Annotated in this window: 111 protein-coding genes, 1 pseudogene and 3 riboswitches (1 of these 115 running past the window's edge); of the genes and pseudogenes, 84 read left to right on the forward strand and 28 right to left on the reverse strand. The window is 55.3% G+C overall.

Annotation, left to right across the window (positions count from 1 at the left end; genetic code table 11):
• Together RGB73_RS02435 and RGB73_RS02440 are read left to right on the forward strand one after the other, a co-directional pair.
• Positions 1-138, forward strand: partial view of a response regulator gene (locus RGB73_RS02435; protein ID WP_310768817.1) — the final stretch only. Its footprint begins 519 nt before the window's first position; only the last 138 of its 657 coding nucleotides appear in the window; the start codon falls outside the window, past its left edge; the stop codon is at positions 136-138.
• Between the two features lie 162 nt (positions 139-300).
• Positions 301-837 carry a hypothetical protein gene (locus RGB73_RS02440; RefSeq protein ID WP_310768819.1) on the forward strand — a complete coding sequence of 179 codons (537 nt, stop codon included), beginning with the start codon at positions 301-303 and terminating at the stop codon, positions 835-837.
• 47 nt (positions 838-884) lie between these two features.
• On the opposite strand, the gene RGB73_RS02445 is transcribed toward RGB73_RS02440, so the two are convergent.
• Together RGB73_RS02445 and RGB73_RS02450 are read right to left on the reverse strand one after the other, a co-directional pair.
• Positions 885-1625: a LytR/AlgR family response regulator transcription factor gene (locus RGB73_RS02445; RefSeq protein WP_310768821.1), complete on the reverse strand. Its 741-nt coding sequence runs from the start codon at positions 1623-1625 to the stop codon at positions 885-887.
• A 6-nt stretch (positions 1626-1631) separates the two neighbouring features.
• Entirely contained in the window at positions 1632-3311 is a 1680-nt protein-coding gene (locus RGB73_RS02450) for a LytS/YhcK type 5TM receptor domain-containing protein (RefSeq protein WP_310768823.1), read from the reverse strand.
• A 287-nt stretch (positions 3312-3598) separates the two neighbouring features.
• Here RGB73_RS02450 and RGB73_RS02455 point away from each other — a divergent pair, with 287 nt between their 5' ends.
• The 4 genes from RGB73_RS02455 to RGB73_RS02470 all read left to right on the forward strand — a co-directional run bounded on the left by RGB73_RS02455 (position 3599) and on the right by RGB73_RS02470 (position 7580).
• Entirely contained in the window at positions 3599-4924 is a 1326-nt protein-coding gene (locus RGB73_RS02455; RefSeq protein ID WP_310768825.1) for an MFS transporter, read from the forward strand.
• A gap of 306 nt (positions 4925-5230) precedes the next feature.
• Positions 5231-5398 carry a cytochrome c oxidase subunit 2A gene (locus tag RGB73_RS02460; protein WP_310768827.1) on the forward strand — a complete coding sequence of 56 codons (168 nt, stop codon included), beginning with the start codon at positions 5231-5233 and terminating at the stop codon, positions 5396-5398.
• A 24-nt stretch (positions 5399-5422) separates the two neighbouring features.
• Complete coding sequence (locus RGB73_RS02465; protein ID WP_310768829.1) at positions 5423-5890, forward strand: cytochrome c oxidase subunit II; 468 nt, start codon at positions 5423-5425, stop codon at positions 5888-5890.
• A 16-nt stretch (positions 5891-5906) separates the two neighbouring features.
• Positions 5907-7580: a b(o/a)3-type cytochrome-c oxidase subunit 1 gene (locus tag RGB73_RS02470; RefSeq protein ID WP_310768830.1), complete on the forward strand. Its 1674-nt coding sequence runs from the start codon at positions 5907-5909 to the stop codon at positions 7578-7580.
• A gap of 235 nt (positions 7581-7815) precedes the next feature.
• Here the strand turns inward: RGB73_RS02470 and RGB73_RS02475 are convergent, their stop codons facing one another.
• Positions 7816-8574, reverse strand: coding sequence for an SDR family NAD(P)-dependent oxidoreductase (locus RGB73_RS02475; protein ID WP_310768832.1), 759 nt, complete (start codon positions 8572-8574; stop codon positions 7816-7818).
• A gap of 169 nt (positions 8575-8743) precedes the next feature.
• Here RGB73_RS02475 and RGB73_RS02480 point away from each other — a divergent pair, with 169 nt between their 5' ends.
• The 4 genes from RGB73_RS02480 to RGB73_RS02495 all read left to right on the forward strand — a co-directional run bounded on the left by RGB73_RS02480 (position 8744) and on the right by RGB73_RS02495 (position 12906).
• The gene (locus RGB73_RS02480; RefSeq protein ID WP_310768834.1) at positions 8744-9376 is read left to right on the forward strand and encodes a nitroreductase family protein; all 633 of its coding nucleotides are present in this window, start codon (positions 8744-8746) and stop codon (positions 9374-9376) included.
• Positions 9377-9686: 310 nt separating this feature from the next.
• On the forward strand, positions 9687-10724 hold the full coding sequence (locus tag RGB73_RS02485; protein ID WP_310768836.1) for a hypothetical protein: 1038 nt from the start codon (positions 9687-9689) through the stop codon (positions 10722-10724).
• Positions 10725-11017: 293 nt separating this feature from the next.
• Positions 11018-11599 (forward strand): TetR/AcrR family transcriptional regulator, encoded by a 582-nt coding sequence (locus tag RGB73_RS02490; protein WP_310768838.1) that lies wholly within the window; start codon positions 11018-11020, stop codon positions 11597-11599.
• Positions 11600-11751: 152 nt separating this feature from the next.
• Entirely contained in the window at positions 11752-12906 is a 1155-nt protein-coding gene (locus RGB73_RS02495) for an MFS transporter (protein WP_310768840.1), read from the forward strand.
• Positions 12907-12912: 6 nt separating this feature from the next.
• Here the strand turns inward: RGB73_RS02495 and RGB73_RS02500 are convergent, their stop codons facing one another.
• Genes RGB73_RS02500 through RGB73_RS02510 form a run of 3 tightly spaced genes read right to left on the reverse strand, consistent with a single transcriptional unit; the run spans position 12913 to position 16423 of the window.
• The gene (locus RGB73_RS02500; RefSeq protein ID WP_310768842.1) at positions 12913-14325 is read right to left on the reverse strand and encodes an ATP-binding protein; all 1413 of its coding nucleotides are present in this window, start codon (positions 14323-14325) and stop codon (positions 12913-12915) included.
• Positions 14312-15022 carry a response regulator transcription factor gene (locus RGB73_RS02505; protein ID WP_310774065.1) on the reverse strand — a complete coding sequence of 237 codons (711 nt, stop codon included), beginning with the start codon at positions 15020-15022 and terminating at the stop codon, positions 14312-14314. Before RGB73_RS02505 ends, RGB73_RS02500 begins: the two co-directional genes overlap by 14 nt.
• A gap of 36 nt (positions 15023-15058) precedes the next feature.
• Complete coding sequence (locus RGB73_RS02510) at positions 15059-16423, reverse strand: VCBS repeat-containing protein (RefSeq protein ID WP_310768844.1); 1365 nt, start codon at positions 16421-16423, stop codon at positions 15059-15061.
• A gap of 212 nt (positions 16424-16635) precedes the next feature.
• On the opposite strand from RGB73_RS02510, the gene RGB73_RS02515 reads away from it, so the two are divergent.
• The 4 genes and pseudogenes from RGB73_RS02515 (at position 16636) to rpmG (ending at position 19866) form a co-directional block, all read left to right on the forward strand.
• Entirely contained in the window at positions 16636-17586 is a 951-nt protein-coding gene (locus RGB73_RS02515) for a hypothetical protein (RefSeq protein ID WP_310768846.1), read from the forward strand.
• A gap of 202 nt (positions 17587-17788) precedes the next feature.
• A pseudogene (locus RGB73_RS30550) lies at positions 17789-18239 on the forward strand (hypothetical protein); the annotation flags it as partial.
• A 249-nt stretch (positions 18240-18488) separates the two neighbouring features.
• The gene (locus RGB73_RS02525; RefSeq protein WP_310768850.1) at positions 18489-19700 is read left to right on the forward strand and encodes a GTP-binding protein; all 1212 of its coding nucleotides are present in this window, start codon (positions 18489-18491) and stop codon (positions 19698-19700) included.
• Positions 19701-19716: 16 nt separating this feature from the next.
• Positions 19717-19866, forward strand: coding sequence for a 50S ribosomal protein L33 (gene rpmG, locus RGB73_RS02530; RefSeq protein WP_063229390.1), 150 nt, complete (start codon positions 19717-19719; stop codon positions 19864-19866).
• Between the two features lie 64 nt (positions 19867-19930).
• Here rpmG and RGB73_RS02535 read toward each other — a convergent pair whose 3' ends face one another.
• From RGB73_RS02535 to RGB73_RS02570, 8 genes are all read right to left on the reverse strand, one after another.
• Positions 19931-21358, reverse strand: coding sequence for a GntP family permease (locus tag RGB73_RS02535; protein ID WP_310774068.1), 1428 nt, complete (start codon positions 21356-21358; stop codon positions 19931-19933).
• Between the two features lie 42 nt (positions 21359-21400).
• Complete coding sequence (locus RGB73_RS02540; RefSeq protein ID WP_310768852.1) at positions 21401-22537, reverse strand: glycerate kinase; 1137 nt, start codon at positions 22535-22537, stop codon at positions 21401-21403.
• Positions 22534-22776, reverse strand: a complete 243-nt coding sequence (locus RGB73_RS02545; protein ID WP_310768854.1) for a hypothetical protein — start codon at positions 22774-22776, stop codon at positions 22534-22536. The genes RGB73_RS02540 and RGB73_RS02545 overlap by 4 nt, the downstream gene beginning before the upstream one ends.
• Positions 22777-22885: 109 nt before the next feature.
• Positions 22886-24046, reverse strand: a complete 1161-nt coding sequence (locus tag RGB73_RS02550; RefSeq protein ID WP_310768855.1) for a CdaR family transcriptional regulator — start codon at positions 24044-24046, stop codon at positions 22886-22888.
• A 130-nt stretch (positions 24047-24176) separates the two neighbouring features.
• The gene (locus RGB73_RS02555; RefSeq protein WP_310768857.1) at positions 24177-25343 is read right to left on the reverse strand and encodes a cation:proton antiporter; all 1167 of its coding nucleotides are present in this window, start codon (positions 25341-25343) and stop codon (positions 24177-24179) included.
• Between the two features lie 365 nt (positions 25344-25708).
• Positions 25709-25843: a hypothetical protein gene (locus RGB73_RS02560; RefSeq protein WP_310768859.1), complete on the reverse strand. Its 135-nt coding sequence runs from the start codon at positions 25841-25843 to the stop codon at positions 25709-25711.
• Positions 25844-25880: 37 nt separating this feature from the next.
• Complete coding sequence (locus tag RGB73_RS02565; protein ID WP_310768861.1) at positions 25881-26162, reverse strand: hypothetical protein; 282 nt, start codon at positions 26160-26162, stop codon at positions 25881-25883.
• A 126-nt stretch (positions 26163-26288) separates the two neighbouring features.
• Positions 26289-26702: an Lrp/AsnC family transcriptional regulator gene (locus tag RGB73_RS02570; RefSeq protein WP_310768862.1), complete on the reverse strand. Its 414-nt coding sequence runs from the start codon at positions 26700-26702 to the stop codon at positions 26289-26291.
• 154 nt (positions 26703-26856) lie between these two features.
• Here RGB73_RS02570 and RGB73_RS02575 point away from each other — a divergent pair, with 154 nt between their 5' ends.
• From RGB73_RS02575 to RGB73_RS02600, 6 genes are all read left to right on the forward strand, one after another.
• On the forward strand, positions 26857-27618 hold the full coding sequence (locus RGB73_RS02575; protein ID WP_310768863.1) for an MBL fold metallo-hydrolase: 762 nt from the start codon (positions 26857-26859) through the stop codon (positions 27616-27618).
• A 235-nt stretch (positions 27619-27853) separates the two neighbouring features.
• Positions 27854-28447, forward strand: a complete 594-nt coding sequence (locus tag RGB73_RS02580) for a winged helix-turn-helix domain-containing protein (protein WP_310768865.1) — start codon at positions 27854-27856, stop codon at positions 28445-28447.
• The gene (locus RGB73_RS02585) at positions 28444-28683 is read left to right on the forward strand and encodes a hypothetical protein (RefSeq protein ID WP_310768866.1); all 240 of its coding nucleotides are present in this window, start codon (positions 28444-28446) and stop codon (positions 28681-28683) included. The genes RGB73_RS02580 and RGB73_RS02585 overlap by 4 nt, the downstream gene beginning before the upstream one ends.
• Positions 28684-28731: 48 nt before the next feature.
• Complete coding sequence (gene clpP / locus RGB73_RS02590; RefSeq protein ID WP_310768867.1) at positions 28732-29313, forward strand: ATP-dependent Clp endopeptidase proteolytic subunit ClpP; 582 nt, start codon at positions 28732-28734, stop codon at positions 29311-29313.
• Between the two features lie 18 nt (positions 29314-29331).
• Positions 29332-30342, forward strand: a complete 1011-nt coding sequence (locus RGB73_RS02595; protein ID WP_310768869.1) for an NAD-dependent epimerase/dehydratase family protein — start codon at positions 29332-29334, stop codon at positions 30340-30342.
• 359 nt (positions 30343-30701) lie between these two features.
• A complete protein-coding gene (locus RGB73_RS02600; RefSeq protein WP_310768871.1) occupies positions 30702-32390 on the forward strand; it encodes a methyl-accepting chemotaxis protein in 1689 nt (562 codons plus the stop codon).
• Positions 32391-32471: 81 nt separating this feature from the next.
• On the opposite strand, the gene RGB73_RS02605 is transcribed toward RGB73_RS02600, so the two are convergent.
• Positions 32472-33716 (reverse strand): MFS transporter, encoded by a 1245-nt coding sequence (locus tag RGB73_RS02605; RefSeq protein ID WP_310768872.1) that lies wholly within the window; start codon positions 33714-33716, stop codon positions 32472-32474.
• A 129-nt stretch (positions 33717-33845) separates the two neighbouring features.
• On the opposite strand from RGB73_RS02605, the gene RGB73_RS02610 reads away from it, so the two are divergent.
• The 4 genes from RGB73_RS02610 (at position 33846) to RGB73_RS02625 (ending at position 37608) form a co-directional block, all read left to right on the forward strand.
• Positions 33846-35660, forward strand: a complete 1815-nt coding sequence (locus tag RGB73_RS02610; protein WP_310768874.1) for an SgrR family transcriptional regulator — start codon at positions 33846-33848, stop codon at positions 35658-35660.
• Between the two features lie 135 nt (positions 35661-35795).
• Positions 35796-36152: a cupin gene (locus tag RGB73_RS02615; RefSeq protein ID WP_310768876.1), complete on the forward strand. Its 357-nt coding sequence runs from the start codon at positions 35796-35798 to the stop codon at positions 36150-36152.
• Between the two features lie 85 nt (positions 36153-36237).
• Positions 36238-36702, forward strand: coding sequence for a metal-dependent hydrolase (locus tag RGB73_RS02620; protein WP_310768878.1), 465 nt, complete (start codon positions 36238-36240; stop codon positions 36700-36702).
• Between the two features lie 21 nt (positions 36703-36723).
• A complete protein-coding gene (locus tag RGB73_RS02625; protein WP_310774071.1) occupies positions 36724-37608 on the forward strand; it encodes a proline iminopeptidase-family hydrolase in 885 nt (294 codons plus the stop codon).
• Between the two features lie 55 nt (positions 37609-37663).
• Here the strand turns inward: RGB73_RS02625 and RGB73_RS02630 are convergent, their stop codons facing one another.
• Positions 37664-39310, reverse strand: coding sequence for a DUF6583 family protein (locus tag RGB73_RS02630; RefSeq protein ID WP_310768880.1), 1647 nt, complete (start codon positions 39308-39310; stop codon positions 37664-37666).
• Positions 39311-39520: 210 nt separating this feature from the next.
• On the opposite strand from RGB73_RS02630, the gene RGB73_RS02635 reads away from it, so the two are divergent.
• The gene (locus RGB73_RS02635; protein ID WP_310768882.1) at positions 39521-40435 is read left to right on the forward strand and encodes a LysR family transcriptional regulator; all 915 of its coding nucleotides are present in this window, start codon (positions 39521-39523) and stop codon (positions 40433-40435) included.
• 120 nt (positions 40436-40555) lie between these two features.
• Entirely contained in the window at positions 40556-41659 is a 1104-nt protein-coding gene (locus tag RGB73_RS02640) for a citrate/2-methylcitrate synthase (protein ID WP_310768884.1), read from the forward strand.
• A gap of 86 nt (positions 41660-41745) precedes the next feature.
• Here the strand turns inward: RGB73_RS02640 and RGB73_RS02645 are convergent, their stop codons facing one another.
• A complete protein-coding gene (locus RGB73_RS02645) occupies positions 41746-42399 on the reverse strand; it encodes an MBL fold metallo-hydrolase (RefSeq protein WP_310768886.1) in 654 nt (217 codons plus the stop codon).
• Between the two features lie 227 nt (positions 42400-42626).
• Between RGB73_RS02645 and RGB73_RS02650 the strand changes: the two genes are divergently transcribed.
• Positions 42627-43655: an NADH:flavin oxidoreductase/NADH oxidase gene (locus tag RGB73_RS02650; protein ID WP_310768888.1), complete on the forward strand. Its 1029-nt coding sequence runs from the start codon at positions 42627-42629 to the stop codon at positions 43653-43655.
• A gap of 149 nt (positions 43656-43804) precedes the next feature.
• On the opposite strand, the gene RGB73_RS02655 is transcribed toward RGB73_RS02650, so the two are convergent.
• Genes RGB73_RS02655 through RGB73_RS02665 form a run of 3 tightly spaced genes read right to left on the reverse strand, consistent with a single transcriptional unit; the run spans position 43805 to position 47254 of the window.
• A complete protein-coding gene (locus tag RGB73_RS02655; RefSeq protein ID WP_310768891.1) occupies positions 43805-45121 on the reverse strand; it encodes a DUF4129 domain-containing protein in 1317 nt (438 codons plus the stop codon).
• Complete coding sequence (locus tag RGB73_RS02660) at positions 45118-46311, reverse strand: DUF58 domain-containing protein (RefSeq protein WP_310768895.1); 1194 nt, start codon at positions 46309-46311, stop codon at positions 45118-45120. Before RGB73_RS02660 ends, RGB73_RS02655 begins: the two co-directional genes overlap by 4 nt.
• Positions 46312-46315: 4 nt before the next feature.
• The gene (locus RGB73_RS02665; protein WP_310768898.1) at positions 46316-47254 is read right to left on the reverse strand and encodes an AAA family ATPase; all 939 of its coding nucleotides are present in this window, start codon (positions 47252-47254) and stop codon (positions 46316-46318) included.
• Between the two features lie 283 nt (positions 47255-47537).
• Here RGB73_RS02665 and RGB73_RS02670 point away from each other — a divergent pair, with 283 nt between their 5' ends.
• The 11 genes from RGB73_RS02670 (at position 47538) to RGB73_RS02720 (ending at position 57556) form a co-directional block, all read left to right on the forward strand.
• Positions 47538-49094: a sensor histidine kinase gene (locus tag RGB73_RS02670; RefSeq protein WP_310768901.1), complete on the forward strand. Its 1557-nt coding sequence runs from the start codon at positions 47538-47540 to the stop codon at positions 49092-49094.
• Positions 49087-49710: a response regulator transcription factor gene (locus RGB73_RS02675; protein ID WP_310768904.1), complete on the forward strand. Its 624-nt coding sequence runs from the start codon at positions 49087-49089 to the stop codon at positions 49708-49710. Before RGB73_RS02670 ends, RGB73_RS02675 begins: the two co-directional genes overlap by 8 nt.
• Before the next feature lie 41 nt (positions 49711-49751).
• Complete coding sequence (locus tag RGB73_RS02680; RefSeq protein ID WP_310768907.1) at positions 49752-50915, forward strand: HD-GYP domain-containing protein; 1164 nt, start codon at positions 49752-49754, stop codon at positions 50913-50915.
• An 83-nt stretch (positions 50916-50998) separates the two neighbouring features.
• The gene (locus RGB73_RS02685) at positions 50999-51208 is read left to right on the forward strand and encodes a hypothetical protein (RefSeq protein WP_310768910.1); all 210 of its coding nucleotides are present in this window, start codon (positions 50999-51001) and stop codon (positions 51206-51208) included.
• A gap of 184 nt (positions 51209-51392) precedes the next feature.
• Positions 51393-51944: a signal peptidase I gene (locus tag RGB73_RS02690; protein WP_310774074.1), complete on the forward strand. Its 552-nt coding sequence runs from the start codon at positions 51393-51395 to the stop codon at positions 51942-51944.
• Positions 51941-53278: a TasA family protein gene (locus tag RGB73_RS02695; RefSeq protein WP_310768913.1), complete on the forward strand. Its 1338-nt coding sequence runs from the start codon at positions 51941-51943 to the stop codon at positions 53276-53278. Before RGB73_RS02690 ends, RGB73_RS02695 begins: the two co-directional genes overlap by 4 nt.
• Before the next feature lie 37 nt (positions 53279-53315).
• Positions 53316-53957 (forward strand): hypothetical protein, encoded by a 642-nt coding sequence (locus RGB73_RS02700; protein ID WP_310768916.1) that lies wholly within the window; start codon positions 53316-53318, stop codon positions 53955-53957.
• A 12-nt stretch (positions 53958-53969) separates the two neighbouring features.
• Complete coding sequence (locus RGB73_RS02705) at positions 53970-54905, forward strand: hypothetical protein (RefSeq protein ID WP_310768919.1); 936 nt, start codon at positions 53970-53972, stop codon at positions 54903-54905.
• Positions 54906-55209: 304 nt separating this feature from the next.
• Positions 55210-55749: a signal peptidase I gene (locus tag RGB73_RS02710; protein ID WP_310768922.1), complete on the forward strand. Its 540-nt coding sequence runs from the start codon at positions 55210-55212 to the stop codon at positions 55747-55749.
• 102 nt (positions 55750-55851) lie between these two features.
• Complete coding sequence (locus tag RGB73_RS02715) at positions 55852-56460, forward strand: TasA family protein (RefSeq protein ID WP_310768924.1); 609 nt, start codon at positions 55852-55854, stop codon at positions 56458-56460.
• A 358-nt stretch (positions 56461-56818) separates the two neighbouring features.
• Positions 56819-56975: riboswitch (cyclic di-AMP (ydaO/yuaA leader) on the forward strand.
• Positions 56976-56977: 2 nt separating this feature from the next.
• The gene (locus tag RGB73_RS02720) at positions 56978-57556 is read left to right on the forward strand and encodes a 3D domain-containing protein (protein ID WP_310768927.1); all 579 of its coding nucleotides are present in this window, start codon (positions 56978-56980) and stop codon (positions 57554-57556) included.
• Between the two features lie 85 nt (positions 57557-57641).
• On the opposite strand, the gene RGB73_RS02725 is transcribed toward RGB73_RS02720, so the two are convergent.
• The gene (locus tag RGB73_RS02725) at positions 57642-58943 is read right to left on the reverse strand and encodes a homocysteine synthase (protein WP_310768930.1); all 1302 of its coding nucleotides are present in this window, start codon (positions 58941-58943) and stop codon (positions 57642-57644) included.
• A gap of 103 nt (positions 58944-59046) precedes the next feature.
• Positions 59047-59154: riboswitch (SAM riboswitch) on the reverse strand.
• A gap of 278 nt (positions 59155-59432) precedes the next feature.
• Between RGB73_RS02725 and RGB73_RS02730 the strand changes: the two genes are divergently transcribed.
• On the forward strand, positions 59433-59744 hold the full coding sequence (locus tag RGB73_RS02730; protein WP_310768933.1) for a rhodanese-like domain-containing protein: 312 nt from the start codon (positions 59433-59435) through the stop codon (positions 59742-59744).
• Between the two features lie 78 nt (positions 59745-59822).
• Positions 59823-60449 carry an SCO family protein gene (locus RGB73_RS02735; RefSeq protein ID WP_310768936.1) on the forward strand — a complete coding sequence of 209 codons (627 nt, stop codon included), beginning with the start codon at positions 59823-59825 and terminating at the stop codon, positions 60447-60449.
• A 1-nt stretch (position 60450) separates the two neighbouring features.
• Here RGB73_RS02735 and RGB73_RS02740 read toward each other — a convergent pair whose 3' ends face one another.
• Complete coding sequence (locus RGB73_RS02740; RefSeq protein ID WP_310768938.1) at positions 60451-60774, reverse strand: YqzG/YhdC family protein; 324 nt, start codon at positions 60772-60774, stop codon at positions 60451-60453.
• Positions 60775-61038: 264 nt separating this feature from the next.
• On the opposite strand from RGB73_RS02740, the gene rnjA reads away from it, so the two are divergent.
• The 3 genes from rnjA (at position 61039) to RGB73_RS02755 (ending at position 64227) form a co-directional block, all read left to right on the forward strand.
• Positions 61039-62709 (forward strand): ribonuclease J1, encoded by a 1671-nt coding sequence (gene rnjA, locus RGB73_RS02745; RefSeq protein ID WP_310774077.1) that lies wholly within the window; start codon positions 61039-61041, stop codon positions 62707-62709.
• A gap of 89 nt (positions 62710-62798) precedes the next feature.
• On the forward strand, positions 62799-63227 hold the full coding sequence (locus RGB73_RS02750; RefSeq protein WP_310768942.1) for a BrxA/BrxB family bacilliredoxin: 429 nt from the start codon (positions 62799-62801) through the stop codon (positions 63225-63227).
• Between the two features lie 118 nt (positions 63228-63345).
• Positions 63346-64227: an aldo/keto reductase gene (locus RGB73_RS02755; RefSeq protein WP_310768944.1), complete on the forward strand. Its 882-nt coding sequence runs from the start codon at positions 63346-63348 to the stop codon at positions 64225-64227.
• 245 nt (positions 64228-64472) lie between these two features.
• Here the strand turns inward: RGB73_RS02755 and RGB73_RS02760 are convergent, their stop codons facing one another.
• Complete coding sequence (locus RGB73_RS02760) at positions 64473-65705, reverse strand: MFS transporter (RefSeq protein WP_310768947.1); 1233 nt, start codon at positions 65703-65705, stop codon at positions 64473-64475.
• Positions 65706-65903: 198 nt separating this feature from the next.
• Between RGB73_RS02760 and RGB73_RS02765 the strand changes: the two genes are divergently transcribed.
• The 14 genes from RGB73_RS02765 to RGB73_RS02830 all read left to right on the forward strand — a co-directional run bounded on the left by RGB73_RS02765 (position 65904) and on the right by RGB73_RS02830 (position 83435).
• Positions 65904-66902, forward strand: a complete 999-nt coding sequence (locus RGB73_RS02765; protein ID WP_310768949.1) for an LCP family protein — start codon at positions 65904-65906, stop codon at positions 66900-66902.
• 189 nt (positions 66903-67091) lie between these two features.
• Positions 67092-67208: riboswitch (SAM riboswitch) on the forward strand.
• Positions 67209-67312: 104 nt separating this feature from the next.
• Positions 67313-68326: a methionine ABC transporter ATP-binding protein gene (locus RGB73_RS02770; protein WP_310768952.1), complete on the forward strand. Its 1014-nt coding sequence runs from the start codon at positions 67313-67315 to the stop codon at positions 68324-68326.
• A 1-nt stretch (position 68327) separates the two neighbouring features.
• On the forward strand, positions 68328-68987 hold the full coding sequence (locus RGB73_RS02775; protein WP_310768954.1) for a methionine ABC transporter permease: 660 nt from the start codon (positions 68328-68330) through the stop codon (positions 68985-68987).
• Positions 68988-69043: 56 nt separating this feature from the next.
• Positions 69044-69886: a MetQ/NlpA family ABC transporter substrate-binding protein gene (locus RGB73_RS02780; RefSeq protein ID WP_310768958.1), complete on the forward strand. Its 843-nt coding sequence runs from the start codon at positions 69044-69046 to the stop codon at positions 69884-69886.
• Between the two features lie 186 nt (positions 69887-70072).
• The gene (locus RGB73_RS02785) at positions 70073-71722 is read left to right on the forward strand and encodes a peptide ABC transporter substrate-binding protein (RefSeq protein WP_310768960.1); all 1650 of its coding nucleotides are present in this window, start codon (positions 70073-70075) and stop codon (positions 71720-71722) included.
• A 126-nt stretch (positions 71723-71848) separates the two neighbouring features.
• Positions 71849-72673: a DUF6597 domain-containing transcriptional factor gene (locus RGB73_RS02790; protein WP_310768962.1), complete on the forward strand. Its 825-nt coding sequence runs from the start codon at positions 71849-71851 to the stop codon at positions 72671-72673.
• Between the two features lie 480 nt (positions 72674-73153).
• Positions 73154-74782, forward strand: a complete 1629-nt coding sequence (locus RGB73_RS02795) for a peptide ABC transporter substrate-binding protein (RefSeq protein WP_310768964.1) — start codon at positions 73154-73156, stop codon at positions 74780-74782.
• A 121-nt stretch (positions 74783-74903) separates the two neighbouring features.
• Complete coding sequence (locus tag RGB73_RS02800; protein ID WP_310768967.1) at positions 74904-76514, forward strand: peptide ABC transporter substrate-binding protein; 1611 nt, start codon at positions 74904-74906, stop codon at positions 76512-76514.
• Between the two features lie 387 nt (positions 76515-76901).
• The gene (locus tag RGB73_RS02805; protein WP_310768970.1) at positions 76902-78548 is read left to right on the forward strand and encodes a peptide ABC transporter substrate-binding protein; all 1647 of its coding nucleotides are present in this window, start codon (positions 76902-76904) and stop codon (positions 78546-78548) included.
• Positions 78549-78686: 138 nt separating this feature from the next.
• Positions 78687-78944 carry a hypothetical protein gene (locus RGB73_RS02810; protein ID WP_310768973.1) on the forward strand — a complete coding sequence of 86 codons (258 nt, stop codon included), beginning with the start codon at positions 78687-78689 and terminating at the stop codon, positions 78942-78944.
• 12 nt (positions 78945-78956) lie between these two features.
• Positions 78957-79463 carry a hypothetical protein gene (locus RGB73_RS02815; RefSeq protein ID WP_310768975.1) on the forward strand — a complete coding sequence of 169 codons (507 nt, stop codon included), beginning with the start codon at positions 78957-78959 and terminating at the stop codon, positions 79461-79463.
• Between the two features lie 160 nt (positions 79464-79623).
• A complete protein-coding gene (locus tag RGB73_RS02820) occupies positions 79624-80994 on the forward strand; it encodes a M28 family peptidase (RefSeq protein ID WP_310768978.1) in 1371 nt (456 codons plus the stop codon).
• A 197-nt stretch (positions 80995-81191) separates the two neighbouring features.
• Complete coding sequence (locus tag RGB73_RS02825) at positions 81192-82880, forward strand: N-acetylmuramoyl-L-alanine amidase (RefSeq protein ID WP_310768980.1); 1689 nt, start codon at positions 81192-81194, stop codon at positions 82878-82880.
• 12 nt (positions 82881-82892) lie between these two features.
• Positions 82893-83435 (forward strand): GerMN domain-containing protein, encoded by a 543-nt coding sequence (locus RGB73_RS02830; RefSeq protein WP_310768982.1) that lies wholly within the window; start codon positions 82893-82895, stop codon positions 83433-83435.
• 75 nt (positions 83436-83510) lie between these two features.
• Here the strand turns inward: RGB73_RS02830 and RGB73_RS02835 are convergent, their stop codons facing one another.
• Positions 83511-83711 carry a DUF378 domain-containing protein gene (locus RGB73_RS02835; RefSeq protein ID WP_310768985.1) on the reverse strand — a complete coding sequence of 67 codons (201 nt, stop codon included), beginning with the start codon at positions 83709-83711 and terminating at the stop codon, positions 83511-83513.
• A 186-nt stretch (positions 83712-83897) separates the two neighbouring features.
• Between RGB73_RS02835 and RGB73_RS02840 the strand changes: the two genes are divergently transcribed.
• The 6 genes from RGB73_RS02840 to RGB73_RS02865 all read left to right on the forward strand — a co-directional run bounded on the left by RGB73_RS02840 (position 83898) and on the right by RGB73_RS02865 (position 91705).
• On the forward strand, positions 83898-84848 hold the full coding sequence (locus RGB73_RS02840; RefSeq protein WP_310768989.1) for a phosphate ABC transporter substrate-binding protein PstS family protein: 951 nt from the start codon (positions 83898-83900) through the stop codon (positions 84846-84848).
• A 209-nt stretch (positions 84849-85057) separates the two neighbouring features.
• Positions 85058-85948, forward strand: a complete 891-nt coding sequence (pstC, locus tag RGB73_RS02845; protein WP_310774080.1) for a phosphate ABC transporter permease subunit PstC — start codon at positions 85058-85060, stop codon at positions 85946-85948.
• Position 85949: 1 nt separating this feature from the next.
• On the forward strand, positions 85950-86840 hold the full coding sequence (gene pstA, locus RGB73_RS02850) for a phosphate ABC transporter permease PstA (protein ID WP_310768990.1): 891 nt from the start codon (positions 85950-85952) through the stop codon (positions 86838-86840).
• A gap of 15 nt (positions 86841-86855) precedes the next feature.
• Positions 86856-87629, forward strand: a complete 774-nt coding sequence (pstB, locus tag RGB73_RS02855) for a phosphate ABC transporter ATP-binding protein PstB (protein WP_310768993.1) — start codon at positions 86856-86858, stop codon at positions 87627-87629.
• 342 nt (positions 87630-87971) lie between these two features.
• Entirely contained in the window at positions 87972-89093 is a 1122-nt protein-coding gene (locus RGB73_RS02860) for a response regulator (RefSeq protein ID WP_310768996.1), read from the forward strand.
• 185 nt (positions 89094-89278) lie between these two features.
• Positions 89279-91705: an EAL domain-containing protein gene (locus RGB73_RS02865; RefSeq protein ID WP_396136165.1), complete on the forward strand. Its 2427-nt coding sequence runs from the start codon at positions 89279-89281 to the stop codon at positions 91703-91705.
• Positions 91706-91775: 70 nt separating this feature from the next.
• Here the strand turns inward: RGB73_RS02865 and RGB73_RS02870 are convergent, their stop codons facing one another.
• A complete protein-coding gene (locus RGB73_RS02870) occupies positions 91776-93788 on the reverse strand; it encodes a methyl-accepting chemotaxis protein (protein ID WP_310769004.1) in 2013 nt (670 codons plus the stop codon).
• Positions 93789-93994: 206 nt separating this feature from the next.
• On the opposite strand from RGB73_RS02870, the gene pstB (RGB73_RS02875) reads away from it, so the two are divergent.
• Positions 93995-94747 carry a phosphate ABC transporter ATP-binding protein PstB gene (gene pstB, locus RGB73_RS02875; protein ID WP_310769008.1) on the forward strand — a complete coding sequence of 251 codons (753 nt, stop codon included), beginning with the start codon at positions 93995-93997 and terminating at the stop codon, positions 94745-94747.
• 115 nt (positions 94748-94862) lie between these two features.
• Positions 94863-96146 (forward strand): arsenic transporter, encoded by a 1284-nt coding sequence (locus RGB73_RS02880; RefSeq protein WP_310769010.1) that lies wholly within the window; start codon positions 94863-94865, stop codon positions 96144-96146.
• Between the two features lie 122 nt (positions 96147-96268).
• Here RGB73_RS02880 and RGB73_RS02885 read toward each other — a convergent pair whose 3' ends face one another.
• Positions 96269-97501, reverse strand: a complete 1233-nt coding sequence (locus RGB73_RS02885; protein WP_310769012.1) for a WD40/YVTN/BNR-like repeat-containing protein — start codon at positions 97499-97501, stop codon at positions 96269-96271.
• A 159-nt stretch (positions 97502-97660) separates the two neighbouring features.
• Between RGB73_RS02885 and RGB73_RS02890 the strand changes: the two genes are divergently transcribed.
• From RGB73_RS02890 to RGB73_RS02905, 4 genes are all read left to right on the forward strand, one after another.
• Positions 97661-98053 carry a hypothetical protein gene (locus tag RGB73_RS02890; protein ID WP_310769013.1) on the forward strand — a complete coding sequence of 131 codons (393 nt, stop codon included), beginning with the start codon at positions 97661-97663 and terminating at the stop codon, positions 98051-98053.
• A gap of 6 nt (positions 98054-98059) precedes the next feature.
• Entirely contained in the window at positions 98060-98662 is a 603-nt protein-coding gene (locus tag RGB73_RS02895; RefSeq protein ID WP_310769015.1) for a gluconate 2-dehydrogenase subunit 3 family protein, read from the forward strand.
• Positions 98649-100286 (forward strand): GMC family oxidoreductase, encoded by a 1638-nt coding sequence (locus RGB73_RS02900; RefSeq protein ID WP_310769017.1) that lies wholly within the window; start codon positions 98649-98651, stop codon positions 100284-100286. Before RGB73_RS02895 ends, RGB73_RS02900 begins: the two co-directional genes overlap by 14 nt.
• Positions 100287-100381: 95 nt before the next feature.
• Positions 100382-100717: an ArsR/SmtB family transcription factor gene (locus RGB73_RS02905; protein WP_310769020.1), complete on the forward strand. Its 336-nt coding sequence runs from the start codon at positions 100382-100384 to the stop codon at positions 100715-100717.
• A gap of 165 nt (positions 100718-100882) precedes the next feature.
• Here the strand turns inward: RGB73_RS02905 and RGB73_RS02910 are convergent, their stop codons facing one another.
• The gene (locus RGB73_RS02910) at positions 100883-101143 is read right to left on the reverse strand and encodes a glutaredoxin family protein (RefSeq protein ID WP_310769022.1); all 261 of its coding nucleotides are present in this window, start codon (positions 101141-101143) and stop codon (positions 100883-100885) included.
• Positions 101144-101342: 199 nt separating this feature from the next.
• Here RGB73_RS02910 and RGB73_RS02915 point away from each other — a divergent pair, with 199 nt between their 5' ends.
• From RGB73_RS02915 to RGB73_RS02985, 15 genes are all read left to right on the forward strand, one after another.
• Positions 101343-101573, forward strand: a complete 231-nt coding sequence (locus RGB73_RS02915) for a gamma-type small acid-soluble spore protein (RefSeq protein WP_310769025.1) — start codon at positions 101343-101345, stop codon at positions 101571-101573.
• Positions 101574-101694: 121 nt separating this feature from the next.
• Complete coding sequence (acpS, locus tag RGB73_RS02920; RefSeq protein ID WP_310769028.1) at positions 101695-102081, forward strand: holo-ACP synthase; 387 nt, start codon at positions 101695-101697, stop codon at positions 102079-102081.
• 246 nt (positions 102082-102327) lie between these two features.
• Positions 102328-103365 (forward strand): outer membrane lipoprotein-sorting protein, encoded by a 1038-nt coding sequence (locus RGB73_RS02925; protein ID WP_310769031.1) that lies wholly within the window; start codon positions 102328-102330, stop codon positions 103363-103365.
• A gap of 267 nt (positions 103366-103632) precedes the next feature.
• Positions 103633-105030: a hypothetical protein gene (locus RGB73_RS02930; protein ID WP_310769035.1), complete on the forward strand. Its 1398-nt coding sequence runs from the start codon at positions 103633-103635 to the stop codon at positions 105028-105030.
• Between the two features lie 207 nt (positions 105031-105237).
• Positions 105238-107016, forward strand: coding sequence for an adenine deaminase (ade, locus tag RGB73_RS02935; protein ID WP_310769037.1), 1779 nt, complete (start codon positions 105238-105240; stop codon positions 107014-107016).
• A gap of 64 nt (positions 107017-107080) precedes the next feature.
• Entirely contained in the window at positions 107081-107521 is a 441-nt protein-coding gene (locus RGB73_RS02940) for a hypothetical protein (RefSeq protein ID WP_310769040.1), read from the forward strand.
• A 2-nt stretch (positions 107522-107523) separates the two neighbouring features.
• The gene (gene alr, locus RGB73_RS02945; RefSeq protein WP_310769043.1) at positions 107524-108726 is read left to right on the forward strand and encodes an alanine racemase; all 1203 of its coding nucleotides are present in this window, start codon (positions 107524-107526) and stop codon (positions 108724-108726) included.
• A 253-nt stretch (positions 108727-108979) separates the two neighbouring features.
• On the forward strand, positions 108980-109279 hold the full coding sequence (locus RGB73_RS02950) for a CopG family ribbon-helix-helix protein (RefSeq protein WP_025845698.1): 300 nt from the start codon (positions 108980-108982) through the stop codon (positions 109277-109279).
• A 3-nt stretch (positions 109280-109282) separates the two neighbouring features.
• A complete protein-coding gene (locus tag RGB73_RS02955; RefSeq protein WP_023556675.1) occupies positions 109283-109633 on the forward strand; it encodes a type II toxin-antitoxin system PemK/MazF family toxin in 351 nt (116 codons plus the stop codon).
• A gap of 279 nt (positions 109634-109912) precedes the next feature.
• Positions 109913-110248: an anti-sigma regulatory factor gene (locus RGB73_RS02960; protein WP_396136193.1), complete on the forward strand. Its 336-nt coding sequence runs from the start codon at positions 109913-109915 to the stop codon at positions 110246-110248.
• 15 nt (positions 110249-110263) lie between these two features.
• Positions 110264-111262, forward strand: a complete 999-nt coding sequence (locus tag RGB73_RS02965) for a PP2C family protein-serine/threonine phosphatase (protein WP_310769053.1) — start codon at positions 110264-110266, stop codon at positions 111260-111262.
• A 23-nt stretch (positions 111263-111285) separates the two neighbouring features.
• Positions 111286-111612: an anti-sigma factor antagonist gene (locus tag RGB73_RS02970; protein WP_310769056.1), complete on the forward strand. Its 327-nt coding sequence runs from the start codon at positions 111286-111288 to the stop codon at positions 111610-111612.
• On the forward strand, positions 111612-112100 hold the full coding sequence (rsbW, locus tag RGB73_RS02975) for an anti-sigma B factor RsbW (protein WP_310769059.1): 489 nt from the start codon (positions 111612-111614) through the stop codon (positions 112098-112100). Before RGB73_RS02970 ends, rsbW begins: the two co-directional genes overlap by 1 nt.
• Positions 112069-112863 (forward strand): RNA polymerase sigma factor SigB, encoded by a 795-nt coding sequence (sigB, locus tag RGB73_RS02980; RefSeq protein WP_310769062.1) that lies wholly within the window; start codon positions 112069-112071, stop codon positions 112861-112863. The genes rsbW and sigB overlap by 32 nt, the downstream gene beginning before the upstream one ends.
• 100 nt (positions 112864-112963) lie before the next feature.
• The gene (locus RGB73_RS02985) at positions 112964-115126 is read left to right on the forward strand and encodes a Tex family protein (RefSeq protein WP_310769064.1); all 2163 of its coding nucleotides are present in this window, start codon (positions 112964-112966) and stop codon (positions 115124-115126) included.
• Between the two features lie 24 nt (positions 115127-115150).
• Here the strand turns inward: RGB73_RS02985 and cmpA are convergent, their stop codons facing one another.
• Positions 115151-115273, reverse strand: a complete 123-nt coding sequence (gene cmpA / locus RGB73_RS02990) for a cortex morphogenetic protein CmpA (RefSeq protein ID WP_152985748.1) — start codon at positions 115271-115273, stop codon at positions 115151-115153.
• Positions 115274-115343 lie beyond the last annotated feature (70 nt).

Below are 115343 nucleotides of genomic sequence, written 5' to 3' on the forward strand. Positions count from 1 at the left end.
GAAATCGCCGAGCAGCTGACCGTCTCCGTAAAAACGGTCGAATCGCACAAGGCGCATATCATGGAGAAGCTGCATTTGCGCACGCGGCCCGATCTCGTACGCTACGCGATCAAAAAAGGCTGGCTGGATTTTGAGTAGGGGAAAGCGAGTGGCGGCTCTTGGCCCGGGAAAAATTCCCGGGCCTTTTTGCATGCGATTTTCAGGAGTTTTTCAGCAAGCATTGTTATGATGGGGGTACCAAAGGAATGCGGTAATTGCTGCGTGCCGCGAAACCTGTCAACAAAGAGGTGAATGACGATCATGACCAACAGAGAAAACCGGCATTGGATCCCGGTCAGATCAGAGCGAGTCTGGGCATGGACAGCATTGGCGCTGGCTGCTGCCATCGTGCTGTGGGGGTGCTGGTCGCTTTATCAATATCCGGCTTCCTATCATACGAGAGATTTCAAGTTTACCTTCAAAAACGAGGGCTCGCTTGCGAGGATCGCGATTTTCGCCGTGCTTGCGCATTACGCCATCCTCTTTCTCTTTCAGAATGGACTGGTCGACCGGTGGAATACCGTGAAAAAGTGGATGATTGCGGCTTCCCGTCTGGTGCGCAGATGGCATACGCCTGCCGCCATCATAGCGCTTGCACTTATCGTGCTTCATGCAATCGGAGCCGTTTTGTACGGACTGGAGCTGAACTTTGAGAATGTGAGCGGGCTGCTCGCTCTACTGGTTCTCCTTCCAGTCCCCATCTCCGGTCTCTTTCGCTACCGGAGGCTGGACAAAAAGTGGCACTTTCGCACCGGGCTTGCATTCGCCATTCTCTTTCTGCTGCATGCTTTCTTTTAGTACGGACGACAAAGACCGGGAGCGATTCCCGGTCTTTCGTTTTGCCGTCACAGGTTCATCATGCTGCGGAACGCTTTGATTTTCCCTCTGCTCACGGGAATTTCCGTCTGGTTGTCGTCGTTCATCTTGATCACATAGGTGCTGTTGAACCAAGGGATGATTTCCTTGATGTGCTTCACGTTCAGGATGTAGTTCCGATGGCTGCGGAAGAAGTGGCCGGTCCGATTCAAGATCGTCTCCAGCTCGTTCAAGGACAGGTCGCATATTTCGATCCCGTCTTTGGTGGCGATGTACAAATCTCTCTCCCTCACGAAGGCAAAGCAAATGTGGCTGACCGCAATCGGAATGATCTTGTTGTTTTTCCGCACGCAGACATGCTCGTCCAGCGGCGGCGGAGCCGGGTGGTGATTCACGCTCGGCTTGTTTTGCAGCATCCTCACCTTTTTGATCGCGTCGTCCAGCTGCGATTCCAGGATCGGTTTGGTCAAGTAACAGACTGCCGGCGTGGAGAAAGCCTCCAGAGCGTGTTCGTGAAACGCCGTCGAAAAGACGATCAGCGGAGGCTTGGACATCTGATTCAGTTTTTTGGCGAATTCCAGGCCGCTCATCCCGGGCATGTGAATATCGAGGAAAAGCAGATCCGGCTCGGACTCGATGATGTGGGGGAGTGCGTCAATCGGATTGTAATGGGTCGAAATCACCTGGATATCGATATATTTTTTCAACAAGTACTCCAATTCGGAACAAATAGCCGGCTCGTCATCGATGATGATCGTTTTCAGGAACACGCGGGTTCACATCCCTTCATGAGTCGATAACGGGGCTGCAAACGTGACGGTCGTACCTGTGCCTGGCTTGCTTTGGATGTGCAGGCCATGCTCTTTTCCGTAGATGGATTGCAGCCGCTGATGAACATTCGCAAGTCCGATCCCCTGCGTTTGGGTATTCCAGATCTCAGCCAGTCGCTCCTCGCTGATCCCTACCCCATTGTCTTCAATGCTGATTTTCACTTGATCCCCATACGGCAGCACCCGAATGACGAGGTAACAATCGCTGATTTTTGGAAACAGGCCGTGATGGATGGCATTTTCCACGAGCGGCTGCAAGGTCAGGATGGGCAATTTTCGCTCCAGCAGCGTTTGGTCGATGTCCATGCTTACCTGCAGGCGGTTGCCGAACCTGACTTTCTCAATTTCCAAATAGGACGTAATCCCGTCCAGCTCTTCCTGCAAAGTGTGAAAATTCCCTTTGCTCTTCAAATTGCGCCTGAAGATGTCGCTTAAATTGCCGAGCAGATTTCTCGCCTGCTCGGGGTCTGTCCGGCAATAGGACATGATGGTGCCCAGTGTGTTGAACAGGAAATGCGGGTTGATTTGCGCTTGCAGGGCATTCACTTCGGCCTGCTGCCGCATTTTGGATTGGTGCTCGATCTCCGCCAGCTCGATCTGGACCGACAGCAGCTTGGCCAGGCCGTCGACCAGCTTCAGATTGGTCTGAGACGTCTTCAAGGAGGAGCTTTTATAGTAAAATTGCAGCGTTCCGATCGCCTGGTTTTGATGGTACAAAGGCGCTCCGACGACCGATTTCAGGCGAAGCGACGGGGGAAAAGCGAGGTCCTTGTCCCGGTATGCCACTGTATCCTGGTTCAAGACGGCTTTTGCCACCTGTGCGCAAATCGTCTCTTTTTGCAAATGCTGCGCAAGGCCGGAGCCTTTCGCGACGAGCAGATTCTCCCGATCGGTAATGGCGACGGCATCGACCATCGCAATTTCCCGTATGATTTCGGCCGTTTTTTCCGCAGAACGGGCATTCAGCCCTGTCCGCAGATGCGGCAGCGTCTGGCTGGCGATCGTCAGGGCGAGGTTGGCCCCCAAGGCTCCGGACTGGTCCTGCATCATTCTGAGATTCAGAAATACACGTGTGAAAATCAACAATCCGATAATCGTCACGATCGTGGTCGGGACCACGATGTTCAGTTCCAGCTCGAGCGCCGCCTCAAACGGTTTGGCGATGAGCAGCACCATCGCTTTTTGAATCAGCTCGGCAGCCACGCCTACGAGCACGATATGCTGCCATCTCAAGCGCAGCAAATTCATTTTGGTGCTGACGATTCCGCCCAACAGGCCGGTCAGCACAGTCGCGGAGGCACAAGCTGCTGCCGTAAAGCCGCCGATCGTATAGCGATGCACACCTCCGATGATCCCGGTCAAAACGCCGACGACAGGGCCGCCGATCAACCCGCCCACAACCGCACCGACAATTCGCGTATTGGCAAGTGCGTCATTGATGCGGATGCCGTGCTCGGTGCCGATCACAGACATGAATCCGAACAGGGCAGAGAGGATCACGATCCGCTTCCAGTCGTTTTTCCCGTACACAATGTTCCGAAAATAATCAAGCTGGCCGATGATGAGCGCGATCACCGCGATTTCGGAGATGTTTCCAAGCAATTTCAATAGCATGCTGAAAGTCATGGTAGCCCCCTTACGATAAGGGTATCCCGAGATGATTGAGAAATCAATGCAGCTCAATTTGGAATTTCGGCAAGTCAGTACGCGTTTTTGCACGCTCGGGACGACCTGATGGATGTGTGTCCAGCCATCGGTTTAAAATAAAAACACTTCAGATTATTCGAATTCATGCCGGAGAAAAATGGAATCCCTTTCAAAACAAATGCTACCGTCCTGCTCGAGGAAATGGGATTGTTTCATTTGCAAGCGGTTTCAGGATTTCTCCACCGTTATTCAAGGAGGATGCAGCGATGACGCAACACAGCGAGCGCGCAAAGATGCGGCGCATCACAAGCAACATCTTTAAAGGTTCGGTCGGCAATCTGATCGAATGGTACGACTGGTATGTATACGCAGCATTTGCGGTCTACTTCTCGTCCCAGTTTTTCCCGAAAGGAGACCCGACGAGCCAGCTGTTGAATACGGCGGCGGTCTTCGCCATCGGATTCCTGATGCGGCCGATCGGGAGCCTGCTGCTGGGCAGGTATGCAGACCGTCACGGACGTCGTGCCGCACTGACGCTTTCCGTCTCCATCATGGCTGGCGGTTCCCTGGTGATCGCCTGTACGCCGGGCTATGAGACTATCGGGGTGATGGCTCCCGTCATTCTCGTTCTGGCCCGTCTGCTTCAGGGTCTGTCGCTTGGCGGGGAATACGGGACATCGGCTACGTACTTGTCCGAGATGGCCGACAGCGGTCGCCGCGGCTTTTACTCGAGCTTCCAGTACGTCACGCTGATCAGCGGCCAGCTGGTGGCGCTGGGCGTGCAAATTATTCTTCAGCAATTGCTTACGGACGCAGATATGAAGACTTGGGGCTGGCGCATTCCGTTCGTGATCGGAGCGCTTGGCGCACTGGCCGTCTTGTGGCTGCGCCGTTCCATGGACGAGTCCGAGCAGTTCTCCAAAATGGGTACGAAAAACCGGGCCAATGCCGGGACGCTTCGCGAGCTGATGAAGCATCCGAAGGCTGTGATGGCAGTCGTCGGTCTTACGCTCGGCGGTACCATTGCCTTCAACACGTATACGACCTATTTGCAAAAATTCATGGTAAACACAGTAGGACTGCCGAACGGCGTCGTCAGCTGGATCAACTTTATCGCCCTGCTCGTCTTCGTCGTCCTGCAGCCTCTTGCCGGGATGCTGTCCGACCGAATCGGACGCCGCCCGCTGCTGATCGCCTTCGGTATTCTGGGCACGCTGCTGACCGTACCGCTGTTCCTGCTCATGGAGCAGACGAAAAGTCCGGTCGTCGCTTTCCTTCTCATGATGGTCGGCCTCATCGTGGTGACCGGCTACACGTCGATCAACGCCATCGTGAAGGCCGAGCTGTTCCCGACCGAAATCCGCGCGCTCGGCGTAGGGTTTCCGTACGGAGTGACGGTGGCGCTCTTCGGCGGTACGGCTGAGTTCATCGCTCTCTGGTGCAAGAGCATCGGAGTCGAGTCTCTCTTCTACTACTACGTTGCCGGTTGTGTCGCCGTGAGCCTCATCGTTTACTGGCGCATGGGCGAGTCGTCGAAGGACTCCAAGATCGAGGCGGAATTGAACGGCGGTGGAGGCAAGCGGTCCGCATAGCATACACCGATGCCCATTGCCGACATGACAAAAATGAATCAAGGGGAAACGCACGCAAACGAAGGATCCGTCAGTTTGGCGCACATGCAGATGTGCCGGGCTGGCGGATTTTTCGTACGAGACGAGACCAGCTGGCCGGGCTGGTCTTTTTGCTGTGTCCAACCTGTGACAAAAACTGGATAATATCAGGGTGTTTTCCCGCTATTTTAGGGGATTTCCCCGAATTACTTGGAACCGCTGCCAGGGATAGAATGAGGGCGAGAACGACATCACGCCGTCATGGGCGCAAGGAAAGGAGGAGAGGCGATGGAGACGCAGACTAACCGCACGGGAAAACAGCGCAAAGAAAAGCAGCCCAATCCGCACACCGAGCAGGAGCATCTGCAGGGCACATTTGCCGCAGTGCTGATCGTCGGGGGTATCATTCTCCTCAGTTGGTTTGGCGTATTTGGTCTTTTCCTGGAACGTGCATAGAGGGGATGAAAAGGAGGATACGTTATGCACTTGCATCGGTTTGAAAAAATATGGTTGATGCTGGGAGCAGGCGGACTGGCTTTGTTTATCGTCCTGCTGTGCGTTAACGCGTTTGCGATGGGGATGGCTCCGCCCAGCAATATGGAAATGATCGATCCGGCCAAGGTGACGGAAACGCCGCCCTTTGACAAGCCGGGGCTGAAGCAGGTGGGGGAGAAAGAATACGACGCCTACATGACTGCCTTCGCCTTTGGCTTCTCGCCGACCAAGATGGAGGTCCCCGCAGGATCGACGGTCAACTTCCACGTCACCAGTCCGGATGTCATCCACGGCTTCCAGATTCCCGGGACGAACGTCAATTTCATGGTGATGCCTGGCCACATCAACTCGGCCACATACACCTTCGACAAGCCGGGAGAATACTTGATCATTTGCAATGAGTATTGCGGCGCCGGCCATCAGGTGATGGCGACCACGATTATCGTGAAATAAGCGAGGTGAACTGGGAATGGTAATCGCAAGAAAGGTAGAGACAGATCGTTTGCCTGCCGCTGTCGAGCGCTCGTCCGCCCGTCTCGGATTGGCTTACATTTGGGTGGCCTACATCGCTTTCGGACTCGCGGCACTGGCGGGAATGATGCAAGGCATGGTGCGCGGCGGAATCATGGAGCTGCCCAGTTGGACGAACTACTATCAGATCCTGACTGCCCACGGTGTGCTGATGGCACTTATTTTTACCACGTTTTTCATCGTAGGCTTTCTCATCACGGGTGTAGCGCGGACGACGGGAGGACGGCTGCACGGGACGGCGCTCGGCTGGGGGTGGGCCGGATGGATCCTGATGGTCGTGGGGACTATGATGGCCGTCGTTACAATATTGCGCAACGAGGCTTCGGTGCTGTATACGTTTTACGCTCCGCTCAAGGCTTCCCCGTATTTTTACATCGGAGCGGCGCTTCTCGTCGTCGGCAGCTGGTTCGCAGGATTCGGAGTCTTCGCCAGCTACCGGAAATGGAAGCGGGAGCACAAAGGGGAGCTGTCGCCGCTGTTCGTCTTCATGTCGGTCACGACGTTTGTGATGTGGATCATCGCGACCCTCCCGGTTGCAGTTGAGGTGATTTTTCAGCTCATTCCGTGGTCGCTGGGCATATCTCCGACGATCAATATCATGCTGAGCCGCACCTTGTTCTGGTTCTTCGGGCATCCGCTCGTCTACTTCTGGCTGATGCCGGCGTACATCGCCTGGTATGTGTGCGTGCCGCGGATCATCGGCGGGCATGTATTCAGCGATTCGCTCAGCCGGCTTGCGTTTATTCTTCTGCTGCTGTTTTCGATTCCGGTCGGGTTTCACCATCAATTGATGGAGCCGGGCATTTCGGCCGGCTGGAAAATGATCCACGTGACATTGACGCTCATCGTGGTCATACCGTCGCTGATGACCGCTTTCTCCATGTTTGCGGTCTTTGAAACGACGGGCCGAAAAAAAGGCGGCATCGGCCTCTTCGGCTGGCTGAAAAAGCTGCCGTGGACGGACGTGCGCTTCTTCGCTCCGTTCGTCGGGATGCTGTTCTTCATCCCTGGCGGGGCGGGCGGAATCATCAATGCCAGCAACCAGATCAACGCCGTCGTGCACAACACGATTTGGGTCACGGGCCACTTCCACATTACGGTGGGGGCGGCGGTCGCGCTTACGTTCTTCGGTGTCAGCTTCTGGCTCATCCCTGTATTGACCGGGCGCACCTTGACCCGGACGGCCAATCGGATGGGGATGGTACAGACCGTATTTTGGGCAGTCGGGATGTTCCTGATGTCGTTTGCGATGCACACGATGGGGCTGCAAGGAGCTCCGCGCCGTACAGACTACACGACCTACATGGATCATCCGACTGCGCTCGGCTGGATGGACTATCAGCGGATGATGGCGTTTGGCGGGGGACTGCTGTTCGTAGCTGCTATCCTCTTGATTCTGATCCTCTTGTACCTGACCTTCTACGCGCCAAAGGGGTATACCGAATACCCGATCGGGGAGACGGAGAAAAAGCAGCAGGTTCCGCGCTTCCTGGAGCGCTGGCCCGTATGGATCGGGCTCGTCGCTTTCCTGATCGTGATGGCGTATGGCTACCCGATCATGGAGCAGCTCCAGCACCAGGCTCCGGGTTCGCCGCCATTCAAGACGTGGTAAGAGGGAAAAGTCGCAAAAAAATCCACTCGCATTCGACGAGTGGATTTTTTGTTGAGCTGCCAATATGCGTTTTGTCACTATAAGGCAGTCCATTCTATATAGGCAAGAATCAGAAAGCCGATGGCAATGAGCCATAATGCGAGCACTCTGAGCTCTTCCTCTTCAAATGGCATGGAACTCCTCCTTTGTCTCTTGGTTCTACCAAGGTATTCAACAGGAGGGGCATTGGTTTAGCTTACGGAACGTAAATCATCTTTCGCGTCATCCCGCCGTCTACGACGAGCTCGGTACCGGTCACAAAATCGTTTTCCTTTTGGGTCAAAAACAGGCAGGCGCGTGCGATGTCGTCCGGTTTGCCGACGCGTCCGGCCGGATGCTGGGCGTGGTCTTCGGGACGAAGCGCCGTGTAGTCGCCCGTCTCGATCCAGCCCGGGGAGATCGCATTGACCCGGATGCCGTCGGGTCCGAGCGACACGGCCAGCGCGTGCGTCAATGCGAGAATGCCGCCCTTGGACGCCGCGTACGCTTCCGAATGCGGCTCCGACATGTGCGCCCGGGTCGAGGACAAATTCACGATGGCCCCTCCGCCGTGCTTGCGCATGATTTTGGCCGCTTCGCGCGAGCCGAGAAAGACACTTCGCAGATTGGTATGGAGGATGCGGTCCCAGGCCTCTACGTCCAGTTCATAGGGCGACTCCCAGACGGAAAGGCCGGCGTTGTTGATCAGGACGTCCAGCCGCCCCCAGCGATCTTCGACCATCTGCATCAGCCGTTCGATGTCATTCGGCTCGCTGACGTCGGTCTGATGGAAAACAGCGCTGCCAGCCGCGGCACGGCCCGAGTTATTGATGGCTTCTGCGACTGCTTCTCCGGCTTCCCGATTTCGCTCGGCAATCACGACGTGCGCGCCAGCTTCTGCATACATCGTGGCGACCGCACGTCCAATGCCGCTTCCGGCGCCCGTCACGATGACAATGTTATCCGCGTATTTCATATAGATCTCCTCCGAACAATAGAAAATAGGCGAGAGAAGGCCACAGACAGATGTGCCTTGTAAAAGAAAACACGTTATTTTTACAAAAAGATAGTTGCAAAATGTATCTAACTATAATAAAGTAAGCAATATCTTTTGGTAAGCAATCCGATTTCAGGGAGGTCATCTCATGCAAACCGATATGAAATTAACAGCCGAACAGGCGATGGAAGCAAGACATAGTGTACGCAAATACGATCCGAATGCCGTCATCCCACAAGGGGAGCTGAACGAAATTCTTCGTCTGGCTGCCAGCGCGCCTTCGTCATGGAATCTCCAGCACTGGCGCTTCCTGGTAGTGACCGATCCGGCCATCAAGCAAAAGCTCCTGCCGATCGCTTACAACCAGCAGCAAGTGGTTGACGCGTACGCTACCATCATCATACTGGGAGATCTGGAAGCAGACAAGTCGGCGGCTGTCGTCTACGATCACGCTCTCGCCCAAGGGCTTGTCAACCAGCAAGTGCGTGACACCATGGTCTCACAGGTCGAGGCTGCATACAAAAACAACCCGCAAATGGCCCGCGACGAGGCCATCCGCAATTCCTCCTACGCTGCGATGCAATTGATGCTGGCTGCAAAAGCGAAGGGATACGATACGTGCCCGATGGGAGGCTACGACAAGGATAAACTGGTCGAAGCCCTGAACATCCCGTCCCGCTACCTGCCAACCCTGATGCTCACCGTAGGCAAAGCGAGCGTGCAAGCTCATCCGACGGCTCGCCTGGGGCTGGATCAGCTGGTCATCGAGAACAGCTTCTAAGCGATAAAAAACGAAAACAAGGAAAGGGAACGCTACGGGTAGCGTTCCCTTTCTGCATATGCTCATGAGTGGAATTGCAGCTTCCTATGCACAGGCTCAAGCGGCGTGGCAAAGATGGTGCCCATATGGTCCCGCTCATCGATTCATACAATAAAAAGAACATGAAAAACAGGCGGACTCGCGAGCCGATTGTGCTTCGTGTAATAGCCTGTTTTTTTGTAATGCCACAAAAAAAATTTTGTGGGTGTCACAAAATCCGCCCAGCAGGATCAAATTACTGATCTGGAAAACAGAAAGGGAGAGATACCGCATGAAAAAACAAACGCTGCTAGCTGTTAGCATGATGGCATTGCTGTTATCCGCAGCATCCCCATTCACAAGCATGCCGGCACCGGCTTACGCTGCCCAGCAGGCGAGCCCGGCCGAAGAACAAATGAAAACACTCGCACAGCTGGACCAAAAAGTCGTAGAGGAGGCCCGGCAAGCGATGCAAAAGCTGGCGGGCAATGTGAAAATCGAGTTGCAGGAAATCACCGGGGCGAATAACGAATGCTGGGTAATTTCAGCCAAAGACCACAGGGGTGAAGTACTGGTTACCAAGAAGGAAGGAAAAGTCGTATCCGCGAACGTGACGTTTCAGCCGGGCGAAGTGCCTGCCCAATTGATGCAGACAGCCACGAGCACATTGCAAAGTATGGATAGCAAGCGCGCAGTTGCGTTTGATATTGTACAACGAAACAGCTGGGAAAAAGAGAATAGTTGGATATTTGTAGGGCGTGACGGCAAATCGGTTACCATTGACGCGGCGACAGAGAAGGTCAAGCATGCGAAGCTGGAGTATGAGACGATAAATGTTGATCCCAACGTGCCAGAGGTTGATTCCAAAATAGCCGATGCAGCCAAAAAGGCACTGAAGACATTGTCCAATGGCAGTGCATCAGAATTGTCTCCAAGAGCCACTCTTTATAAATCTCCGGAAATGCACCGCGATCAAGTCTGGGGATTCATGGACAAAGAAGCGAACTACAGAATCGAGATTGGGGCAAAAACGGGGAAAGTGGTGGCAGTGAGCAATACGAAGGAAATAGGCGGGGGCAACTTTGTCTTACCCGAAGATGTTCCGACAGTGTTTGCCAAGCCGTTTTATACGAAGGAAAAGGCGATTGCTGCCGCTAACCCGATGCTGAAAAAAATGTTCCATCTTGATTTAACAGGGTACACCGTAACAACCAAATACAATGAATATACGTTTGCGAAAAAGGGGAAACCGACTGTCACTGCATTGATCAACAAAAAAGGGGTTTTTTACGATTATACGGTAGCGCCTGAAAACGGGCTGATTAACTAATTCGATTATGGGTTATTGCGAATAGCTATGAGCGGGCTGTGGGTTTGGACGACCACAGCCCGCTTCCATTTGATTATGTTTCACCCAATTTGGGTTCCCCGTTCAAAATCCATTTTTTGCGATCTCCGCCAGCTCGGGCAAGCAGCTGCTCAGACCCGAGAAATCAAGGAAGCAGGACGTTACAGTTTAATATTTGACTGACCGTTACAAAATAAATATAATGAATGTCACTGCCAGCAATTGGATCTATGGGGAATCCAATCGCGAATGAAGGATGAAAGGAGCGGAATGCGATGAGCGCCAGACCTCGCGAATTCAAGGATACATCGGTGATCGACGCTGCCATGGAGGTGTTCTGGGAACATGGCTACGAAGGAAGCTCTACGGAGGAATTGTGCAGCCGAACGGGGCTTGGCCGGGGAAGCCTGTACAATGCGTTCGGGAGCAAGCACGCCCTCTACGAAAAAGCGTTGGGCCGTTATCAGGAGCTGGGCATACAGGGGCAGGTCGAAATTCTGGAGCAGCCCGGTCCTGTCAAAGACCGCCTCCGCGCCCTGATGGACTGGGCGATCGATCAAGACTTTAACGGGGATCAGCGGCGCGGCTGCCTGGCGATCAATGCTGCCATCGAACTCGGAGGAAAAGATGCGGCGGTTGCGCGCTTGGTCGGAGGACACGTCGGGCGGCTCGAGCGGGCTTTGTGTCACGTCATTGAGGCCGGCCAGCGCACGGGGGAAATCAAGGCACAGCGGCCAGCGCTTGAGCTGGCGCGCTCATTTCTGAGCAGCTACTACGGACTGCGTGTGTTGAGCAAGGTCGTGGATGATCGTGGCGTGCTCGACGATGTCGTGCAAGGGACGCTGGCAGCGCTGTGAGTCATTTTCTCGCAGGGCTTAAGAGCAGTTCCGTTGAAAGTTGAAAGATGAATGGCGAAAGTCCAAGAAAAGCGCTTCTGGGGCTTTTGCGCTCAGTTTTGTACTGGTCATTACAAAATAGAGTGAATTTAACAGGACAGGAGAGAGGAACCATGCCATTTGCGGTTTATGTTCTGGGCTTGATGATTTTTTCCATGACCACCTCGGAATTCATGGTGGCGGGGATGATGTCTTCGCTTTCGCAGGAGTTCGGGGTGTCGATCGCAGCCATCGGCTACCTCATTTCCGCATACGCGGCGGGGATGATCGTAGGCGGTCCGCTGTTGACGGTCGGACTTTTGAGGGTGCCGCGAAAGAAGGCTTTTCTTGCGCTTGCTCTCGTGTTCCTAGCGGGGCAAACCCTCGGCGCGCTCGCCACCAGCTACGAAATGATGATGGTCGCCCGGATCGTCACGGGAGTCTCTTCGGCGGCGTCCTTCGGCGTTTCCCTGGCCATCAGCTTTACCCTGGTCCGTCCCGAAGTACTCGGCAGGGCAGCGTCCATCGTGCTGGGCGGGTTGATGGTCGCTACTGCGATCGGATTGCCGGCAGCCATGGTCTTTGACCAGCACTTCGGATGGCGGGCCAGCTTTTGGGCGGTGGTTGTGCTGGTTCTATTTGCGGGCGTGTTGGGCCAGATCGCGATTCCTACCTCGCCCAGGCCGGAATCTGCGAGCTTTCGGGAAGAGCTGGCCGCTTTCCGCAACGGCAAACTATGGGCAGCATATGCGACGAGCATGCTGGTCATCGGAGCCACATTCGCAGGCTTCAGTTACTTTTCGCCGATCCTCTCCGAGCTTTCCGGATTCGGGGCATCGATGATTCCTCTGCTCCTGGGGATATACGGAGTCGCTACGGTGATTGGGAATATCGTCACCGGCAGATTCGCCGACCGGTACGTGATGTCGATCCTCACGATCGGGCTGGTGACGCTGACCGTCGCACTGGCTGCCTTCGGGCTGTTTGTCCATAGCCGGGCCGTCGCCATGGTCGCCGTGATTGCAGTCGGCCTGGCCGGAGTCACGATGAATCCCGCGATGACGACGCGCATCACGAGAGTCGCGGGTACCGGCCCCCTGGTGACGACGGTGCACGGCTCCGTCATCAGTCTGGGCGTGGTCGCCGGGTCCTCGCTGGGCGGGCTTGCGATCGATACCGGGCTCGGGCTGGCTTCCCCGCTGTGGGTAGGGGCATTGCTAGCCGTGCTTGGACTCTTGTCGCTGCTGCCGGTTTTGCCAGGAAAAAGCAAAAGGGCGGGGAGAGGTTGACTCTTCCTACCCTTTAGGTGCCGTTTCCATTGCTTTGGCGACAGGCAATTCGACCGTGATCGTCGTCCCCTGTCCGAGGAGGCTGTTTACAAACAGGCGGCCGCCGTGCAGCTCGACGATTTCCTTGCAAATCGCCAGCCCCAGCCCGCTGCCGGACAGCTTGGACCGCCCCTTGTAAAACTTGCCGGTGATGTGCGGCAGGTCATCGGCATCAATGCCTTCTCCCGTATCGGCGACGGAGACGATCAGCCTGCCTCCCGACTCGGCGGCCGTCACATGGACTGTGCCCCCGCGCGGCGTGAATTTGAAGGCGTTGTCCAGCAGATTGACGAATACCTGCTTGAGCCGGTTGAAGTCGCCCATAATCGCCAAGGGAGAGGAGGGGATCTCCAGGTGGAGGGCAACTTCCTTGTCCTGGGAACGAATGGCGAACTGAAGGTGCAAGTCGTCCAGCACCTCCCGCAAATCCATCCGTTCAAGCGACAGCTTCATTTCCCCGGATTGAAACTTGGAAAAGTCGAGCAGCTCCTCGACCAGGCCGATCAGCCGGTCCGTTTCCTTGGCGATCACCTCCAGTCCGAGCATCGTTTCTTCTGGCTCGTCCAGTCCGCCTGAGATGAGCGTTTCGCCCCAGCCCTTGATCGAGGTCAAGGGCGTGCGCAGCTCGTGGGAAACGGAGGAGATGAAGTCGTTTTTCAGCTTCTCGTTTTTCCCGATTTCCGCGGCCATGTAGTTGAACGTCTCGGCGAGTGTTCCCACCTCATCGTCGTACCGCTTGACGGCCCGCGTGGAATAGTTCCCCATCGCCATTTGGGTCGCGGCTTTGGTCAGGTCCTCGATGGGATCGACGATGCGCTTCGCCATGATGAGGCTGAGGACGAAAGCAAGGAACACGACGGCTGCCCCTACGCCGGCCCCGTACAGAGCGATCCGGTTGACTGCGTGGTAGAACGGCTCGGCGGAAATGGTGTAGCGCAGCACCCCCGCGTATTCGCCATCGAAGGTAAGCGGGTTGGACACTGCAATGACGCGCTCGCGGGTTTGCGGACTCTTGCCGACGTGGATGCCCGTCATTCCCTTCAGAGCGTCCGCCACATCAGGAGTATCGATCACTTCATTGGTCTGGAAGCCGTAGGAGTTCAGAATGACCCTGCCGTCCACATCCAGGACCTCGATTTTCGCGTACTCGTCATTCGAGACGTTCTCCAGAATGTAGCGCGCCTTGTCTTTCAGGCGGTAGCCCGTCGCGTATTTGTTGATGAAGTTGGTAAATGTCGTAGTGCGGGTCACCAGCGCTTCGGTCGCCGTACCGAAGTAGTAGGTGTGCACCGCCCAGTAAAACAACCCTTCCAGCACAAGTACGATCAAGAGCAGGATCAGGCCGAAGTGGACAATCAGCCTGGTCCTAATTCCTTTCATCAGAAACGTCCTTTCGCCATAGGTAGCCGTACCCCCATACTGTCTCCAGGAAGGCGGGATGGGCAGGGTCCTGCTCGATTTTTTGCCGGATGCGGCGAATATTGACATCCACGATCTTGAGGTCGCCGACGAAGAACTGCCCCCAGACCGCCGTCAGAATCTCGTCCCGGCTGATCGCCTTGTTCGCGTTTTCCGCCAGCAGCTTGATGATGGCGAATTCTTTGGGGGTGAGGACAATCTCCTGATCCTGTTTTATCAGCTTCCGTTCGTCCAGCAAGAGCGTGAACGGATGGATGTCGATTTCATTTCGCTCGGCTTCGGTCGTCGCGGGCAAAAACATCCTGCGGTGCAAAGCTTTGACGCGAGCCAGCAGCTCGGCCGGGCTGAACGGTTTGCCGACGTAGTCGTCCGCTCCGAACTCCAGGCCCATCACCTTGTCCAGCTCCTGACTTTTGGCTGTCAGCATGATGATCCCGAGTCGCGGGTACTTTTGCCGCAGCCGGTTGCATACCTCGAATCCGTCGATGCCTGGCAGCATGACATCCAGAATGGCGATCTCGATGTCCGGCTGTCGATCGGCCAGCTCCAGCGCTTCCTCCCCCGTCGAAGCTTCCACCACTTCCCAGCCATCCCGTTTCAGGTTGATGCGGACAAAATCCCGGATCGACTTTTCATCTTCCAGCAGCAGTACTTTCATCATGACTTCTCCTTTCCTGTACGCGGTGTAGAGGGATCAAAGCGGCGTTCGCAGCGGGTGATAGAGCTGGCGGATCTCGTCTTGCGTCAGGAGCATCGCCTTGTATTCCTGCCGGGCGGATGAGTCCAGATCGGGCGAGCCCTGCGGCTGAATCGCCACGTGCACCTGTTTTCCCGCTTCCTTCAGCAATACATAGGGGATGCGCTTTTGCTTGAGATTCTCCTCCAGCTGGCTCCAGGACTTTTGCGGGACGGTCTGCAAGGTGAGCAGTTCCGCTTTTTGCCGGGTAGCCTCGTCGAAATAAAGCAGGTGGATTTTCGGAGAATCCGGTTCCGGGCCGATTTCCACGGTATACTTCCCCTCCCACTTTTTCGGGATGCGAAAGTCGATGCCGTTGCCGTGGTTCTGATAATGATCCTCTACATGCGTCAGGCCGCTTTTCCCGTCCCAGCGAAAGTAGGAGGAAATCCAGGGGATGGCGACCATAGGCAAATCCTCTGTGCCCGGAGGCTGGGTGCTGACGCCGATCTCGATGATGCCGTCTCCGTTGATGTCTTCGCTGTAAAGCGGATAGGGCTTGAACGTCACGTCCATGTCACCGTTCACCTTTGCCAGCGGATTTCGCAATTGCCCGTTGTCCCACAGGAGCAGGTCGGTGGCAGCGGAATGGGCGCCCAGCCCGGCTTCGATGAACAGGCCGTTTTGGCTTGCGGACGCTTTGCCGATAATCGCTTGCTCATAGCCGTTGACGGAACCGTCCAGATCCGACTGGGTCAGCAGGGCGAGCTTGTCGCCGGACTTGCCGTAAACCTGTGCCTTGGATGTCAGGTTGGCGTGATCGTGCACGACCAGGGCCAGATCGGGAAGATTGTCTCCCGTCAGATCACCGACGGCCAAGACCGAGTAGGTCTCCTTGAACAGCTCATGCAAGTTTCCCTGGGAGACGGAAAAGATGGAAAGCTCTTTGTTCAGATCGTCGCCGCCGCCGAAGCCGATCAGGATCTCCGGCAGATGGTCGCCGGTCATGTCGACGAACTGAACGTAGTCGAGCTCGCTGCCGATGCCGGTAAAAGAGGCGAGCTTGTTCCAGCTGCCTTGCTTTTTGGAAAGAATGAGGACCCCGATCTCGTAATCGGTTTTTTCGGACTTGTAAAAAGCAGTGACCTCCGGGGAGCCGTCCCCGTCCAAATCCTGCAGCGATACCGCGCTTGATTCCAGAGGATGCAAGGGGACGGTGAGCTGCGAGCCCGGCGGCAAAAACTGCATGACCGCCTGGTTGATGGACTGTTGGTCGCTATCTGCGGAAGGAGCGCGCATGAGTTCGTTCGGCGTGTCGGTGAGGCCGCAGCCGCTGACCAGCCACGCGCAAAGTACGGCTGAATAAGCCCAAGCCTTTTTCATGGAGAGAATTCCTTTCTTCTGTGTCGATTGACTCTATTGTAGCCTGACAAACCGGTAAAGTTGTTGCAAACCGGTAAAAAAAGTCGCGGGGAAAGGGAAATATTGCTTGCAACATTTGTCCCGGTTTTCCCGTTTAGTAAATGAAAGGGAAGAGGATACACGCCTGACATTCAATGGAAAAAGCCGAGAGTGGCGTAAAGGAGGCCGATATCATGAAAGCATGGCATAAAACCTTGGCTGCTGTCGCATGCAGCGGCGCGATTCTTCTGGGCTCCGGCCTGGGGACCGTTCCGGTTCAAGCGAAAGCAATCAATCCGCAAGCACCAGCTTCCGTTGTCCTGCTGCAACCGACGCAAAACATTCCGTTTACGATTCAATTTGTTGAGGGTTTCAAAGTAAAGGTGACCAACGGCCTGTCAAAAGCCGTCCAAACGTTTGACGTATCCGCCAATAAAGCGACCTATGTAAGGCAAGGGGTCTATCAGCCAAACGGCAAGCTTTTGAAAAACATGAACGGTTTTTCGCAAAAGCTGGCGGAGCTGGTGCCGTATTACGATGCAAACGGCAATCTGCGCTGGAAGGGACAGCAGAAGCTGTGGGGCGTAAACGGCGACGACCATATTGCCGTCGCGACCAGCGTATGGAACATCGTGGGTCAAAAACCGCAGCTCCTCGGCGTGACGGTGGAAAAAGGCGACTGGGATAATCTGCCGTCTCCCGAGGTGGAGATCAACAGCGGATTTTCCATGGGGAAAGACATCACCTACGTACTGGATACGAAGTACGCGGATGTGACCGGGGACGGCGTACTGGACCACATTCTGCTGGTCGGGGATAAAATGGGCGGCTACATGAACCTGCAAGCCCAAAATCTGTGCATCGTCGTACGCGAAGGCAAGGCGAACCAGCAGACCTATATTCCCGTCGGGCAAAAGGACAGCGGGTACATGCCCAAGCTGGCGATCACGAACGGGAATCCGGACGGGGTGAAAGACATCCTCGTGACGATGCCGAACCCATCCGGCAATACGTACAGCCTGGTCACCTGGAAGGACAATCGTCCCGCTCCGATCGTGGACCAGGCGAAATTGAACGACCGCAGCATCTATCAGCCGATCATCGGCCCATACGGTGAGGCTGTCGCGTTGAAAAAACGGAAGTAGAGGCACTGGCCGAAGAAGGAAAGCTCCCTGCCCCGACGTGGAATGGGGAGCTTTTTCTCGGGATCCAACAGTTGAAATGTCTCATCGCCTCCCTGGCACCCAATTTTGAGGTGCTGCTTGTCGCCCGGGTGATCCAGGCGGTCGGAACAGGTCTGCTCCTGCCCTTGATGTTCAATACGATCCTTCTGATCTTCCCGGCCGAATGTATTTGCAAGGAGGGCTTCTTCTCTCCACATTCACGGCAGGGCTGGTCATGCTTCCGGGAGGCGTGGTGAACGGGATCATGTCGCCAATCTCGGGCCGCCTGTTTGACAAATACGGACCGAAGCGGATGGTATTGCCGGGACTGTTGCGCCCTGGTTCTACTCGAACGTGACGACAGCCTCTTCGCTCGCCCTGATATCGCACTCCACTGTGTGCTGATGATCGGAATCTCCATGGTCATGATGTCCGCTCAGACGAACGGACTGAACCAGCTTCCCCGCGAGCATGCTGGCAAGAGGACAGGCGCGCAGCAAGGCTTTACGTTCGTCCTGCTCGCGGCTGTGGTCGGGATTGTTGCGGCGTTTTTCTTCAAACGGGTGAAAATACAAAGGCAACCGGACCGATCTGCAAGGGACGAAGGCGATTCTCGGGTCTTTGCGGAATCGTAAGGGAATGCATAATGGCATGGTCTGTCACGGGCCGCGCCTTTCGTGGAAAAGAAAAAAGAACGAGACAGCAAGCTGACGTCAGGAAGCTCACCATACTGACGCCAGCTTTTTTGTATTGGATCAGCGAAGCAGTTTTGGTTCGTTAAATCGTAATTATTACGTTTTATCTTGACAAGAGCACCCAGTGCGTGTACGATGAATTTCAAATCGTAATCATTACGATTAAAAGGATTAAAGGAGCGAGTGCGCATGGAAGATAACCGGATCCCTGTAACGGTACTGAGCGGATATCTGGGAGCGGGCAAGACGACCTTGCTCAATCACGTGCTGAACAATCGGGTTGGGCTGCGCGTAGCAGTCATCGTGAACGATCTGAGCGAGGTGAACGTCGACGGTGAGCTCGTCGCTTCGGGCGGCGGCCTGTCGAGAGTGGATGAGAAGGTCGTGGAGATGTCCAATGGCTGCATCTGCTGCACCTTGCGCGAGGATTTGCTGACGGAGGTAGAGCGGCTGGCTCTGGAAGGGCGCTACGATTACATATTGATCGAATCGACGGGCATCGGCGAGCCGGTGCCGGTCGCGCAGACATTCACGTACGTGGACGAAGAAAACGGGATCAACCTCTCGTCTCTTTGCCGTCTGGATACGATGGTGACAGTCGTGGATGCGTACCGGTTTTGGCACGACTTTTCCTCGGGAGAGAGCCTGCTGGATCGGGAGCAGGCAGTCGGGACCGACGATACCCGTGAAGTGGTTGATCTGCTCATCAGCCAGATCGAGTTTTGCGACGTGCTGATCTTGAACAAATGCGACATGGTCGAGCCTGACGACTTGCTGCAATTGGAAGGAGTCTTGCGGAAGCTGCAGCCGCATGCCCGGATCATCCGGTCGGAGAGGGGGCGGGTGGAGCCAACCGAAATCCTGAATACGGGATTGTTTGACTTCGAAAGGGCCAGCCAATCTGCAGGCTGGATTGCCGAGCTGCAAAAAGAGGAGCATGTTCCCGAGACGGACGAATACGGCATCTCGTCTTTCGTTTACCGGGCCAGACGCCCATTTCACCCGGCGCGGCTCGACGAGTGGCTCAGACAGTGGCCGGAGGAAGTCGTTCGGGCGAAAGGCTTCTTTTGGCTGGCGACCCGCAATCAAGTCGCGATGACGCTCAGTCAGGCGGGGCCCTCTATCGAAGTGGGGACGGCGGGCTTCTGGCTGGCAGCCCTGCCACCGGCGGAGCGTGCAGAGATGCTGGCCGCGGAGCCGGATCTGGAGAACGGGTGGGACCCGGTATACGGCGATCGGCTCACCGAGCTGGTGTTTATCGGCATCGACATGCAGCGGGAGCGGATCGAGGAGGAATTGGACTCCTGCCTGCTGACGGACGAAGAGTATGCCTCCGACTGGTCGCTGCTGCCTGACCCGCTTCCGACGGCAAACACCGTGGTCGAAACCATTTTATCGTGACAGGAGGAAGAGGGAAATGAGAGTCAACATCACCCTGCAGTGCACCGAGACGGGCGACCGCAACTACATCACCACGAAAAACAAGCGAACCCATCCGGAACGCCTGGAGCTGAAAAAGTATTCGCCGCGGCTGAAGCGCCACACGCTTCATCGCGAGACGAAGTAAGCGAGCAAAAGGCAAAGCTCTCGCCCGCGTCGGTAGGTGACGAAGGGGAGAGCTTTGCCGTTTTTTAGAGCAGGATCAAGCCGAGGATCGCCACGACGACGATGCCGACGATTCCTTGCACCAGCGTAGCCAGTGTTTGCGCGCGGTAGGCAGTAGTCAGGCTCATCCTGGAGAACTGCGTCACGACCCAGAAGTACGAGTCGTTCACGTGGCTCACGACCATTGCGCCGCAGCCGATCGCCATGACGGTCAGCATTTGGCCGATCGGCACGGTTCCCAGCATCGCGTCCAGGCCCAGCGAAGGCAGCAGCGGCATCGCGATGGTGGAAGTGATGACGAGGGAAGCGGTCGAGCTGCCCTGTGCCGTCTTGATGATAGCGGCGATGAGGAAAATGACGATCAGCCCGCCTACACCGACGAAAGAGACATTGCCGTCGAGCAGCGTCTTGATGTAGTCTGCGATCGGCGTCGCCTTGATTACGGCTCCGAGGGCTCCGCCTGCGCCGGTGATCATGATAATGACGGCTGAGTCCAACAGCCCGTCGCCCATCCATTTGGTCAGCGTTTCTTCATTGCGTTTGGGCAAAAGACCGAAGATTGCGAACAAGAGACCGACAAACAGGGAGTTGACGGGAGTCCCCAGGAATGTGAGAAGCGTATTCGCAAAACCGCTTGTCATCAGCAGTTTGTTGCCTTGTGCGTCCGCGCCGACAGGGAAATTCGCAAACGAGCCGATGGCCATCAGGACGATGGGAATGACGATGGGAGCAAAGGCGGCGAAGCCGGATGGCAAGGTGCCAAAGCGCTTTTTATACTCCTCGAACGTCTCGGTCGCTTCATCCAGATCGGCCGGGAGCTTGTCTGCCACTTTGCGTGCCCAGACGTGTCCGGCGAGGGCGACAGGTATGGAGACGACGAGGCCGATGACGATCACCCAAAACAGGCCATCCGGTCCGATTCCGACGTTAGTCGCAGCGGCGATCGGGCCTGGCGTAGGGGGGACCAGCGTATGAGTCGCATACAGTCCGGTCGAGAGCGCGACTGCCAGAGTGACAACGCTTACCCCCGTCTTTTTGGCCAGAGACTTTTTCAAGGACGACAGGATCACGTAGCCGGAATCGCAAAATACAGGAATGGAGACGATCCAGCCGATGACGGTCATGGCGATCGCCGGATGCCGGTCGCCGAGCAGGCGCAGGACGACCTCCGCCATTTTGACCGCCGCACCCGAGTTTTCCAGGATTTTGCCGATGAGAGTACCGAAGATGATGACGAGTCCAATGCTTGTGATGATACTGCCAAAGCCGCCGGCGATCTCTTTTCCGATGTCGGCGATCAGCGGTTTGTCCGCCCCGCTCAGGGTGCCGACAAGATTGGTTAGCAAAGCGAAGATATACGTACTGCTGATAATGGATAAGAACGGGTGGAGCTTCCACTTCGCTGTCGCGTACACGATGAAAACAATGCTGAGAAGAAGCAGCACCAAAATGATCGGGCCAAGCTGTACAACTTCAGGGCTCATGTCAAACCTCCTTTATTTTTTGGCGCATGCGAAAATGCGAGTGGCCTGCTCGGCTGCCTGCTCCAGCAGCTCGGCTGCCTGCTGCATGGACTGATCAAGTGGCATGGGCTTGTTCGCAATGCTCAGGACAGCTGTTACGCCCTCCGCATAAAGCGCCTCGATGCCTTTGCCGATTGAGCCGGCCAGCACAATGACGGGGATGCCGTACTCTTTGGCCAACTGCGCGACCCCGCACGGAGTTTTCCCCTCGGCCGTCTGAAAATCGACCTGACCTTCGCCCGTAAAGACGAGCTCGGCGCCAGCCATGGCTTCCGCAAGCCCGGTCGTCTCCTTGACGATCTGGATGCCGGATTGCAATTGGCCTTGCAAAAAAGCGAGAAGAGTCCCAGCCACGCCGCCGGCAGCACCAGTTCCGGGCAAATCGTGGATCGCGATGCCTTCCGTGTCCTCGATCAGATCGGCGAAATGGCGGAGATTGCTGTCCAATTGCTGCACCATTTCGGGCGTGGCCCCTTTTTGCGGCCCGAAGACGTGGGAAGCGCCGTTGGGACCGATGAATGGATTTTTGACATCGCAGGCTATGATGAACTCACACTCAGCCAACCGAGGATCCGCCTGTGTGCGGTCGATCCGTCTTAGCTTCGATAATTCACCTCCTCCAAAAGCGAGTGGCTGCCCGTCGTGGTCCAGCAGTTGAAAGCCGAGCGCCTGAAGCATCCCGGCGCCGCCATCGTTGGTCGCGCTGCCTCCGATGCCGAGGATAAAGCGCCGGCAGCCCAGTTCGAGGCCGGCCCGGATCAGCTGTCCAAACCCGTAAGTCGTAGTGAAAAGGGGATTGCGCTCCTGTTCCGAGATCAGATACAGGCCGGAAGCCGCAGCCATTTCGATGACGCAGGTGACGTCGTCGCCGAGGATGCCGAACTGCGCGGGAATGTCGCGGCCGAGCGGGTCTTTTACTGTCGCTTGCAGCAGCTTGCCGTCGGTGGCGTCCACCAGGCATTGCAGGGTCCCTTCGCCGCCGTCCGCCATCGGCTTGATGACGATCTCGCTCTCCGGCAGCGCTTTGCGTACGCCTGCGGCTATGGCCTGCCCGACTTGCCCCGCGGTGAGGCTTCCTTTGAAAGAGTCAGGGGCGATCAAAATTTTCATGTTGCGGGACCTCCTTCAGCTGCCAGTTTCTCCATCATTTTCTCGATGCCGTCGACGTGCTTCACCAGGGACAGCAAGGCGAAGGACTGCTCCTGGTCCTTGCTGTCATTGCCTTTGGGCCGTTCAGAGATTTGCTTGAACATAGCATTGAATTCCCGGAGGATTTGCTGGATCGGGTCCATGGTGTTTAGGGAGTGGACGGCCAGCTTGCGCACTCGCATCGAAATAGAGGAGTTCATGTCTATTCATCACCTTTGGATAGTTTCACTATATCTGAAAGCGCTTCATCCTTGCATTTTGCAAAACCAACAAAAAATGCTGTCGAATCCTGGCTCCTTTTTGTGCGAGTTATCCAATGGCTTGCAGACGGTGCATCTCGAGAGCCAGTCGAATGTGAAAGGCGTCAGCAAAACGGCGGGGGTTTTTCCCGATCAGGGCTTCGATGCGCTCGATCCGGTACAGCAAGGTGTTGCGGTGGATGTTGAGCCGTTGCGCCGCAATCGTGAGATTCAGGTCGGCGGCGAACAAGGCATGCAAGGTATCGATCAGCTCGGGATGATGGACCAGCGTGCCGAGAATTTGCTCGACCGCCCGCTTGCGGGAGGCGGCCGGGGTCGCCAGCAGCATCAGCTCGACGGTCGCGTCCTCGAAGTGGCAGATAGGGGCCTTTTCCGGAAAGCACTCCGCCACGGCCAAGGCTTGCTGGGCTTCCTTGAACGAGTGTTCGAGCTCCCGGACTTGCTCATACCGGTTGCCCATCGTGATGATCAGGCTGTCGTAATGGGCGGGAACCAGAGCGTTCATCAGCCGCCGCGCGGATTCGAAGAGATAGGCTTTGGTTTGCTCGCGGGTCCGGCAATGCCGCAGATCCGTCACGATGACCCAGCGATTGTGGCTGATGGCGGAGATGCACACCTGTCGGGAATGCTGAAAGCAGGCCGCCATCTTGGCCTGCCATTGTCTGCGCGAGAGGGTCTCGGTCCACGGCGATGTACCGGCTGACTGCACGATCATGATCGAGCGCGGACCGGACAGATCGAGCCCGAGCAGCTCTCCGCGGGATTGGACTACAGCGGGGGAGGGATCCAGCGTGCCGGAGATGATGTCCTGGACGAGAAAGCTCAGGGAGCGCTCCTCCATCGCCATCTGTTCCGTCAGATACGCTTGCTGGAGCATCATTTCTGTCATCATGCGGACCGCTTTGCCGAAAGGGATCACCTCCCGGGGAGAGCCGGATATGCCGATGACCCCGACGATCACGCTCTCGAAGTAGATGGGCATGTTGATCCCGGGGCGAGTGCCCGACCACTTCTTGCATTCCCGGGCGGACAGGACGATTTCCACCCCGGAGGCGATGACCTGCCGTGCTGCTTCATGAAGCGTGCCGATCCGGCTGGGGTCGCTTGAGCTGATGATCACGCCGTCTTTATCCATGACGTTGATGTTCAGTTGGGTCACGTCCATGGTCCGCGAGACAATTTTGTCGGCAAGGTATTTTTTTAGTTGCATGCCCCATATCTCCTTTAGATGTCTCCTCGAAATGTATCTTCTGAGAATTATACCGGAAGTTCCATCCGCTTCCTGCAAAAAAAACCTCCCGCCGAACCGCGCATGGCGATCCGGCAGGAGGGCTGCTCCATTATGCGTTTTTTCGCAAGGCCACGGAATCTTCCTCCGTTCCTTTTCCTGTAAAGAACAGCTTCATCATTGGCGGGGTCACAATCGTGGTGATCAGGACGACCACGATCAAGACGGCAAACATGTCTTGGGTCAAAAGTCCGCTCTCCAGGCCGATCGCGGCGATGATCAGGGCGACCTCCCCGCGGGAGACCATGGCGGAACCGATGGCCATGGAGTTTTTCCAGTTGAAGCCGGACAGCTTGGCGCCGAGCGCACCGCCGATGAGCTTGGAGATGATCGCCAGGACGCTGAGGAAGACGATCAGCCAAAGGTTTTCCCAAATTCCGGCGAACTGCGCGGTTACCCCGATCGACGTGAAGAAGACGGGGACGAAAATGGAGTAGCTGATGGCTTCGGTCTTGTGGGCGATTTCTTCCCTGAACTTTGTCAGGCTGATCGCGACGCCGGCGATGTACGCGCCGATGATGGCAGCGACACCGGTGTACTCGGCAAAATACGCGAACAGAAAGCAGATGATCAAACCAGCGGAAACGGTGGATTCCGTCACTTGCAGCGGAGCGAATTTTTTCAGCACCCAAGGGACGGCCTTCCAGGAGAGCAGAATGATGATGGCAAAGAACGCCACCTTTTTCAGGATGACCATTCCCAGATTCACGTCGCCGCCTGCAAAGCTCATCAGGAAAGCCAAGGCCAGGATGACCAGCACATCGTCAATGACGGCCGCTCCCATGATGGTGGCGCCTTCTCTGGATTTGAGCTTGCCCAGCTCCTTGAGCGTTTGGACAGAGATGCTCACACTCGTGGCAGACAGGAGCAGTCCGAGGAAGACGGATTCGATGGGGGATTGGCCCATCGCAAGGCCTGCGCCGAAGCCCAATGCCAACGGGGCAATGATGCCCGCCACACCGACAGAGGTGGAGGCTTTTCCGGTCCGTTTGAATTCATCCATGTCTGTCTCCAGACCGGCGATGAACATCAACAGAATGACCCCGATCTGGCTGATTTCATGGATGACCTCCGTATTGGTCACGACTCCGAGAACACTAGGTCCCAGCACGATCCCGATCAGCAGCTTCCCGAGTACGGACGGTTGCCCCAGCCGAACACTGATGTCCCCTGCGATCTTGGAAGCGAGCAGGATTACGGCCAATTGGAAAATAAGCACGAAAACTCCTCCTTTGATGGGAAATAAAAAAGGAGCCTGCGATCATAGTCCTCTCTTTGTCTGCTGAAAAAAGACAAAAAGAACCCTATGATGACAGGCTCCTCCATTTACACAATAGCTATTCAATTTTCATGTATTTACATTGTATCATGAAAGGTATGAAAAGTAAAGGGAGCCAGACTATTGCGCGGACATGCAAAGCCGTCGGCAGCATCAGATGAGGAACGAGGGGGAGTCAGACGTGGATTTTCTGGTCATTTCCCAGCCGACGACACGGGGCGATCGCTTCAACGAAGAGTAGGGGTGCCTTGGCCGCACGCAAAAAAGCCTGACCGGCACAAGCTCGGTCAGGCTTTGCTATTTCCTTATTTCCAGTTGACAAAATCGGACATTTGCACGAAAGCGTCTGCCAGAGCGTGCAGGCTCCCCGCCGTTTGGAAGGCAATAATGGGCAGGCTAACGACAAACAACAATGCTTCTCCGATGTATTTGGCGATCATAAGATCTACCTCCTTTTTGGTTTTCCGTCGTCCGGGTCTATCCAAAAAGCAGGGAATCGTATGTATCTGTCTCGCCATTTGCGTGCTGCATGCGCCGAAATAATCGGGTGCGCAGCGGTTGCCTTGCCGCCATCGGATAAGTCTCAACCATACCAGGATTGATACTGGGATGATAAGCATCATTCGGGTGCCATTGAATAGCCAGTTTTCGCGGGGAAACACATTGTCTCAGATAGAAAATCGAGGTGAAACACCCCACGAACAGGGCGAGCAAGGCGAAGAAATCCTCCAAGGAAAGCAAGAGCAAGAAGTCTTCCATGGCGATTCTCCTCCTTTCTTTGGCAACGCAAGAATCAGCGTTCTTGGTATCCCCCATTCTACTGCTGTTCACATAATCAGGCAACCCTAAAAAATCCGGATGGCGAATTGAGTGGCAACCTTCCGATTACTTGATTTTTCCGATCGAGAGGTTCACCTTGTAGTTCCCGAATGGGAGTAGTTCGTCCAGGAAAGCATTCAGGGCGGCTTGATCCGGGACGCTCACGAACAGGGCGTAGCACCCTTCGCCGCTGATCCGGTGGGCTTCGGCGACTTCCGGGCGGGCAGAGACAAAGCGCGTAAACTTCTGGTGATCCGTCGTCTTCATGAACATCGTGACGATCGCGGTCAGCGCAGGACCGATCCTGGCGTTGTCAATGACGGCGGTATAGCCTTGAATGATGCCTTGCTCCTCCATCCGCCTGATGCGGTTTCCTACCGCCTGGCCGCTCAGGTGTACCTTCTCGCCGATATCCTTCCATTGCAGACGGCTGTTTTCCCGGAGCAGGGCAAGGATGGACAGGTCCGTTTGATCGAGCATGACAATCTCCTTTCGCGGTGAAAGTGAATGAATGCCACTGCTTTCGCGGCATCTGCCACGTCCAGTGTACAATGATTCCAACGCTTATGACTCACGTACAAGAATGAGATGCCTTCGTTACCGATTTTACACTACCTGTCAAAGGAGAGAGAACATGCATATTCAACTCATCCGACACGCAACCCTCAAGGTTGGCTACAAGGGACGTACCTTCCTGGTGGATCCGATGTTCAGCCGCGAAGGGGAGCTGCCTGCCGTAGTCAACACGCCCAACCAACGGCCGAATCCGGGTGTGGAGCTGCCGTTGCCTGTGAGCGACGTGCTGGCGGGTATCGATGCGATCCTGGTCACCCATACGCACGCCGATCATCTGGACCCGGCGGCCACCCGGCTGCTTCCCAAGCATCTGCCGCTGTTTTGCCAGCCGCCGGATCGGGAAAAGCTGCTGGAGCTTGGCTTCGAGCAAGTCTTTCCAGTCGAGGGTGAACGGGAGTGGGAGGGCATCCGCCTGACTCGGACCGGGGGACGCCACGGTACAGGGGAGATTGGCGAGAAAATGGGGCCGGTTTCCGGATTTGTGCTCAAGGCGAACCAGGAGCCGACGCTGTACATCGCGGGCGACACGATCTGGTGCGAAGAGGTGGAGCGGGCCATCTCGGTCCATCAGCCGGAAGTCGTGGTTCCGTTTGCCGGGGCAGCCCGATTTTTGACAGGCGATCCCATCACGATGACCAAGGAGGACATTGCCCGACTGGCGGAATGTGCAGGTGAGAGCCAGCTTTTCGTCGCGCATATGGAAGTCTGGAATCATTGCCTGCTCAGTCGCAGGGAGCTTCGGGACTACATGAGCGAAAGGGGGCTGTCCGCGCGGGTGCGGGTTCCGGAGGATGGTGAGACCGTTGAGTATCAGCGGTGAACAGGCTGACATCGCGAGGAGATAAAAGCTCTGCTGGCTTTAGCGGAGCTTTTTTTGTGTACAGATAGGAATTTATCCATTCCTATTCCAGTATAAGGGCAACCGCGGCTCCGCCAGAATGCATGGCGTAGCCAGGTTTTCTAATGCAAAATCAAGGCTCATCCATCATTTGACAAACGGGAAGCTACGTAATAAACTATTTTTACGTAAATGATTAATGTCATGAGGTGTTTTTGTGGTACATGAACAGTTGGAGACCTACGTCGTCGAATCTCCGGAGCAGGCGATGGCATTGCTCAATCCTCTGCGGGCCGAGATCTTGAGCCGATTGGCGGAGCCGGCGTCGGCAGCCGAGGTGGCCCGGGGGATCGGCGAAATTCCGCAGCGCGTGAACTACCACTTGAAGGCACTGGAAAAAGTCGGCTTGGTCCGCAGAGTGGGGAGTCGGCAAGTACGCAATCTCGTGGAAGTACTCTATTTGGCTATCGCCCGGACCTACATTTTGTCCGAGGCGCTGAACTGGGGGAACGATACGGTCCAGAAAATCAAGGATCAAGGGGCCCTGTCGCATTTGGTCAACACAGCCGAACGGATCAAACGGGATGCGCTTCTGCTGATGGAACGCTCCGACCAGGCGGAGGAGATTCCGAGCGCGACGCTGGATACGAGCATCCGCCTGGCCAGCGCGGAAGAGCGCAGCGCTTTCGTCGAAGAGTATGTCAAGCTGGTGGGCGAGCTGGTGAAAAAGTATCAGTCCCCGGCGGAGGGCCAGGAAACGTATCAGGTGGTTCTCGCCGTGTACCCCAAAGAAGGAGGAGAAGAGTCATGAATTCCAGACCGGTAGTCGTATGGGAGAGCCGTCCCGAACGGCAAAGAGGGAATGTCATCACGCTGCCTTCCCGAACAGGCAATGAATCTGCGGGAGTGCAGGAGCCATCTGTCCAGACGTGGACGGTGGGAACAGCCGAGAATCCTGCTGTCGTCACGCAGGTTTCATCCGGATTCCACCGTAAAGGCGCATCGACGTCCGCCTCGCAGGCGACCCGCATGAGCATGGCGGCGTAACATTCGCAGGCGCACATTTTCACATCCGAAAACCAAGGGGGTTTTTTCATGAATCTCATCCCGGTAGTCGTGGAGCAAACGGGTTACGGCGAGCGTTCGTATGATATTTATTCCCGCTTGCTGAAGGATCGCATCATTTTTTTGGGCAGCGCCATTGACGATCAGGTCGCCAATGCAGTCGTGGCCCAGCTGCTTTTCCTCGCTGCGGAAGACCCGAAAAAGGATATTCATCTGTACATCAATTCTCCGGGCGGTTCGGTGACCGCCGGCATGGCAATCATCGACACGATGAACTTCGTCGGGCCGGATGTATCCACGATCTGCACCGGCATGGCGGCTTCCATGGGAGCGATGCTGCTGGTCGCGGGGGCACCGGGCAAGCGGTATGCGCTGCCAAACGCCGAAGTGATGCTGCACCAGCCGTGGGGCGGCAGCCAGGGGCAGGCGAGCGACATCAAGATCGCGGCGGACCGGATCTTGCGCCATCGCCGCATGCTGTACTCGATCATCGCCGAGCGGACCGGCAAGACCGTGGAGAAAATCGAGAAGGACGCGGACCGTGACTACTTCCTCACCGCGAATGAAGCCTTGGAGTACGGTCTGATCGACAAGGTCATCGAAAAGCTGTAGAGATCGGAGGTGCAGTTAATGAAAGTATTGTTCATTGGAGGCACGCGCTTTATTGGTCCGCACGCAGTCAAACGCATGGTCGATCTCGGCCATGAGGTTGCCGTGTTCAACCGCGGGCAATCGTCTCCAGCGGGCTCCCTCCCTGACGGTATTGCCTCTATCCGTGGAGAGCGGGCCAGGCTGGGCGAGTATCGCGAGGCGTTTCGGAGGTTTGCTCCGGACGTGGTCGTAGACTTGTTTCCTTATTCGGAAACGGATGCCCGCGTACTCATGGAGACGTTCGCGGGTATCACCGGACGTGTGGTGGCGATCAGCAGCTGCGACGTGTATCGGGCGTTCGGGCGGGTCAACCGGATCGAATCCGGCCCGCCGGAGGAAGGGCTGCTGACGGAGGAGTCTCCTTTGTGCGAGACGCGCTACCCTCTCCAGGGGGCCGGGGGCGATCGGAGCGACTACGACAAAGTGCTGGTGGAGCGGGCCGTGATGGGACACGGGAGCCTCCCCGCTACTGTCCTGCGTCTTCCGATGGTGTACGGACCAGGGGATTACCAGCACCGCCTTTACCCCTATTTGCAGCAAATGCGCGACGGACGCCCCGTGATTCTCATGGAGGAAGGATTCGCTTCGTGGCGCTGGTCCCGCGCTTACGTAGAGGACATCGCCGAGGCGATCAGCTTGGCTGCTTTGAATGAGCGGGCTGCCGGACAAATTTATCATGTGGCGGAGGAAACGGGCCTGCCCATAATTGAGTGGGTCGAGCGGATCGCGGCCGCTGCGGGGTGGAAGGGAAGGATCGTCACGGCTCCGGCCGCGGAGCTGCCAGCCCATCTGCTTCTGGACATCGAGACGCGGCAGCACGTCCATTTGGATACGAGCAAAATCAGACGAGAGCTTGGGTATGCGGAGCGTTTTTCCACGCAGGAAGCCATGAGACGGACGATCGAGTGGGAGAGTGCGAATCCGCCTGAGAATGCAGGGAGAATGACAGACTACCAAGCGGAAGATGAATGGCTGGCCAGATTCGCATAAGGAAGATGGAGGAAAGGGACAAAACTCTCGCAAACATGCGGGGGTTTTTTGTTTTACAGATAGGAATGTATAAAAATTCCTGTCCAGTATAAGGGCAACATAGCGAGACTTCGAACACAGTGAGATAGAGAGACTTGTGCCCTCTGGGTACCGCGGCTCCGCCAAAAGGCATGGCGTAGCCAGATTTTTAATGCTGCCGAAGCGTCGAAACAGGCGAAGAAGGGTGGACTGACAACTGTATAGCCAAAGCGAGAAGTTTTCGAGCGAGCGAAGTTTGAAGGCGAAACGGACGGGGAACAGAAGAGAGTGGGTTCGACTGGTTTCGACATAATTCCCTTACGATCAAAGGAGGCACCCCCATGAAAATCAGAACGAAATTCATCTTGGCTTTTAGCGTAATTCTGGCTCTCATGCTTGGCTCGGGCACGTACATGTACGTGCAGACGCAAGCATCGACCGCCGCCTATTCGGAGATGATTGACGAAGGGGAGCTCCTCACGACCTTGCGGGAAGTGCAGTTTGTCATGACAGGCCGCAACAATGACGAGCGCGGGTACCTGTTGACAGGTGAAGATACATACCCGAAGCAGATGCAGGAAAAAGTGGAGCGGATAAACGGATTGCTTGAAAAAGTCAAACAGTCCGAACAGGCTGCGCATGACTATTCGGAAGCGTTGGGACAACTGCAGGAGTATTACAGCAGCTTTCTGAAAGAGAGCAAAAAAACGGTGGAGGCCGTGCAAAAGGGAAAACGCGAGGAAGCGATTCAAATCCATTTCGGCGATGAGCGGCAGGAGCGAAAGCAGCTGGACGCACTCATCGACCAGCTTGCGGAAAAGGTGGAAGCGAAGCATGAGGCGAATCAGGCGGAGCTGGAAAAGAGAGAGGCATTCGCCAAGGTCATCGAGGCAACGCTCAGCGCCGCCGGCATCCTGGCGGCAGTGCTCATCGGAGCCGTGCTTGTGCGCTCCATCGTCAATCCGCTCCAGCGGGTCAATGAACAATTGAGAGCGATTGCCGAGGGCGAAGGGGATTTGACCCAAAAGCTGTCCGTCACATCCAGGGATGAGATCGGGTCATTGGCGGAATCATTCAACCGGATGCTGGCCAATTTGCGGGACATGATCTTGCAGATTCGGAGCCATGCCGAACAGGTAGCGGCATCGGCTGAGCAGCTGACCGCGAGCTCGGAACAAACAGGCAAGGCTACGGAGCAAATCGCAATGACGGTGCAGGAAATGGCAGCGGGAAGCGATCGTCAGGCAAAAAGCGTGGAGGCGAGCCACGTTGAGGTCGAAGGCATGGCGACGGGAATTGGACAGATTGCTGCCCGCGCCGAGACAGTCTCTGCTGCAGCGATTCACACCGCGGAGCTGGCAACGAACGGGAATGAGACCATCCAGCATGTGGTCGTCCAGATGAACGGCATGGGAGAGGCGATGGAGAGCTTGTCCGGAACTGTAAGCGGCTTGGGGAGTCGCTCGGAGCAGATCGGACAGATCGTGGGAGTCATTACGGGCATCTCCGCCCAGACGAACTTGCTGGCACTGAATGCCGCCATCGAGGCAGCGCGCGCAGGCGAACATGGCCGCGGATTTGCGGTGGTGGCAGACGAGGTGCGAAAGCTCGCCGAACAGGCTGCGGCGTCGGCAGGACAGATCACGCAGCTGATCGAATCGATCCAGCAAGAGACGCGGGAGGCGATCTCCTCTGTGCAGAAAAGCGCGCAGCAGACAGAGGCGTGCATGGATGGCGTAGCTCGGGCAGGAGAGACCTTTGCCCATATTCGCGACGAAGTCGTCCGGGTCGCTGCCGAAGTGAAGGGCGTCTCTGCCGCTTCCCGCACACTGACTGGCAGCACGGAGAAAGTGGCGGAGTCGATGCGGATCATCTCCGGCGTGACCCAGGAGGGAGCAGCGCGCACGTTGGATGTGTCTGCTGCAGCGGAAGAGCAGCTCGCTTCTATGGAAGAAATCCATTCCTCCGCCGCCTCCCTCGCACGGCTGGCTGAAGAATTGGAGAAGCTGATCGGCAAATTCAAGGCGTAGGGGAGCTGCAAAGCTTCCTCATCGGATAAAGAAGCCACGGGCGTAGGCACAACCTGCCCGTGGCTTTTTGCGTCAAAGTCCTCATGCGAGACGCCAGAGGGAGAGACGGCGGTACACGAGAAAGATCAGCAGGTTGCCGATTCCGGCCGCCAGGAAAGCGGCCCATGGCCCTTGCCAGACAGTCAGCCAGCCGGAGCCGTAGATCGAGAAAACCATCCCCAGCTTGAAAATGGAGCCGGTGATTCCGCTAATCCGGCCGATCATATGCGCTGGTGTCGTCTCCTGGCGAAACGTCCAAATGCAGATCGTTTCGATCGTTCCGAGCATCCCTGACAGAAACAGCGAAAGACAGAGCATCCACGTGTTTTGCGCTGCGGCCATGAGCAAATAGGAACCTCCGAGCAAGAGCAGCGTCGCGCCCAAGAGACGCCCGGTCGGAAAACGCCGCCGCAGCCGCGAGACCAGTGTGCTTCCAAGCAATCCCCCGACTCCGGCAACCGACAGCACGAGTCCTAGCTCTGAATTGCTCAGCCGAAGCGTATCTTTGGCGAAATAGACGATCATCGCATCGTACACGCCGGACGTGGCATTGAGAAAAATGACGAGGATGGTGATGAGCCAGAGCGGCCGATTGGACAAAAGCTCCCTCCAGCCTGCCCGAAAGTCTTCCCAGAACGAGCTTTTTTGATCGGCGACCCGCGTTCCTTCTTCCCGTTCCAAAAGCGAAACCGCGATCAGTGCAATGAAGTAGGCGATCCCCGTAATCAGCAGCCCGTCATGCAGACTGGACAGCAGGATAATGAACCCGGAGATGGCGGGTCCCATGATTTCGATGAGGGTAAACAGAAAGGAAAAGCGGGCGTTGGCAGAGGTGAGCAGCGGCCCAGGAACCACCTGCTTGATGATGCTCACACGGGCGTTGCCATATCCGTAGCTGAACGCCATCAACAGGAAGCCTGCCAGGTAAAAGTGAATGACTTCGGCCCGGCCGTACTCCACCAGCGCATACAGGAGAAGCAGGAGTGTCATTTGCCCGAATACCATCCACTGGGACCAGCGTTTTTTGGAAAAGCGGTCTACCCAGACGCCGATAAACATGGCCAGGAGCAGATTCGGCAAAAACTCGATGCTCTTCATCGTCGTCATGGCAAGCGGCGAGCGGGTCATGTCGTACAGGATGAGCGGCAGCGCCAGCTCGTACACTTTGGCTCCGCACGTGACGAATGCGGACGTCAAAAACAGGATAAGAAACGGTCGGTTGCGCCAGATCGAGAGGGAAGAGGCGTTTTCCGTCGTGGCAGCAGCCCGCATTTCAGATGGTGGCATGGGATTCCCCTCCTTTTTCTTTTTTCATTGTAGCTTGGAAAAGGGGAAGAAAAAGGGTAGAGTAATGAAATAACAACTTCCCCTTTTCTTTTGGGGGAAGCAGCCTCTCGCTAAAGAAGGTGTCAAGCCATGCAGATCGCCTATCATTACTTGCGGCTTCGGCAGCATTTTGCCTACGTGGCCGAGGGAGCCCCGCAGGAGGTTACACTGTCCGAGCTCGCAGATATCTTTTGCTGCAGTGTGCGCAATGCGAAAATGGTCATCGCGCAGCTCGTGGAGCAAAAGTGGCTGGACTGGATTCCGGGCAGAGGCAGGGGCCGCGTTTCCCGGATGGTTTTCCTTCGTACGAAGGAGCAGGTCGTGCTCCCCATTGCGCAGGCATGCGTGCAGCGGGGCGATCTGGAAAAAGCGATGGCTCTTCTGAACGATTGGAAGATCGCCGGAAAGGCCCGGGAGCGGTTTTTCGACTGGCTTTCCGGGCAGTTCGGATTTCGAACCGAAGAAGGAGAGTACCGCGTGCGGGATACCTTGCGGATGTCGTTCTACCGGCCGATTCCTGCTCTGGATCCTGCGTTTGTCGGACGGGTGACGGAATCCCACATGGTGAAGCAAATTTTCGACACCTTGATCCGCTATGACGAGAAGAACGGCACGTTTTTGCCGCACCTCGCCCACCACTGGGAGAGCGACGAGTCCGCAACCGAGTGGATCTTTTACTTGCGCAAGGGAGTGCAGTTCCATCACGGGCGAGAGCTGACTTCGGACGATGTGGTTTGGACCTTCCGGCGAATCGCGGACCCGCGGACGGGCTCTCCCTATCGCTGGATGCTGGAGGATGTGGACGAGCTGCTCGCTGTACGGGACACGATCGTACGAATCAGGCTGAAGCGTCCCAACCGCTTGCTATTGTCCATGCTGGCCTCTGATCGTCTTTCCATTGTCCCTGGTGAAGTCGTGGAGCAGAAAGGAAGTCTGTTTCCGCGCGAGCCGGTGGGAAGCGGTCCGTTTTGCCTGGTGGAAAACAGCGACCAGATGTTTGTGTTGGACGCCTTTCCTTCCTATTTTCAGGGAAGAGCCCACCTCGATCGGGTCGAAATATGGATCGTGCCGGAAAGCAAGCGGGAAGAGGAAGCGATTCCTTCCATCGCGGGGGAGGTGCACGTCCTCCAGCCGACCTTGGACAGGCGGGAGCAAGGAGACAATTGGCAAGAGCTTCAGCAGCTGGAGAGGGGCTGCAAGTTCTTGGCGTTCAATCTCAATCGGAGTGGTCCCCAGCGCTGCATCGCGTTTCGCAAGGCCGTCGACCGTCTGCTGGATCGGGAAACAATGATTCGGGAAGTGGCGGGAAGAAGGTATGCGCCTGCTAACGGCTTTATTCGGGAGTGGCAAACAGAAGGGGCCGACATCACGCCCGTCGGCAGGAAAGATGCGGCCGGGCTGCTTGAATCGTGCGGTTACCGGGGGGAGACCCTGCAGCTTTACACCTATAAAGGAGCGGGGAACGAACAGGATGCTGCTTGGCTCCAGCGCTATTTTCGAGAGCGGGGGCTTTCCGTGGACCTCATCATCGTCCCCATTGAGGAGTTGGGCAAGCCGGAGATTTTGCTGCAGGCGGATATGATCGTCGCCGGCGAAATCTTCGACAACCAGCTGCTGATGGGGGTGATGGAGATGTACAAATCAGACAGGAGCTTTATCCGCTTGCTGTGGGATGAAGAGCTGCGCGGGGCGATCGACCGGGAGATGGACCGGCTCATGCAGGAGAGCGACCCTGAGCGGCAAAAAAGGTGCCTGATCAGGGCGGAAGAGCTGTTGAAGGAACGATCAGCCATGCTGTTTCTCTTCCATGCCTTGCAGCAATCGTCCTATCACTTCTCGCTAGCAGGGGTTTCTCTCAACGCTCTGGGATTTGTGGACTACAAAGACATTTGGTTCAAGACGTGAAGACAAAAAAAGAAGGGCGTACTGGCTCGCCCTCCTACTCTCATTTTACCACAAAATTCGTACGGATAGCAGGCTGTTCCCTTCGCCTCGGCTGGGCTACGATAAGAGTCAGCAAATGCTGAAGGAGGCTGGAGAATGAAGCGGTTCCGTTTTGATCAAGAGGCAGGAAGAAAAATCGACCGGTTTGACTCTGCGCATGCGACGATCTCCCGCATCATGCAAACGCCGGGTCCCGTACACATCGGCTGCATTCATCTCGGTGCGGGAGGAGTCGTCGGCTACCATCCGGCTGTCGTGCCCCAACTTTTTTTAGTCGTCTCCGGGGAAGGCTGGGTCTGCGGGGAAGAGGGCGAGCGGGTTTTGATCAGCGCGGGTCAGGCCGCTTTCTGGACGGCCGGAGAGGGGCATGAGTCCGGTACGGAAACAGGGATGGCGGCCTTGATCATCGAAGGCGAAGGTCTGGAGCCCGAGCGGTATATGCCGCAGCTCTAAAGGTTTTTGCAAGCAAAGCGGCTTGTCTGAACACGCGCTGTGCACAAGATTCCTTACTAACATAGAAAGTCGGTGTGAAAGACAAATGACGTGGAAGACGCATCTGGTGCTGGGAGCCATCGCTGGCTACTGCGCGTATCCTTCGTGGAAAGGAATCGCAATGGGAGGAGCGATGGCGCTGCTGCCCGACATCGACCAGACAAGGAGCAAGGTCGGCCACATGGCGAGACCGGTCTCTACAGCGGTCCAAAAAGGAATAGGGCACCGTACCATTACGCATTCCTGGGTGATGCTGCTGCTCCCGGCCTTTTTGTTCGGGGATACGAATCTGGCGCAAGCTGCCCTGTACGGGCTCTTGTCCCACCTCATCAGCGACGCGCTGGTGGGACGCATTCAGTTTTTTTGGCCGATCCGCCAAGGCTGGGTAGGCATTAAAGTGGGCAAATCGATGTATCGGACGGTGGATCGACTGGTATTTTACGCGGCGGTCGTCTATCTTCTGTATTGGGGATACAACGGCGGAGCCGAACAGCTCGTACATACGTTATAAAGGAAAGAAGGAGTGAGGATGGTGGAAAAGAGGGAAGGCTACGTGAGCGTGACAGGCGGGAAGATCTGGTACAACCTGCTGGGAAGCGAAAACAAGGGGAAAACGCCGCTCATCGTGCTGCACGGCGGTCCCGGGAATACGCACGATTCGCTTCAATCCTCGCTGCATGTCCTCGCAGACGAAAGGCCTGTTCTCTTCTACGATCAGCTCGGATCGGGCAACTCGGACCGTCCGGCAGACGAGTCGCTGTGGAGGACGGAGCGGTTTGTGGAGGAGCTGGCCCAGATCAGAGAAGCGCTCCAGCTGAACGAAGTGCATATCCTCGGACATTCCTGGGGGACGATGCTCGCAGCAGCGTACCTGATCGACCGCAAGCCTGCCGGAGTGAGAAGCGTCATTTTTTCCAGCCCCTGCCTGAGCGCACTCCTCTGGAAAAAGGATGCCGATCGCTTCCTGGCGCAATTACCGGCAGAAGTGCAGCAGACAATCGCGCGGCACGAGGAGCAGGGAACCACGGATTCAGAAGAGTACCAGAAGGCCATGAAGGAGTACTACCGCAGGCATGTGTGCAGACTTGACCCGCTGCCGGCAGTCATGGTGGAAAGCCGGCCGAAGGGGAACAAGGATGTGTACATGACGATGTGGGGACCGTCGGAGTTTTGCCCGACAGGCAATCTGAAGACGTTTGACTGCACGGACAGGCTGCATGAAATCGACATCCCGGCTCTGTTCATTTGCGGCCGGTACGACGAGGCGGCTCCGGAATCGACCCGGTACTACCAATCTCTCGTCCCACGCTCGGAGCTTCGGATCATCGAAGACAGCTCGCATCTCAGCTATTTGGAGCAGCCCGAAGAATACAGAAAGACGGTCCGCGGTTTTTTAAGCAGGGCAGACCTTCGATAGCGTCAACAAAAAAACGCGGGAACGTGCTCCCGCGTTTCTCGTTTTTTATTCGTGATTACATGCTGAACAGCTGCACCAAATCTTGGTGTTCAGTTGCGAATTTTTGCAGGGATTCCATGACTTCCTGCTGGACTTCCATCATTTGCTCATCGGTTACGGTCGCTACGTTGATCGAGTTATCCGCACTCATAGCCGGGATCTCCAGCGGCTTGCCGAATTCCTGCTTCGCTTTCACTTTGAAGCTCATGCCCTTCGGCATATCCGGGGACGGGTCGTTGAAGTTGATTTTGACATCGCCTTCGGAGTCGATGCCGTTGTCGGTCTTGGTCTCGGACATCGTCACATTTCCGGAGAAGGTGACCGGTTTTGGCTCGTATTCGTCTGCGAACAACACGGTGAAGTCGTACTTACCGCTTTCTTTCTTGTCTTCCTTGGATGTTTCGAAGGTCGTTTTCAAATCGAACATCGGCGTGTCGGACTCTTTCGCGGTAACCGTGACCGTGCCGTTCGTCTTGCCGCTTTTTTCGGAAGCCTTGTAAGTCACGGTCAATTCATTGCGCTTGGAATCTTCCGGATCGTGGAAGGAATAGCGATAGTACGAATCGGCGCCTTTTTCATAGGAGACACTGTTCCAGAAGACTTGCTCCTCGTTGTTTTGATCGCCTGTGAAATAGAGCTTGCGAGACAGGATTTGATGGTCGCCGTCGATCAGCATGACCATCTTCAGCTGCTCCTTCGAATTGCTGCCCTCTTTCTTGAGGTCTGCCAGCATGTCGTCAAGGCCTTTGTCGTATTCCTTCTTGAACTCTTCCTTGGAAAGTTCGTTGACCTCATAGCCGCTGTCCGCAAGCAGGGAAGCTACATTGTGGTAGCGGGTGTAGATCAAGTCGAACAGCTGTTGGTCGGATTTGGCTTTCTCCGCGATTTGCTTCGCCAGGCTGCGAGCTTCCTCTTCGCTAAAGCTCACGGTCACTTCGCGGGCGCTGGACTGGAAGCCTTCTTCCGAGAAGGACACATCCTTTTTCATCGTCACTTGGCTGTCTTTCAGGCTGTTGGCGTAGATCAATGCATAAGGCGTGAGCACGCTCTTCACTTCATCCTGCTTGAAGGCCACTGCATTGTACATGTCGCGGTAGGTCGTGAATTTTTTCGGCAGATCCTGGCCAATCTTTTGCTGCAGGGCTTCGCGATCCTTCAGATCGAAATAGCCGTATTTGCTGTAAAACTCGGGCAGACGGAAGCCGAAAACGGTGTCGTTGATGAAGTAGTCGAGAGTGGCCAGCTTTTTGCCCTCAAGCTGAACTTCCACATTTCCGGACTGCTGCTTCTTTTGCTCATCGATATTGCTTTGCATGACCAGCTTGGCGTTCTTGAGAAGATCCAGCACTTTTTGCGCTTGCGGATCGGAAACTGCCGCATCGATGGTAATATCGCTAAGCTCGGTAGTCGAGTGGACGGGCTTCTCCAAGTAAGGCTTCATGTAGTCTTCGTATTCTCCATATACCTTGGATACGTTGTCAGAGAACTTGAGCATGCTTTCCGCCTCTGACTGAAGATAGATGGTTTTCGCGCTTTTGAACAAGTCCAGCTTGGCGTAGGCAGTTCCCAGCCCGCCAAGAACGACTACGGCAGCTGCCCCGATGATCAGCAGCGGCTTTTTGAAGCTCTTGCGTGGCGCGTTCACGTTTACTTGCGTTTCCATGAGTTTCCTCCCTTTATTTCTCTCTCTCTGTTTCGAGTGCTTCCTGAAAAACGTTTTTCGCACTCGATTTTGTATTGTACCATAAGGGGGAGGAGCGAAAATGATTTCCAGTAAATTTTTTCTAAAAACAGGAAGTAAGACCCATATCGAAATGTCTGCATGAGAAGGGTCATCTTATTCGATCGGTCAGCCAAGAGGGAGGGAAAGCCAGTGGATTTTCGCGTGCTGCAAACGTTTATGGTCGCGGCCACGACGGAGAATTTCCATCAGACGGCCGAGGCGTTGTACATCGCGCAGCCGACCGTCAGTCAGCATATACGGCAATTGGAAAAGGAACTTGGAATTGAGCTGTTTGAGCGGGTAGGCAAGCGGGTGCGCCTGACAGCTGCGGGCAAGAGGTTTTTGCCGCATGCGAAAGCACTTCTGGAGCAGTGGCATCACGGAGTAGAGGATTTGCAGGCGTGGCGGCAAGGGTATCGGGAAAAGCTGCAGATAGCCGTCTCGCCGATCATCGCCCGCGCCCGCCTGTCCCACTTGCTGCATCGCTACACCAAGCTGTACCCGGATGTCGATCTGGCCATCAAAATCGCCGATTCGGTGGAGATCGGCCCGCTGGTGCAGAGCGGACAAGCTGATCTCGGTCTGACGCGGATGGTTCCGGGGGAGTATCAGCTCGCGACGTATTTGCTGTACGAAGACCCGGTCGTGTTCGTCGTGCCGACCAACGGCGGAGATATGGAGGCCCCGCTGCCGGATTGGGAGGCGGAGCTTGCGACCAAACGGCTCTTGACGCACAATCACCCCGGATATTGGGACGAGCTTTTGCTGCTGCTGCGCCAGCGCGGCTTGTCCTTGCGCACCATGGCCGTCTCCCAGGTAGACATCACCAAGCGCTTTATCGAGGACGGATTGGGCGTCTCGTTTTTGCCCCGCACGGCCGTGACGAGGGATTTGTTTGAGAACCGGTTTATCGAGCTGACCACGCCTGGACTCGTCTTGCCGAAGGTCGCTTCCTACCTCGTGGCACCGAAGGGGGGCATCAGCCACACGGCGCAGCATTTCGTGGATATTTTGTATTCCTTGTACGCACCCATGCCACCCGTGGTCATCTCGGGCAGAACCTGAATGAGGCCGTTAAAAATTGATTGTGAAACGCGATCAATGACCCCTTTTTCTTTTATTTCCCTTTGTAAATCGCAATCGATATACTAATGGAAAAGAGACGGAAACAAGGAGTGGGAATCCATGACGAAACAACATACGTTGGCAATTGGACTGGATGGCATCGCTGTGGCAGAAACAGACCTGAGTCTGGTAGACGGAATCAACGGCTTGCTTGTTTACCGCGGACATTGGGCGCGTGATTTGGCCATTCATCATACGTTTGAAGAAGTGGCCCACTTGCTCTGGTTCGGACATTTGCCCAGTGCAGAGGAACTGGCGGACCTGAGCGGCAAGCTGAAAGCGAATCGGGAGCTGCCTGAACATGTGAAAGGCATCCTGAAGCTCATACCGGCGGACGTGGACATGATGAGCGTGCTGCGCACAGGCGTGTCCGCGCTGGGGAGCCCGGCAAACGGCTGGCCTCCAACGATTGACGAAGTGATCTCGCTGGCGGCGAAAATGCCTACGATCGTCGCCTATCGATACAACTGTCTGCAAGGCCGCGAGCCTCTCGGGCCAAACCCCGAGCTGGACCATACGGCCAACTACCTGTACATGCTCAAGGGCGAAAAGCCGAATCCCGCACATGTTCGCGCCCTGGATGCGTACCTGATTCTGACGCAGGAGCACGGGATGAATGCCTCGACCTTCGCCGGGCGGGTCGTCAGTTCGACCGAGTCCGATCTGGTCTCCGCCATCACGGCGGCCATCGGCACGCTGAAGGGACCGCTGCACGGCGGTGCGCCTTCCGAGGTGACGGAAATGATCGAAGCGATCGGGACGAAGGAAAACGCCGAGCCGTGGCTGCGCAGCAAGCTGGAGAACGGCGGACGCCTGATGGGCTTCGGCCACCGCGTATACAAAACGGTCGATCCGCGCGCGACCGCCCTGCGTGTCGTCGCGTCTGAGCTGTCCGCGAACGATCCGTGGTTTGACCTGGCGACCCATGTGGAAAAAGTAGGCTTGAAGCTGCTGGAGGAATACAAGCCGGGGCGCAAGCTGAACACCAACGTCGAGTTTTTCGCCGCTGCCGTCATGCGGGCGGTCGGTTTGGAGGACGATCTGTTCACCCCGACGTTTGCCGTGAGCCGCGTCGTGGGCTGGAGCGCGCACGTGCTGGAACAGGCGGGCAAAAACCGGATCATTCGTCCGCAGTCGAACTATGTCGGCTCGATGCCGGAGTAAACCGCACCTCGTCGTGATAAAACCCCCTTCAGAGCAATGACACTGCTCAGAAGGGGGTTTTGGCTTGGAAAAAGGGGGCGGCTCCATTACAAAGCGCGAATCTGCTCCTGGATGTTTTCGGTGCTGATCCCTCCGTGGTAACAGATGACGGAGGAGATGTCGAAAGCGTTGTACTTTTTCAGCGAACGCCGGGCTGTATCTACGTCCAGCGCGGTGGGGGCATGGACGCCCATCAGCGTCCCGTTAACGCTGTACAGCGAATCTCCGGCCAGCAGCGTTTTGCTTTGCATCAGGTAGAGGCTGATGTGTCCTTCCGTATGGCCCGGAGTGTGGATGACGCGAATTCCGCCGCAGTAAGGAAGCACCTCGCCGTCAGCCAGAGTGCGCGTGACCTTGCCTTTGGGAAGGGGGGCGAGCTGAGGGTCTCTGATCGGCGGCAGATCTCCTTCGATATAAGGGCGTTCCAGCTCATGCGCGTACACATTCAGTTGGCGTGTACCCTGGCTTATGAGCTCCGGCAAGTTCCCGATATGGTCGATATCCTGGTGAGTCAAAATCACCGCCGCGAGCTGATGAAGCGCAACGCCTGCCTGCTCCATGGCTGCTCGCAGCTCTTCCATCTGTCCAGGGAATCCGGTGTCGACCAGGACAGCGGTGTCGCCATCGAAGAGCATAGTGGGGTGGATCGCCATCTCGCGAAACGGAAGATGGAGCATGTGGACATTCTTGGCAATTTCCATCGGGTGTCCCCCTTTTGAAAAGGATTGGGAAAACTACATGAGAAAGAAGCGAATCGATGGACAAACAGGAAAGATAATTTTTACGTAAGATTATATTATCCTGACAATGAGAGCCAGTCAAAGCGGTTTTTTCTTGAGGTTCAAAAAGTGCAGCCGAGTGCATAGAGGCATTGCGCATCCTGCTTTCATTTGGCATGATGGTGAAAAAAACTAGAGGAGTGGAACCTATGGCGTTGTTGTCTTCCCCGTTTCAAGTAAAAGGCCTCACGCTGAAAAACCGTATCGTTATGCCGCCGATGTGCCAATACTCGGTGGACGCACACGACGGTACGCCGACGGACTGGCATTTCGTTCATTACGTATCCCGTGCCATCGGAGGAACCGGCCTGATCATCGTAGAGATGACAGACGTAGAGCCGGACGGGCGCATTTCCAACGGTGATCTGGGCTTGTGGTCGGACGAGCAGATTCCGGCGTTTGCCCGCATCGTTTCGGAAGTCCATAAATACGGGGCGAAGATCGGGATTCAGATCGGCCACGCAGGACGCAAGGCCGAAGACGCAGCGGTGCCGGTATCGGCGTCTGCAATCCCCTTCCCGGGCTCCCGCTACAAGACGCCACGTGCCTTGACCACGGAAGAAGTGCAGGCGATGGTCGTCAAATTCGCCGAGTCGGCCAGACGTGCCGTCGAGGCGGGCATGGATACGATCGAAATCCACGGGGCACACGGCTACCTGATCCACCAGTTCCATTCTCCGCTCACGAACAAGCGGGATGACCAGTACGGCAAGGATCCCGCATTGTTTGGCGTCGAAGTGATTCAGGCAGTCAAAAAGGTGATTCCGGATGACATGCCGCTGATCATGCGCGTCTCTGCCGTAGAGTACGTGGACGGCGGCTATGGATTGGAGTACAGCACGGAGCTGTGCCGCCGATACAAGGAAGCAGGCGTCGACGTCTTCCACTTGTCCAGCGGCGGGGAAGGTCCGATCGGCTCCGCAGGGCGTCCGGGCGTGCACCCGGGCTATCAAGTGCCGCTGGCGCGCGCGATCAAGCAGGCGCTGGACGTACCTGTGATCGCTGTCGGCAACCTGGACGATCCCAAGCTGGCGGAAGCGTCGCTCGGAAACGGCGACACCGATCTGGTGGCCGTCGGCCGTGGCATGCTGCGCGACCCGTATTGGGCGCTGCATGCGATTCGCGCGCTCTCGCCGGAGGAGCTCCAGCCGCCGAAGCAGTACGGACGGGCGTTTTAAGCAAAAAGCTGCGTAGCTGCAAAGCAGGCAGCCTCTCGCCAAGGAATTGTGACGGCGGGAGGCTGCCTGTTTTTTTCTTCTGGCTCGTTACAGCCACCATTTCTCCTGGGGAAGCAGCACGACTTGCAGGGATGGAAAATAGAGGGATGTTATGCCTCACGCTTTTCCCGCAAGGCTTTGACGGCCTGCTGCATGGCGGCCAGCTCGTCCGGGGTAAGTGACTGCTCATGGTATCGATACCGCTCGTAGCAGTCGGTAATCTGCGCGGCGAGGCGAAGGCGGTCGGGGTCCTGCCATTGCTGCATCAGGCGTCGCAGGTATTCCTGACTCGTCTCGTAGCGATAGATCGGCTTTCCCAGCGCGGCAGCATGCTGCAAGAATTGATAGTAGACGTAGCGCACGGGGTCATCGGAGGGACCCGGCACTTTTTGAAACCACTTGCGGACATCCCACAGAGGCTGGTCGCTCTCTCCCTCGGCGAGCGGAGACCAGGCAGTGGGGGTGACGGCCGGAGCGGTTTCCTCGAGCGATCCGTTCTTCCGGAAACGCCGCTTCCAAATCGCGCGGCCCAACAGGGCAACGACGATCAGTGCAGCAGCTGCCAGCAAATACGGCCCCAGCAGCGAGATGAGCGGTTCTCCCTGAGCGTCCGGAAGATAGGGGGCATCTGAGCCCTGTCCCTGATTGTCCAGCAGGTCGTTGACCTTCCCGTCCTTTTCAAACGCGCCCGTCAGGCTTTCGCTCCATGCCGCCAGCTGCTTCAAGACTGGCTCGATCAGCCAGTACAGGCTGCTTCCGAGCGGGCCTTTTACCCATGACCAAAGCATACCCAGCGCCCCCAGCACCACCGAGGCGACAAGCACAAACCCGAGGGTGATCAGCGAATGGGATGCCACCACCTGACCGCCGAGCTTGGCACGGAGCCCTGCCGGCAAGCGGAACGGGATGAACGGCTCGCGCGTGACAAACTCGATCGAACCAAGCAACAGGTAGCTGCCCAGCGTCAGCCCCAGCATTCCGTAGTAGACGGAAGGATCGAACGTCCCGGGGGAGGCAGCTGTCTCGAACAAAGCGGCAAGCGACAACTGCATGAGGCCGGCCATCAGGGCGAGCACGAAACGCCGCTGCAGATTCGCGTGGCTGACGCCGGACGAGGCGACGGAATGGATTCTCCAGAAACAAAGGGCGGCGAGAATCAAAGCGAGCGGCCAGGAATCGAACGCCAGGTAGCCGGACACGCCTGCTGCGGCGACGATGGGATACAGGAGCATGTGGAACAAAGGGTGGCGGCTGCCTTCGTGGAACGCCAGGCTGCCAAGGGTGAGCAGCAGCGAGGCGATCACCCCAAAAGTCAGGAAGTGAATCACGCTGGCCGACATCCAGCCGAACAGCATCAAGGCGCTGGCAATGAGCAAAGCTTCCAGCCAAAAGGCCAACGTCCAGCGCCCGATTGTAATCCCGGTCATCGGGCGATTTCCCTCCTTTCGCGGGCTATGCGCGAGGATTCATACCGCCGCAGCACGGCCTGCTCCTCCGAAACATCCAAAACGGCGACCTGGTGCCCGCGCCGCAGCAGTCGCCCGATCGCCTCCTCGATACCCTCGTCCAGGCGAGGTGTCACGAGCAGAATCGCCTCCCTGGAGGGGCTCTCCTCCAGCCTCCGCAGGATGGGAGCGAGCGGCGTCGTGACGAAGTGATTGATCTGGGCGAGCTGGGTCATCACGTGCAGGTGATGGTTTTTGCCGCTGCCTGCCGGCTGATGAAAGTGATCCCGTCCGCGCTGTTTCACACTCATGTACAGGTCGTAGCCGAGCGAACGCTTGCGACAAAGGACCGACAGCGCCGCCAGGCAGGAAATGGTCCGCTCGTTGACGGTGACATTGTGCCGCTGCTGCAACGGCTCGTACGAAGGCAAAAGATGCCCGACAATCCGCCAGTCGGGGCGGGCGGTATGCTCGAATACACGGGTAGCCAGCGCGCCGGTCTTGGCAGTCGCCTTCCAGTTGATGTGCTTGAGCCGGTCGCCGGGGATGTACGGGCGTACCCCGCGCTGGAAGGTGGCATCTTCCTGCCTGCGCTGGCGGGAGAGCCTGCTGCCGTCCGGCTCGGAATCATGGAGGGAAATAGCCGGAAGCGGCAACGGCAACGGATAGACGAGCAAGGAAAAGGAGAGGGGAAACGGGATGGCGCTCGTCTCGTCCGCGAACAGGGGAAGGGATTCGGTTTGAATCTCGCTGATCCAGACCATCCCGCGCTTGTGCGGCGTGAGAATGAGCGTACGCTCCGCGCTCTGCCGCCAGGGCAGGTCCATGCGCAGGCGCACCACCGTCCGCTGATGGCTCTGCCGCACTTCATCCGCTCCCTCGACTGTGACGTGGTCGGGCAGGGTCAAGCGCAGCCAAGTGGCCGGGAGCGGCAGCCAGGAGCGATTGTGCATGCGCACGGTTACGTGCACAGGGGTTTCGGGCATGACCCGGTTTTGATCGCAGGTCCACTCGAGCTTGACCCAGCGGCGCATGTTTCCCGTCCACCAGCTCTGTGCGGCCGGCATGAAAAAGAACAGGCCGCCGAGCAGCCAGAGAAACCAGCTCCCGGAAAACAAGGCAAACAAAAGAAGGAGAAAGCCGATGACGTGAAAGTTTTGCTTCGTATTCATTTCCTCACACGCTTTCTTCGACAGGTGTCGGCACGCTTTGCAAAATTTGCTGCACGACTTCCGCCTCGGTCACGTGCAGCTCGGCTTCCATCGACAGGCGAATCCGGTGCGTGGCGAGGCTCGGGAAGACCCATTTGACATCGTCCGGCAAAACGTAGGCGCGACCGGCGAGAAACGCGGCGGCCTGCGAGCAGCGGAGCAGGGCGAGCATGGCACGCGGACTGATTCCCACTTCCACCGAGCGATGCGAGCGCGTGGCTTCCGTCAGATCGATGACGTAGTCCTCTACCGCCTGGCTTACATGCACCTGTGTCACTTCCCGCTGCAGGGCAGCGATCTCCTCTACACGGATGACAGGCGTGATCTCGGCTAAAGGGGATTCGCTGCGAAACCGTCTGAGCATCTCCCGGGAATCCTCGCGCGTGCCGTAGCCGAGCGACAGCTTGAACAGAAAACGGTCCATTTGCGCCTCGGGCAGCGGATAGGTGCCTTCCGACTCGATCGGGTTCTGGGTCGCGATGACGAACATGGCGTCGGGCAAGGGCAGTGTAATTCCTTCGATGGTGACCTGGCGTTCCTCCATGCCTTCGAGCAGGCCGGACTGCGTGCGCGGCGTGGCCCGATTGATCTCGTCGGCGAGCAGGACGTCCGCGAATACCGGACCTTTGCGCAGCTCAAATTCCTGGGTGCGCTGATTGTACACGTGCAGCCCGATGACGTCCGAGGGCAAAAGGTCGGCGGTAAATTGCACCCGGTGATAGGTTCCTCCGATGGCTTGTGCCAGCGTCTTGGCCAGCACCGTTTTTCCCATGCCGGGCAGATCCTCCAGCAGGACGTGGCCGCGGGCAAGCAGCGCGACGGTGAGCAGCCGGATTTGTTCCTCTTTTCCGACAATGACACGGTTGATGCAGCCGAGCAGGCTGTCCAGAGAAGCGTTTGCCATGGAAATTCTCCTTTATCGTACGTAGGTTGCGGGACGAGACCCGAGTATTCATTATAACAGGGAGGGGCTTACCTTTGCCAAATTTTTGGAAAAAGCATGCCGAGCGATGAGCTGCCGGCGATGAGCGTTCTGCTTTCCATCGAACCATGTCGAGAAACAGGGAATTCTATGAAAGCGGCGTTCGACATTTTTCAGATATTGTCAATGTTTGACAACATCAAGTACGATAGACATGTCGTAATTTTCCGTCGTTTTGTTTAAAAGAGAAACGGAGAATGGCCTGATGGATCGATTGATAAAAGAATTTCGGCTGGTGACGTATTTTTTTCAATGGGTGCTCCTGCTCGCTTTCTGTTTTTTTTATATGGACGCCCCGGATTCGGATTCTCGGTCGTTCGCTTTGTTTTTGCTCGTCGTTCTGGCTTATGTGGCTGTTCTTTTCTACGCGCTTCCGCGGAAACGCTGGTTCTTGCTCGGACTGGTCGACATGGGGATGGCTTTGTTTTTCATCATCCAGACCGGAAAGTGGAACAGTCCGTTTATGCTCTACGCGTACTCCACGATGCTCTGGCTCATGGTGGTGCTGCGACTGGAGCAAGTCCTTCTCATCGTCGTCCTGTTCATGCTGTCCGCTTCCCTTCTTCAGGATTGGCCGCTCTTCACCGTGATCCCGCCCACCATGAATTTCGACAAGCTCCGCCTTCTTCTCGACATCACCTTGTGGGTCAGTATGGCCTTTTGCTTTTTCGCTTTGCTGCGAGCATTTAAAACGGCGTATGCGAAATGCTACCAAGTCTACCTGTATGTCCGAAAGGTCGCATCCAACCCGGCGCTTGACCTTTGTACGGCTACGGAGAGGATGGTGCGACGTGTCTTCCGTGCGGAGCAGGCGTATTTGTGTCTCTATCAGGAGCGGGATGCAGGGGGAGACTGGAAGCGGGAATACTTCTTGAATGCCTTGCTGGACGCGGGCGCAGAGGAATGGGAGCGTGCGTCCATCCGGCTGTTGGACGACTACTCCGGACGCAAGGATACATACGTATGCAAGCCGCTGAGACTGGACGAAGCCGCATGGGGCTGCCTGCTGTTTTCCGTGCCGCCCAAGCGGATTTTGAACCGGGGTGACCATTTGCTTTTGCGTCTGATTTCCTTGATCGTTTGCCAGCAAGGGAAACAGAACCGCGCCCGTTATGAGCTGGCCCAATCGCTGCACGAGGAAATGCGGCGAAACCTCGCGCAGGACATGCACGATGGGCTGGCCCAGCAGCTGTTTTTTTTGTCCGCCCAGATGTACCAGCTGAAGCGTTCGCTCCCGCCGGAGGTGAGAAGCAGCCTGGAGGAAAGGCTGGAGCAGATCGAAGAGCGGATCAAATGGTGCCATGGAGAAGTCCGGCATACGATCACGCACCTGCGGGCGTTTCGGGAGTCGGAGCAGCTGTCTGAAGCGATCGAACAGCTGCTGAGGCGGATGACCGTGGGGACGGATCTGCAAGTGAGCTTTTCCTCCAAAGGACGGGTGCTGGAAGAGGAGCTGCCAGTTCTCAACGCAATATACCGCATGGTGGAGGAAGCGGCGGCCAATGCGGTCAAGCACGCTCGGGCCAAGGTACTTTCTGTCAGCGTGGAAGCATCCTCTGTGCAGGTCAAGGTGAGGGTGCGCGACGATGGCATCGGCTTTTCGGCGGAAGAGGATACGAGAGAAGACAACAGGTATGGGGTCGTAGGGATGAGGGAACGAATCGCTCAGGTGGGCGGAACGCTGCATATCCGCTCCAAACCCAGTGAAGGAACGGAAGTAATGGCGATCATACCGCGAAAGGGAGTAGAGATGTATGGATAGCGTGAACCTCTTGCTGGCGGACGATCATCGCATTGTGCGCGAGGGATTGAAGATGATCCTGGAGAGTTCCCCGCGATATACCGTGGTAGGGGAAGCCAGTGACGGAGATGAGCTGGTGTCCAAGGCGCTGGCGGTCAAGCCCGACCTGATTGTCTCCGACTTGAAAATGCCGGGCCCTTCGATCATCGACAGCTGCAAACAGCTCAAGGACCAGCTGCCGGAAGTCAAGGTGCTGATTCTCACGGCGTTTGACGAGAGCGAGGACGTATTTCGGGCACTGGAGTCCAATGTGGACGGATACATTATGAAGGACACGGTGCCCGAGCAGATTCTGCATACGATGGATATGGTGATGATGGGCTATTCCTGCTTTCAATCCAAGCTGCAGCGCAAACGGAAAGAGGAGTCCGACGTCTCTTTCACCGATCGGGAACAAGAGGTGTTTGAACTGATCGTCGATAACTTGAGCAATCAGGAAATCGCGCAGCGGCTGTATATTTCGGAAGCCACGGTGAAGACGCACGTCAGCAGCATCCTGCGGAAGACGGGGCAGCCCAATCGCTCTCAGGCTGTTTTGTACGCACTGAAAAAGGGACTGGTCAAGATTGGTCCGTAACGATCGTTCATCGTCGCAAAAACAGTAAAAGAGGGTCTTCTATGAAACAGCGGAAACGAAACAGAAACCACGCCAGTTTCCTCGCGGATGCCATGTTTTACTGGATTTCAGTGCTGGCCAGCGCGGATGCGGGGATGGGCGTCCTCCTTCAGGCGCTTGGCCTCGTCCAGAACGAATGGACAGCGATCGTCGGCCTGGCCGTTTGCGCAGCCACGAGCTGGACAGTCTACGTTCTGCACAAGCGTTACGTGCTTCCGGAGGCGTCGATTCATATCTCCGCATTCCTCGGGGCTTGCTTGCTGCTGTTTTTTTGCTTGTACAACCCCCAGCAGTTTTCCGGCTTGTGGTACGTTTTTATCCTCTACCCGATTTTTCTCAGTTTTTTCAACGACCGGGCGCTTCTTCTCGTTTGGGGGACGGTCAGCTATCTGCTTTATGCGCTAAGCCTGGGCGGAGGTCAAAGTGAAGCCGTCAGCATGGACACCTTTTTCCATCTGACATTGGGAGCGGCGAGCGGGATCTGTTCCTGGCTCGGCTTCATCACGCTGCAGAAAAGGCTGAAGGAAGCAAGGACGGCCACAGAAGAGCACCGCCGGGAGTACGCGATCACTCTGTTGAATACGCTCGTTCCCATCGTGGAGCGGAAGACGCAGACGAGCAGCAGGGAAATCGAGCAGATGAGCAGGCTGATCAAGAGGATGCTGCGCGAGTTTCCCGACGAGCAGGTGAATGACTGGGAGATCAAGCTTCTCTCCCTGCTGCATTACGTGAGCCGAATCAAGTTTCCGGACTACGTGTTTGAGACAGACGAAAAGCTGACGACGTTTGAATTCCAGATCGTTCAAGAGCATTGCCAGTTTGGCTACGAGATGTTCCGGGACAATCCGTCCTTTGCGCGAGTTGTCTACGCGTTGCAGGATCATCACGAGCGGTTCGACGGATCGGGATACCCGAAAAAGCTGAAGGGGGACGACATCGCCTTGCTTGCGCAAATTCTGGGCATCGTCGAGTGCTTTTTGGCGATGACCACGACGCGCGTGTATCGGCAAACCGCTACGATCGAAGAGGCGTTTGAGGAGATCTGCGCGATGGCAGGCACTGCTTTTGACGAACGGGTGGTCAAGGCGTTTGTCAAATCGGTGCAGATTCATTCCCCCACGAAAGTGTCGCATGTGCCCCCGTTGGCCGCCAAGGCTTCATCCTGACGGCAAGGGCAAATCCTACTGGTCGCCGATACGATTTTCCTCGCGGGCCTGTTAGAGTGAAAGGAGCAGGGAGGCGGAGGACCATGATGCAAAAATGGTGCAAGCGTTGCAAAAATCACTCATTCAGCAGCGGGGATTGGTATAAGTGGATTTGTCCCTATTGCGGCCGCGATCTCACCGCGCAAAAGGCCGATCCTGTCGGCATCCGGCTCATCATGAAACGCCCTCTCGCTCCTCAACGCTTCCAACCGTCTGGACTGAAACGGAATCGACCCGACGAAAACACTGCCTGATCGAAAAGGCAGTGTTTTTATTTTGCCTTCCTTCCTCCGCTCGCCTCCTCCTTCAGGATGAGACGGGCTCCGACCGGTGTATAAATATCTTCCTCCTTCCAAGCGGCCATAGTCCCTCCCACGGTGGAAGATGCAAAGCGCCAAACTCTTTACAATGGGGAAATGAGGTGAGCGTAACGTGGGAATGGTCTGGGGGAAGCGCATTGGCTTGATCTTGGTTGCCCTTTTTATCCTCTTCAATCTCTTTTTGTATGCCAGCAGCCGCTGGAATCCGGATGGTATTCCCGGCCTCGGACAGTGGAAAGTGCTCTCCGTACTCACGGGCAGCATGGCTCCTGTCATCCATGCAGGCGACATGGTGCTCGTGACCCGCTACACAGACGAGGTGCCTCGGACGGGAGATATCGTCACTTACTGGAAAGACGATCAGACGCGGTCGCTGATTACCCACCGGGTGATCCGTCGGCTGGAAAATGGCTACTTGCAAACGAAAGGCGACGCCAATCACGAGGCGGACGGTGGCTGGACAAACCCGGACCGACTGGTAGGCAAAGTCGTATGGACGATTCCGTATGCGGCGGCCTTGCAGCAGTGGATGAAAGAGCCGCCGACGCTGCTTTGCATGCTAGCAGGATTCTCGCTGTTTCTGGTGTACGTACAGCGCCGGTCAGGCGGCCAAGAGGGCAGCCAAACGGCTTCAATGCGACCCGAATCGATTGAGGGGGAACGATCATGAAGTGGGAACAGGTGAAAAACTGGCCGTGGAAGCGGATCATCATCGGATCGGCAGTTATTTCTTCTATTGCTGCAAGCACCAGCTTTGGAACGTACGCTTATTTTACGAGCCAAGCGGAAGAGTCGGCCACTTTTGCGGCAGGAAAGCTGGAAATCAGCCTGGGGGAAACGAAGGCGAAGTTTCAGGCAGATGCGGATCAGCCTTTCATGCCGGGTGTCCGCGTGCAAAAAACGCTAAGCGTAGAAAACAGCAGCGACGTGCCTGTTAAGTACGCACTGCTGGCGGAGAAGGCCGATGGAGATGACGTCGTCTACGATCAATTGGTGGCGGAAATTCGCCGGACGAGCGATGACGAGCTGCTCTACCACGGGCGAATCAGCGCTTTGACGCAAGCCAACGTAGTCATACCCGAGCTGGGCAAGGGCGAACGCGATCAGCTGGAGTACACCGTCTACCTGCCGGAGAGCACGGGCAACGAGGTCCAGCAGAAGTCGGCGGAAGTCACGTTTGGCTTCCTCGCTACCCAACAGGAGAACGGCGATTACTTTGCCCAAGGCGGGCCGGTCATGACATTTACACCGCAAGACTTGAGCGGCCAGCAGCTGCTCAGCACGATGAAGCTGGCAAACCGGGTAGGGGAAGAAGAGAGCGCCAAGCAAAAAGACGGCGAGGCGGTCAAGGGGATGACCTTTGTGCTGGCTGCGGGCTCCTACGATCTCAGTGGAATGGAGCTGCCCAAGAACATTACGTGGAAAGCGGCCCCCGGCCAAGAGGGCAAGGTCGTCATCCAGGCGGACGAACTGGAGGTGCGCGACGCCTCCTTTGATGGCATTCGCTTCGAGGGCAGCGGGACAGGCTTAGTGGTCGGCTCTCATGTCAGCTTCCGCAATTGCACGTTTGCCGGATTTGATGTCGCGATTCGCACGGGAGAGGCGGACCAAGATGGCGCGGACAAGTCCGAAACCGCAGATTCGTCGGAAGAGACAGGCGGCAAGTACCTCGAAGGCTTGACGGTGAAAGACAGCTCCTTCGAGAACGTAGCACAGGCAATCGTACTCGATGGGAGCATCAAGGCGGCACTGATTGCAGGGAACACCTTCAGCGGTGGAGACCACGCTGTCGTAATTGCCAATGACCGGGAGACGCAAGTCCAGATTGTCGAGAACGACTTCACGAAAGTCAACCAATACGCGGTAGAAAGCGGTGGAGTCCGGGTGGGTGATGGCATTGACGGATTTACGGAGATCGAAGGAGAAGCCGCCGGGACGAAGAAGCTGGCTCTCCATTTGTACAAGGCGGACATATACCTGGAAAACAACGAGTATGCGCGCTGAGCAGTCCGGGCGGTCGCGGAGGCGTTCTAGGAGCAGCGTGAGGACGAGGAAGGCTACGCTCCGGGATCAGGTCGTGGGCAGCGTCTTTCTCGTAGGGGTAGCACTGTCGCTATGGGGGCAGCCCGCTACAACGTACAGCTGGATGTGGCATGAGGTGAGGGATGCGGGGAGCGAATTTGCGGTCGGGCTGCTCGATATTTCGGAGAGCCGTTTTGGAGGCGAATGGGAGGTTATTCGCGGAGGGAACCAATCCGTCGATCTGTCGCGCATGATCCCGGGCGATGCCCGCCAGCTGAAAGCGACGCTCTCCAAGGGAGCGAGTGATCTGGACTTTTCCTATAAAATCGTGGCGCGGGTAAAAGGTACGAGCACTGCGGGAGAGGCTGGTACAACGACTGCGGCGCAAAAGCTGGAGGAAGTGTTGCGCATTCGAATTACCGAAGGCACGCGGGAAGTGTATGACGGACTCGTGAGGGAGTTGCACCAGCAGCAGCCAGGACTGCCTGTACCAAGCGGGACCGAGGGCGAATTTACGGCCCACGAGGGAGATAAAACGTTTTTCATCACGGTGTACTTGCCGGCAGAAGGCGTCGATCACACCTACCAGTCCCTCAGCGGGGAGCTGGAGCTGCGCTTTTTGGCGAAGCAGGCGACGCCGGATGCGATTTTTGCGGAGTGAGGGGGAGACGACTTGAAGAGACTGGCGCTGGGGCTGATGGCGGCCACACTCATGCTGAACATCGTTCCCCTGGATGGCACACTTTCCTTTTTGACCAGTGAAAAGAAGCAGGTGTCCCCCGTTTCGACGGGCACCAATGAAGATGTATTCGTGACGGATACGACACAAATCCTCCTGAAGACAAAGGTGGAGAAGCGCACAAAGGTGCGCCGTGTCAAAAATGCGGACGGAAGCTCCTCCGAAAGAAAGGAAAACAAGCTCTCTGTGATGGCAGGATCGCAGCTGATTACGTTTGCACCGCAGCGGCCCGATCTGGACCTGGATGTGGAAAACATCGCGGTGACGGGCGACGCCGCAAGCGAAATCACGGTAGAGCGCATAGACGACGAGGGCGGGAAAAACATCGTCTTTCGGATTTCCCATCGCTATCAGAGCGCGTGGGACAAGCGAAGCAGCGGAACTGACAGGGGAGAGGTGCGCGTGACCGCTTTGGGGGGATTTTACTCCTTGACCATTCCGCTGACAATTAGCACGTCGTATAAGGAATCGACGGATGTGACGGAGGAAGCGGCGCCAAACCAGCCCGGTCAGCCGAGCACGCCAAGTACACCAAGGACACCAAGCATTCCCGACACGACAGGAAATCCAGGCACGCCGGATACACCCGGTACTCCCGATACGCCAGGGACTCCGGATACACCGAGCACACCGGATACGTCAAACAATCCTGGTACGCCGCCGGACACTTCCGATCCGTCCGTAAACAATCCGGTGCCGGGAGGGGACGAAGCGGGTTCTGCACAGCCGCCGTCCACCGGCTCGGAGACAGTATCATCGCCATCTACAGATCCGAGCGGCCCGGCACCTCCATCTCCGGAGGATGCAGGGAGCAATCCCACCGTGCCAAATACGCCATCCGACTCCCCAAGTACCCAGAGCGGCCTTTGAGCGAACGGTTCGGCAGCGTCCGATCGGGATGTAGATGCCGTGTGGCCGCACAAAATACCCCAATCTTGCCCAGCGAGGAAACTCCTTGCTGGGTCTTTTTTGTTTGCGCGTGCGGGCCCGCTTGGAAAGCGGATAGCCAGATCATCCCAAAGGATGAGGCGGGAGACATCCAAGGAGGAGGCCGATTTCATCCATTCGTGCAAACGGAATCACCCTGACGCAGGAAGTTGAGAATTTGGAAAATACGTACAATCAAACATGTAAACAACCGAGCCACACCAAAGAAAGCGGGGGAATGAAGCAAGTGGCCTTAGTAAGGAAGACGATATCGATTCTGACCAGTTTGTTGCTCATCGTAGTCATTGCCATCACGGGACTTCTCTTTATCGGAAAAATGAACGGCGGGAAAACCATGCTGTTCGGCAATCAGATCATGGTGGTATTGAGCGGCTCCATGTCCCCGACTTTCGATACGGGAAGCGTAGTCGCCGTCGGCCCGGCGGACTTCAAGGAAATCAAGCAGGGTGACATCATCACATTCAAGGATCCCGAAGGCATGACGATCACCCACCGTGTGGTCGAGGTGGCCGAAGGGGAGCTGCGCACCAAAGGGGATGCCAATGACGGCGTCGATACCGCACCGGTAACCCCGGAACGCTTGATTGGGAAAGTCCACTACTCCGTCCCGCTGATCGGTTACTTCATCGAATTCGCGAAGTCAGGAGCAGGCATGCTGGTGCTTCTCGGATTGCCGGGCGTGTATCTCATCGTCAGCCAAGTATGGAAGCTGATGCAATCGATCAAGCAAGAAGAAGGGAAAGCCGCAACAAAACCGCAAGCGTAACGCACCTGCCAAGGTGATACCTTGGGGGCTGGTACAAGACTCCAAGCTGGTATCAGGCTTCAAGTCATCATAAACATTCATTCTATGAGGAGGAATTGAAACATGAGCTTGAAAAAACAATTCGCAATGACTCTGGCTTCGGTAGGACTGGGCGCCGCTTTGATCGGCGGAGGCACCTTCGCTTACTTCAATGCAACCACTCAGGTCAAAGACAACACCTTTGCGGCTGGTACCTTGAAGATCGGCGCAACTCCCGCCAAAGAAGTATTTAGCATCAGCAACCTGAAACCGGGCGACTGGATGGAAAGAACGTTCAACCTCAAGAACGAAGGTACACTGGATATCGACAAACTGCTCCTGAGCCTGGATTACACCATCACCGATGAAAACAACGACGCGAATGGAGACGAATTCGCCGACAACCTGAAAGTGTACTTCCTCAGCAGCGACAACTCCCAAGTTCCGCTGGATGAGCGCATCATCCTCAGCCCGCTGAACGGAAAAACGCTGAAAGAGCTGAAAGCAAGCGGACAATTGGACATCAGCAGCTGGGGCACAATCTGGAAGAACCTGAAGCCGGATGCGAGCGAGAAAATCTTCATGGCCGTGAAATTCATCGATGACAACAAAGACCAGAACCGCTTCCAAGGCGACGGCGTCAACCTCACATTCAACCTGGAAGGCAAGCAGGCAGCAGGCGAGCGACGCTAAGAAACGGCAATGCGGACCAAACGAATACAAAAAGAGGGAGAGCCAAAGCGCTCTCTTTTTTTGCGTAACAGGGATTCTGCTCGAAGGTTTGCTCGCTCGCGATTCTGAATCACCTTCGTCTGCCGGGGCGAAAAAACATAAAAACAACCAGAATTTCCTTGTTTTAGTGGAAAAGATGTGTGTATTACAAAAGAATCAAAATAGAGAGGAGAGATGCCGGCTGCTGTCTGAACCATGCCGAAAGGTCCAGCTATGCAATGCAGAGGGCCCGACTTTTTTCACCTTTTCTGCGGGCAGTGAGGCTGGGCTTGGGATTTACCATAAATTTACCGTTTTTTCTGTGAATACGGGTGTGGTAATTTTCAGGGAGCCAAAACTTCTCACCAGGGAAGTGCGGGGGACGATTTTTTTCGCAAGGTCGCACGATCTGCGATTGGGGTGAACCGCATATGCGCAGGGTTGACTCCTCAACCCGAATCCGACAACTAACCTCGCAGGCAGTTGAAAGGAGAGAATCATGAATAAACGATCCGTAGCGAAATCTCTTGCAACGATGGCGCTGGGCTTGTGCCTGGCAGCGATCGCCACCCCGGCGTTCGCGGCTTCCTGCCAGGTGAAAGAGGGGGACACCTTTTACCTGATCTCCAAACGGTACAACGTGCCGTTGGAATCGGTCTTGAAGGCAAATCCCGGGGTAGATCCGCAGAACCTGCAGCTCGGACAGACCATTCAGCTGCCGGTCCAAAATCAGGCAAAAACAGTTGCCGGGCCGTCTCGCCCTTATAGCAAGGTAGTCAAAGCCGTGGCAACTGCCTATACCGGTTCTGCCGAAGAAAACGGCGGATGGGCTGGAGTGGACTACTTCGGAAATCCCCTCAAAGTGGGAACGATCGCTGTCGATCCCAAGGTAATTCCGCTGGGCTCCACCGTCTACATCACCGGGTACAAGCATGGCTCGCTGCCTGCAAACGGCATGATCGCCAAAGCCACCGACATTGGCGGAGACATCAAAAACGCGCGGGTGGACATTTTCGTTCCGGGTAACGACGCAAGTGACTTCGGCATGCAAAATGTTCAAATTTACGTATTGAAGTAAGCGATGGCACAAAGAAAGAGACTGCGAATTTCCGCAGTCTCTTTCTTTATAAATGGATGAGTAGTTCAGCGAGAACAGCTGTCCGCTAGATCGCGGTCGCTACAACAGCCTGCTTCAGGGCTTGCTCCAAATCCCCAATGATATCCTCGATTGCCTCGGTCCCGATGGAAAGGCGGATCAGCCCCGGTGTCACTCCGGCTGCGGCCTGTTGTTCCTCTGTCATCTGCTGGTGGGTGGTGCTGGCAGGATGAATGACGAGCGACTTGGAATCACCCACGTTCGCCAGATGAGAGAAGAGCTTCACGGACTCGATCAGTTTTTTGCCCTCGTTCACGCCGCCGCGAATGCCGAAGGTGAGGATGGCGCCGGCGCCCTTCGGCAAGTATTTTTGCGCCAGTGCATAGTTAGCGTCGCCTTCCAGACCCGGATAGCTGACCCATTCAACCGCAGGATGGGAGGCGAGGTATTGCCCGACAGCAAGGGCGTTTTGGCTGTGGCGCTCCACGCGCAAATGCAGCGTCTCCAGCCCTTGCAGGAAGAGGAACGAGTTGAACGGAGCGACGGCCGCTCCGATGTCGCGCTGCAGTTGGACGCGCGCTTTGATGATGTAGGCGAGCGGTCCTACTGCTTCGGTGTAGACGACACCGTGATAGCTCGGATCCGGGGTAGTGAGGCCCGGGAACTTGCCATTGTTCCAGTTGAACTTGCCGGAGTCGACGATGATTCCGCCGATGGCTGTGCCGTGGCCGCCGATGAACTTCGTGGTGGAGTGGACGACGATGTCGGCGCCGTGCTCGAACGGGCGGCAAAGGATCGGGGTGGCGAAAGTGTTGTCCACGATCAGGGGAATGCCGTTTTCATGGGCGATGTCGGCGATCGCTTGCAGATCAGCCACGTCAATGCGCGGATTTCCGATCGTTTCGCAGAACAGCGCTTTCGTTTTCTCGCTTATCGCTGCACGGAAGTTTTCCGGGTTGGACTGATCGACGAAGTGTACCTTGATCCCCAGGCGTGGGAGCGTGTGGGCGAAGAGGTTGTAAGTGCCGCCGTACAGGCTGCTGGATGCGACCACTTCATCGCCGGCGCCTGCGATATTCAGGATGGAAAATGTGATGGCCGCCTGGCCGGAGGAAGTCGCCAGAGCCCCGACACCGCCTTCGAGCAGGGCGACCCGCTTCTCGAACACATCCTGCGTCGGATTCATGATGCGCGTATAAATGTTGCCCATTTCTTTGAGGGCGAACAAATCTGCGGCATGATCGGTATCGCGGAATACATAGGACGTCGTTTGATAGATGGGAACTGCGCGCGATCCCGTGACAGGATCAGGCTCCTGCCCGCCGTGGACAGCGAGCGTTTCCGGTTTCCATTGTTGATTTTCAGACATGATCATCTCTCCTTTTTCTGTGATAGGATAATGAAGACAGAATCGATAAAAAAACGGAGCGTTCTCCTGAGTAGAAGAAGGCTCCGGTCTTGCACGGAAAAGGCGTTCATCTCTCAGAATCTATGGATTCTGCAGGAATTGGCACCTCACATGTCGACATGCAGGTTGCCGGGCTTCGTCGGGCCTGTCCCTCCACCACTCTCGATGAATTGCACGAAACTGTTGTTGTCACAATTGTATGAAAAAACCAACTTTCTGTCAACGTTTAATCTCAAGTTAACAAGTAGGAATTGGCGGCTATAAACGGCGCATCGATGGCAGAGACTTTCACGTAGCGGTGAGAAAAACGGGATGGCCGTTCGCAACGGTGGGGCATCGTGGCTGCGCATGGGAAGGGCTCGCTCATTAGAAAAGATAAGCGCTGTATGATATGATGGGAGATGGTAAAAACGGATCAATTTTCATGTACATAACAGGAGGATCATGACGATGAGCAATGGCGTAAAAGAAATCACCCCGGAAGAACTGCAGGCCAAGCTGGAAGCCGGCGAAAAGCTGCAGGTGATTGACGTGCGCGAGGTGGAGGAGTGGAACGCAGGCCACATCAAGCAAGCGAAACTGATTCCACTCGGCTTTTTGCCGACTCGCGTAGACGAGCTGGACAAGGACGTTCCGATCGTGATGGTATGCCGCAGCGGCGCCCGCAGCCACATGGCTACGGAGTACTTGAGCGCCCAAGGCTACGACGTGGCCAACATGGTCGGCGGCATGCTGGCTTGGCCGGGTGACACGGAGCGGTAATAGCCGTAAGAAAAAGGTCCGCTGCTTGAACGAAATAGAAAACAAGCCTCGCGGATGAGCAAGGGGAGGAAGCAACTCGTGAGTGAAGGCGTGCAAAAACAGCAGGAATCCGCACTGCAGCGGCACTGGTTTACGGCGCTGGCGGGCGTGATCGTCCTGGCGATTGTCGTGGTCCTGGGCTATAAATATATGGCCAAAGAGCCCATCCCGGTCATGAAGACGTTGAATGACTTCTCGCTGGACAACATCAACGGATCGACCTATACATTCTCCGAGAGCAAGGGAAAGGTACGTCTGGTGGAATTCATGTTCACCAAATGTCCGGATATTTGCCCGGCCACTACCTACAACATGGCCAAGATGCAGGAGCAGCTGAAGGAGAAGGGTCTGTTCGGGGACAAGGTGGAGTTCGTGAGCATTACGTTTGACCCCGAATACGACACGCCGGAGGTCCTTCAATCTTACGCTTCCAAATTCAAGGCGGACCCGAGCGGCTGGCAGTTTTTGCGCGGGGATGCCGAGGCAGTGGCGAAGGTGACGAAAGACTTCGGGATTGCGGTCATGAAGCAGCCGGACGGTTCCTTCGCCCATACCGCCATTATGTTCCTGGTCGACAAAGACGGAAACATGCGCCGCGCGTACGGAATGGCCGGCGAGATGGACATGGACAAAATGATGGACGACATGCAGCAGCTGGCAAAGTAACTCAGCCGGTCTCCTCATAGCGGATGGCCAGCACCTTTTCGGTTTTGGTCTCGAACTCAATATGAACGAACAGCGCCCACTCGCGATTGCCCTCACGGAGCAAGAGCTTGAACGTCTCTTCCGACGTGGTGGGCGTTTTTTGTTTACGCCCGACATGCAGGTAATCCACGATTTGCGCGTGAGGGTATTTTTTCATCGTCTGCTGCACGGCGATTTGTCCCCATTTCGCATACGGCGGCTGAGCCGCTGCCGGGGATGTCCAGACAAGTGTCAGGCTTAAGAGCAGAGTCGCGAGGAGGCCAAACGCTTTCGGTTTCGTCTGCATCGTCTCACCTCAATCTAATCAAGTCGGATCGTTTCCCGATTGAACGTAGTTTGCCCAGTTGCCCCCTTTTGAAAGCCTCCGTTTCCTTGCTTTATGCCCTCCGGATTATGTACAATTTCCCAATAGGCACAGAATGGTTCCCGCTGCGAAAACAAAAAGGTCGCAATGGGAGAACGTTTGCAAGACTGGATGAAACGAACGCCTCGCGTTGTGTTACAATAAGAATGGCATGCTTGGTTCGGGTTCCCAAAATCATGCACGATGATGTTAGGAGGAAAGAGTTTGAGCGACGTTAAGATTTTCGCAATGGGCGGCCTCGGCGAGATCGGAAAAAACATGTACTGCGTCGAGTATGAGGACGAAATCATCATAATCGACTGCGGGGTGAAATTCCCCGAAAACGAGATGTTCGGTATCGACCTGGTCATTCCCGATGTATCCTATTTGATCGACAACCAGCACAAAATCAAAGCCTTGCTTTTGACGCACGGACACGAAGACCACATCGGGGCGATTCCTTACGTTTTGCGCAATTTCAAGGTGCCGGTGTACGGTGGCCGTCTGACCCTGGGCTTGGTCAAGGCGAAGCTGGAAGAGCACCGCATGCACAACGATGTCAAACTGATTCCGATTTCGGAAGACACGGAAATTCCTTTCGACCGCCTGAAGGCGACGTTTTTCCGGACAAACCATAGCATTCCGGACTCGTTCGGAGTCGTGGTGCACACCCCGGAGGGCATGGTCATTCACACGGGGGACTTCAAATTTGACATGACGCCTGTCGGGCAGACGACGGAGTACGGCAAAATCGCCCGTATCGGTGCGAGCGGCGATGTGCTGGCCCTGCTGTCGGACAGCACGAACAGCGAACGGTACGGCTTTACCATGTCGGAGCGCACGGTGGGCGAAGGGATTCTGGACGTCGTGCGCAAAGCGCGCGGCCGCATCATTCTTGCGACGTTTGCGTCCAACGTGCACCGCCTGCAGCAAGTGGTAGACGCCGCGCAAGAGTGCAACCGCAAAGTGGCCGTCATTGGCCGCAGCATGGAAAAAGTGTTTTTGATCGGACAAGAGCTCGGCTATATCCAGATGCCCGAAGGAATGCTGATCGACATCAAGCATATCGATAACTATTCGGACAACCAGGTGCTGATCATCTGCACGGGCAGCCAGGGGGAACCGATGGCGGCACTCACCCGCATCGCCTCCGGTTCGCATCGCACGGTGTCCATCTATCCGGAAGACACTGTCATCATCTCGGCTTCGCCGATTCCGGGCAACACCATCAACGTGAGCCGGACGATAGACAAGCTGTACCGGGCAGGCGCCAATGTGGTGCTGAATCAGGATTTCGACATCCACGCCTCCGGTCACGGCAGCAGCGAAGAGCTCAAGCTCATGCTGAACTTCATCCGTCCCAAGTACTTCATCCCGATTCACGGGGAGTACCGGATGCTCAAAACCCACTCCAAGCTGGCACAGCAAGTGGGAATCGAGGACAGCAACATCTTTATTATGGACAATGGCGACGTGCTCAATTGCAGCCGCGAAAAGGCATGGCTCAGCAAGGTTCCTGCCGGCATTGTGCTGATTGACGGCAGCGGCGTGGGCGACGTCGGCAATATCGTCCTGCGCGACCGCAAGCATCTGGCCGAGGACGGTCTGATGGTCGTCGTCGTCAGCCTGGACATGAAAAACTTCAAGATCCTGACCGGTCCGGACATCGTGAGCCGCGGCTTCGTCTACGTACGAGGCTCCGAGTCGCTCATCCAGGAAGCGACCATGCTCGTTCGCCAGCGCCTCCAGGAAGCCCTGGAGAAGAAGATCAAGGAGTGGTCGGAGCTCAAGGCGCAAATCAACGAAGTGATCAAGCCGTTTATTTACGAAAAAACGGGCCGCAATCCGATGATCCTTACCATTTTGATGGAAGTGTAGGAGCAGGCCAGTTCCTGATTCTCTGGCGGTTATGAACCGGGTATAATGGTAGTAAGGAAAAAACGTGATAGTCAAAGGAGAGTTGCCCTATGATGTCTTATGAAGCATATATGAGCCAAGTGATCCAACCGATGCGCGATGAGCTTACTCGCAACGGTTTTCAAGAGCTCCGCACGGCGGAAGAAGTCGAACAGACGCTGCCAAACGCGAAAGGCTTGACGCTGGTCGTCGTGAACTCCGTTTGCGGTTGCGCGGCAGGCCTGGCTCGCCCGGCGGTGGTTCACTCGCTGAAGCACGAAAACAGACCTGACAACATTTACACTGTATTTGCCGGACAAGACAAGGAAGCGACCGCGAAAGCCCGCGAGTACTTCGAAGGCTATCCGCCGTCCTCCCCGTCCTTTGCCATCATGAAAGACGGCAAAATCATGACCATGATCGAGCGTCATCAAATCGAGAACAACGACCTGCAAACCATTGCAAACCTGCTGACAAACGCGTACGACACGTACAAATAAGCAAGCCGATTACGAAAGGGACGCTCGGTTACGGGCGTCTCGTTTCATAGGTACGGGTCTCTCTCGTGGCTGCGGATGGCATGCAATCGGTTGATGAAAAGAAAGGGGAATGGGCTTCATGCAGACCCGTTCGTTTGGAAGAGACCCGCATCAGGTCTCTTTGCTGGGGTTCGGCGCCCAGCGCATCGTGGATGAGCACGACTGCACGGAGGAAGAAGCGGTCGCGATCATTCGCCGCGCGGTGGAGGCTGGCGTCAACTACTTCGATACGGCTCCCAGCTACAGCGCCGGACAGTCGGAGACGCGTGTCGGGCTCGGGCTGAAAGGCCTTCGCGACAAAGTGTGGATTGCGACCAAGACAGGAGGACGTACCCGCGACCTCGCCCTGCGGGATCTGGAGGGCAGCCTGAAGCGGCTTCAGACCGATTACGTCGATGAATGGCGGATGCACAACATTATGCAGCCTCACGACCTGGAAGCGATTTTCGCCAAAGGCGGCGCTCTCGAGGCCTTGATCGAGGCAAAAGAGCAGGGGCTCATCCGCAAAATCAGCATCAGCGGCCATACGGATCCGCGCCTGCTGGCCGAAGCCATCCGCCGCTTTCCATTTGACAGTGCCCTGGTCGCCTTGTCCGCGCTGGACCATTTCATTTACAGCTTCGCTCACGATTTTGTCCCCCAAGCGGTGGAAAAAGGCGTGGCGGTCATCGGGATGAAGGTCATGGGGCTTGGCAAGCTGGCTCCGTGGACCGAACAGGCACTGCGCTATACGTGGAGCCTGCCGGTTACTACCTCGATTTTGGGCGTCAGCAAAATGGAGGAGCTGGAAGCCGATCTTGCGGCCGCGAACCGCTTCGTCCCCATGACGGACATCGAACGGTTGGCGCTGTTCCAGGAAATCATGCCGCTGGTTCGCCCGGATGTCTTGCGCTGGAAGGCGCGCGAATGGATGTCGGGAGAATGGTACGAGCTGCCTGAGCTGCCGTTTTCTAAACAGTAGAAAAGGAGAACCTCTCTTTTTGTCCCGATCGTTCTCATGGATGAAGACTTGAAGGAAGGTTCGTTTACCTTCTCGCGGGAAAACGGAGAGGTGCTGTCGTTTGCCCTTACCTATCAGGAAAATACCGGCCGCTGGAGTTACAAAAAAGTGAAATAACCAAAGAGAAGCCGTTCGTTACCTGTATACCCGTAACGAACGGCTTTTCATTTTCGTCTAATTAATGAAGAGCATGGGGACAAGAATCTTCACCGAGTGCGGGCCAAGCCACTGCCTTTGCTGCGGTGGAAGGATGCGTGGACCAGGCACAGGAGCACGGCTGTGAATGAGACTGTCGTCGCGAGGAGCAGGGTAGGCTCCACACCGCCGCGGTCGAACATGTATCCCATCGCCAGCGGACCGAGCAGACGCCCCAGAGCCGTGATGCTGCCAACCACTCCGAGGTAAAAGGGGGCAGCGTCGCCCGTTTTTTCCGTAATAAACGTAGGAATGGTAGGGGAAATCAGCATTTCCCCAAACGTCGTGATGATCATGCCGAGCACAAATGCGGTATAGCTGCCGTGAAAGAGCAGGATAAACCCGAAGCCTGCGCCGTACAAGGCAGCGCTCGCGACCAGCTGGGCGGAAAGGCTTTGCCGCAGCAGCCGTTTGAACCAGCTCGTAATAGGCTGCCCGGCAAAAATGACGATCCCGTTGATCGTCCACAGCCAGCTGTACGCGGCAAGCGGCATGCCGAGGCCAGTCAAATAGGGAGCGACACCGGTATTCCAGACGGTGGTGGAAAAGAAAATAAATCCAGCGCCGAGCGCCATGAACAAGTATAATTGATACCGAACCAAGAGCTGTATGGTTTCCCGGCCACTGCGTTTTTGGGCTTGCCCGGCAGATTCCCCGACCAGTTCATGGTGCGAGATATGCTTCATGAACAGGAAAAAGAATAGGGAAAACAGCAAGGTGCTCGCACTGTTCAATACAAAGGTCAGCTGAAAGGAAATGGCGGCGACCACGCCTGCGAGCGAGGTGCCGATCGCCATGCCCAGGTTGTTGCTCACATAGACGATGTTGAACAGTTCGCGGCGTTGTTCCTTCCAGCGAAAGCCGATGAACGCCTGGATCGCGGGGGAGGACAGGTTGAAGGTAAAGCCGAGGCCGATCATCAATGCCAGGTACAGGTACCAGTTTTGCGTAAAAGGGATCGCCAGCTGGATACAGCCTTGTACGAGCAAAGAGCCGACGATGAGGCGCTTGGCTCCCAATCGATGAAACAGCGATCCACCAACAAATTGCCCGATGATTCCGGCAAGGGACTGCAGCATTAGGGCAAACCCCGCTTCGGTCATGGAGCGCCCAAGTACGGTATGTACGTACAAGGTATTGAGCGGCCACATGAAAGCACTCCCGGAAGCGTTGATAAAACTGGCAACCAGGAACATCCAGGCTTCCCGCGGATAGCGCCGGAAATAAGAGGCTGGTGAGATCATAAAGACCCATCCTTTGCGCTAAGATATGGAAACAGTATAATTGTTTTTTATATACTTTGTAAACAGAAATGTTTAGTAAGTGGGTTTGCCACCCTACCCAAATAAAGGCTGCTCCACATTGTGCGGTTTCGAGTATACTAAACAAAGCGGAGAGTTGAATTCCTATTGACACAGAGACTAAAGGTGGAGTCATTCTATATGCGAATTTGGAAACGAATGTTGTTTCTCGTGGTTGTTGCGCTGGTTGCAACCGTAGGCTACTACGGATATTCCTTTTACCAGTTTGCACAAGATATTCAGGAGCCCAATGTCATCACGCCGCCGCCACCGGACGGCGGTGCTGCGACGAAGGCTGCGGAAATTCCCCATTGGGATGGAAAAGATCGCGTGAATATCCTGCTGATGGGCGTCGATCGCAGAGGGATGAAAAACAGCGGATTGCCTCGCTCCGATTCGATGATGCTGGTCAGCATCGATCCGGTCTCGAAGCGGTACGACCTTTTCTCTATTTTGCGCGACACGTACGTAGACATACCCGGCAACGGCAGCTCGCGCATCAACGCGGCCATCGTAGATGGAGGCCCGGATCTTGCGATGCAGACCGTCAGCCAGTTTACCGGCTTGCCTGTCGATCGCTATGTCATCACCGACTTCGAAGGCTTCAAGGCGCTGATTGACGCAGTGGGCGGCGTGGATCTGGACGTGGAGAAAAACATGTATTACCACGACCCGACAGACAAAGGCGTCTACGACATCAATCTGAAAAAGGGTCCCCAGCATTTGGACGGGAACAAGGCGCTGCAATACGTGCGTTTCCGGCACGATGCTACCTCCGATTATACGCGCACCGAACGTCAGCGTAAATTGCTGGCGGCTGTAGCCGACCAGATGAAAAAGGGAACGACGCTGATTCAGTTGCCGAGCATTTTAAAAGAAGTGACCCCTTACGTCCAAACGAACATCAGCATGATGGATATGTTGAAGCTGTCCTCGCTGGGGTTGGATCTGAATACGGCCAATCCGGGGAATTACCAGCTGCCTCCTATGGGGATGTTCCAGGAATCGCATCGGGCAGGATCCGTCCTTATCCCTGACGTCGATCAGGTGCAGGCGTTTATCCAGCAAGCAATCGATCCGGCTTCCCGGAAAACAGACGGGACCGAAGCGAAAGATGCAAACAACAGCACGCCAGAGTGAGCGTGCTGTTTTTTTTTGTCCGGTCAATTACGATGGCGGCAATCAGGGAGGATCTGGACGGAAATGGCTTATAAAAAAACTTTTTTCCTCTCATTTCTATTGACGTATGAATTTTATAAGGGATATAATCCGAGTTGTGCTAAGGAATCATTGAATTGCGAAATATGAACATAATATACGTGGAAATCTTTCTTATCAAGAGAGGCGGAGGGACAGGCCCTATGAAGCCCGGCAACCGGCCCATGTCTGACATGGGTGTCGTGGTGCCAATTCCTACAAGATTGATTGGATCTTGATAGATGAGAAGGGTGGATGCGAACGTGATAGACGTTGCAGCCCCTTTTTCGCTTGATGAAAAAGGGGTTTGTTATTTTGGCATCATGGAAGTCTTTTGACAGGAGGTGGACTCGTTGATTGAATTGCGTAATCTGCAAAAAAGTTATCAAGTGCAAGGCAAGACGATTCCCGCATTGCTCGGGATCGATTTGAAGATAGAAAAGGGCGAGATTTACGGGATTATCGGGCATTCCGGTGCAGGGAAAAGCACGCTGATCCGCTGCATCAACCTGTTGGAGCGTCCTACCTCCGGACAAGTCATCGTCGACGGAGTGGAGCTGACCAAGCTGGACGAACAGAAACTGCAGGAGCAGCGCCGTCAGGTCGGGATGATCTTTCAGCATTTCAATCTGCTGTCCTCGGCGACGGTAGGCGACAATGTGGCATTCCCCTTGAAGCTGGCGAAGCGTCCCAAGGCGGAAATCCGCAAAAAGGTGGACGAGCTCCTGAAGCTGGTGGGGCTGGAGGCGCATCGGGACAAGTATCCTTCGCAGCTCTCCGGCGGGCAGAAGCAGCGCGTCGGGATCGCTCGTGCGCTCGCCAACGATCCGAAGGTGCTGCTGTGCGACGAGGCTACTTCGGCATTGGACCCGCAGACGACCAACTCCATTTTGTCCCTGCTGCTGGACATCAATCGCAAACTGGGCTTGACCATCGTGTTGATTACGCACGAGATGCACGTCATCCGCTCCATTTGCGATCGCGTCGGAGTCATTGACGGGGGACGCATCGTCGAGTCCGGGAAGGTACTCGAGGTATTCCTCAAGCCGCAGCATCCGACCACACAGGAGTTCGTGGAGCAGGTGGCCGATTCCACCGAGCTGAAGGAAGCCGTGGCCCACGAAAAGGCGAACGGCAACCGGACTATCGCACGGGTCACCTTTTTGGGAGAGAAGACGTACCAGCCGATCCTGTTCCAGACCATGCAGGAGACGGGCACTGTCTTCAGCATTTTGCAAGGAACGATCTCGCGCATGAAAGATACGCCGTACGGTCAGCTGGTCGTCGAGCTGGAGGGCGACGCCATGCAGAACCAGCGGGCCATCGAGACGCTGCGGCAGCGCGGCCTGGAAGTGGAGGTGATTTAAGATGGCATTGGAGAATGTAGACTGGTCGGAAATCGCTGACGGAACGGTCGCGACCCTTACGATGCTTGGCTTCTCTACGCTGTTCGCGGTATTGATCGGCTTGCCCATCGGCATCATCCTGTTTCTCACTTCGAGGGGCCAGCTTTTGGAAAACCGCGTCTTTTACGGGATCGCTTCGGTAGTGGTGAACATCCTGCGCTCCGTACCGTTCATCATCCTGATGATCCTGCTGATTCCGGTGACGAAGCTGATTGTGGGAACGTCACTCGGCGTTCTGGGGGCGATTCCGCCGCTGGTCATCGGGGCTGCCCCTTTCTTCGCACGGCTGGTGGAAACCTCGCTGCGGGAGATAGACCGGGGCGTGATCGAAGCGGCACAGTCGATGGGAGCTTCCAACTGGCAGATCGTGTGGAACGTCCTGCTGCCTGAGGCGCGTGCCGGGCTGATCGCAGCCATTACCATCACAACCGTGACACTCGTATCCTATACCGCGATGTCCGGGGTCATCGGGGGCGGAGGACTGGGCGACCTGGCGATTCGCTACGGATACCAGCGCTTCCAGACAGACGTCATGATCGTGACGGTCGTCATTTTGCTCGTGTTGGTGCAGATCTTGCAATCCTTCGGGGACCGGCTGGTTCTGAAATTCAGCCGGAAGTAAGGTCTTTTCCATAAATGCTTTCAAGCTTGAACAGATAAAAAGGGGGATATGAAACCATGAAAAAGTTAGTGGTATCCGTATTGACTACTGTATTGGCTTTCTCTCTGGCCGCTTGCGGCAGCAAACAGGAAGCGGCTCCAACTCCTGCTGATGGCGGCGCACAAGGCTCCGCTGGACAAGAAGTGACGCTGAAGGTCGGAGCGACTGCCGTTCCGCATGCAGAAATTCTGCGATACATCCAGCCGAAGCTGAAAGAGCAAGGCGTTAACCTCGAAGTAAAGGAATTCACTGACTACGTCCAACCGAACATGCAAGTTAACGAAAAACAATTGGATGCGAACTTCTTCCAGCACAAGCCTTACCTGGATCAGTTCAACAAAGACCAAAACATGGATCTTGCGCCAGTCGTAGCGGTACACATCGAGCCATTCGGCGGCTACTCCAAAAAGGTCAAGAAAATCGACGAACTGGCTGACGGCGCAACCATCGCTTTGCCAAACGACCCGACCAACAACGGCCGCGCTTTGGCTCTGCTCGAGAAAAACGGCTTGATCAAGCTGAAAGACGGCGTAGGCATCAGCGGTACCGTGAAAGACATCGTCGAAAACAAGAAAAACCTGCAATTCAAAGAAGTCGAAGCGGCTATGCTGCCACGCGTTCTGGATGAAGTAGATCTGGCGCTGATCAACACCAACTACGCGCTGGAAGCAAAGCTGGTTCCAACCAAAGACGCGCTGATTCTCGAAGACAAAGATTCTCCCTATGCAAACTACCTGGTAGCTCGTCCGGACAACAAAGATTCCGAAGCGATGCAAAAACTGGCGAAAGAGCTGAACTCTCCTGAAGTGAAGCAGTTCATCGAAGAAAAATACAAAGGCGCGATCGTTCCTGCGTTCTAATGACGCCCAGGAAACGGCGGACAAAAGCCCAACTGGCCCTATGGCTGGTTGGGTTTATCTTTTTTTACCAATGTATAAATATTCATAAAATTTAATTAAATCTATCCAAACCCCATTCTCAGAACCCGTATCGGTCGATTATATTGTGGTTGAAATGGGAAAATTTAGATAAGGGGGAATACTCAGATGAACGGGAAGGGAATGCGAATCGCCGGATTGCTCCTGCTGATAGGAGCCTTGGTGGCCGGCTGCTCAAGCGCAGGACAGCAGGCGACGCCGACACCGGAAAAGCAAGAGACGGCCGCACCGGCAACACCGGCGGCAGAAAAGAAGCAGCAGGTGTTTCGGGCAAATTTGACCAGCGAACCGACGACGGCCGACCCGGGGCTGGCCAAGGACGCCACATCGGGGACGATTGTGCGCGCGACGTTTGACGGGCTGACACGTCTCGACAAGGATTCCAAGCCGATGAAGTCGATGGCGTCCGACATCAAGGTGTCCGATGACCATCTCGTCTACACGTTTACCATCCGCGACGCGAAGTGGAGCAACGGTGATCCGGTAACTGCCCACGATTTTGAATACGCCTGGAAGCGCGCGCTCGATCCCAAGCTGGCCTCGGAATACGCCTACCAGCTGTACTACATCAAAAACGCGGAAAAAGTCAACAAGGGTACGGCGAAGCCCGAAGAACTGGGGGTCAAGGTGCTGGACGACCGGACGCTGGAGGTCACCCTGGAAAACCCGACGCCCTTCTTTCTGGAGCTGACGGCGTTTTACACCTACTATCCTGTCGACAAGAAAGTGGTCGAAGCCAATCCGAACTGGGCCAATGAAGCTGCGACGCATGTGGGCAACGGGCCGTTCAAGATGACGGGCTGGGAGCACAAGAGCAAGATCGTCCTGGAAAAGAACGAAAACTACTGGGATAAAGATGCCGTCAAGCTGGACCGAATCGAATTTGCCATGATCGAGGACGACAGCACGGCGCTGTCCATGTTTGAAAACGGGGAGCTCGATTGGGCGGGACAGCCGCTCGGCGGATTGCCTACCGATGCGATCCCGTCGCTGAAGGAGTCAGGAAAGCTGGTTGTGCATCCGAAGGCAACCATGTACTGGTTTAAGATCAATACGACGAAACCGCCGCTGAACAACGCGAAAATTCGCAAAGCCCTGTCCTATGCGGTGAATCGCCAGGCCATCGTCGACAACATCACACAGGTAGGTCAAGTGCCGACGATGGGGATGCTGCCGCAGTCCATGATCATTAAACCGGATGGCTACTTCAAGGACAACGACGTCGAGACGGCGAAGAAGCTCCTGGCTGAAGGTCTGAAAGAGCTGGGGCTGTCCTCGCTGCCGCCGATCACGCTCTCTTACAATACAACCGACCGCCACAAGAAAATTGCCGAAGCCTTGCAGGACCAGTGGAGAAAGGGACTCGGCATCGATGTGAAGCTGCAGAACAAAGAGTTCAAAGTCCATCAGCAGGATTTGCACGAGCTGCATTACGAGATCGGGCGAATTGGCTGGAACGCCGACTTCAACGACCCGATCAACTACATGGAAATGTTCCGGGACAAAGACACGGGCAACAACGATACGGGCTGGGAAAACCCTCGTTACAAAGAGCTGATACAGAAATCGTACCTGGAAGCGGACCCGGCAGCACGCACCCGGTTGTTTGCGGAAGCCGAGCAGATCTTTATGGATGAAATGCCGCTGATTCCGCTGTTCACGGACGTCGATGTATGGGTGCAGAGCGAAAAGGTGAAGGGTGTGCAGGTGGATGGACTCGGGTTCATCGACTTGAAGTGGGCCGAGATGGTGCAATAGCAGCAGGCGGCGTCTCTCTGGAAGGGTACTTGCCCCAAATTACCGTTGTCAGCACCGTCCGCGACAATTATTCTGGTAAGTAGAAACGTACCGGTAAACGGGGGAAGCGAGACAGGAGGGACGCCCATGAATCCATCGGTGGAAAAATCGGTGAACGCGATGCTGGACGGAGTGCCAAAAGGGGTCCTTCACCCGGCAAGCGGGGAGCAGAAATTCTCGCTTCAGAGGTATGCGCCGTCATCGGAGGCGGGCAGCTTCGTGCAGCATTACTGGATCGTCAGATGGGACTTGAGAGGCCAGGAGCCGTATCGGCAGACGGTCATTGCCCATCCCAATGTCAATCTCGTGTTCGAGAAAAATGGCACCCGCATCTATGGAGTGGGAAGGTCGACTACGGTCCGGCTTGTGCAGGACCACGGATGGGTCATCGGCATCAAGTTCAAGCCGGGCGGTTTTTATCCGCTCTTCGGGGCGCCGGTATCCCGCCTGACTGGCCGTTCGATTCCTCTGGAGGATGTGTTTGGAGTCGACAGCGCTCCTCTGGAAGAGAAAATCCTGCAGGCTCCCGATGATCAGGAGATGGTCAGCCGGGTCGAAACCTTTTTGACGCCGCACTTGCCTTCGCCGGATCCGAATGCAGCGCTCGCCCATGAGCTCGTCACGGCCATTCGTGACGACAGAAACGTGATCAAGGTAGAGGATGCCGTGAGTCTATCCGGCATGAACAAACGAACCTTGCAGCGGCTGTTCGACCGTTACGTCGGAATCAGCCCGAAGTCCGTCATCCAGCGTTATCGGCTGCAGGAAGCGGCTGTGCGAATCGACCGGGGAGACGTGACGGATTGGCTGGAGCTGTCAAGCGAACTGGGGTATTACGACCATTCACACTTTATTCGCGACTTCCGCTCGGTCGTGGGGATGTCGCCGGAAGAGTATCGACAGAAAAAATAAAGGACCAGGGCTTTCCTCTCAGGCTGTCAGCCGTGAGGAGAGCCCTGTTTTTGTCCTTGTTAAATTTTATAAACAGCCGCACGCGACCATAGCGCGACTCCTTTCGCCTCTTGCTGCCCGTACGCCTTGGGAAGCCTTGCCGTGACGCGAGTTCTTGATTAGAAAGAAGGCTTCGCGAAAAGTTTTTAATGAAAAAACAAAATTTATTTCATTTAATACAATTTGATGTTTGCATAAAACATAATTAATTTTAGTTAAATTCTCTTTAATATGACTAAAAATATTGTATATTGTCTGTGGAGCTTTCTCGTACAGGTAGGGATTCTTGTATCCGAATCCAGTATCAGTGTCATAGAGCGAGACTTCGAACGAAGTGAGAAAGCGAGACTTATGCCCATTGGGTACGAAGGCTTTTGCCAAAGATGGCTGAGCCAAGGCTTCGAATAGTTTTACCGACAAAGATAGGGGGTCAACAAAACTATGAAAAAGAGTGTATTCGCTGCAATGAGCTCGATTCTCGTCCTGAGCGCTGCGCTTGCTGGTTGTGGCGGCGGAGATACCAAAGCTGGGGAACAAAACGGTCAAGCAGCCAATGAAGAAAACAAAGGACCAAAAGTACTGCGCATGAACATGCACAGCGAGCCGCCTACCGCGGACCCGGCCCTTGCCGAGGACTCGACTTCCGGCGCCCTGCTTCGTGCGACTTTTGACGGCTTGACTCGCATCGGCGAAGACGGCAAACCGCATGAATCCGTAGCTGAAAAAATCGATGTATCCGAAGACGGCTTGACTTACACCTTCCACCTGCGCGACTCCAAATGGAGCAATGGCGACCCGGTGACAGCAAAAGACTTCGAGTTTGCTTGGAAGCGCGCTCTTGATCCGAAGCTTGGTTCTACGTACGCATACCAACTGTACTATTTGAAAAATGCAGAAGAATACAACACGGGCAAAGCCAAAGCGGAAGACGTCGGCGTAAAAGCGCTGGACGACAAAACGCTGGAAGTGAAGCTGAAAAACCCGACTCCGTTCTTCCTGGAGCTGACCGCGTTCTACACCTACTTCCCTGTTAACCAGAAAGTAGTGGAAGCGAATCCGAAATGGGCGAGCGAAGCGAAAACCCACGTAGGAAACGGACCGTTCAAACTGGAAACGTGGGAGCACAAGAGCAAAGTGGTTCTCGCGAAAAACGAAAACTATTGGGATAAAGATACGGTCAAGCTGGACAAGATCGACTTCTCCATGGTGGAGGATGAAAATACCGAGCTGTCCATGTTTGACAACGGCGACCTCGACTGGGCCGGTGCTCCTATGAGCGCACTGCCGACGGATGCTGTGCCGGCTCTGAAAGACTCCGGCAAAATGCAGACCCACCCAATCGCGGGTACCTATATGTATAAATTCAACACGGAAAAAGCGCCGTTCAACAACGCTAAAATCCGTAAAGCGTTCGCGTATGCGATCGACCGTCAATTGATCATCGACAACGTGACGCAAACCAACCAGCAGCCTGCAATGGGTCTCGTGCCGCCAACCATGTCCGTAGCGGCTGGTCCTTACTTCAAGGACAATGACATCGAGACTGCGAAAAAATTGCTGGCGGAAGGCATGAAAGAAGAAGGCCTGACCAAGCTGCCACCGCTGACCCTGACTTTCAACACGTCCGAAGGTCACAAGAAAATTGCGGAAGCGATCCAAGACCAGTGGAAAAAAGCGTTCGGCGTAGACGTGAAGCTGGAAAACAAAGAGTGGAAAGTATTCCTCGACGACATGCACCAAGGAAACTTCCAAATCGCACGTTCCAGCTGGACAGGCGACTTCAACGATCCGATCAACTTCCTGGAGCTGTTCAAGTATAAAAAAGGCGGAAACAACGACACCAACTGGGAAAACAAAAAGTACCAGGAGCTGCTGGACAAGTCCGCCCTCGAGAAAGATCCGGAGAAACGCAAGCAAATCCTGGCCGAAGCAGAGGCATTGTTCATGGACGAAATGCCGGCAGCGCCAATTTACTACTACACGCATTCCTATGTGAAGAGCGACAAGGTAAAAGGTGTGGTCCTCGACGGTCTGGGCTTCGTCGACTGGAAATGGGCAGACATTCAATAATCACCCAGGCGCATGCCGCCACCGAAAGAGAAGGGCTGATAGGCTCTTCTCTTTTTATTTTGCTTTTGGTTGGGAAAATTAGTAAAATGGAAAAGATTAGCAAAAGGAGGGGGTTTTTTTCATGAAACGGTTTAGGAGCGCGACGATGAGCTGCTTGATGAGCGCAAGCGTTTTGGCCATCTCGGCAAGCGGGGCGGCTGCAGCGGATGCGGGGCAAAAAAACCACAGCGGAAGCGAGCTGCATCTTAATTTGTATTCCGAACCGATGTCTCTGGATCCGGCGATCGGGGAGGACAGCATCTCGTTCGCGCTGCTTCGTGCCACGTTTGACGGGCTGACACGCACCGGTGAGGATGGCAAGCTGCATCCCTCGGCAGCGGAAAAAATCGATGTCTCGGATGATGGGAAAACCTATACGTTCCACCTGCGTAGTGCGAAATGGAGCAACGGCGATCCGGTCACGGCGCACGATTTCGAGTACGCCTGGAAACGGGTGATTGATCCAAAGATCGGTGCCGGGTATGCCTACCAGTTTTATGTAATCCTGAACGCAGAAAAAGCGAACCGGCAAGAAGCGAAGCTGGACGATGTAGGCATCAAGGCGATCGACGACCGAACGCTGCGGGTGACCCTTGAAAAGCCGGCCCCGTATTTTTTGGAGCTGACCGCGCTTCCGGTCTACTATCCCGTCAATAAAAAGGTCGCAGAGGCAAGCCAAGGCTGGTCGTGGGAAGCGAATACCCACGTCGGCAATGGACCGTTCAAAGTGGAGAGCTGGGATCACAAGAAGTCGATCGTCCTCGCCAAGAACCAGGCGTATTGGGACAAGGCTGCAGTCAAGCTGGACAAGCTTTCGTTCTCCATGGTGGAGGATGAGGCCACAGAGCTCAGCATGTATAAAAACGGAGAGCTGGATTGGGCAGGCGGACCGCTCGGCAGTTTTCCAGCTGACGAAATCCCCGCTTTGAAAAAATCCGGGGAATTGCGCACGCAAGTGTTTGCAGGGACGTACTGGTACAAGTTCAACACGGAGCAGGCTCCCTTCCAGAATGCCAAAATCCGCAAAGCTTTCGCCTACGCCGTCAACCGGCAAGCCTTGATCGACGATGTGCTGCAAACGGCACAGCTTCCTGCCACTGCCATCGTGCCGCCGGTTCAGTCGCCTGTGAAGGAAGGTTATTTCAAAGACAACGATGTCACCCAGGCGAAAGCGCTGCTGGCCGAGGGGATGAAAGAGCTCGGCATCACCCAGCTTCCGCCGATCACTCTTACCTACAACACCTCCTATGCCCATCAAGCCATTGCCCAGTTCATCCAAAGCGAGTGGAAGGACAATCTCGGAGTGGACGTGAAGCTCGAGAACAAAGAGTGGAAGCAGTTCCTCGATGACCTGCACGAAGGCCGCTATCAAATCGGCCGTTTTGGGTGGGTAGGCGATTACAGCGATCCGGTCAATTTCCTGGAGCTTTTCAAGGACAAGAATGGCTCGCTGAACGATACCCATTGGGAGAGCCCAAAGTACAAGGCGCTGTTGGAGCAATCGGCAACGGAATCGGATCCGGAAAAGCGTAGGGCGATCTTGAAACAGGCTGAGCAGATCCTGATGGACGAGATGCCGGTCATGCCGATCTACTATTATACGAATTCCTGGATACAGAATGAGAAGCTGTCAGGGGTCGTCATCGATCCGCTGGGAACGATCGATTACAAATGGGCTCACTTTACGAACTGAAGGGCGTTTTTCGCCCTTCTTTTTGTTTGTCTTTCAGGTGATGCCAGCATCTTATTAGCAAGTGGTTATATGTGATTTATAAAAAATCATAATATTTAAAATAGAATGCCAATCATCTATTTTGGCGGCTGGAAGGCAGACCCGAAGCGAAGGGGCTATCATCGAAATTTTTTCAGAGAATAAAAATCCGCATGAGATCAACGTTTCTGGCAAGAATAACGAGAGAGGAAGCCTCTTCCGTATTATTTTATCGGTAAATTAATTTTTATATTTGATTAATGATCTTTATAAATAAATAAAAATTTATTAAATCAATCTAAAACATATTTAAAAATAATATAAAAGCATGTATATTGATAAAAGATTTAGAAAAGGGGGATAAATGGCATGAAAAAGAATGTTTTCGTAGCAATGAGTTCCATCCTCGTACTTGGTGCAGCCCTCGCTGGTTGCGGCGGCAATGCAGCGAAGCCAGCAGACACTGGCGCTAGCCAAGGAAGCGCTCCAGCAGCAGAAAAGCCTGCATCTGGACCGAAAGTACTGCGTGTGAATCTGCACTCCGAGCCGCCGACAGCGGACCCGGGCATTGCAGAAGACTCCACTTCCGGTACGATCGTTCGTGCAACGTTCGAAGGTCTGACCCGTACGGGAGAAGACGGCAAAGTACACGAAGCCGCTGCGGAAAGCTACACGGTTTCCGAAGACGGCAAAACATATACATTCAAACTGCGTGACGCAAAATGGAGCAACGGCGATCCGGTAACAGCGAAAGACTTCGAGTACGCTTGGAAGCGCGCTCTGGATCCGAAAACAGCCTCCAACTACGCGTACCAGCTGTACTACATCAAGAACGGTGAAGCTTTCAACAAAGGCAAAGCCAAAGTAGAAGATGTCGGCGTAAAAGCACTGGACGACAAAACGCTGGAAGTTACCCTGGAAAATCCGACTCCATTCTTCACGGAGCTGACCGCTTTCTATACGTACTACCCAGTGAACCAAAAAGTAGTGGAAGGCAACGACAAATGGGCAGCTGACGGCAAAACCCACGTAGGTAACGGTCCGTTCAAGCTGGAATCCTGGGAGCACAAAAACAAGCTCGTTCTGGTGAAAAACGACAACTACTGGGATAAAGACAAAGTCAAATTGGACAAAATCGAATTCTCCATGGTAGAAGACGAGAACACCGAGCTGTCCATGTTTGACAACGGCGAACTCGACTGGGCTGGCTCGCCGACAAGCTCCCTGCCGACAGACGCGATCCCGGCTCTGAAAGACTCCGGCAAAATGAAAACTCAACCGATCGCGGGTACGTACTGGTACAAGTTCAATACGGAAAAAGCTCCGTTCAACAACGTGAAGATCCGTAAAGCGTTCACATATGCGATCGACCGTCAATCCTTGATCGACAACGTGCTGCAAACCGGACAGATCCCAGCTACCGGCGCAGTTCCGCCATCCATGGCACTGAACAAAGACGGCTACTTCAAAGACAACGACATCGAAACCGCGAAGAAGCTGCTGGAAGAGGGTATGAAAGAGGAAGGCCTGACCAAGCTGCCAACCATCACCCTTTCCTACAACACTTCCGAAGCGCACAAAAAGATTGCGGAAGCGATTCAAGACCAATGGAAGAAAAACCTCGGCGTAGACGTGAAGCTCGAAAACAAAGAGTGGAAGGTGTACATCGAAGATCTGCACCAAGGCAAATTCCAAATCGGCCGTATGGGCTGGCTGGGCGACTTCAACGATCCGATCAACTTCCTGGAGCTGTACAAGGATAAAAAAGGCGGCAACAACGACACGAACTGGGAAAATCCGAAGTACAAAGAGCTGCTGAACCAATCCGCTCTGGAGAAAGATCCAGAGAAGCGCAAAGCAATCCTGGCACAGGCCGAGCAAATCCTGATGGACGACATGCCAATCATGCCGATCTACTTCTACACCGATTCCTGGGTCCAAAACGACAAGGTATCCGGCGTGGTTATCGACGGTCTGGGCGCAGTCGACTACAAAAACGCGGACATCGCACAATAATCGAACAAGGTTGATGAGGAGAGAGGCGCCTAGCGTGCCTCTCTTCTTTTTTTGGAATCTCATGGACAAATGACCAATCCATCCGGCCAATCCCGACATAGAGTGAAAAGAACAAACTGTCACACGGAGGGATTCGCTATGGATATTGGCAAACTGCTCAGTCTTGTAAAGTCGATACCAAAAGATAAGCTCAAGTCGGATGCCGGACTCAAGGAGGTCATCCGCGATCTGGGCAAAAAAATGGGCAAAAACTTTACCGAGCAGGAATTGAACAGCTACGTAGCCCAGTTTCGCACGATGGCGAGGACCGAAAATGTCGGCAGTCTCATGAACAAGCTGTCCAAAAAAGGCGTGGACATGAAGGACCTGAACAACTTGAAAAAACGCTTTAAGTAACGGCTCGAAAACATGGAGGGAGGTGGGACTATCGCAGTCAAGACGAAAAAGAGACAAAAGCAGGCCGTCTCCCGCGACCAACTGCTTGAGACAATGAACAAGCTTGCGCGTGACCACAATTCCGCCAATGAACAAGTGCTTCGCGAAATGGTTCACGTGCGCCAGGAACTGCAGGACGTGAAGAATACGCTGGGACGGATGAGCAACAAGTCGAGCTCTGGGCCGAGGCGCAGCCTGTTTTTTGGGCCGCGTCGCCGTTCGCCTGCACAAAATGAGTTGATGGCAAAGCCGAAGCCGGCGTTCAGTCTGGAAGACCTGCTGCCGCTCTTGCCTCACCTAAGTGACGCGTTTCCGCAGCTGAAGAACCCCAAAGTGGCGGAGTCCATCAAGGTGTTGTCCAATCCGGCAGTGATGGCGATGATTCAGCAGTTTATGGCCAATGGCGGCTTGAGCATGTTGACTGGTAAACAAGTAGAAGAGGTAAATCGTCGGGAGAGACGAGGGTTGTTGTTCCGGTAAGGGACACGAAGAGGCGTTGGCCGACAAACGCCTCTTTCTATTGCAACGAAACCTGTCAATTGGTGATTGAAAATGTCAGACAATTACGTCTATACAAACTATTTGCATTCAGACATAATGATATGCGAATGGAAAAATTCTTTTTACCAGGAGGACAAGCATGCTGAAAAAATCGGTAATTCCTTTCTGTCTCATCGCCAGCCTGACGTTCGGAATGACTGCTTACGCCCAGCCTCATCCATCGGACAGTGCGTTTGACAACAAGATCGTAAAAAGAATTAAGGTCGACAACATTTATAAAACGATCAAGGATTTGTCCGAAGAGCCGAGAGTGGCAGGGACGGCCTCCGAGCGCAATGCGATCAAATACATCGAAAAGAAGTTCCAATCGTACGGGTATGAGACGGAAAAGCAAGCGTTTGATTTTTACAGTTATACGGGACCTACCGATGTAGCTTTCTCTGTCAGCGGGTTTGAAGATACGGATTGGGAGCTTGGCACTTTTACATATGGAGTAAACGGAGACGTAAGCGGAGAGCTGGTGTACGCCGGATTGGGCAGGGAAGAGGACGTGGCCGATCTGGATCTGTCCGGAAAAGTGGCGCTGATCAAGCGCGGCGAAATTCCTTTCTCGGAAAAGGTCAAGAACGCAGCGGAAGCGGGTGCCGAAGCCGTCATCATCTTTAACAATGCCTCCGGGGTGATCAACGGGACGCTCGGAGGGCCGGACGATGGCTATGTTCCTGCCTTGGCGCTGACACGGGAGCAAGGAGAAATGCTCCTGGAGAAGCTGGAGGAAGGCGAAGAGCTGACGGCGTCCGTCACCGTCGAGGGAGCGGAAACGAAGGAAAGCACCTCCTACAACGTGATTGCCACCAAAAAGCCGGATAAGAATAAAGACAACGGGCAAATCGTGATCGTCGGCGCCCATCACGATTCTGTGGAAGGTGCCCCGGGAGCAAACGACGATGCTTCCGGTACGGCTACTACGCTGGAGCTCGCCCGTGTGATGGCAAACATGCCGACGGATACGGAAATTCGCTTCATCACGTTCGGAGCGGAGGAGAACGGACTCTTGGGCTCCTATGCGTACGTAGAAGCGTTGTCTGAGGAAGAAATCGAAAGTACGGTCGGCATGTTCCAGATGGATATGGTGGGCAGCCGCGATGCAGGCAAGCTGATCATGTACACGGTAGACGGCGAGAAAAATGTCGTCACAGACCTTGGAGCGGCAGCGGGTTCGAGATTGTCCGAGACTGTCAATTACGGACAGGAAGGGCGAAGCGACCACGTCCCGTTTGCGGAAGCAGGCATTCCGGCCGCGCTGTTTATCCACGCGCCCGTGGAGCCATGGTACCATTCGCCTGAGGACACGATCGACAAGATCAGCAAGGACAAGCTGCAGGAGGTGGCAGAGATCGTCGGTGCCGCCGTTTACCAAATCGCCCGTCCGGACACACCTGCCCTGGAAAACGCTCACGTCGCACCGAGACCGGTCGACTATGATTTTGAAGAGAGAGAACTGGAATAGAATACGACTTCATGCCTCGGAAAAAGTGCCGGAATTCGGCACTTTTTTTTGTTGGCCGCAAAATAGCAAAAAGGGATGTCGATTTTGGTTCCAAAAGACTACAAACTTTACAGATCAACAAGCGTCTAATAGAATGGTGAACGTTGCACGATAGCTGAAGCCAAGACAACAAAACAGACATCACGGAGGAGGTCAGGATGAAAAGACGATTGTACCTTCTGCTGCTATCTCTGCTGGTCCTGCTGTTCATCCCCGGCTGGGCAGCGGCGGCAAGCAGTGCCAGGGAGGAAAGCGTCAACCTCATGATCGGTGGACAAGCTGTATCCCCTGAGGTGCCGCCAGTGATCAAAAGCGGCCGCACCCTCGTTCCTGTCCGGGTCATAGCGGAAGGGCTCGGTGCGAATGTAGACTGGAACGAAGCAGCACGAACCGCAACGATTTCGAGGGGAAACCAGCAGCTAACCCTCACGCTTGATTCGAAAAAGGCCGTATTGAACGGCAAGCAGGTAACGCTGGACACCCCGCCCGTCATTTCGAAGCAGCGCATGCTCTTGCCGCTGCGCTTTGTCGGGGAGTCTCTGGGTGTGACCGTGGGGTGGGACAACAGCACCCGGACCGTCATTGCCAACGAAACACCCCAGATCGAGTTGAACGGCAAAAAGCCGGCGCAGACGATCAATGCTTACCGGGTAGCTGACACCATGTACATATCCGCGCAGGCGGTAGCCGATCAGCTTGGGCTGAAGGGGATGCAATGGAAGCGTCCGGAGGCAGGCAAGACGATCGACGACCAGCTCGTGCTCCCGGTGGATCGACTGGAATCGGAGCTTGGGGGCTCCTTTACCTGGAATGAGAAAAAGAATACGCTGGAAATCGAGCGTGTCAACCGCCTGACCGAAGTATCCCAGGAAGGGGATACCGTGCGGATTGATACGTCGCTTCCTGTCCGGGCCGATTCTTTTGTGCTGGATGGTCCGGCGCGAGTCGTACTCGATTTGCCGGGAACGGTTCTGGACGATGACCTGAAAGAGCTCAGCCGCGAGAGTGACGACGGTGTCGTCACCGTCAAGAATGCGGAAGAGGACGCAGTAGATGCAGCGCTGGATGAAGAGGCGGATGAAGATCAAGTGGATGGAGAAGAACCGTCTGACTCTTCGGACGAGCAGGCGGCAGAAGCAGCCCAGCCTGCAGAGAAACCGCTGATCGCCTCTCTGCGTTACAGCCAGTACAGCAGTTCTCCCGATACTGTACGTGTCGTCATTGAGCTGAATAAGAAGAGCCAGTATAATGTGTCCTATACGGATCGCGGCCTGGAAGTCACTTTGAAAGCGAAGCCCCAAAAAACCGGCTTCCTGATCGTAGTGGATGCCGGTCACGGCGGTAAAGACCCGGGTTCATTGGGAGCTGCGGGCAACCACGAAAAAGATTATAATTTGGCGGTAGCGAACAAGGTTGTTGCGCTGCTGAAGCAATACAAGGAATTTCAAGTCGTTCCGGTACGCACAACAGATGTTTTTTACGAACTGTCGGAGCGCGTAGCGATCGCGAATGAAAACAATGCCGATCTGTTCCTGTCGATTCACGCCAATTCCTTTCCGAAGCCGACGGCGGGCGGTACGGAGACGTTCTACTACAATGCCAACAGTAAAACGTTCGCTCAAATCGTCCACAAGCATTTGCAGGGCGCAACCGGCTTTACCGATCGGGGCGTCAAGGCGACAGGCTACTACGTCATCAAGAACACGAAGATGCCGGCCGTTCTCACAGAGACGGGCTTCCTGTCCAATCCGACCGAGAATGCGAAGCTGACGGATCCGGCATTCCAGGACAAGATCGCCAAGGCGCTCGTAGACGCCATTCGCGAATACTATCTGTCGTACCAGTAAGGGAGGCATTCGATGAAACGACGTCACATGATTTGGATGGCAGCACTGGCCGTTCTGCTCGTCGCAGGATGTGGCCAGAAGGCTGCACCGGCACCGCAGCCACCGGCGCAGCAGACTCCGGGATCGAATCCTGCACCTGAGACAACCGAGCCAAAGCTGACCAAGCAAACCATTTCCCTCTATTATTCCGACAACAATCTGATGGAGCTGCAGAAGGAAGAGCAAGAGATTTCCTTTGCGGAGAACATCGAGAAGTACAAAAAAGCGATCGAATTGCTAGGGAAACCGAAAAATCCGGACGAGCATGTCGGGCTCTGGACCGATTTCCACTATCACTCGGTCACCTTTGACAACGGGACCGTGACAATCGACGCCGACAGCAAAAACCAGTACAACATGGGATCGAGCGGCGAAGGAATGGCGCTGGACGCCATCAAGCAAACGCTCTTTCAATTCCCGGAAGTTAAGCAGATCACCTTCCTGGAAGACGGGAAAAAAGTAGAATCGCTGATGGGCCACGTAGATGTGTCGGAACCATTGACGAGAGACAAGTGAGTGCATGAAGCGAAAAAGCGGCAACAGCCTGTTACACAGGCTGTCGCCGCTTTTTTTGCGTGCCGGGGGCCGCATCTATGCGTGCTCCTGCTCCCGATCACCTACGAAGAGCTTGATGGCATAGATGCCGGCAAGCCCTACGAGCACATAGACGATTCGGCTGATGAGCTTGTCCGCTCCCCCGAACAATGTGGCAATGAGATCGAAATGAAAAAGACCGATGAGTCCCCAATTCAAGGCACCGATAATCACGAGCAGCAAGGCGAGCTTGTCCACAAACCAACACCTCCCGGCTAGATTACGTGCATTATGCCCGATTTCTCCCGACGACATTCGACCATTTTTGCATCTTTAAAAAAGCTTAACAATGGCAACACAAAACAACAACATTCGGCCTGTATAGTTTGTTCTTGTAAGAGAGAAAAAAACAAACCGAACCTATTTAAGGAGGATTTTCATCCAATGAAAAAACTCAGCAAAATGTTTATGGCATTGACATTTGTGGGTGCACTTCTCGCAGGATGCGGAAGCAACAGTGCAGCGCCAGCACCAGCCGGACAATCGACTGAGCAACCATCGACTCCAGCTCCCGATGCCAATCAAAACAACTCGGGTTCCACTCAAACCAATTCCGGTGAGCCGGTAACTGCTGTCGGTTCTACCGCTTTGCAACCACTGGTCGAACAGACGGCCAAAGATTTCATGGCGAAAAACCAAGGCGTGCAAATCCAGGTGCAAGGTGGCGGCAGTGGTACAGGTCTTAGCCAAGTAGCCAGCGGTGCTGCAACCATCGGTAACTCCGACATCTTCGCGGAAGAAAAACAAGGGATTCCAGCAGGCGAGCTGGTCGACCATAAAGTAGCTGTAGTCGGTATGGCAGCAGCGGTAAGTCCGAAAGTGAAAGTAGACAACTTGACCAAACAACAACTGATCGACATCTTCACAGGGAAAATCACGAACTGGAAAGAGGTAGGCGGCGATGATATGAAAATCACGCTCGTAAACCGTCCGAAATCTTCCGGTACTCGCGCGACGTTCCACAAATTCGCTTTGGATGGCAAAGAGGAAGCGGAAGGCATCACAGAGGATTCTTCGGGTACTGTCCGCAAAATCATCTCCGAAACTCCTGGCGCAATCGGCTACCTGGCTCTGTCTTACTTCAACGATTCGGTAAAAGCTTTGAAACTGGACGGAGTGGAAGCGACACCGGAAAACATTGCAACCAACAAATATCCAGTCTGGGCATATGAGCACATGTACACCAAAGGCGAAGCAACTGGCAATGCAAAAGCGTTCCTCGAGTTCATCCTGTCTGACGAAGTTCAAAAGAAAACGGTAACGGAACTGGGCTTCCTGCCGATCACCGACATGAAAGTAGAACGTGATGCGGAAGGCAAAGTGACTCAGAAGTAATTTCATAGGCAGGAAAAGCAAATGAGAGGGGTGGGGGCGCTTCCCCCTCCTTTTGCTTCGTAGATCAAATCAAATCGGGCAAGATCTTGAACGGGAGGGAGATTATGAACCGTCGTAGCGAAGGGGCAACGATCGTCATAGAGAAAAATAAGGTCGTGGGCGAAAAACAGAGGTCTGACAACGAGCGCCAATCGCTGATTGCGCGAAAAATGCTGACGAGAAGCAAGCGTCAGTTTACCGAAAACATCACCGGTAAGACCGTCGCAATGGTATGTGCGGGTTTGCTGGTCATTGTCGTCTTGTCGATCACGTATTTCATCGCTTCCAAAGGGCTGTCCACCTTTTTTGTCAATGGGGTGAGCATCAGCGAATTTTTGACGCAGCTAAAATGGGATCCGGAGGGTGAGCCGGCGAGATATGGCGTGTTCCCGTTTATTCTCGGATCGTTTCTCGTCACTGCGCTTGCTGCGCTCATCGCGGCTCCGCTGGGGATCGGGGCAGCCATTTTCATGACGGAAATTTTTCCTGGCTTCGGCAAAAAAGTGCTGAAGCCGGTCATTGAGCTTTTGGTAGGGATCCCGTCTGTCGTGTACGGCTACGTGGGCCTCACGCTGCTCGTACCGTTCATTCGGGAGCAGTTTGATGTCCTGGGCTTCAGCCTTCTGGCAGGGGGATTGGTGCTTGCGCTGATGATTCTGCCTACGATCACCAGTGTCGCTACGGATGCGATCGAGGCCGTTCCCCAGGATTTGCGGAATGCTTCGCTGGCGCTAGGTGCTACTCGCTGGCAGACGATCTGGAACGTCGTCCTTCATTCCTCGCTCCCGGGCTGCTTGACGGCAGTCGTGCTCGGGATGGCGCGTGCCTTCGGCGAAGCGCTCGCGGTACAAATGGTCATTGGAAATACGACGAAGCTGCCTGGAAGCTTGCTGGATCCGATCAGCACGCTGACGAGCGGGATTACCTTGAACATGGGCAATACCATCCAGGGAACTCCTTACAACAACGCTCTTTGGTCGATGGCTCTGCTGCTCTTGGTGATGTCCTTTGTCTTCATCATGATCTTGCGTCTCCTCGGCAGAAAAAGGGTGGTGAAGTAACGTGAGAGCACGAGTGATGGACCGCATCGCCACCGGCGTTTTGACACTGATCGCGGTACTGATTATCGGTGCGCTGGTGGGCCTTCTGGGATTCATTTTGACCCAGGGCTGGCACAAGCTGAATCTGGACTTTCTCACGTCGCCTCCCAACATCGTCAAGGCAGGCGGGGGGATCGGTCCCCAATTGTTCAACTCACTCTATCTGTTGGTACTGACGATGCTGATCGCCTTGCCTCTCGGCATCGGCGCAGGGATCTACATGGCGGAATACGCGCCGGACAACAAGTTTACCCAGTTTATCCGGATGAGCATCGAAGTGTTGTCTTCGCTGCCGTCCATCGTGGTTGGCCTGTTCGGCCTGCTCGTTTTCGTCAACATGACCGGATGGGGCTATACGCTGTTTTCAGGGGCGCTCGCCCTGACGGTATTCAATCTGCCGCTTCTGGTCCGTGTGACGGAGGATGCGCTGCGCAATGTTCCCCGCAGCCAAAAGGAAGCCAGTCTTGCTCTGGGGATTACGAAGTGGCGGACGATTGTTTCCGTGATCCTGCCTGCAGCGCTTCCCGGCATCATTACAGGAGCGATTCTCGCTTCGGGCCGCGTGTTCGGGGAGGCTGCAGCCCTGCTCTTCACGGCGGGCATGTCTTCTCCCAATCTGAACTTTACCGACTTTACGCTTGCCGGTCCGACATCGCCGCTCAATCCGTTCCGTCCTGCCGAGACGTTGGCCGTCCATATTTGGAAGGTGAACAGCGAAGGGCTCACGCCGGACGCGCGCGATGTAGCCGACGGGGCAGCCGCCGTATTGATCATTGCGGTGCTCATCTTCAACATCTCCGCCCGTTGGTTCGGCACGTGGGTGTACAAAAAGATGACGTCGGGATCCAACTAGGGAGGAGAGGTAGCCATGTCCGTACTCACCAAGCAAGACACGATCATTCAGACACGCGACGTCTCCGTCTACTATGGAGAGAAGCGCGCCGTGAACAAAATCAGCATGGATATCGAGCGAAATTCCGTCACAGCCTTTATCGGCCCGTCCGGGTGCGGGAAGTCGACGCTTCTGCGCAGCCTGAACCGGATGAACGACCTTGTCCCGAATTGCCGCGTGACGGGCTCGATCATCGTCGACGGCATCGACATCAATAGCGAACAGGTCAATACCGAAGGGTTGCGCCAGGTCGTCGGAATGGTGTTCCAGCGGGCCAATCCGTTCTTCAAATCGATCTATGAAAACATCGCCTTCGCGCCGCGCTTCCACGGCATCAAGGACAGGCGGGAGCTGGATGAGCTCGTAGAGTCCAGCCTGCGAAAGGCCGCCCTCTGGGACGAGGTCAAGGACCGCCTGAAAGATTCGGCTCTCTCGCTCTCCGGGGGACAGCAGCAGCGCCTGTGCATCGCCCGAGCGGTCGCGATGCAGCCTACGATTTTGCTCCTGGATGAGCCGGCTTCCGCGCTGGACCCGATCTCGACCATGAAGATCGAGGAGCTGATCACCCAGTTGAAGGATGAGTACACGATCGTGATCGTGACGCACAATCTGCATCAGGCGGCGCGAATATCCGAGAAAACGGCCTTCTTCCTGTTGGGAGAGCTGGTTGAGATGGATGAGACGTCCAAAATCTTCACGTCTCCTGAAAATGAAAAAACGGAAGCGTATATCAGCGGACGTTTTGGATGAATAGGCCAATGGCTTATCGCTAGAGTTCTAGTGATAGGCCATATTTGTTTTGCCCCGTTCCCGCGAGCCGGGGGAGCGGCAGATTCCATTCCTTTCCCCTATTGACGGAGTATGACTCTTCCATTTACGCTGGAAAACACGAAGGGTAGGAACTCCCTCGCGCAGCTGCATCTTTTTGTTTCAAAATATTCGGTAGTGTTCGGGTAGCAGATACGTTGCAAAAATATCCAACGGCGGAAAAGTGTCCGTTTGGTCATGAATATAGGCGTACGATTCGGGAAAGACGTGGGGTGAAGTCGCAAATCCAGCTTCGACTGCCGATCGGGAAAGTGGTGATTTCACATGAAAGTGTTCATCGTTGACGACGAACCCCTAGCGCTGCTTCACTTGGCTGAAAAGCTCAAACGCATAGGCGGTGTAGACATTATCGGAGCCTATCACGATCCATTAGAAGCCCTCGAAATGATTGCCAAAGATCCCCCGCAGGCAGTGTTTTTGGATATTCAAATGCCCGAGTGTAATGGTCTGGAAGTGGCGGAACAGATTTCGCAGCAGCTTCCCGAGGTGAAGATCGTCTTTATCACTGCTTACGACGAATACGCTGTGAAGGCATTTGATCTAAATGCGCTTGACTACCTCTTGAAGCCCATCCGACAAGACCGTCTGCTCAAAACCGTAGAGCGGCTGGTGCAGAGTAGCCAGATTCCGTACCCGCCACTCCCGTACGCCCAGCCGGGAGTTGTTCGCTGCCTGCGTTCCTTGCAATTCGAAAGGTCGGACAAGGGGCTGATCACGCTTCGCTGGAAAACGGTGAAGGCTCAGGAGCTGTTTGCGTTTTTGCTGCATCATCGGGGGACGCCTGTCAAAAAGCAAGGGATTATCGACCAATTATGGCCGGAAACTGATTGGAAAAAGGGAATGACCCAGTTGTACACGGCCATTTACCAGATCAGGAAAAACCTCAGCGAGGAAGCCATCGGGATTCAGATTATCAATTGTGATGATGGTTATTTGCTGGAGATGAACGGTGTGGGGCTGGATGTCGAAGAGTGGGAAGGGAAGCTGGATCGTGCACCCGCCATTGCCCACGAGACGTTGGACTGGCACCTGCGCCTGTTGCAGCAATACCGTGGGGACTATTTGGCGGATCATCATTTCCTGTGGGCGGAAACGGAGAAAATCCGGCTGCGGGCGAAATACCTTCAACATGCTCACGGCATTGCCCGCTTTTTGACGGAGAGTGGCAAAATTTCAGAAGCGGTTACCCACTACTTGCATGTCCAGAAAATTCTCCCGACCGAAGAAAGCATCTATTTTGATCTGATGCGCCTTTACGATCAGCTGGAGGATCGCTTTTCCGTAGAAAAGCAGTACGAGCTTTTGATGTCGATGCTCCATAGTGAATATGACGTAAAGCCGCATGCCACGGTGCAGGAATGGTTTGAAAACTGGAAACGCGGATGAAATTCCGATAAGTTCCGTTATATGTCTCGGCGTATATGCGTCGAGGCTTTTTCTTCCTCATCCTCGTTTCAAAAATCTTTCAAAACCATCGTGTATCATAGAAAAGATTGCGGACGCCTGCGTGAACGAATTTCGTACTGCTGATGAATCCGAATGAAAGCTGGTGAAAGGTTTTGCATTCTGAGATGCATGGAACATACAATAGCTTCCTTGTCATTCTTTCTTATCTAATTGCAGTTACCGCCTCCTATTCAGCTCTCGATTTGGCTGGAAGAGTAAACGTGAGCAAGGGCAAGCACCGACTCCTTTGGCTGATTTTTGGGGCGTTTTCGATGGGATTGGGGATTTGGTCCATGCACTTTGTGGGGATGCTGGCCCTTACCCTCCCGATCCAGGTGTATTACGACATGCCGCTGGTGATCCTGTCGGTTCTCCTGGCCATTTTTGTGTCGAGCATTGCGTTGTTTACGGTTACGCGGGACAAGCTGTCGGTGAAGGACCTGTTCGTCTCCGGCGCACTGATGGCGACGGGCATATCAGGGATGCACTACACCGGAATGGCCGCGATGATGGTCGACATCACGTACGAGAGCTCGCTGGTCATCCTCTCCGTGGCGATTGCGGGTACGGCCTCTATGGCAGCTCTGTGGCTCCTGTTTTATTTTCGGAAGGATCAGACTCGTTTTGCCCATTTGTATAAATTCGGAAGCTCACTGATTATGGGCGCGGCGATTGCGGGGATGCACTATACAGGGATGGTTGCCGCCCATTTCCATATGGGCCAGATGCCGATGACTCAAGTGGAGACGCAGATTAAGACGGAGACTCTCGCCTACACGATTGTTTTGGCCACCTTCTTGCTGCTTGGCGTGACTTTGACAGGCGTTTTTATCAATAAACGGTTCTCGCAGAAGGATTTCGTCATCCAGGAACACGAGAGCTGGTATCGCTCTCTCTATAAAAACAATGAGTACGGCATCATTTCCTTGGACAAGGAAGGCAAAATCATCGATATGAACCCGGCCGTCTCGAAAATTTCCGGACTGCGTGCCGAAGAGTTCATCCATCAGCACGTGTCCAGTCTCCGCCTGTTGATTTCAGAGGAAGAGAGGGAGAAGACCACGCAGCTCTTTTCTCTTTCAGATCCACAGGGACCCAACAGTTTTGAAACGGTTCTGACGCCGCCGGACGGGAAGCGAATCGAGCTCAGCGTCATGAAAGTGCCTGTGGACATCGAGAGCGAGATCGTGGGAAGCCACATCATCATCAAGGATATTACCGAGGAGAATGCCGCGAAGAAAAAAATCAAGCATCTTGCCTATCATGATGACTTGACGGGCTTGCCAAACAGGAGGATGTTCAATCTCCTTCTGAATCAGAAGACCGAAAACAGTGGTTCGGAATCCTCTCCTTTTGCCGTGATGGTGCTCGATATCGATCGGTTCAAAATGATTAACGACTCGCTTGGCCATACATACGGCGATATCTTTTTGCAGGGCGTAAGCAAACGCATCGTGGCATGCACCGAAGGAGGCCGGGTGACCGTTGCCAGAATGGGGGGCGACGAATTCACCATTCTCTGTGAAACAGGAGAGGATGGAGCGGAAGCATCCAGATTGGCCGAGCGAATCATTGAGACGCTCCAGCAGCCTTTTCATTTAAAGGATAGCGATTTTTACATCTCGGCCAGCATTGGGACGGCCCTGTTCCCCAAGCACGGTCGCGATGCGGTTGAATTGCTGAAGAAAGCCGATGCTGCGATGTACAAAGTGAAAAAACAGGGGAAAAACGGGCATCTCTTTTACACGGAGGATCTCAGCGATCAGATGATTGCGAGAGTAGAGCTGGAGAGCGACCTGCGGAAGGCCATTGAGCGAGACGAGTTGGTGGTGTACTACCAGCCGCAATTTCACGCAGAGGACAACCGCCTGATCGGAGTGGAAGCTCTTGTCCGGTGGAATCATCCTTCCAGAGGAATCTTGTCCCCCGGCGTCTTCATCCCGATCGCGGAAGAGACGGGCATGATCTACGAGATCGGCACGTGGGTTTTGCGCGAAGCCTGCCGGCAAATGAAGCAATGGCATCGGGAAGGCGGACCCTTGATCCCGGTGTCGGTGAATTTGTCGGCTCATCAATTTCACCAGCCCAACCTTGTGGAGTATATCCGGAGCATCCTGGAGGAAACAAAGCTAGATCCCCAGTACTTGGAGCTGGAAATCACAGAGAGCATGATGATGGACCCCGCCGTATCCATCAACATTTTACATGAGCTCAACAAAATCGGAACCCGGATCAGCCTGGATGATTTCGGCACCGGCTACAGCTCATTGAGTTACCTGAAGAAGTTCCCCATCCATAAGCTGAAGATCGATCGTTCTTTCATCGCAGATCTTTCGGAGAACCAAAACGACCAGGCGATCGTAGCCACGATCATCGCCATGGCCCAGAATCTCAAGCTGGATGTGATCGCTGAAGGAATCGAGACGAAGGATCAGCTCGATATTCTCACGGAGAACGACTGCAAGAAAATCCAGGGGTACTATTTCAGCAGTCCGCTGGCCGCTTCCGAAGTGGAGAAGGCATTTTTCATCCCTTCCCGGGTGTCCCAGTAACTGCATGAGCCGTTTTCAAACGAATCAAAGAGGCTTTTCGCGAGTGAAATCAGCGCGAAAAGCCTCTTTTTTAAGATGCCGTCCGGAAAAAGCGTATTTCCTGCTCCAGGTCTTCTACGATGCCGGTAAGGCGCTCCGAGTCGTGGAGGAACTGCTCGGACAGTGACAGGCTTTCCTGGTTGGCGGCTACGGCTTTGAGTGTTCCGTAGACGACTTCCTGAGCGGAGGAAGAAAGGCTGTCTACACGCTCCTGGATCGACTGGCTCTGCTCGCGGATCGAGCCCGCGAGCTGCTGGATGGAAGCAAACTGGTCGGTTAGCGTCTCGCTGATCTGCACCGTTTGCCTGAAAATATCCGCGGCCCGGCGCAAGGTATGGATACCCGCGACGGTCGCCTGGTCAGTCTCCTCCAGGCAATCGGCGACGTGCACCAACCGCTGTTCGCCCGACACGACGACTTCCTGAATCCGGGCGGTAGCTTCTTCTGTCTGTTCGCTCAGGAGCCGAATTTCATCTGCCACGATCCCGAAGCCGAGGCCTGCCTGACCTGCTCTGGATGCCTCGATCCGGGCGTTGAACGACAGCAGCTTGGTGCGCTTGGAAATTTCCGAGATCAGGACGAGTATCCCTCGGATATCGCCCATGCTTTCTTTCATCGTCGACATGGCCTCAAGAGAGGCGCGCATGTCATCCGAAATTTTTTGCATGTTCGCCTGAAGCGATTCGATGGAGGCAGCCGCCATCGCACTTTGTTTGCGGGATTCCCGATTGTGCTCTCCTGCTGTGTCCATGGACGTCGTGATCTGTTCCAATTGCTGCGCAATCTCCGCCATGATGGTATGAATCCCCTGAATTTGCTCCTGCTGGTGGTCCATCTCTTGGGCCAGCCGTTCCGATACGGCGACGACTTCGGTCTGCGTCGCGTGGGAGTGGCGCGCCCCGTTGTCCACGTGGTTTGCAACCTGCCTGACCTCTGCGATGACACTCTGGATTTTGCCGATGATCGAGCGCATCTGGCCGGACATGCTGTTGAAGCTGTCGGCTAGCTGGCGCAGCTCGTCGTTGGTCTTGACCTGCATGGACAAAGACAGATCGCCTTGGCTAAAGGCGGACATTTTTTGCTGCACTTCTTTGACCGGATTCATGATCTTGCGGACGAAGGCGTACAGCAGGGCGGCGAGCGCACCCAGTCCGACGAGCGAAACGGCGAGGATGGTGAACTGCAGGGTGCGGACCTCTCGTTTGACTTCGGATACGGATTGGACGACGATCATGCTCCACCGAAGCGCGGGGTCGAATGTGTAGGCGCCGTAGTAATCGGCATCACCCAGCTTGACGTGATCGTAACCGGACTGGCCCGCGATGGCGTGCTGGACGATGCCGAGCTGATCCATCATGGGGCGCTTTAGGGCGTAGGTCTTGTCGGGATGGGCGACGAGCTTTCCCTGGCGGTCGACGATCATGGCGTACCCGGTTCCACCGACCTTGAGCTGTCCGATGAACTCGCTGAGCTTGGGTACGGAGACGAAGGCGACGATGACGCCCACCGTTTTTTCGTCCTCGCTCTGCAGCGGAAGGGCTACCGCCAGTTTGGGAAACTCCGTTTGGGAAAACTGGAAGACGTCGGAGATGAACGGCCCTTGCTTTTCCAGGGCGCCTGTGAACCAGTCGGTCTTGCGCGGGTCGTAGTCGGCGGCAAGCGGCGAGCCGGGGAAGGTCAAATAGCGGCCATCCGTAGTCGCGACCTGGATTTCCGAAATGGTCGGGTTGGCGGCTGCGAGATCTGACAGGATCCCGAAAATTTGACCGTTTGACGGCGCCGCGTTTTTGTATGTGGAGCCAAACGACTGCAGGGCAGTTTCGATCGAATGCACGCGGCTGCTGGCTTGCTCCATGGCAGAGCGGGCGGCATCGCGCAGTAGTTGGTTGGTTTTTTCATTGAGCATGGCTTCCGATTGATTGCTGATAAAGAGTGCGGAACAGGCCATCATCGCCACGACCATGGACAAAATTCCGAAAAACAGCCGGGTGAAGATGGAACGATGGTAAACCGACGCGTGGCCTTTGCTTTTTTTTCTCGGCATATGCGTTCTCCCCTTATATGACAAAGCGTTCAGCTTTATTGTAGGGGGTTGGGATGGGGGCGTATATGGCTTGTCAGCAACATTTACCAGATCTTTACCTTGGTTAAAATCTTTATGGAAACTTAACAAAGATCACACAATGACATAACGTTGGCAAGCTATATTGGAGGGGATGAATCACGCACTTGCGAAGGAGCGAAGAGAGTATGAGTGTGATTGCAGTCAGGGAGTTGAACCTCTTCTACGGGAACAAGCAGGCTCTCTACGATATAAATCTCGACGTGGAATCCCATTCGATCACGGCTTTGATCGGTCCGTCGGGCTGCGGAAAATCCACGTTTTTGCGGACGTTGAACCGGATGAATGATTCGGTCCCCCATATCAAAATCACCGGAGAGGTCAAAGTGTTCGGTGAAGACATTTACCGCCACGGCGTGGAAGTGGAAGGGCTGCGCAAGAACATCGGCATGGTGTTCCAGCATCCGAACCCGTTTCCCAAGAGCATTTACGATAATATCGCGTACGGACCGAGACTGCACGGGATGACGGATCGGCACAGGCTCGATGAAATTGTGGAGAGCAGTCTCAAGTCGGCTGCGCTGTGGGATGAGGTCAAGGACACGTTGAAAAAGCCGGCGACAGGACTTTCCGGCGGTCAGCAGCAGCGTCTGTGCATCGCCCGGGCATTGGCTGTGCAGCCCGCCATCTTGTTGATGGATGAACCGACCTCCGCGCTCGATCCGATTTCGACGGCCAAAATCGAAGAGCTGCTGGAGGAACTCAAGGGCACGTACACCATTGTCATCGTGACGCACAACATGCAGCAAGCGGCCCGGATTTCCGACAAGACTGCGTTCTTTCTGAACGGAGAGCTGGTCGAGTTCGACACGACGCCGGCCATCTTCCAAAATCCTTGCGACAAGCGAACGGAAGATTACATTACGGGACGTTTCGGTTGATCGGGAAGTGTAGTAAAGTGATAGGAGTGGGCTCAAGGAGTCCGCTCTTTTTCTGTTAGCGAGAAAGAAGGCCAGCCAAGATCTTGGAAAAGGCCTGGAAGAGGAGAAATTTACTGTGGTCTGGATCTCATTGCTTATTTTCGCGGCGACGCTGACCCTGGTGGTCTGGCAGCCGCGCGGTTTGTCCATCGGCTATCCGGCAGTTGGCGGAGCGATTCTGGCGCTCGCTTGCGGCGTCGTGACCTTCGCGGATGTCGTCGAAGTCACATCGATTGTCTGGAACGCCACCTTCGCGCTGATCGGCATTATCATCATTTCACTCATTCTGGACGAGATCGGCTTCTTTGAATGGGCTGCGCTGCACATGGCCAGGCTGGCGAAGGGAAACGGCCGGCTGATGTTTGCCTACGTCATCCTGCTGGGCACCGTCGTCTCCGCGCTTTTTACCAATGACGGTACGGCGCTGATCTTGACCCCGATCGTGCTGGCGCAGATGCGGGCGCTGCAGCTCGATTCGAAGACGGTACTGGCTTTCGTCATGGCCAGCGGATTTATTGCCGATTCCAGCTCTCTTCCGTTTGTGGTGAGCAATCTGGTAAACATCGTCTCGGCCGATTATTTCGACATCGGCTTCGCCCGGTACGCTTCACGCATGGTGCTCCCTACCTTGTTTTCGGTCGGTGCCAGCCTCGTTGTCCTGTTCCTGTACTTTCGCAAGAGCATTCCCAAGCAAGTCGATTTGACGCAATTGAAAAGACCGCGGGAAGCGATCCGGGACATGAGACTGTTCCGGCTGTCCTGGCCGGTTCTGGCCGTCCTGCTGGCAGGCTTTTTTCTCAGCGATTCGCTTCATACGCCTGTTTCTGTCATCATCGCAGGGGCGGCCCTCGTTTTTTGCCTGGCAGCCAAGAAGAGCCCGACTGTTCAGATGCGGCGCATCGTCAAAGAAGCGCCGTGGGTGGTGGTCATTTTTTCGATTGGCATGTACGTGGTCGTCTGGGGGCTGCACAACGTCAAGCTGACGGATCTGGTCAAGTCGATGCTGGATGCCTTGATGGGGCATGGCTTGCTGGCCGTGACCATCGGAGCGGGATTCATCTCTGCGATCCTTTCATCGATCATGAACAATCTGCCGACGGTCATGTTTCACGCCCTGGCGATCGGAGCTTCCCAAGCGGACGGCGTCATGCGAGAAGCCATGATTTACGCCAATGTCATCGGCAGCGACCTGGGTCCCAAAATTACCCCGATCGGCTCTTTGGCTACGCTCCTGTGGCTCCATGTGCTCGGCAAAAAGGGCATCCGGATCACCTGGGGGCACTATTTCAAGACAGGCATCGTCTTGACCGTGCCGACCTTGCTCCTCACGCTGCTCGGGTTGTTCCTGACCCTGCATTGAGCAGGTGGATTTGACGGGAGGCGGGTATTTTTCTGGATGAAATGCGAGAAGCAAACAGCCCCAAAGCATGAAAGAAGAGCAGCCTGGTACAGGGCTGCTCTTTTTTGTGGGAAAGGCATGTGTCAAGAAGACTTCCCAGGAGCGGGGAACTCATGCGTTTTTTTCCAATGTTCGCCGCCGTCCGAGGTGGTGTACATTACCGAAGCTTTTTCGTTGTCCGTGCAGACCCACCACCCGTTTTTGGCATCTGCCATGCCCAGAATGGCTCCGGCATAGCCGGGATAAGCAGCGGGTTCGTTCACCCACGTTTTCCCTCCGTCCGTGGTCTTGCCGACGGTATTCGGCTTGTCGCAGGCAGGGCAGTCTCCGCCCATATACGCAGTCTTGCGGTCTACGACATACAGCGGCCCCGGCTTGGAGCCTTGGTTTTTGGGACCGCCGTTGTACTCCAGCGGGAAGCCGGGAGCGGGTCCCCCGCCGGCTGTGGAGTTGGCCACAACCGTCTGCCAGCTCTTGCCGCCATCCGACGTGTGAAACAACGAGTACGACGTTTGCGACATGCCGGAGTCGCCAACCCACTCTACCCAGGCATCGTCCGGGCCGACAGAGCGGATGAGGGCGCCGTTCAGCGGCGCTGCCAGCTTGCGGCCCATGACGGTCTTCCACGTTTTCCCGCCATCCTGTGTTCTTTGGACGATTCCCATTCCATTGTTTTGAATGACAGCCCAGCCGTTTTTCTCGTCGTGAAAATAGGCGTCTCCGACGATGTTTTGGGGAACAGGCAGGGCGTCCCAGCTTTTGCCGCCGTCCGCAGTAGCCGCATTTGCCGCGAAAGCCCGATCGGCCGAAACGAAATGCAGGAATCCGCTGTTTGGCGCTTTCCCCGCAACCGACCAATGCTGGCCGCCGTCCGTAGTGCGGAGGAGATTCGCGGATTCTGTCTCGGCCCACGCTTGCTTGCCGTTCAGGGCAAAAATTTGACTGATGGCTTCTTGGCCGCTCCATTGCGTCTGCCAGCTTCGCCCTCCGTCGTCGGTGCGGGCGATCCATCCGTCTCCGCCGATCCAGCCCGAACTTGCGCTGGCGAGCCTCATGGCTGTAGGGGTTCCCAGCGAAGCGGCGGAAGATCCTTGGTTCCTGCCGTCCGTGGTCGAATCGGGTGAAGAAGGAAGATGGCTATCCTTGCCCGCATCGGAGGGCGTGGCAGGTGTTTGCGAAGGAGCAGGATCGGCCGCTGAAGGCGCGGTATTGCCAGCAGATTGATCTGCGGGAGACGGCACCGAGCTTTGGCAGCCGGTGGCTGCGAGAAGCCCAAGCAACAGGAGTGCGAGAGTCTTGCTGCGTACAGAAAACATTTGATGATTCCTCCCAATGTGGTTGGTGTGTTCATTCAATAAACGTATGAGCGCGAGAAATATTACAGTGAAAAAAGTTTGCCCGCAAAGAATGCCGAATAGGACACAATCCCCAAGGAAAAAATAGGCGCAACTTACGAAAAAGAGGAGGAAATCCCAATGTGGCAAGGCTGGCCGATCGAACGTGTCCTCATCTTGTTTGCAGGTCTTGCATTTGCACTGATCGCCGTTCAAGTCACCATGTTTCATTCGAGACAAAATTTTCGCCATTGGGCCATGTGGGTACCCGTCATCGAACTGCCTATTTTTGCGGTGACCGCGATTGTTTTGTCCTTTGTGAACGCAGGCTGGCTGCGCGTCGTATTTACCCTGATGCTGGTGCTCGGGCTGGCGGGAGGCGTTTTCGGGGCGTATTTGCACACGGTAGGCGTCGGGCAGCGGGTAGGCGGTTACTCGCAAAGCCAAAATTTCCTCGTCGGTCCCCCTATTATCCTGCCGCTGCTCATGACCGCCATCTCAGCGCTGGGGCTGATCGCCCTGTTTTGGGGGTGAGGGCACATGGCAAATGAAAGCCGTTATCCTAACTATGACGTGTGGGAGCAGCATGCCGAGTGGGATGGGCATACCAAAAAAATCGTTGGCTCCAGACGTTCCCCGCAGGTTGCCCATCAGTTTTTTACGCAGCCGGAGGCACTGCTGCTGCAAACGATTGTGGGATCGCTGGTAGACGACCATCGTCTGGAAGTGCTGACCTACGTAGCGCAGCATTTGGACGAATCCATAGCGAGCCCGATCGGAGAATCCCAGCGCAAAGTGGGAGTTCCCCCCAAAAAAGATTTGTACCGGAAAGGGCTCGCAGGGGTAGAGGCGGAGAGTCATGCGGCATATGGAACCGAATTTGCCGCTCTGAAGCGGCAGGAGCAGGAAAAGGTGCTGCAAGCCGTTTCGTCTGGCCGGACGAAGGCCGGACAAGCTTGGGAGGGCGTAGCTCCCGCCGATTTTTTCAAACGGCTCCTGCACGACGCGGTGAGTGCCTATTACTCTCATCCGCTTGTCTGGTCCGATATCGGCTACGGAGGACCGGCTTATCCGCGTGGCTACGTCCGTGTTGAGCTGGGATTGACTGATCCTTGGGAGGCGAGAGCAAATGACATGGAGTGACCCGGTCAAGCACCATAGCGACCATTACGACGGGTACCGCTCGAGCAATCTGGACAAGCGGAAATACGCGGATGGAGCCGACGTGTGCATCGTCGGTGCGGGGGCAGCAGGTGGCGTTCTCGCCTACGAGCTGGCCAAGGCAGGTCTTCGGGTCGTCGTCATTGAGGCCGGGCCGTTCTGGGATCCGCAGAGCGACTTTGCAAGCGATGAGCTTTCCATGCGCCGCTTGGCCTGGCAAGAGACGCGGCTAGTAGCGGGCCGTGATCCGCTGCGGCTTGGACACAACAATTCGGGGCGAGGGGTCGGCGGGGGAACCGTGCATTTTACCGGGGTTTTTCTCCGTTTCCACGAGAGCGATTTTCGGACGAGGACCATCGACGGGGTAGGGGAGGACTGGCCGATTACCTATCATGACCTCGCTCCGTACTACGACAAGATCGAACGGGAAATTGCCGTCTCGGGACCCTCGCATTTTCCGTGGGGCGCCTTTCAAGGCCCGTATCCCTACCCGGTCCGCGAGCCGATCAGCGCCAATTCGCAGCTTTTCCGGGAAGCGTGCCAAAAGCTGGGCTATGACAGCGTGGTGGCTCCACTGGCAATCTTGTCCGGGCCGTTTGACGGCAGGCCGCCTTGCATCAATCGCGGCTTCTGCAATCAGGGGTGCATGCCGAATGCCAAGTACAGCGGACTGATTCACCACATCCCCAAAGCGATCGCAGAAGGGGCTGAGATCCTGTCCGATTGCATGGTGACGGAAATTTTGATGGCCGGCGACCGGGTGAGCGGGGTTCTCTTTACCCATGACGGCCTGACGCACCGGCAAATGGCCCGCGTCGTCATTCTGGCAGGTTTCGTGGTGGAGACGCCGCGGCTGCTCCTGAGCTCCGCCAACTCGCGCTTTCCGGACGGACTTGCCAATTCCAGCGGGTGGGTGGGAAAGGCCATCATGCCGCACTCCAGCCACGACGTGTACGGCCGCCTGCCTGAAGAGGTGCGTCTCTACAAAGGGACCCCGGTCCTGGCGCTGACGCAGCACTTCTACGAGACGGACAGGGAGCGGGGATTCGCCCGAGGATACACGCTGAATGCCCATGGGGCGAGGCCGGTTGCGATGGCTACCGCGATTGCCGCAGAGCGCGAGGACGGTTCATTTTTATGGGGGCGGCACCTGCGGGAAACGATGCTGGACTACAACATGTACGCCCGGATCACGCTCGTGGGGGAAGTCTTGCCCCATCCGGACAACGCCGTGACGCTGAGCGGGGAGAAGGACGAGTACGGCATGCCGGTTCCCAAGGTGACGTTCAGTTACCAGGAAAACGACCGACTGTTATACCAGCATGCAATTGAACAAATGAAACAGATTGTGGAAGCGATGGGGGGAACCCCGGAGCACGTCGTATCCGATACGGCCCATTTGATGGGCGGGTGCCGGATGGGACGGGATCCTTCGACCTCGGTAGTCAATGAGTTTGGTCAGTCGCATGACATTCCCAACCTTTTCATAGCGGGAGCATCCACATTTGTTACATCCAGTGGCAGCAACCCGACGAACACAGTAATGGCGCTGGCTGCACGGACTGCCGACAAGCTGATCGAGGCCATGAACCAGCGCGAAGTTTAGTGAGCAATCACCGAACTTTTATGTTCCTATCTTCCCCACCGAACAAAACATATTGTATACTGAGAGGCAGATAAGCAAGGCAAAGGTGGGTTCGTATGGATATGGATTTAATGCAGGTACTGTTTTTGTCCGAGGTTTATAAGCTTCTTGGTGACAAGACGCGACTGATGATCATGGCGCTCCTGCAAGTGCAGTCCTTATGTGTCCGTGATCTCGTGGAGATTCTGCAAACTTCCCAACCCTCTGTTTCCCAACACTTAGCGAAGTTAAAGACACATGGTTTGGTCAAAGAGCGTCGGAAAGGACCATGGGTATTCTACTCAGTCAATACGGATTGCGCTCCTGCAGTCAAGCAGATTCTGTCTAATTTACCGGATATGTCGCCTGTCATCAAACAAAAATCAGCCGAGAACGAACCTTCTTTCGGCTGATCGGTCTTATTTGAAGCGATGGATCAATTTGGATCCAACGCTTTTTTTTACGTGAAGGAATTTGTAAGCGGAACGCTTATAAACTTCCGGAGCGCATGGCGAAGTACCTCAGCGTCCAACATCCAGCATCAACTGCGGTGAATTATTCCGCTATAACGCGGTCGCTCATCCTTGATATGGCAGCGACAAGTGTTTGCTTATTTGTTCCTTGTCAAATCCGTGGATGACAATTTCCTCGCCGGTTTCCTTCTTGATCAAGGTAACCGGGGTCATGCTGGCACCGAGGGCGATCGCTTCCTGGAAGTACGCGTCGTTTTTGCGGATGTCCCGGTCTTCAAACGCAATCTGTTGGCTGGTTAGCCACATTTTTTCCTCCTGACAAGGACCGCAAGTGGTTTGCGTGTAGATGATGACAGTATGGGCCATAGGATAAGGCTCCTTTCATAATGCGTAGTGGAAACAAGTCATTCGCCCCGGCTTGGGGCATTTCCTGCTGGCGATTGCACTTTTAGAATGTCCGTTCGAGCTGCTTTCTTTTCAGCGTCGGATGGGAAAAACAGGATGGATACCTCAATAGGGGGCGGTACAAATTATATTCAGCGACATCGAGGAGGTGAATCGAACGATGCCTAAACAAAACAAGCAAGCAGGAATGAACACGGAATTCGCCAGCGAGACCAACGTGTCTCAGGTTCGCCGTCAGAACCAGCAATCCGCTGCAAACTCTGCTGCACAACAAGCTGGTCAAACGACTGCAACTGAATTCGCTAGCGAGACCAACGTGTCTGAGGTTCGCCGTCAGAACCAACAATCCGCTACGAAATCTGCTCAACAATCCGGCCAAGCTACCGAGTAGTAGCCGCAGGCCATACAACCCTCGCCTTTTGCGGGGGTTGTTTTCATTTCTTCTTGCCAACAATGGAGGGGAATGGTACGGTGACAGCAGAAATCGCAGGAACAGGAGCGAAAAGTACCCGATGATTGTTGGAATAGGCATCGATATGATCGAAATCAAGCGAATGGATACTCTTGTAAACAGGCAGCCGAAAGCCGTCGGCCGTTTTCTCACCGAGCGTGAACAGGAGCTGCTTCGGGGAAAGTCCGAGGCCAGAAGGGCGGAGTTCATTGCAGGCCGCTACGCCGCCAAAGAAGCGGGAGCCAAAGCGCTCGGCACCGGGATCGGGGAGAAGCTCAGCTTTCTCGACATGGAGATCCTGCCGAGCAACAGCGGAAAGCCCGAGCTGACTTTCGCTTCCTCCGTATTCGACAGGCTGGGACTGGACCATCAGCGGATAAGAATTCACCTGAGCATCTCGCATAGCCAATCCCATGCGATTGCACAAGTTGTAGTGGAAGAGCTCTAACTTGTCTGCATATTGGGACGAGGATGGACATACATTTATATCGCGTAGATCAGGAGGGACTACCTGCTCTTATACAGGAAGGGTAAGTCTTCTGCCGATCCAGGCGATATCGAGTCCTCTTCCGGAAAAACAGGCTGATCATTGACACGATGTGCGCTGCATGAGGCGAAAGACTGACAGATTTCCCAGGAAATAGACAGGGATGCCCTTCTTTGTCGAAAATGTTGACAAGGAGGAGTTCATTGAATGAAACGGGCAGCATTACCACTGGCGTTATTGTTGGTCTTCACCCTGCTGCTCGGCGGCTGCTTTGGTCAAAAAACACCAGAAGACGTGGTGAGTGACTTGAGCGGTACGCTGGGCAAAATGACTGGCTACAAGTCTCAAGCAGTGCTGACGATGCAGACAGGCTCGACCCCCATGGAGTATGACGTCCAGGTATGGTACGAGAAGCCGACCAATTACCGCGTAGCGCTGACCTCGAAGCAGCGGGGCATTACCCAGATCATTTTGCGCAATAACGAAGGGGTTTTCGTTCTCACTCCGCATTTGAACAAGAGCTTCCGCTTCCAGAGCGGTTGGCCGGAAAACAACGGGCCGCTTTACTTGTACGAGACGCTTGCCCGCAGCATTATCGATGATGCCGAACGGCAAATGAAAATGGATGACAAGCAGTACGTGTTTGAAGTGAAAGCCAACTACAGCGGAAACCGTTCCTTGACCAAGCAAAAGATTTGGTTGACGGAAGATTTCAAACCGACACACGCGGAAATCATGGATTCGAGCATGAATCCGTTGGTGAAGATCGATTTCTCGGAATTCGTGTTCAACCCGTCCTTCGACAAAGACGCTTTTGACAAGGACCGCAATATGGCGACCAGCTCCTTGCCTTCGATTCCGACCATGGGGCAGGCAAACGGTCAGGGGGCGCAGCAGCCGTCCAGCCAGTTCGGCGTCATCGTGCCGTCGTATGTGCCGCAGGGCGTGCAGCAGGGAGATATCGAACCGGTTACGCGGGATGGCGTGCGTACCGTCGTCCTCAGCTACAAAGGAGCCTACAATTACAAGCTGTCGGAAGCGCGTCCGACGGCAACTTCCGTCTCCTACGAGCAAGGCATGCCAGTGAATCTCGGCTTTACGGTCGGAGTCCTGGCCCAAACGTCCGACAATCGCCGCATCCTGACTTGGGAGCTCGACGGCGTGGAGTTCATGCTCTCCGGCGACTTGCCGGAAGAGGAAATGGTCAACGTCGCACAATCTACGTACGGTATCGGCGGCAAGTAAATGAAAACAGGGAGAGGGGACGGTGCAGGCCGTCCTCTTTTTGTATGAGCGTCCATCCTTGTGAGAGCCCCCAAGAAAAACCTGTCTTGCGTGACAGCCAAAGACAGAAGCCGACCGGGCGGAACAGCCCCTTCCCATAAACGTTCACAACTTTCCCTCAAGCTTTCCACTTTTCTCAAACGGAAATCTAAAAAAGCTTGTGTACACTTTGACTTGTACCAAAGAGGTACATAACGCCAAAGCAAGTGATGAAAGGATGATGAGAATATGTTTAGCAAAGCGAAAATGGGAATGCTTTTGGGAACAATGGCTGCCGTGCTGAGTATCGGAAGTCTGGGAAGCGCTCTGGCGGCTGACACGACACAAACACAAACACAAAATTTGAATAAACCTGCAGACGTTACCTTCAAGGCTGGCAAAATGGATCACCGCGGAGGCTTCGGAATTTCCTACAAGGAAAACACCGAACTGCTGTCCCTTCTGAAACTGGACGCCGACCAGCTGGAAGAACAGCTGAAAGCGGGCAAAACGCTGGCGCAGGTAGCCGAGGCTCAAGGGGTAGATGAAGACGACGTAATCGATCTGCTCGTCAAGCAGCAGGCAGACAAGCTGGCGGAAGCGGTGAAAGCAGGCAAGCTGACGCAGGAGCAGGCTGACAAGATGAGCGAGAATGCAGCCGACCGAGTCAAAGAGAAGGTGGAAAGCACACACCAAGGCAAAGACAAGGGCTTCGGTGGCGGCTTCGGTGCAGAGAAGAACGAGGAGCTGCTGTCCCTCCTGAAGCTGGATGCTGACGGCCTCAAGGAACAGCTGAAAGCGGGCAAAACATTGGCGCAAGTGGCAGAGGCTCAGGGCGTGGCCGAGGACGACGTGATCGATCTGCTGGTCAAGCAGCAGGCTGACAAACTGGCGGAAGCGGTGAAAGCAGGGAAATTGACGCAGGAACAAGCGGACAAGATGAGCGAAAACGCTGCGGACCGCGTCAAAAAGCAGGTGGAAAGCACGCATCAGGACAGAGGCTTCAGAGGCGGCTTTGACGTGGAAAAGAACGAAGAGCTGCTGTCTCTCCTGAAGCTGGATGCTGACGGCCTCAAGGAACAGCTGAAAGCGGGCAAGACGCTTGCGCAAGTGGCAGAGGCCCAAGGTGTGGACGAAGACGACCTGATCGATCTGCTGGTCAAGCAGCAGGCTGACAAACTGGCGGAAGCGGTGAAGGCGGGCAAGCTCACGCAGGAGCAAGCGGACAAAATGAGCGAAAACGCAGCGGACCATGTGAAGGCGATGGTGGAGAGCAATCACCAAGAACGGGGCTTCGGCAAGGGAATGGGCTTCGGGTTCGGCAAGAGCCAAGAGCTTCTCACCCTCCTGAACCTCGATGAAGCCAAGCTGAAGGAGGAGCTGACCGCAGGCAAGTCGCTGGCGGAAATCGCAAAAGCGCAAGGCGTGTCGGAGGATGACGTGATCGCTCTCTTGGCGAAGCAGCAGGAAGAACGTCTGGCGGAAGCCGTGAAAGCGGGCAAGCTGACCCAAGAGGAAGCAGACAAACGCAGCGAGGAATTCCAGGCGATCGCGAAAAAAATGGTGGAAAGCACCTTTGAAAAAGTAGTGTTTCCAAGAGAAAAGCAAGCGGAAAAAGAATCCGCGAACGAAGCTGAAGCCGAATAAGGCTGAAGCGGCAGAAGGGTGTCCCCCGAGCAGGATTACTGCGAAGGGGGCGCCCTTTTTTGTACAGATAGGAATGGATAAAATTCCTATCCAGTGTAAGAGCAGCAGCTGTTCTGCCAAAAACTCCGATTGCATGAAGCCGCTTTTTATACTAATGTAGGTACTAAAAATTTTTGAGAGAAAAACGAAGGAAGAGGTGCAGCAGCTGTGACCGTCTCCAAAGAAGCCTTGCGAAAACGTATTGCCGTAGCGGCCGGCAGAGAAAAAGCCGATGTTGTCATCAAGAACGGTACCATCATCGATGTATTCAACGGGGAGCTTCTGAAAGCCGATGTCGCGATTGTCGATGGCGTCTTCGCGGGGATCGGGCCATACGAAGGACGCCACACCATCGATGCCGTGGGCAAGTACATTTCCCCGGCCTTCATCGATGGCCACGTGCACATCGAATCTTCCATGGTCGTCCCTTCCGAATTCGCCCGGGTGCTGTTGCCGCACGGGGTAACGACTGCCATTACCGATCCGCATGAAATCGCCAATGTCATGGGCGCGCGCGGCATCTCATTCATGCTCGAGGAATCAGAGGGCCTCCCCTTCGACGTGTACGTCATGCTGCCGTCATGCGTTCCCGCGACCTCCTTCGAACACGCGGGGGCAATTCTCAGGCAGGCGGACCTGGAGCCGTTCCTTTCCCATCCTCGTGTGCTGGGACTGGCGGAAGTGATGGACTATCCCGCTGTCATGAACGCTGAAGAAGATATGCTGGACAAGCTGACCGCGACTCTGGCGCAAAGCAAGCAGATCGACGGGCATGCTGCGGGACTGGATGCCCGGGCCATCAACGTGTACCGGACCGCGCAAATCAGAACGGATCACGAGTGCGTGAATGAGCAGGAAGCAAAGGAGCGGCTGCAGAGGGGGATGTATCTGATGATCCGCCAGGGCACGGCTGCCAAGGATCTGGAGGCGCTGCTCCCGGTTGTAAATGAACGAAATGCGCGTCGCTGCCTGTTCGTCACAGACGACAAACATCTGGACGAGCTAATGCGGGAGGGCAGCATCGACCATCACGTCCGCATGGCGATTCGGCGGGGCATCCCGGCTGTCACGGCCATTCAAATGGCGTCGCTCAACGCGGCCGAATGCTTCCGCCTTCAGGACAAAGGCGCGATCGCTCCGGGGTACGCCGCCGATTTCCTGCTGCTGGATGACCTCGAGAAAGTCGCTATTCATCAGGTATACAAAAACGGCAAGCTGGTGGCGGAAAAAGGAAACGTCGCAGAGGGCGTGTTTCCGGAAAGGTCCCCGGAAGTATCGCAAATCGGCGAGTCCCTGGCCGACAGTGTCAGGATCGATCCTTTGACACCCGAGCAAATCGCCATTCCCGTAGCGAGCGGCAAGGCGCATGTCATCGGAATCGTACCGAACAAGATCGTCACGGAGCATCTCGTCGAAGAAGTGCCGACACAGCAAGGCCTCTTTGTGCCTTCGGTTGGACGCGATCTGCTGAAAATCGCAGTAATCGAGCGGCATCACCGGACCGGACAGATCGGGCTGGGGATCGTCAAAGGACTCGGCCTGCAAAAAGGAGCAATCGCATCCACGGTAGCGCACGACTCCCACAACCTCATCGTCGCAGGTACCAACGACGCGGACATGCTGGCTGCGATAGAGGCACTCCGGCAGATGCAAGGGGGGCTCGTAGTGGTAGATGGAGGAAACGTGCTTGCGTCTCTCACGCTGCCGATCGCGGGGCTGATTTCCAATCAGAAGGCGGAGGACGTCTGTCATGGCCTGGACGAACTGGAGAAAGGACTGCGCCAGATCGGGGCGCCGACGTCGTTCCAGCCCTTTTTGACGCTCTCCTTCCTGGCGCTTCCCGTCATTCCGGCGCTCAAGCTGACGGATCAGGGGCTGTTCGACGTCAGCCGTTTTCAGCACATAAATGTGGAAAGTGACGCCGGCAAACCGCATTCCTTGAATTGACATGCGGCGGCCAAACGCGATACATTCAGAGTAACTTCTATCGTAATGAGGTGGCATGCTTTTCATGAAAAAACCTTCTACGGATGTAGTGTACCAGGAAGAATCCTCGTACAAGGACATGCTCCTGCGCAAAAGCGTAAAAATGCGCGTGATGGAGACGGTGGCCTTTGTGCTGGGCATGCTGATTCTCGCCCAGATTCTTCCCAGTAACAACACGGCTTTCAAAGTGCTCGCCTTTGCGATTGCGATTGCGGTCGTCGGTCTGGCACCCCTGCTCTACAAATCGATGCTTCGTCCCATGTACAAGCTGACGAAGACTCACTTGGTCATCAGGATGTCGGGCAAGGAGACCAGCTATCCACTGTCCGAAGTGGAACAGATCTATGAAGGCCGCCATCTCTATCGGGTGGGCGGGAAGCGGGAGTCGCTGATGGTTTCCCGTGAATTTCTCAAACACTTGAACGAGCGTTTGTTTTACTATAATAAAGCGAACAAGAGGAGATAAGCATGAAACCGTTTTGTCGTGACACTTGGGTCGAAGTGAATCTGGATGCCATTGCGTCCAATGTAGAAACATTTCGGCGTCATCTGCCGGAGGGTATCGGCATCATGGCGGTAGTAAAAGCCGACGGATACGGCCATGGCGCTGTCCGGGTGGGACAACAGGCACTGGAGAGCGGGGCGAGCTCGCTGGCTGTGGCCATGCTGGATGAGGCGATCGTCCTGAGGGAGGCTGGCATCGCAGCGCCGATTCTGGTGCTCGGGTACACGCCTGCCGAATCGGTCGAACCCGCTGCCCGCTTGCAGATCGAGCTTACCGCTTACAGTGCCGAATGGATCGAACATGCAAATCGTGTGCTTGAGCAGGCAGGACTTCCAACGGTCGGCGTCCATATCAAGACCGATACGGGAATGGGCCGCCTGGGAGTGCGTACGGCTGAAGAGCTGCTGCGTGTCGTAAATGCCCTCGAGGAAAGCGACAGACTAGACTGGACCGGGATTTTTACCCACTTTGCATGCGCCGATGAACCGGACACCACCCATGTGCGACGACAACACGAAACGTTTCAGCGCTTACTGCAATCGCTCCGCTCGCAAGGAATAACACTGCCGAAGGTACACTGCTGCAATACGGCCGCTGCCATTGCTTTTCCTGAATGGGGGTATGATACGATCCGTTTAGGCATAGGTTTATACGGATTATATCCTTCACCGTACATGAAAGAGCGTGCAGATGTACCGCTCGTTCCCGCCTTGTCCTTGAAGACGCGGATCGCCCACGTGAAGACGGCAAGCGAGCCCTTCACAGTCAGCTATGGGGCGACGTATACCGCTCAGCCTGGAGAGACGATCGCGACGCTGCCGATCGGATATGCAGATGGATATTCTCGCCTGTTGTCCAATCGGGGGGAAGTTTTGTACAATGGAGCGCGTGCCTCTATCGTTGGCAGGGTTTGCATGGACCAGATCATGGTGAGGATCGACCGCGGGACAGCACAGGTCGACGACGAGGTCGTTTTGTACGGCAAGCAAGGAGAGGACGAAATTTCGCTGGATGAGGTGGCCGCCCTGATCGGCACGATCAACTACGAAGTGCCTTGCATGCTGAATTACCGAATCCCTCGCGTCTACTATCGCAGCGGAAAAGAGGCCGGAGTGTTTCATCCGATCGCGGCGAAACACGCTGACAAGGAAAGTGTAAATAACTAGCAAACAAAATGCGGCAGGAATTTCGCTTTGCAGCACGAATACTAGTTAAGCGCAAAAAGCGGGTATTCTTGTACAGATAGGAATTCCTATCCGGTACAAGGAATGAAGGCTTCGCCATGAAGCTTGACGCAGCCAAGTTTTCGGACCTGCAGCGCACAGGATAGGTATATTTTTGCAATGGTTTCGACATAATGGTATTGTTCATACTGACGAGAAGACAGGAGAACATGCTTAGCGGATGAAAGTTACGGTCATGGTTGGAGGTGGATTTGTCTTGTCGAAGTCAAACACGAAACGCATCATGATCAGTTTGCCACAACACTTGCTTCAAGAAGTGGATGGCGTGATTCAGAAGGAAAAATCCAATCGCAGCGAGTTCATTCGTCAGGCGATGCATCTGTATTTGAAGGAGCGCAAGAAGCGCACCATCCGTGAGACGATGCAAAAGGGATACATGGAGATGGCGAAAATCAATCTGAAAATGGCATCGGAGGCTTTTGGCGCTGAAGAAGAGGCTGACCATACTCTTGTCCGCTTAGTTAGCGGGGTGTGACCAGTGATTGTTAAACGTGGCGATGTGTTTTTCGCGGACCTGTCACCGGTCGTTGGCTCTGAGCAAGGAGGCGTTCGGCCTGTATTAGTCATTCAGAACGACATTGGAAATCGATTTAGTCCGACGGTCATCGTCGCAGCTATCACGGCGCAGATTCAAAAGGCAAAATTGCCCACGCATGTTGAGATTGACGCAAAATTATATGGATTTGATCGTGACTCCGTCATTCTGTTGGAACAAATTCGAACCATTGACAAACAACGGCTAACCGACAAGATTACTCATCTGGACGACGAGATGATGGATCGTGTCAATGAATCCCTGCAAATCAGCTTGGGACTCATTGATTTTTAGAGCGGGATAGGCCTTTGGAGAGGAAAAGCCACTTGAGCGAAAGCAAGTGGTTTTTTTGCGTGCAGGGCAGGGATTTTGCGAGCATATAGCGAATGTGATGGAGTAGCGAGTTTAGACAAAATGTGACATGGTTTGATTAAGGTGTCAAAAGCTGCAATTCATTTCTACCTACCAGGTGAAGGCGGAAGGGGTTTTTTGATTGTGGCAGAGTTGTATCCTGAGACAATCAAGATAGAGACAGAGTCGGATATTGTCGCAGCGAGGCAAGTGGGACGGAATATGTCGCGTCAGTTAGGGTTCGGCACGATCATGCAGTCCCGGATGGCCACATCCATTTCTGAACTGGCTCGGAACATTTTTTTGTACGCAGGAAAAGGAACCATTACGATAACGCCGATTGAACGCGAAGGGGCAATCGGCTTGCAAATAACGGCGGTGGACGCGGGCCCGGGAATCCCGGACGTGCGCAAGGCTCTGGAGGACGGCTACACGACTACCGGTGCGCTTGGAGCAGGGCTGCCCGGTGTCAGGCGAATGATGGATGAGTTCGATATTCAAAGCGCTCCAGGCGAAGGAACGCGCGTCGTCATCGCCAAATGGCTGGAACGAACATAAGGAAGGTGGAGAGAGATGATGACCCGGGGTGTAGAGGAAGAGTACGTCAAAATTCTCCGGGATTACTTGACTGGCCAAGGTGAGGATCAACTGTACGACGCCCAGCAGTTGGGCAAATGGCTGCTGCTGCGGGACATTTCACCGGAAGAAATCATAGACTTGCACGGTCGAGCGTTGGAAGAGCTGGGGGAAGTACCCGAATTTGTGCGTGCTTCCTTTTCTATTTTGACCGAAGTGATGATCGAATACGGAAACGAACACCGCTCCGTTACCAGTTTGAGAAGCAAGCACAAGCAGCTTCAATCGGAGATCGCGGTCGCCTCCGCCATGCAGAAGGCCCTTTTGCCGGAGGCGCTCCCCGTCTACCCCGGGGTGGATCTCGGGGTGGTGAGCGTCGCGGCAAAACAGCTTTCCGGCGATTACTACAACTTCATCTGTCACGAAGACCGTTTATGCTTGATGGTCGCCGACATCACGGGAAAGGGCATTTCGGCAGCGATGTGCATGTCCATGCTGAAATACGCGCTGGACAGCTTGGGAGAGATGCAGCAGAGCCCGGATGAAATGCTGCACAACCTCAATCGGGTGGTGGAGCGGAATATCGACCCCAGCATGTTCGTGACGATGGTATTGGGCTGCTACGATACACGCAGCCATTCCTTTCGGTACGCCGTGGCCGGCCATGAGCCGGGATTTGTATACCGGGCAAAGGAAGGACGTTTTTACGATATGGAGGGACAAGGCCCGGCGCTGGGACTAAGCCCGAACAGCCGTTATGAGGAGCGGGAAGTTTATCTGGATGTGGGAGATGTTCTGATTCTTCTGACTGATGGTGTAACGGAACGGAAAATTGACCGATATTACTTGCAGAGGGAAGAGCTCGTGGAATACTTGCAGGCCGAAGTCGGTTCCACTGCCCAAGCGATGGCGGACGGCCTGTACAGCAAGCTTCTCTTGCTCTCCCAGTTTGAGCTGCCGGACGATTACACCATGATTGTCCTGCGAAGAACATGAACGACATCTGGAGGGTGATATCGATGGACCTGACGATCAAGACGACCAGCACCGAGACAGAGCATCAAGTAAACCTTAGCGGGGATGTCGATGCCTTCACTGGTCCGAAAGTAAAAGAAGCGCTGATGACGCTGGTACAGTCGCCGAATGCGTCTGTCGTAGCCGTTGATCTGAAAGAAGTGGAATATATGGACAGCACGGGCATCGGGATCTTTATCGCAGTGATGAAGGCGTGCAAACAGTCGGGCTGCGAATTCGTGGTCCAAAACCTTTCTCCACGCGTGGAGAGGCTGTTTCAGATTACGGGCTTGTACGAGCTGGTCGTCATCCGCAAAGGAGAGAGCGCGTAATGGCTCAAAACAGACCTGTGGCAGACGTGATTGAATTAAAGTTCCCCGGGGTGCCGGATTACTTGGGAGTCGCCCGCCTGACCGTGTCGGGCGTGGCCAACCGCATGGGCTTTTCCTTCGAAGAAATCGAGGACATCAAGCTGGCGGTGGGCGAAGCATGCAGCAATGCGGTCAAGCACGCGTACAGAGCTGCTGACGGCGTGATTCAGCTCGTGTGCCAGGTCCATCCCGACCGCTTGGTGATCGTCGTATCGGACCAGGGAAAGGGATTGGAGAGCGAGCCTGTCCTTGATCAACTCTCGCCGCTTTGCGCGGGGATCGACATTGAAGAGGTGGAAGAGGGGGGCCTTGGGCTCTATGTGATCCATGCCCTGATGGACGAGGTAGATATTCGTACAGACCACGGTGTCTCGGTCACCATGACCAAATATGTTCGGCGGGATGGGGTGGCTGGCGATGACCGAACAATCTCGGAAGAAGAAGTTTAGTCCCGCAGAGCTAAGGCAGCTCACCCACCAGTATTGGGAGACGGGCGATGCCGGCTTGCAGGAGCTGCTGGTGGAAGCGTACACCCCTCTGGTCGAGACCTTGGCCAAAAAGTTCGTTCGCGGGCAAATCATGCACGAGGACCTGATTCAGGTCGGCATGATCGGTCTGCTGGCGTCGCTGCGCAGATTTGATCCGGCGTTCGATCGGACGTTTGAGAGCTTTGCCATTCCGACCATCATTGGCGAAATCAAGCGGTACATCCGGGACAAGACCTGGAGCGTCCACGTCCCTCGGCGGGTCAAAGAGCTGAGCCCGAAGATCAAGCGGGTGGTGGACGAGCTGACCGTTCAACTGCAGCGGTCTCCCCAGATCGCGGACATCGCCCGCTGTCTGGGCGTATCCGAGGAGGCAGTGCTGGAGACGCTGGAGATGGGGCGCAGCTACCATTCGCTTTCCATGGACAGCGAGCTGGAAGCGGACAGCGACGGCAATACGATCACGTTGCTGGATCTGATCGGTTCCCAGGAAGCGGGCTACGGCCAGGTCGAGCAAAACATGATGCTGGATCGTGCCCTGCACGTTTTGGACAAGCGGGAAAAGGAAATTATCCAATTGACATTTTATCAAAACTTGAGCCAAAAGCAGGCGGGGGATGTGCTGGGCATGTCCCAGATGCACATTTCGCGGCTCCAGCGCAGGGCGCTCGGAAAATTGCGGGAAGCCCTGAAGGTGGATCAGCACGAAACGCTGCTGGGAACATAAAGGGACGGGGTGTCGGACGGCACCTCTTTTTTTATGCTTCCAGACGTTAACAGCAAATGTGGTACAATAAACGGCGAAGAACGAGCGCAGGAGGACACGTATGGAACTTTCGTTGATGATCCAGACTATCGCCCGGGATACCGGCGTCAAACCTCACCAGGCTGAGCGTACGATCGCGCTCTTGGACGAAGGAAACACGGTCCCGTTTATCGCCCGCTACCGCAAAGAAATGACGGGGCAGTTGGACGAGACGCAGATTCGGGACATTGAAGAGCGCGTTCGCTACTTGCGCAATTTGTCCGTGCGAAAGGAAGAAGTCATTCGCCTGATCGAGGAGCAGGGCAAGCTGACGGATGAGCTGCGCGCAGCGATCGAATCGTCAGCCAAGCTGCAGGAAGTAGAGGACTTGTATCGACCCTACCGGCAAAAACGGCGGACCCGTGCCACGATGGCCAAGGAGAAAGGGCTGGAACCGCTGGCCGATTACCTGTTGAGCTTGCCGAAGTCAGGGGATCCGCACAAGGAAGCGGAGCGTTTCATCGACCCGGAAAAAGGCGTCGAGTCGGCTGAGGCGGCTCTGCAAGGGGCCATGGATATCGTAGCTGAGCACCTGTCCGACGATCCGGACATCCGGCAGTGGATCCGTCAGCGGACGTTGCAGCAGGGCCTATTGCTGTCGGAGAAAAAGGCGGATGAAGCCGAAGAAAAAAATGTGTACCAAATGTACTATGCATATAGCGAGCCGTTGAAAAAGGTGGTGCCTCACCGCGTGCTCGCGATGAATCGCGGCGAGAACGAAGGGATCCTGAAGGTGGGGATCGAAGCGCCCGTTCCCGAGATTCTGGCGTGGATGAAGAAGCGGGTCATCCCGCGGGAGACCGTTGTGCGAGCGGTGCTCGAGCAGACGATCGAGGATGCCTACAAACGTCTCATCGCGCCATCGATCGAGCGCGAGGTGCGCTCGGAGCTGACGGAAACGGCGGAGGAGCGGGCGATCCACATCTTTGCGGAAAACCTGCGCAACCTGCTCTTGCAGCCGCCGGTCAAAGGAAAGGTCGTGCTGGGGGTCGACCCGGCGTTTCGAACAGGCTGCAAGCTGGCTGTGGTCGATGAGACAGGCAAGCTCTTGGAGGTAGCCGTCGTGTATCCGACTCCTCCGGTGAACAAGGTGGCAGAAGCCGCGGCAAAAGTGAAACAGCTGATCGAGAAGCACGGCGTCACCGTGGTCGCTATCGGCAACGGCACCGCCTCGCGGGAAACGGAGCAATTCATCGCAAATGTCTTGAAAGAGCTGGGAAAAGACGTGATGTACATCATCGTAAACGAGGCGGGCGCATCCGTTTACTCCGCCTCCACGTTGGCGAAGGAAGAGTTCCCCGAGCTCGACGTCGCGGAGCGCAGTGCCGTATCGATCGCAAGGCGGCTGCAGGACCCGCTGGCGGAGCTGGTCAAGATCGATCCGAAGTCGGTCGGTGTCGGTCAGTACCAGCACGATGTGTCTCAATCGCGGCTGGCGGACAGCCTGCAATTCGTCGTCGAATCTGCGGTGAACCACGTGGGAGTGGACGTGAATACGGCTTCGGCTTCTCTCCTGCAGTACGTGTCCGGCATCAGCAAGCAGGTGGCGGTCAACATCGTGAAGAAACGGGATGAAATCGGCAAGTTTTCGTCACGGACAGAGCTGAAGGGCGTGCCGCGTCTGGGAGCGAAAACGTACGAGCAGTGCATTGGCTTTCTGCGCGTCATGGAGGGATCCAATCCGCTGGACAAGACTCCGATCCACCCCGAGTCTTACGGGGCGACGGACCAGCTGCTGCAGATGATCGGCATTGCGCCCGGGGAGATCGGAAGCGACCGCTGCAAGGAGCGCCTCCAGTCCCTGAACGTAGCGGAAACCGCGCAGAAGCTGGGCATCGGGGAACCGACCCTCGCCGACATTGTGGAAAGCCTGCTGCGCCCTGGGCGCGACCCGCGGGACGAGCTGCCTAAGCCGCTCTTGCGCAGCGACGTCCTCCAGCTCTCGGATCTGAGCGTAGGAATGAAGCTCCAGGGAACGGTCCGCAATGTCGTGGACTTCGGCGCATTTGTAGATATCGGCCTGAAAAACGACGGCCTCGTACACATCTCCCGACTGAAAAAAGGATTTGTGAAGCACCCGCTCGATGTAGTGACGGTAGGGGACATCGTGGACGTCTGGGTCGTCGAAATCGACGAAAAGCGCCAGCGGGTAGGGCTGACGATGGTCGCACCGACGGAAGGGTAAGGAAAACAAGAAGGCGGCGCCCCGTTATTCGGGACGTCCGCCATGTTTTTCCCAATATAAGAACCAGCAACTGTTCAGCAAGCGAATTTGCCTGACATCCTTCCCGCTGAAGGCACGCTGCAACTGCCTACGCATCCATTGTGGCATGAAGGTACCTCCTGGAGTTCATCGTCTATTGGCATGTGTATGCGCAGGACGAGATGGAGGTACCTATTTT

Source organism: Brevibacillus brevis, from assembly GCF_031583145.1.
In the GTDB taxonomy this organism is placed as follows: domain Bacteria; phylum Bacillota; class Bacilli; order Brevibacillales; family Brevibacillaceae; genus Brevibacillus; species Brevibacillus brevis_E.

Bases quoted from the DNA above. Each gene is read 5' to 3' on its own strand.
- RGB73_RS02440 (WP_310768819.1), top strand. From the start codon at position 301: ATGACCAACAGAGAAAACCGGCATTGGATCCCGGTCAGATCAGAGCGA.
- RGB73_RS02450 (WP_310768823.1), bottom strand. From the start codon at position 3,311: ATGACTTTCAGCATGCTATTGAAATTGCTTGGAAACATCTCCGAAATC.
- RGB73_RS02455 (WP_310768825.1), top strand. From the start codon at position 3,599: ATGACGCAACACAGCGAGCGCGCAAAGATGCGGCGCATCACAAGCAAC.
- RGB73_RS02460 (WP_310768827.1), top strand. From the start codon at position 5,231: ATGGAGACGCAGACTAACCGCACGGGAAAACAGCGCAAAGAAAAGCAG.
- RGB73_RS02465 (WP_310768829.1), top strand. From the start codon at position 5,423: ATGCACTTGCATCGGTTTGAAAAAATATGGTTGATGCTGGGAGCAGGC.
- RGB73_RS02470 (WP_310768830.1), top strand. From the start codon at position 5,907: ATGGTAATCGCAAGAAAGGTAGAGACAGATCGTTTGCCTGCCGCTGTC.
- RGB73_RS02475 (WP_310768832.1), bottom strand. From the start codon at position 8,574: ATGAAATACGCGGATAACATTGTCATCGTGACGGGCGCCGGAAGCGGC.
- RGB73_RS02480 (WP_310768834.1), top strand. From the start codon at position 8,744: ATGCAAACCGATATGAAATTAACAGCCGAACAGGCGATGGAAGCAAGA.
- RGB73_RS02485 (WP_310768836.1), top strand. From the start codon at position 9,687: ATGAAAAAACAAACGCTGCTAGCTGTTAGCATGATGGCATTGCTGTTA.
- RGB73_RS02490 (WP_310768838.1), top strand. From the start codon at position 11,018: ATGAGCGCCAGACCTCGCGAATTCAAGGATACATCGGTGATCGACGCT.
- RGB73_RS02495 (WP_310768840.1), top strand. From the start codon at position 11,752: ATGCCATTTGCGGTTTATGTTCTGGGCTTGATGATTTTTTCCATGACC.
- RGB73_RS02500 (WP_310768842.1), bottom strand. From the start codon at position 14,325: ATGAAAGGAATTAGGACCAGGCTGATTGTCCACTTCGGCCTGATCCTG.
- RGB73_RS02505 (WP_310774065.1), bottom strand. From the start codon at position 15,022: ATGAAAGTACTGCTGCTGGAAGATGAAAAGTCGATCCGGGATTTTGTC.
- RGB73_RS02510 (WP_310768844.1), bottom strand. From the start codon at position 16,423: ATGAAAAAGGCTTGGGCTTATTCAGCCGTACTTTGCGCGTGGCTGGTC.
- RGB73_RS02515 (WP_310768846.1), top strand. From the start codon at position 16,636: ATGAAAGCATGGCATAAAACCTTGGCTGCTGTCGCATGCAGCGGCGCG.
- RGB73_RS02525 (WP_310768850.1), top strand. From the start codon at position 18,489: ATGGAAGATAACCGGATCCCTGTAACGGTACTGAGCGGATATCTGGGA.
- rpmG (WP_063229390.1), top strand. From the start codon at position 19,717: ATGAGAGTCAACATCACCCTGCAGTGCACCGAGACGGGCGACCGCAAC.
- RGB73_RS02540 (WP_310768852.1), bottom strand. From the start codon at position 22,537: ATGAAAATTTTGATCGCCCCTGACTCTTTCAAAGGAAGCCTCACCGCG.
- RGB73_RS02545 (WP_310768854.1), bottom strand. From the start codon at position 22,776: ATGAACTCCTCTATTTCGATGCGAGTGCGCAAGCTGGCCGTCCACTCC.
- RGB73_RS02550 (WP_310768855.1), bottom strand. From the start codon at position 24,046: ATGCAACTAAAAAAATACCTTGCCGACAAAATTGTCTCGCGGACCATG.
- RGB73_RS02560 (WP_310768859.1), bottom strand. From the start codon at position 25,843: ATGATCGCCAAATACATCGGAGAAGCATTGTTGTTTGTCGTTAGCCTG.
- RGB73_RS02565 (WP_310768861.1), bottom strand. From the start codon at position 26,162: ATGGAAGACTTCTTGCTCTTGCTTTCCTTGGAGGATTTCTTCGCCTTG.
- RGB73_RS02570 (WP_310768862.1), bottom strand. From the start codon at position 26,702: ATGCTCGATCAAACGGACCTGTCCATCCTTGCCCTGCTCCGGGAAAAC.
- RGB73_RS02575 (WP_310768863.1), top strand. From the start codon at position 26,857: ATGCATATTCAACTCATCCGACACGCAACCCTCAAGGTTGGCTACAAG.
- RGB73_RS02585 (WP_310768866.1), top strand. From the start codon at position 28,444: ATGAATTCCAGACCGGTAGTCGTATGGGAGAGCCGTCCCGAACGGCAA.
- clpP (WP_310768867.1), top strand. From the start codon at position 28,732: ATGAATCTCATCCCGGTAGTCGTGGAGCAAACGGGTTACGGCGAGCGT.
- RGB73_RS02595 (WP_310768869.1), top strand. From the start codon at position 29,332: ATGAAAGTATTGTTCATTGGAGGCACGCGCTTTATTGGTCCGCACGCA.
- RGB73_RS02600 (WP_310768871.1), top strand. From the start codon at position 30,702: ATGAAAATCAGAACGAAATTCATCTTGGCTTTTAGCGTAATTCTGGCT.
- RGB73_RS02605 (WP_310768872.1), bottom strand. From the start codon at position 33,716: ATGCCACCATCTGAAATGCGGGCTGCTGCCACGACGGAAAACGCCTCT.
- RGB73_RS02610 (WP_310768874.1), top strand. From the start codon at position 33,846: ATGCAGATCGCCTATCATTACTTGCGGCTTCGGCAGCATTTTGCCTAC.
- RGB73_RS02615 (WP_310768876.1), top strand. From the start codon at position 35,796: ATGAAGCGGTTCCGTTTTGATCAAGAGGCAGGAAGAAAAATCGACCGG.
- RGB73_RS02620 (WP_310768878.1), top strand. From the start codon at position 36,238: ATGACGTGGAAGACGCATCTGGTGCTGGGAGCCATCGCTGGCTACTGC.
- RGB73_RS02630 (WP_310768880.1), bottom strand. From the start codon at position 39,310: ATGGAAACGCAAGTAAACGTGAACGCGCCACGCAAGAGCTTCAAAAAG.
- RGB73_RS02640 (WP_310768884.1), top strand. From the start codon at position 40,556: ATGACGAAACAACATACGTTGGCAATTGGACTGGATGGCATCGCTGTG.
- RGB73_RS02645 (WP_310768886.1), bottom strand. From the start codon at position 42,399: ATGGAAATTGCCAAGAATGTCCACATGCTCCATCTTCCGTTTCGCGAG.
- RGB73_RS02650 (WP_310768888.1), top strand. From the start codon at position 42,627: ATGGCGTTGTTGTCTTCCCCGTTTCAAGTAAAAGGCCTCACGCTGAAA.
- RGB73_RS02655 (WP_310768891.1), bottom strand. From the start codon at position 45,121: ATGACCGGGATTACAATCGGGCGCTGGACGTTGGCCTTTTGGCTGGAA.
- RGB73_RS02660 (WP_310768895.1), bottom strand. From the start codon at position 46,311: ATGAATACGAAGCAAAACTTTCACGTCATCGGCTTTCTCCTTCTTTTG.
- RGB73_RS02665 (WP_310768898.1), bottom strand. From the start codon at position 47,254: ATGGCAAACGCTTCTCTGGACAGCCTGCTCGGCTGCATCAACCGTGTC.
- RGB73_RS02670 (WP_310768901.1), top strand. From the start codon at position 47,538: ATGGATCGATTGATAAAAGAATTTCGGCTGGTGACGTATTTTTTTCAA.
- RGB73_RS02675 (WP_310768904.1), top strand. From the start codon at position 49,087: ATGGATAGCGTGAACCTCTTGCTGGCGGACGATCATCGCATTGTGCGC.
- RGB73_RS02680 (WP_310768907.1), top strand. From the start codon at position 49,752: ATGAAACAGCGGAAACGAAACAGAAACCACGCCAGTTTCCTCGCGGAT.
- RGB73_RS02685 (WP_310768910.1), top strand. From the start codon at position 50,999: ATGATGCAAAAATGGTGCAAGCGTTGCAAAAATCACTCATTCAGCAGC.
- RGB73_RS02690 (WP_310774074.1), top strand. From the start codon at position 51,393: ATGGTCTGGGGGAAGCGCATTGGCTTGATCTTGGTTGCCCTTTTTATC.
- RGB73_RS02695 (WP_310768913.1), top strand. From the start codon at position 51,941: ATGAAGTGGGAACAGGTGAAAAACTGGCCGTGGAAGCGGATCATCATC.
- RGB73_RS02715 (WP_310768924.1), top strand. From the start codon at position 55,852: ATGAGCTTGAAAAAACAATTCGCAATGACTCTGGCTTCGGTAGGACTG.
- RGB73_RS02720 (WP_310768927.1), top strand. From the start codon at position 56,978: ATGAATAAACGATCCGTAGCGAAATCTCTTGCAACGATGGCGCTGGGC.
- RGB73_RS02725 (WP_310768930.1), bottom strand. From the start codon at position 58,943: ATGTCTGAAAATCAACAATGGAAACCGGAAACGCTCGCTGTCCACGGC.
- RGB73_RS02730 (WP_310768933.1), top strand. From the start codon at position 59,433: ATGAGCAATGGCGTAAAAGAAATCACCCCGGAAGAACTGCAGGCCAAG.
- RGB73_RS02740 (WP_310768938.1), bottom strand. From the start codon at position 60,774: ATGCAGACGAAACCGAAAGCGTTTGGCCTCCTCGCGACTCTGCTCTTA.
- rnjA (WP_310774077.1), top strand. From the start codon at position 61,039: ATGTTAGGAGGAAAGAGTTTGAGCGACGTTAAGATTTTCGCAATGGGC.
- RGB73_RS02750 (WP_310768942.1), top strand. From the start codon at position 62,799: ATGATGTCTTATGAAGCATATATGAGCCAAGTGATCCAACCGATGCGC.
- RGB73_RS02755 (WP_310768944.1), top strand. From the start codon at position 63,346: ATGCAGACCCGTTCGTTTGGAAGAGACCCGCATCAGGTCTCTTTGCTG.
- RGB73_RS02760 (WP_310768947.1), bottom strand. From the start codon at position 65,705: ATGATCTCACCAGCCTCTTATTTCCGGCGCTATCCGCGGGAAGCCTGG.
- RGB73_RS02765 (WP_310768949.1), top strand. From the start codon at position 65,904: ATGCGAATTTGGAAACGAATGTTGTTTCTCGTGGTTGTTGCGCTGGTT.
- RGB73_RS02775 (WP_310768954.1), top strand. From the start codon at position 68,328: ATGGCATTGGAGAATGTAGACTGGTCGGAAATCGCTGACGGAACGGTC.
- RGB73_RS02780 (WP_310768958.1), top strand. From the start codon at position 69,044: ATGAAAAAGTTAGTGGTATCCGTATTGACTACTGTATTGGCTTTCTCT.
- RGB73_RS02785 (WP_310768960.1), top strand. From the start codon at position 70,073: ATGAACGGGAAGGGAATGCGAATCGCCGGATTGCTCCTGCTGATAGGA.
- RGB73_RS02790 (WP_310768962.1), top strand. From the start codon at position 71,849: ATGAATCCATCGGTGGAAAAATCGGTGAACGCGATGCTGGACGGAGTG.
- RGB73_RS02795 (WP_310768964.1), top strand. From the start codon at position 73,154: ATGAAAAAGAGTGTATTCGCTGCAATGAGCTCGATTCTCGTCCTGAGC.
- RGB73_RS02800 (WP_310768967.1), top strand. From the start codon at position 74,904: ATGAAACGGTTTAGGAGCGCGACGATGAGCTGCTTGATGAGCGCAAGC.
- RGB73_RS02805 (WP_310768970.1), top strand. From the start codon at position 76,902: ATGAAAAAGAATGTTTTCGTAGCAATGAGTTCCATCCTCGTACTTGGT.
- RGB73_RS02810 (WP_310768973.1), top strand. From the start codon at position 78,687: ATGGATATTGGCAAACTGCTCAGTCTTGTAAAGTCGATACCAAAAGAT.
- RGB73_RS02815 (WP_310768975.1), top strand. From the start codon at position 78,957: ATGGAGGGAGGTGGGACTATCGCAGTCAAGACGAAAAAGAGACAAAAG.
- RGB73_RS02820 (WP_310768978.1), top strand. From the start codon at position 79,624: ATGCTGAAAAAATCGGTAATTCCTTTCTGTCTCATCGCCAGCCTGACG.
- RGB73_RS02825 (WP_310768980.1), top strand. From the start codon at position 81,192: ATGAAAAGACGATTGTACCTTCTGCTGCTATCTCTGCTGGTCCTGCTG.
- RGB73_RS02830 (WP_310768982.1), top strand. From the start codon at position 82,893: ATGAAACGACGTCACATGATTTGGATGGCAGCACTGGCCGTTCTGCTC.
- RGB73_RS02840 (WP_310768989.1), top strand. From the start codon at position 83,898: ATGAAAAAACTCAGCAAAATGTTTATGGCATTGACATTTGTGGGTGCA.
- pstC (WP_310774080.1), top strand. From the start codon at position 85,058: ATGCTGACGAGAAGCAAGCGTCAGTTTACCGAAAACATCACCGGTAAG.
- pstB (WP_310768993.1), top strand. From the start codon at position 86,856: ATGTCCGTACTCACCAAGCAAGACACGATCATTCAGACACGCGACGTC.
- RGB73_RS02860 (WP_310768996.1), top strand. From the start codon at position 87,972: ATGAAAGTGTTCATCGTTGACGACGAACCCCTAGCGCTGCTTCACTTG.
- RGB73_RS02865 (WP_396136165.1), top strand. From the start codon at position 89,279: ATGCATGGAACATACAATAGCTTCCTTGTCATTCTTTCTTATCTAATT.
- RGB73_RS02870 (WP_310769004.1), bottom strand. From the start codon at position 93,788: ATGCCGAGAAAAAAAAGCAAAGGCCACGCGTCGGTTTACCATCGTTCC.
- pstB (WP_310769008.1), top strand. From the start codon at position 93,995: ATGAGTGTGATTGCAGTCAGGGAGTTGAACCTCTTCTACGGGAACAAG.
- RGB73_RS02885 (WP_310769012.1), bottom strand. From the start codon at position 97,501: ATGTTTTCTGTACGCAGCAAGACTCTCGCACTCCTGTTGCTTGGGCTT.
- RGB73_RS02890 (WP_310769013.1), top strand. From the start codon at position 97,661: ATGTGGCAAGGCTGGCCGATCGAACGTGTCCTCATCTTGTTTGCAGGT.
- RGB73_RS02895 (WP_310769015.1), top strand. From the start codon at position 98,060: ATGGCAAATGAAAGCCGTTATCCTAACTATGACGTGTGGGAGCAGCAT.
- RGB73_RS02900 (WP_310769017.1), top strand. From the start codon at position 98,649: ATGACATGGAGTGACCCGGTCAAGCACCATAGCGACCATTACGACGGG.
- RGB73_RS02905 (WP_310769020.1), top strand. From the start codon at position 100,382: ATGGATATGGATTTAATGCAGGTACTGTTTTTGTCCGAGGTTTATAAG.
- RGB73_RS02910 (WP_310769022.1), bottom strand. From the start codon at position 101,143: ATGGCCCATACTGTCATCATCTACACGCAAACCACTTGCGGTCCTTGT.
- RGB73_RS02915 (WP_310769025.1), top strand. From the start codon at position 101,343: ATGCCTAAACAAAACAAGCAAGCAGGAATGAACACGGAATTCGCCAGC.
- acpS (WP_310769028.1), top strand. From the start codon at position 101,695: ATGATTGTTGGAATAGGCATCGATATGATCGAAATCAAGCGAATGGAT.
- RGB73_RS02925 (WP_310769031.1), top strand. From the start codon at position 102,328: ATGAAACGGGCAGCATTACCACTGGCGTTATTGTTGGTCTTCACCCTG.
- RGB73_RS02930 (WP_310769035.1), top strand. From the start codon at position 103,633: ATGTTTAGCAAAGCGAAAATGGGAATGCTTTTGGGAACAATGGCTGCC.
- RGB73_RS02940 (WP_310769040.1), top strand. From the start codon at position 107,081: ATGAAAAAACCTTCTACGGATGTAGTGTACCAGGAAGAATCCTCGTAC.
- alr (WP_310769043.1), top strand. From the start codon at position 107,524: ATGAAACCGTTTTGTCGTGACACTTGGGTCGAAGTGAATCTGGATGCC.
- RGB73_RS02950 (WP_025845698.1), top strand. From the start codon at position 108,980: ATGGTTGGAGGTGGATTTGTCTTGTCGAAGTCAAACACGAAACGCATC.
- RGB73_RS02960 (WP_396136193.1), top strand. From the start codon at position 109,913: ATGTCGCGTCAGTTAGGGTTCGGCACGATCATGCAGTCCCGGATGGCC.
- RGB73_RS02965 (WP_310769053.1), top strand. From the start codon at position 110,264: ATGATGACCCGGGGTGTAGAGGAAGAGTACGTCAAAATTCTCCGGGAT.
- RGB73_RS02970 (WP_310769056.1), top strand. From the start codon at position 111,286: ATGGACCTGACGATCAAGACGACCAGCACCGAGACAGAGCATCAAGTA.
- rsbW (WP_310769059.1), top strand. From the start codon at position 111,612: ATGGCTCAAAACAGACCTGTGGCAGACGTGATTGAATTAAAGTTCCCC.
- sigB (WP_310769062.1), top strand. From the start codon at position 112,069: ATGACCGAACAATCTCGGAAGAAGAAGTTTAGTCCCGCAGAGCTAAGG.
- RGB73_RS02985 (WP_310769064.1), top strand. From the start codon at position 112,964: ATGGAACTTTCGTTGATGATCCAGACTATCGCCCGGGATACCGGCGTC.
- cmpA (WP_152985748.1), bottom strand. From the start codon at position 115,273: ATGCCACAATGGATGCGTAGGCAGTTGCAGCGTGCCTTCAGCGGGAAG.